Origin of the sequence: Acinetobacter sp. AOR12_HL (genome assembly GCF_027855275.1) — a bacterium.
Taxonomy (GTDB): domain Bacteria; phylum Pseudomonadota; class Gammaproteobacteria; order Pseudomonadales; family Moraxellaceae; genus Acinetobacter; species Acinetobacter baumannii.
This window is the reverse complement of sequence record NZ_JAKTIJ010000020.1, coordinates 1-114131: the sequence shown is the minus strand read 5'-3', so window position 1 is coordinate 114131 and position 114131 is coordinate 1. Positions and strand designations below refer to the sequence as shown.

Sequence of the window (114131 nt, the reverse complement as noted above, 5' to 3'; positions counted from 1 at the left end):
TCATTGCGGCACAAAAATGAAAAACTGTACTGAAGAAAGGGAGGGCTGAGCTCAAAAATTTCAGGTTATTTATTTGTGATTTTGAAAGAGACAAATCCTCAAAAAAATCTCATTTTCATGAAGAGTGGGGAAATAATAGAAAAATACTCAACTCATCTTGTCTTAAAACACAATAAACAGCTCTTTTTAGACTAAAGTGGTACTAGGGTAGCGGAATTATTTAAAAATGGCTGTAATCAAAAAATATGCGCAAAAATCGATAAAGAATAAATCAGTGTGTTTTTGGGTTAAAAAATAATCATTTTTGTAATGAAAAAACGAGTCTAGACACAAAATTTTTATAGGGTTTTTTTTTGCTCTTTTTATATTAAAAAAGCCACAACTTAACTGGTGGCTTTTTCATGAACTCGAGGAGTAATCGCTTATGAAGTAGGACCGTCTACACGCTCAATACTTACTTTAGCAGTACCAGCATTGGTAATACCAAGGCGTTTAGCTGCACCGTATGATAAATCAAGCACACGATTACCATGGAAAGGACCACGATCGTTTACTTTTACCACTACGCTTTTGCCATTGTCTTTGTTGGTGACACGGATATAACAGTTAAGCGGTAAGCTACGGTGAGCAGCAGTAAGTGCATTCATATCGAATGTTTCACCACTTGCAGTTTTACGGCCATGAAATTGACGACCATACCACGATGCCATGCCAGTTTGGCTAAACTTACGAACAGTATTTGAAGCTACTGTGTTAAGTTTTTCAATCACTGAAGGCTCATCTTCAGGGATTTCAATTTTAGCTGCGATAGCTTGACGACGGATTTGATCGCCAGAACGTTCAGTGATTGAAAGACTGTTAATGTTAGAGAAACGGGAATTAAAGTTTTGAGTATCTTTACTCAACACACGAGCAGCTAAATTTGCATTTGGACCATCTACATCGCTATTTAATGATGATGATTGCATCATTTCAGCGTGCAGTGGGGCCATGCTTAAACTAGCCGTCAGTGCAAGAATGTATTTCAGCGATAACTGCATTTATATAAACTCCTGAGAACATGCACTTTTTCATTTAGCCAAAGAGCTAAAAATTGAAGTGAACATGCCTAATTATTCACTTTTGCAATTGCTTGATTGGGGTGGATAATATTCATCGCTTACGGAGAGTGTCTAGTCTTTAACGAGAAATAGTTACAAAAAGGGCAAAAACTTACAGTTTTAGGTTAAAAAATAACCAAATATGTAACAAGGTGTTTAAAATGTATGTATTGTGATCGATTTAACAAAAATATTTATTGACTTTTACATAAACTCATCAAAAAGCTAGCCTATCGGCTAGCTACTTCTGTACCTAACAACCATACGGCAGTCGCATACATTCGGCTTTTGTTATAAGTCGTAATTACTTGAAAGTTCGGATAGGTTAAATAGTAAATTGGAGCGTTATAGTCTTGTAATTGAATAACATTTACCATATCTAAGTCATCAATTTTGACTAACGGATTTAAAGGGGAAATCCCTTGATTTTTTAGTGCACCATACGGAGTGGGCTGGGTCAAATCTTTAGCAATGATACTTTCCGGATTTGAACCTGTGTAACGAGCCATAAAACCAATAGGTTGATCGCGTTGCCAGCCTTGTTTTGCTAAGTAATTTGCGATTGAACCAATCGCATCTTCTGCAGAGTTTCGTAGGTCGATATGACCATTACCATCAAAGTCGACCCCGTACTTACTAATGTTGCTTGGCATAAACTGCGGGAAGCCAATGGCACCAGCATAAGAACCTACAATACTATTGGTTGGATAACCTTCTTTGTAAGTCCATGCAATGAGAGCAGCTAACTCATCGCCAAAATATTCAGCACGGCGTGGGTAGCCAAAAGCTAACGTTGCAAGTGCATCACGAGTAATAAACGAACCTTTATTGGCTCCATAACCTGTTTCAACACCTAAAATGCCTAGAATAACCGCTTGAGAGACACCAAATTGTTGTTCAGCACGATTGAGAGCATCGGCATATTGGTTTTTAAAGCGGACACCACGTTGAATAGTACCTTCGACTAAAAACATAGAGCGATAGTCGTACCAAGGCTTACTTTCACCAGGGCGAGTCATAATATTTATAATGTTTGGTAAATTTTTTGCACCATTCATAGCGGCGTCAACCTGTTCACCGCTTAAGCCATAAGTGCTCATGGCTTTTTGTTTAAAATTTAAATAGTTAGGATGAGTTACAAAATCATTGGCCTGAGCAAAATGACTTGTGCTAATAAGGCCAGTACACAAGGCGAGCACTTTTAAAGTTTTATTAACAAATTGAGACAACATATCTTTTTTAAATTCCAAATTATCGATGTGTATGAATAGACATGACTAAACCAAAAGTGGCCATTAAAGTAATAATAGCGGTACCGCCATAACTCATAAAAGGTAAGGGAACACCCACTACAGGTAAAATACCACTGACCATTCCTGCGTTTACAAATACATAAACAAAAAAAGACAAACCAAACGCGCCAGCCACTAATCGGCCATAATTATGAAAGCTTTGTAAACCGATTTGAAATGTTCTAAAAATAATGGCCGAATAAAGAATTACTAATATAAGTACACCAATTAAACCGAATTCTTCTGAGTAAGCAGCAATAATAAAGTCAGTATGGCCTTCTGGTAAGAAGTGTAAATGTGATTGAGTACCTTCGAGGAAACCTTTACCTGAGAACCCACCAGAACCGATTGCTGTTTTGGACTGAATAATGTTCCAGCCTGTTCCTAAAGCATCCGCTTCTGGGTCAAGCAACGTTAATACTCGTTGACGTTGATAGTCGTGTAAAAGGAATTCCCATGCAATTGGAATCACAATAGCTGCACAAGCTGCTGCTGCACCGATCATGCGCCAAGATAGCCCACTCAAGAATAGTACAAAAATACCACTTGCTAATACTAATAGTGATGTTCCTAGGTCAGGCTGTTCTGCAATAAGTAAAAATGGAACACCAATTAACATTAAAGACAAAATAACCTGCGAGAAGCTAGGAGGAAGAGGTTTGCGAGCTAAAAACCATGCAACCATCATTGGCATGCCAATTTTCATAAATTCGCTGGGTTGAACACTCCCGAACCCCGGAATATCGATCCAGCGCTGCGCACCCATGCGAACTTCACCAAAAACCATAACGCCAATTAAGGAAAACAGGCCAAATAAATAAAAATAAGGTGAAAAAGCTTGATAAACCTTGGGTGGAATTTGCGCTAGGCTAATCATGACCAGAAAGCCGATACCAAAGCTCATGGCCTGTTTACTGACGAGTCCCACATCTTGTGCAGATGCACTATAAAGTACCGTTAAACCTAACAATGCATTTAGGAATAAAAATAGGCATAACCAAGGGTCAATATGAAGCTGCTGCCAGCGCGAAGGTTGCATGGCAGTACTAAGGCCATCTCGAGGAGCTTGGCGTAAAAATTTATATTGTGGACTAGGAGACATGCGGCTTTAACTAAAGGTCAATCAGTGCTTGGCGCATGCTAACATAAACCTGATTTATGACAATGTATATCAATATTTTGCAATAAAAAAACCTGGCTCTCACCAGGTTTCCGATAGACTATTTTTTATTAGTTAAAGAATAGTCCATCATGATATTCAGCCATCGCTTTTAGTTCAGTGCGATTTAAACTTGGAATGAGTTTGTCGATCGCAATATGAACTGCTTTAGTTACAGCAGCAGCGCCAATATCGGCTGCTTTACGCTTAATCATGCCTAAATCTAATGTTTTATTAAAGTCAGACATAAAATGTCTCACCATAGCATCACCGAACTGTTTATATAGTTCTGCTAATGCTGCTTTATTAATGTCATTACCCGCTTGAAGCTCGGCAAAATTATGCTTCAAGTTGGTGACTAGGCCAGCATCTAAAGCTACGCCAACTTTATATTGGCCCTGCGGATCTTTAAATAAGCTTTTCTCTGAAAACTCAACTGACTGTTTAACCACATCGTTTGGCGCTTTGCTGAGTAATTGCTTTAAAAGCACGGCAACTGTTGATTTGACATAACCAGCTAGTTTTTCGGCAGTATCTCTTTTTTCACTCGCTGGGAAATGTTGTACTAACTGGGTAAGTACATTTTCAATAATTTCTTCATTGAGTTGTAAAGCGATTTTGTCTCGAAGTGGATATAACGGTTCACTAGAATTTTTATTCGCAATTCCAGTCTGTATATCGTTCAATAAGCCTTCAGAAGGGGTAAAACCAAAAAACGGCATGGTGTATCCTCAAATTATTCGTTTTATTGTCGTGCCAATCGAATCGGTTTTGGCATCCATGTAAGATCCGATACTCGGCAAGGATTGATATCAAGTCCACCGCGGCGAGTATAAGTTGCATAAACCATCAGCTTTTCAGGTTGCAAATTTTGCCAAATATCGGCAAAGATTTGTTCGACACATTGTTCGTGGAAACCGTTATGCTGACGGTACGAAATAATATAGGCTAAAAGACTACGATAACAAGGTTTTTTGCCCTTAAAACGAATAAAAACTGTCCCCCAATCCGGTTGACCCGTGACTGGGCAGTTACTTCTCAAAAGATGAGAATACAGTTCAACTTCGATTTCTTCACCTGACTCATCAAGTTTTAAGAGAGTAGCATCAGGGTGTCGTTCTAAACGCTCTGGCATAAGATCATCAATACAGATCCCTTGAGGTTTAGAAATCTCTAAATCATCTACTTGAAATAGGGTTAATTCAACTTTTGCACCTGCCGCAGCAGATAGATCTTTTTCAACTGTTTCAATGAATGACTGTGTAGAGTCAAACTGAGTGAAGTTAAGACTATTGAAATAAAGTTTTAATGACTTTGATTCAATTAAATTCGGTGAAGAAGCTGGCAGTGTAATTCTGCCAATAGCAACCTGTGGAATACCGTGAGCATTCAACCAAGAAATTTCGAAAACGTGCCACCAATCTTTACCTTGGGTTATACCTTCGATATGAGCATATTTTTCACGAGATTGAGCACGTGCAATTGGAAATAACACATCGGGTTGATAGCTAGTTGGATATTGGGTTTCTTTACCCAATAAAGACTGTTCGACACTCATTCACGCATTCCTGAACCACGAGCAAGTAAATAATAAGCAATTCCGTAAAGTACAGCACAGCATAATGTCACAATGATTAAAGAGAACGAAACGTTCACGTCACTATGACCTAAAATGCCGAAACGGAAAGCATTTACCATATAAACAATAGGATTAATTAAAGAAAGTTTTTGCCAAAAAGGACCAAGTGCACTAATGGCATAAAACACACCACCTAAATAGGTAAGTGGAGTAAGTACAAATGTTGGAATAATAGAAATATCATCAAATGATTTTGCGTAGACTGCATTAATAAAACCGCCTAAAGAAAATAAAACGGATGTAATTAATACTGTATATATAGTTACGAACCAGTTATGGATAAAAAGATCAGTAAAAAACATACTCATCGCGGTAACGATTGCACCAACCAAGACACCTCGACAAATACCACCAATAACATAGCCCCACAAAATAATATGCAGAGGTACAGGGCTCATAATCAGCTCTTCAATGCTTTTTTGAAATTTCACACTAAAGAAACTCGATGATACATTGGCATAACTGTTGGTAATGACAGCCATCATGATGAGGCCAGGTACAATAAATTGCATGTAACTTACGCCACCCATTTCACCAATACGTGAGCCAACTAAATTACCGAAAATGACAAAGTACAAACTCATGGTAATTGCAGGTGGTAATAAGGTTTGTGGCCAAATGCGTAGAAATCGGCGTACTTCTTTACGAACTAGAGTCCAGAGGGCAATTTGCAGTTGGTTAAAGTTCATTTTGCCGCTCCTTCAAGATTTTTCTCGACCATTTTGACAAATAGCTCTTCAAGACGATTCGATTTATTTCGCATGCTGCGAACACGAATACCTTGTGACTCTAAAAGTTGGAATAAATCATTTAATGTATGTGCTTTATCCATTGTTACTTCTAAAGTACTACTATCAATTAAGTTGAACTTCACACCAATAATATTGAGCTGGAGTGGGGCAATAGGTTCAGCCAAATCAAAAATAAAAGACTCTTCACTCAGCTGGTTTAAGAAACTTTTCATGCTGGTATCTTCTTTAATGACACCACGGTCAATGATGGCAATTTGACGACACAACATTTCTGCTTCTTCGAGATAATGTGTCGTTAAAATAATAGAAGTACCGTTTTCGTTCATTTCAGTCAGAAAATCCCACATAGAACGGCGTAACTCAATATCTACACCCGCAGTAGGCTCATCTAAAATAAGAAGTTTAGGCTCATGCATCATGGCACGGGCAATCATAAGACGGCGTTTCATACCACCCGACAGCATGCGTGCTTGTATATTACGTTTTTCCCATAGGCCCAGTTTTTCTAAATAATGTTCTGCGCGCTTTTCTGCAATCTTTCTATGGATACCGTAATAACCAGCTTGCGTTACTAAAATATCAAATGCTTTTTCAAACTGCCCAAAGTTAAATTCCTGAGGGACAACGCCAAGCTGCTGTTTTGCCAAGGATGGATGAGTATCGAGATTATGTCCGAAAATCTCAACTGTTCCTGAGGTCTTTTTCGTGAGGGAGCTGATAATACCAATGGTTGTTGATTTGCCGGCGCCATTTGGACCTAACAACGCATAAAATTCACCTTCAGGCACAGTGAGGTTAATACCTTTTAACGCCTGAAAACCATTACGATATGTTTTGGACAAATCTCTTAAAACCAAAGCATCAGTCATGAAATTCTCACATTATGAAAGAGGGGTATATTTTGAGCGATAATGATTAATAAACCAAGTAAAATAGTCGGAATTTTATAAAATTGAGATAAATTTATGAAGTTATTATATATAAAATGGTGCGCTCGGCGGGGATCGAACCCACGACCCCAGGCTTCGGAAACCTGTACTCTATCCAACTGAGCTACGAGCGCATGTGTGGGGCACATCATAGGAAAAAAACACTTGCAGGTAAAGCACGAAATACGTACCAAGTGAATTTAATGCTTAATTAAACAGCAGCTTGTTATGTTTTAGTTCTTTTGCTGAATGAGCTGAATTGAATAATTAATAGAGTGAAGCGTATGTGCGAGCTCATGAGGGGGAATCCTTGACTCTTGCAAACTGGTAATCCATTGCATTTGGCACATTTTCAGTTCTTGAAGATTTTTAATTTGTTCTATTTTCTGAATAAGTGGTTTGGCCATAAGTCCACAGTATTGACTCAAGCTTTGCTTCATTAATTGTTGTATTTCTTCAAAAGTAAGTTGTTTAAATGGAACTACGGGTTGGATATTTTCAATATTTGAAGAATGGCATGATGATTCTAGAGAAACTTTAATTTCTCCAGTCAAATCGGCATTTTCATTTTCATCTATAGTGCTTTTTTGTTGCACTTTTACTTCTAAACTCGTGGTAGGTGATTCTGAGAGAGGTATTTGTTCAGTAAATTCTGAATCGTTTTCGCTAATAGGGGCAATAAGCTTTAAGTCAATAAGTTGTTGAATGAGTTCTGGTGGAGCAATGCGTTTTTTAAACTCGGTATTGAGAGTTTGAAAATCTTCATGATCAATTAATAGAAGTAAACGTCTTTGTTTGGGATTTAAAGCAATATTACGTTGTTGAAGCGCGACTCTTCCCAAATTGGTTCGATAAAAACCAGCCATCATTATTCCCCAATATAAAAATGAAGCAGCCTGTTTGATTTTTTCTATCAAACAGTACTGTTCTTAATAAAATATAAATGGGGCTAACGATAAAACTCAAAAATGACAATATGATGAAGAATTTATGAATATCATCTATTTAGGCCGTTAAAATGCACTTTCTAATGCCTTACGTAGATAGACATCCAGCTCGTCTTGGCGCAATAGCCATTGAATATAGTCTTTAGGGAGTTCAGCAATAGCTGTACCTTTATGCTTGCCAAAGTTAATTGTTGTGGGAATACGTGCTTCTTCAGAAACACGGTACAACTCTTCAATGTCATGAATATTTAAATGATAGACAATATGCATCAAGATATTGGCAGTTAAAATAATATCCGCATCGGCACGGTGCGCGCCTTTGAGTAATTCACGAGCTTTACTGCTGCCTTGAGAAATCATATAGATCAGTGCTGAGATATTATGCGCTTCTGCATCAGGCCAAGTTTTGCGCGCTAAAGCTAGAGTACAAATCGGTTTGATATTCGATACATCCACACCACAACGAGCAATCGCGGCAATATCGTAATCAATATTGTGACCAATAATATAAGTTGTAGTCTCTGGCAATTTAAAAGTTTTATAGTGGGGCTGGTTTTCTAAATCTGACTCTAATATATGGTGAACTGCCATAGCCGCGTAAGAAATAGGGGTACCGACTTGATAGAGCTGATCGAACAATTTGCTTTTATCTAAGGTGAGCTTGCCTTCATTAATTTCAATCGGGGCATACGCAATTTCAATAGGCAAACCATTTAGTGTATGTGTTTCTGTATCTAAAATAATGGTTTGCATAACTGGCCCTTTAATCAATCACGAGTAATCAAGAATGTTAACAGTTGGCTACCCACTTTAAAACATGAAGTGAGGGCTGAGAGTAGCGAGAACGTTAATTTATATTAAAAATAAAGTTTTCAGAGATTAATTTCATCCAATAGAACTTGCGGAAAATAAAGATTAGGCGTAAATATTTTTAAGACATTAGGAAATGTTGATTAAAAAACTAAAGCAAAACAAAAATGGAATTTAAGGGAAGATATACCAATGAAAATGAACCTATTAATGACGAGCGTTCTTAGCACGAGTTTATTTTTAGTCGCTTGTGGAGGAGGGAGTAGTGATGATGGCCCAGCTCCTACTAATCCATCTGGGACTCCAACCAATAATATTCAAAATCCAGTCGTTAAGGTCGAGGCTTACACAAGCACCAACTTAGGATCAGTTGCCGCAGAAAGTAGTATTTTGACTTATAAAATGTTGGGTCAAAGTGGTCAAGAAGTGCAGGCAACCAGTTTGGTATTTACACCAAACACTCCACCACCAGTAGGCGGTTGGCCCATTGTAGTCTGGGCGCATGGTACTACGGGTGTGGCAGATGCTTGCGCACCAAGTAAAGCAGCTTTAGCAGATAGTACAAAAGATTTAATTAGTAAATTATTAGCAGCGGGTTATGTTGTGGTCGCACCTGACTATGAAGGTTTAGGTACACCAGGCATACATCCTTTTTTAAATGTTAAAAGTGAGGCTTTTTCAATTACAGATGCGGTGGTTGCAACACGCAATTATTTATTACAGCGTAACTTATTAACTTCAAAAAAATGGTTAACAATAGGACATTCGCAAGGGGGGCATGCTGCATTAGGTGCTGCACAATATGCGAGCCGTGCACAACTAGACTATAAAGGTACAGTAGCGGTAGCACCTGCTTCTAATTTAGGCTTTATTCTAGTGGCTGGAGAGCAATCTGTTGCTAATGCTACTCTAGATAAAAAGATATCAATGTATGCTCAACTTGATACTTATACGGCTTTAGTTACTGCGGGAATTCGTAACACTCAACCTGCCTTTAATTATTCACAAGTCTTTACTTCGCAAGTGTCAAGTATTGCCGCACAAGCAGAAACGATTTGTTCTGGACCATTGGGCCAAGCCTTTGGGGCAGGTATGACTAAGTATGCTACAGATCATAATGGAACACTGGACGGGTATACACGTACACAACCTAACTTTATGGCTGTGCAGCTAGTTAAAACATTTTTAGATAAAGATTCGCAGCCCTTACAAGTAAAAGTCACGACACCGATTATTATTTATCAGGGGGTAGCTGATACAACTGTTCCAAAAGTAGCTACTGATATTTTGATATCTAATGCCACTGTCGTAGGTACTAGAATTAATAGTTATGTGACGGGTAACTGGGATCATGGTACGGCGATGAGTAGTAATGTAGATAATATTGTTGGAAATGTTCAGTCTTTACTGGCAGCTCAGTAGAGTTATTGATATTTAAAGACTTTTTAATATTTTTATAAGCTAAAATTAACGATGGATAAATTTAAAATATAAGCTTTAAACGAGCTTTTTAATTGATTTATAAACAATGGCTCATTTTTTATAAAACTTGAGCCATTTTTATTTAAAACTGAGCTAACTTCATTCTGTTTAATTATAAAGTTCATGCTACAATATGCCGCAATCTTAGCACGGCTTAAAAGCCCTAATTTATAGGACCCCCGCTAATGTTTGCCAATATTTCCATTTCTGAATTTGATCCAGAATTAGCTCAAGCAATTGCTTCTGAAGATGAGCGTCAAGAAGCACATATCGAGTTAATTGCATCTGAAAACTATTGCTCTCCTGCGGTAATGGAAGCGCAAGGATCAAAACTTACGAACAAATACGCAGAAGGTTATCCTGGCAAACGCTATTATGGCGGTTGCGAATTTGTAGATGTTATTGAGCAAATGGCGATTGACCGTGCTAAAGAACTTTTTGGTGCAGATTACGCAAACGTTCAACCACACGCTGGCTCACAAGCTAACTCTGCTGTTTATTTAGCACTTCTTAACCCAGGCGATACAGTTTTAGGTATGAGCTTGGCTCACGGTGGTCACTTGACTCACGGTGCAAAAGTTAGCTTCTCTGGTAAAACGTATAACGCTGTTCAGTATGGTCTAAATGCTGAAACTGGTGAGATTGATTACGAAGAAGTTGAACGTTTAGCGTTAGAACACAAGCCACGTATGATCGTTGCTGGTTTCTCTGCTTATAGCCGTGTTGTAGATTGGCAACGTTTCCGTGACATCGCGGACAAAGTTGGTGCTTACCTTTTTGTTGATATGGCTCACGTTGCTGGTCTTGTTGCTGCTGGTGTATATCCAAACCCAGTTCAAATTGCTGACGTAACAACAACGACGACTCACAAAACACTTCGTGGTCCACGTTCTGGTTTAATCCTTGCGAAAGCGAATGAAGAAATCGAGAAAAAACTTCAATCAGCTGTATTCCCTGGTAACCAAGGTGGTCCATTAATGCATGCGATTGCTGCTAAAGCAATCTGCTTCAAAGAAGCAATGTCTGACGACTTTAAAGCTTACCAACAACAAGTTGTGAAAAATGCTCAAGCAATGGCTGAAGTATTCATCGCTCGTGGTTATGATGTTGTTTCTGGTGGTACAGACAACCACTTATTCTTGTTATCTTTAATCAAACAAGACGTAACTGGTAAAGATGCAGACGCTTGGTTAGGTGCTGCTCACATTACTGTGAACAAAAATTCAGTTCCAAATGACCCACGTTCTCCATTTGTGACTTCTGGTATCCGTATCGGTACTCCGGCAGTAACAACTCGTGGTTTTGGTGAAGCTGAAGTTCGTGAACTTGCTGGTTGGATCGCTGACGTGATTGACAGCAAAGGTGACGAAAAAGTTATTGCTGATGTAAAAGCAAAAGTTGAAGCTGTCTGTGCAAAATTCCCTGTATATGCAAAATAATTTGTGTATATAAAAAAAGCGCCGTAAGGCGCTTTTTTATTAACTACTCCAACCGCCTCCTAAAGCACGGATTAAATTGATGCTTGCAATGATTTGGCTACCTTTCAGCTGAGCTGCTAATTGTTCTTGTTGCAAAATAGTGCGGTCAGAATCAATGACATCAAGATAGCTAATAGCACCTTCTCGATAACGTAAATGAGAAAGTTGATTGGCATGACGAGAAGAGGAGAGTGCTTGGTTTTGAGCCTGAATTTGCTGATCGAGAATTCTTTGATCAGATAAACCATTTTCAACTTCGCGAAATGCATTCAGTACAGTTTGTCTATAGTTGGCGACGCTTTCCTCATAAGCCGCTCTTGCTTGAGCAACGCCTGCTTTACGTTGTCCACCATCAAATAAAGGTAACGACAAAATAGTACCAGCGACAGGCCCTAGTAAAAAAGTCCGACTCGACCATTTACCCAACTCGCTTAAACTTGAAGATTCATAACCTAAAGCTCCTGTAAGACTGAGTTTTGGGAAAAATGCTGCACGAGCAATTCCAATACGCGCATTATCTGCTGCCATTGCACGCTCTGCAGCCGCAATATCGGGTCGTCTTTCAAGTAAAGTTGACGGCAAACCGCCAGGGAGACGGATACTATTTGCAGTTAAAGGTTGAACTGCCAAGTTAAAGTCTGCTGGTGGTTTTCCTAATAAGACTGCAAGCGCATGTTCTGCACTGGCTCTGTTACGAGCAATATTTAGGGCAGTGGTTTGTGCGGTAGCAAGTTCGGTTTGTGCACGAGAAACATCTAATTCACTGACCAGTCCGTTTTTAAAACGAAGCTGCATTAAATCTCGTGTTTCACCTAATAATTTGATTGTACGGTTATAAATTGCCTGTTCGGTATCAAGTTGACGTATCAGAAAATAACCTTGAGCTACATCCGCTTGTAGAGCTAAAAGTGCCGACTGATATAGTGCCTCTTGTTGCTGTAGATCCGCTGTTGCTGCGTTGACACTACTTGCTACACGACCAAATAAATCGAGCTCATATGAAACATTGGCTTGAGCTCGCCATAAAGTTTGAGCCGAAGTATGTGCATTGTCATCTAAACCGAGTGAAGCTGGAGACGGCTTTTGGCGGGTTGGCCCAAATCCGGCATCAATACTTGGTAAGCGTTCAGCTTGAGCTGCCGAACGTAGTGCACGTGAAGCCTGAATATTTGCTGCCACCGCTTTTAGGTTCTGGTTGCCTGCGATAGCTTGCTGTTCAAGTTCATTCAGTTGAGCATCATTGTAAATACGCCACCATTCACCACGAGTTTGCTGATCGGCAGGTTGGGCAATCTTCCAGTTATTATCTTCAAGTTTGGGGTCAGATTCTTTGAATTTGACTGGCACTATAACTTTTGCAGGTTGATATTCTGGGGCCAATGAGCAGCCTGCAAGGAGCAGGCTTCCCATGAGTGAGGACAACAACCAATTTTGTTTTGATGTAATCACCAAATGTCCTCCTTAATGATCTTGTGGGCTAGCTAACGGCGCTTCATGAACTGCCGCAGAATGCAGTTTATGTTTGCTGTTGAGGGTACGAATCAGAACGTAAAAGGCCGGGGTGAGGAATAAACCAAAGAATGTTACACCGATCATACCGAAGAACACTGCAACACCCATCGCATGTCGCATTTCAGAACCTGCGCCAGTTGAAGTAACCAGTGGCACTACACCCATAATAAATGCAATAGAGGTCATTAAAATTGGGCGTAAACGTAGACGACTTGCTTCAACGGCTGCTTTAAAGGCAGTCGCGCCTTGCATTTCAAGTTCCCTCGCAAATTCGACAATCAAGATGGCATTTTTACAGGCTAGCCCGACCAGTACCATTAGACCGATTTGAGTAAAGATATTGTTATCTCCAGCTGTCAACCAGACACCTGTCAGAGCCGCTAAGATTCCCATTGGTACAATTAAGATAACTGCTAATGGTAGGGTTAAGCTTTCATACTGTGCAGCTAAAACCAAGAACACGAGTAATACGCTAATTGGGAATACCCAAAGTCCTGCATTACCAGCCAAGATTTTTTGGTAAGTTAAATCTGTCCATTCAAACTTGATACCACGCGGTAGAGTTTGTGCAGCAATACGTTCAACCGCAGCTTCTGCTTGGCTAGATGAATAACCTGGGGCAGGGCCGCCGTTAATATCTGCTGATGTGTAACCGTTATAACGAACGACCATTTCAGGACCATAAGTTTGAGTTACATTCACCAAAGAAGATAAGGGCACCATTTGTCCGGCACTATTACGGGTTTTAAGCTGCAAAATATCTTCAGGGTTAGCACGGAAAGGTGCATCGGCTTGTGCACGAACCTGATAAACACGTCCAAAGCGGTTAAAGTCGTTAACGTACTGAGAACCTAAATAAATCTGCATAGTGTTGAAAACATCTGTCACAGCAACGCCTTGCTGTTTAGCTTTTACACGGTCCAGATCTACATTGAGTTGAGGCACGTTAATTTGATAACTTGAGAACATTGGACCAAGTTCAGGGGCTGATTGTGCTGCTTTCATAAAGTTTTGTGCAGCATCATTCAAGGCTGAATAGCCTAAGGCACCTCGGTCTTCAAGTTGCAGTTTAAAGCCGCCCATAGTACCTAAGCCCATCACTGGTGGTGGTGGGAAAACCGCGATATAGGCATCTTGAATAGCTGAATATTTCTGGTTGAGCGCACCTGCAATTGCATTTGCAGATAAGTCTTTTGCCTTACGTTCATCAAATGGCTTTAAAGTCACAAAGACAATACCAGCGCTAGAGCTATTGGTGAAACCATTAATTGAGAGGCCAGGGAAGGCAACAGCACTTTCTACACCAGGCTGTTTAAGTGCAGTGTCACTCATTTTACGGATGACTGCTTCGGTACGATCTAATGAAGCGCCGTTTGGTAATTGAGCAAAGCTAATCAAATATTGTTTGTCTTGAGCAGGAACGAAGCCACCCGGAACAATATAAGAAATCCCAACGGTTAAGCCTAACAGTGCTGCATAGACACCCATTGCTGATGCTTTATGGGAGATAACACGACTTACGCCTTTACCATAGTTGTCTGACGCACGTGAAAACACACGGTTAAACAGTGCAAAGAAACGACCGAATACACGATTCATAATACGTGTTAAGGCATCCGGTTTAGCATCATGTCCTTTCAGTAACAGCGCTGCCAAAGCCGGAGATAGGGTAAGCGAGTTAAATGCCGAAATAACCGTTGAAATGGCAATGGTCATGGCAAATTGTTTATAGAATTGCCCTGTTAAGCCTGTCATAAAGGCAAGAGGTACAAATACTGCAACAAGTGTTAAAGCAATGGCAATAATCGGTCCACTGACTTCTCGCATGGCACGGTAAGTCGCCTCTCTTGGGTTTAAGCCTGCTTCAATATTTCTCTCGACATTTTCGACGACCACAATCGCGTCATCGACGACAATCCCGATGGCAAGCACCATCCCGAACAGTGATAGCGCATTGATTGAGTAACCAAAAGCGAGCATGAGCGCGAATGTACCAATAATTGAAACTGGTACGGCAAGCAATGGAATGATTGAGGCACGCCATGTTTGTAAGAATAAAATAACGACTACAACAACCAGTGCAATTGCTTCAAGTAAGGTATGAACGACCGCTTTAATACTGGCACGTACGAATTGAGTCGGGTCGTAAACAATGTCGTATTTAATTGAAGATGGGAAATCTTTTGAAAGCTCCTTCATCGTGCTACGCACTTGATCGGAAACTTGTAAAGCATTCGCACCCGGTGCTTGGAAAATTGGAATCGCGACCGCTTGTTTATTATCAAGCAATGAACGTAAGCCATATTGAGAGGCTGCAAGTTCAACACGAGCAACATCACCCAATCGGGTAACCGCGCCATCTGGTGCAGTTTTTAAAATGATATCTGCGAATTCTTGTTCAGTAGTTAAACGACCTTGAGCATTGACTGAAAGTTGTAAAGGGGAATTACTTGGTGAGGCACCGATTGTACCCGCTGCAACCTGAATATTTTGTTCACGAATTGCATTCACAATTTCGGTCGCGGTGAGGTTACGCTGCGCTACTTTTTGCGGGTCAAGCCATACGCGCATCGCGTAGTCACCAGATCCAAATAAACCGACTTCACCTACACCTTGTAAACGTGCCAAACGGTCTTTTACGTTGAGCACCGCATAGTTACGTAAGTAGGTCATGTCATAGCGATTATCTGGGGAGGTCAGATGTACCACCATAGTTAAAGTAGGTGAGCTTTTTAGTGTGGTTACACCTAAGCGCTGTACATCTTCAGGTAAACGGGGCATGGCCTGAGACACACGGTTTTGAACCAATTGTTGGGCTTTGTCTGGGTCGATACCGAGCTTAAAGTTCACCGTAATGGTTAGGTTACCGTCGCTGTTTGCTTGAGATTGCATATACAGCATGTCTTCGACGCCGTTGATTGACTCTTCGAGCGGAGAAGCAACCGTTTCAGCAATCACTTTTGGGTTTGCACCCGGATATTGGGCACGTACCACCACAGATGGTGGAACAACCTCGGGATATTCAGAAATCGGTAATTGGAATACCGAAAGCAGACCGGCGAGTAAAATCAATACTGATAAAACACCAGCAAAGATCGGCCGATCAATAAAAAATTTAGAAATATTCATATGTGATTAACCTTTTGCCGGAGTTGATGTTTTATCTGTTGGCTGAGGTTGAGGAGGAGTAGCGTTAGCAATGATTTGTGAATTTGGCATAGGAACGAGATGCGGTGTAACAGGGTCACCCGGACGAATTCGCTGTAAACCATTCACTACAATACGATCACCCGCTTGTAATCCGCTATTTACGATTTGCAAGCCATCTTGTTGGGCACCGAGTTTTACTTCGCGGTAAGCAGTTTGATTTTTCGCATCCACTACTACGACAAAACGTTTATCTTGGTCGACACCAACCGCGGTTGGACTAATCAGAATCGCTGGGCGAGGTTGGCCTCCACCTAAACGAATTCGTGCATATAGGCCCGGTAATAAAACACCGTTTGGATTGTCAAAAGTTGCGCGAACACGAATCGTACCTGAGGTTGTATTCAGGTTGTTATCGATTGAGTTAATCGTACCTTCGCGAGTAAACCCTGTTTCATTGGCAAGTCCCATATAGGCGGGTACTTGTGAAGAATTGCGCTGATTACTGATATATTTCAGGTAAGTTTGTTCATCAACATCGAAAGATGCGTATAGGCGTGATACAGACACTAAACTTGTTAAAACCTGTGCGCCATTACCTGCAGAAACCACATTACCAACGGTGACTTCGGCACGGGAAATTCGGCCACTGACTGGTGCAGTAATACGGGTGTATTCCAGATTTAAACGTGCAGATTGGACAGCAGCTCTAGCGGCTTGTAGGTTAGCATTGGCTGAACGTGCATCATTTTCGGCTAAATCCAGTTCTTGGCGAGAAACAGCATTACTCTGAATGAGACGTTGAATACGCGAAAGATTGCTGGCGGTATATGTTACCTGTGCTTCAGCTGAAGCAAGCTGGGCTTTTGCACGGTTCAGTTCTGCTTCAAAAGGACGAGGGTCGATTGTGAAAAGTAAATCACCTTTTTTAACGAGGCTTCCATCCTTGAAATGTACGGCAATAAGCTTTCCTGAAACTTGAGGCCGAATATCAACTTGATCAATTGCTTCTAAACGACCGGAATATTCTTGCCAATCGGTAATGGTTTTGCTTACTACTGGGGCTACATCAACAGTAGCAGCTTGTTGGGCAGCGGTTGGTGCAGCTTTTGCATCGGCATTTTCATGTAACAACATAAAACTGCCACCGGTTGCTAAAATAGCGACAAAGATGGCAGACAGTGCAAACTGTTTGCGGGAAAATGACATGAGGTGCTCCTAGTTATTTGGATACCTGTTTTCAGACTTTTAGTTATGGTCCGTATGGGAGAAACAGGGTTTATGGAATGGACGGAGCATAAAAGTTTGTCAATCACGAATAAATATATTAAATTTGATAACACTATTCGTATTTTTATAACAATTGATGTGTTTGCACTAGAAAATGCATTAATAGGAGTGTGCGTGTGGATCTATTTCATGCCATGAGAGTATTCAACAAAGTTGTTGAAACAAATAGTTTCAGTTTAGCAGCTGATAGTTTGGGTTTACCGCGTGCTTCTGTGACTACAACCATTCAGGCTTTAGAGAAGCATTTACAAGTTCGATTGCTTAATCGGACAACACGAAAAATTAGTCTCACACCGGATGGCGCCGTATATTATGATCGGACAGCCCGTATTTTAGCCGATGTTGCCGATATTGAATCTTCTTTTCATGATGCAGAGCGGGGGCCAAGAGGTCAGCTTCGTATTGATGTGCCTGTATCGATTGGACGTTTAATTTTAATTCCAAGGCTCCGCGATTTTCATGCACGCTATCCTGATATTGATTTAGTGATTGGTCTGAATGACCGACCTGTAGATTTGGTTGGAGAAGCGGTTGATTGTGCAATTCGGGTGGGTGAATTAAAAGATTCAAGCTTAATTGCGCGTCGTATCGGAACTTTCCAGTGTGCAACTGCTGCTTCACCGATTTATTTAGAAAAATATGGCGAACCTACCTCAATTGAAGATTTGCAAAAAAATCATAAAGCGATTCACTTCTTTTCAAGCCGTACCGGACGCAACTTCGATTGGGACTTTGTGGTTGATGATTTAATTAAAAGTGTGTCAGTACGTGGACGTGTTTCGGTAAATGACGGTGATGCTTATATCGACTTGGCTTTGCAAGGTTTTGGTATAATTCAAGGCCCACGTTATATGCTCACCAACCATTTAGAATCAGGTTTATTAAAAGAGGTATTGCCTCAGTGGACGCCAGCGCCGATGCCGATTTCAGCAGTTTATCTTCAAAATCGTCATTTATCGCTTAAAGTAAAAGTGTTTGTAGATTGGGTCGCTGAACTTTTTGCAGGCTGTCCATTACTTGGCGGTACAGCTTTACCTTTCGACCAGAAATGTGAATTTGCCTGTGATAAAGAAACTGGTCATGAATATACAATTCGTACTTTGGTCGAGCAGCATAATATTGCGGAAGCTTATACGCTCAAAACTTAATCTTGAAATTTGATTGATTTTTCAACATTTAATCCGTCAATACAGATCATTGCTTGGACATCTTCATAAATCCTTAACTTATGGTATAGAAATTGCTGTTATTTCAGCAGATGAGTAAGTTCGAAATACTCAAGTTTTTATCACCTTATTTGTGTTTTAAGGAGAAGCTTCAAGATGGCAAGCTTTATGAAAAAAATATTCGTTTCAACAACCTTAGTTCTGGCTGCTGTTGCGACGAATGTCCAAGCAAAGGATTGGAAGGTGATTCGTTTTGGTACTGAGTCGTCTTATGCGCCGTTTGAATATAAAACACCGGATGGCAAGTTAACTGGTTTTGATGTTGATTTAGGTAATGCTATTTGTGCAAAACTCAAAGCTAAATGTGTTTGGGTTGAAAACTCTTTTGACGGGATGATTCCCGCGCTTAAAGCGAAAAAATTTGATGGCATTCTTTCATCAATGACTGTTACTGATGAACGTGCAAAACAAATTTTATTTAGTAGCAAAATCTACAACACACCAACGCGTATGGTTGCAAAAAAAGGTTCACCGTTATTACCAACACCTACTTCATTAAAAGGTAAGCGTGTCGGTGTACAGCAGGGCACAATTCAAGAAACTTACGCTAAAACCTATTGGGCTCCAAAAGGTGTAAGTGTTGTCCCTTATCCAACTCAAGATTTGATTTACCAAGACATGATGTCTGGTCGTTTGGATGCAACTTTACAAGATGCAATCATGGTTGATGGCGCTTTCTTAAAACAACCGAAGGGTAAAAACTTCTCTTTTGCTGGTGGCAATGTGGTTGATGTCAAAACATTGGGTGTAGGTGCGGCTATCGGTTTACGTAAAGAAGATGCAGACTTGAAAGCGAATATTGACAAGGCACTCGCTGCAATCATTGCGGATGGCACATACAAGAAACTCGAGAAAAAATACTTCTCTTTTAGCATTTACTAATGATGTGAAAAATGTCGGCTGAGTGCCGACATTTTTAAATCTATTCTCATCTCATCAATATTAGATATTGTTTTTAAGGAGAAGATGAGTCATGTCTTTTTCTGGCTATGGGCCACTCCTTCTTAGCGGAACATGGATGACCATACAGCTTGCGCTGTTATCACTCTTGCTTTCTGTCATTATTGGCTTAATTGGTGCGAGTTCAAAACTCTCTAATATTAAAGCCTTACGTTATATTGCAACCGCCTATACCACGCTCATCCGTAGTGTGCCTGACTTAGTGATTATGCTGTTGTTATTTTATAGCTTGCAGTTGGGCTTAAACCAAATTACTGAAGCACTGCAAATGGACCAAATTGATATCAACCCATTTGTAGCTGGTGTGATTACTTTAGCGTTCATTTATGGTGCATATTTTACCGAGACCTTTCGTGGTGCATTTCAATCGGTTCCAAGGGGACAAATTGAAGCAGCAATGGCCTATGGGATGACGCCATGGCAGGTTTTTCACCGTGTATTATTCCCTCAAATGATGCGTTTTGCATTGCCCGGTATTGGTAACAACTGGCAAGTTTTGATTAAGGCGACCGCACTGGTTTCCATTATTGGCCTGACTGATATCGTAAAAATTACGCAAGATGCAGGTAGAAGTACCATGCAACTGTTCTTTTTCAGCATCGTCGCTGCCGCTATTTATTTGGCAATTACCACAGTGTCGAACCTGATTTTAATATGGCTTGAACGTCATTATTCTGCTGGTGTGAGGAAGGGACAATTATGATTGAAATCCTTCAACAATATTGGCAGTCATACCTTTGGACCGATGGCCTACAAATTACCGGTGTCGCGATGACTGCTTGGTTATTGGTGCTATCGATTGGTATTGGATTTGTGCTTGCTGTGCCTTTGTCACTTGCGCGAGTATCAGAAAATATCTGGTTGCATGGTCCAGTTTGGTTGTTTACCTATGTTTTTCGTGGCACACCACTGTATATCCAACTACTGATTATTTACTCAGGTATTTACAGCTTTGATTATATCCACGAGCATCAGACACTCGATGCATTCTTTCGAGAGGGCATAAATTGCACCATTTTGGCATTCGCGCTTAATACTGGTGCATATACTACTGAAATCTTCGCTGGAGCAATTCGTTCTATTCCACATGGTGAGATTGAAGCTGCCCAAGCTTTTGGTATGTCAAAATGGAAACTCTACACACGTATTATCATTCCGTCGATGTTACGCCGTGCTTTGCCGTTTTACGGCAATGAAGTCATTTTAATGTTGCATGCCACAACCATTGCATTTACAGCAACAGTTCCCGACATTTTAAAAATTGCGCGTGATGTGAATGCGGCAACCTATGACACTTTCAGTGCTTTTGGAATTGCTGCGGTGTTGTATGCGGTGTTGGCTTTTATTTTGATTTGGATATTCCGTAAGTTGGAAAAACGTTGGTTGGCATTTTTAAAGCCATCGAATCATTAGGAGACATAAATGGAACAGGTTGCAAAACTAGTGATTCGCGATTTACATAAAACATTCGGCGATCATGAGGTACTTAAAGGAATATCACTTGATGCAAATGCCGGTGATGTAATTAGTATTATTGGTTCATCTGGTTCAGGTAAAAGTACCTTGCTGCGTTGTATCAACTTTTTAGAACAACCGAGCAATGGCACGATTAAGCTCAATGGTGAAAAATTACGTACGGTCTTTGATAAAAAAGGCAATTTAAAAGTGGTTGACCCAAAGCAACTACAAAAAATGCGTACCCAGCTGATGATGGTATTTCAGCACTTTAATTTATGGTCTCACATGACAGTACTAGAAAATGTCATTGAAGGACCAATCCATGTACTTGGAGTAAAGCGTTCTGAAGCGGAAGAACGTGCGCGCAAATATCTACGTAAAGTGGGATTACCTGAAAGTGTTGAAAGTAAATATCCGGCATTTTTATCTGGTGGTCAGCAACAACGTGTAGCGATTGCTCGTGCTTTGGCTATGGAACCGGAAGTGATGTTGTTTGACGAACCAACCAGTGCGCTTGACCCAGAGTTGGTAGGTGAAGTACTAAAAGTAATGCAGGGCTTGGCTGAAGAAGGACGTACCATGATTGTGGTGACACATGAAATGGGTTTCGCGCGTCATGTATCTAATCAGGTGATTTTTTTGCATCAAGGGAAAATTGAGGAACAGGGCCATCCTGATGAAGTACTCAATAACCCGAAAAGTGAACGTTTAAAGCAATTTTTGACGGGCAGTTTAAAATAAGCTGCTGATACCGAGTATGATGAAATTTTTTAAAAGGCTTCTCAGCATACTCGGTTGCTTTTTATTATATTTTATAGATGGGTGTTTTTAGAAAACACATTAATAATCACAATGCCTGCGATCATTAAAGCTAAACCAATGCAGGCAGCCAAGTCTAAATGCTGTTTGTAAAATATCCAGCCAATTGCAGAAATTAAAATAATACCTGCGCCTGACCAAATGGCATAGGCAATCCCGATCGGAATTGTTTTGAGCGTAAGAGATAATAAATAAAAAGCAACTGCATAACCCACAACCGTAATAATAGACGGAATTGGAACAGTAAAACCTTGAGATGCTTTTAATGCTGAAGTTGCAATAACTTCACAAGCAATCGCAATTGCTAAATAAAGATAAGACATGGGAAGCTGCGCCAGAAAGGGTTTTAATCAATCTACATGAGATGTTGATATAGTTTGACCAGTTTTAACGATTGTTCAATTTTTTTGGTACAAAAGTACCAGTAAATGGAACTAAACTGATAAATTGATTTTATCACTAGCAATATGCTCTAGACCATTTCTTCGTTTATTTAATAGCTGGTCAGCATAGTCATAAAAAGAGGATCAGCGATTTTAACTTGATCCTCTAAATGGTTTTAAGAAGAGAATGAGCCGATTAAACTCAGGCCTTTAAATTTCTCTAATAGCCTTTAAATTTCTCTAATAATTGTTCTTTGTTTTCAATATGCGCAGGGTCTTGTTTAATGCAATCGATTGGACAAACCTCCTTACATGTTGGTGCAGCATAAAAGCCTACGCACTCCGTACAACGAAGCGGATCGATTTCATAAACTTTGCTCCCTTCAAAAATAGCTGTATTGGGGCATTCTGGTAAGCACATATCACAATTGATGCAGTCACTTGTAATTAAAAGTGCCATATTTAACTCGCTGAATAAGCCAATGTAGATGCAGTAATACTTTCTTTTGCATGCGGCAAGTTGCGTATGAGTAGGGCATAACTGATATCAACCTCTTGTGAGAGCGGAATCTCAACAAAATGCCCCGAACCTTTAGCATCTGTAATTGGGTCACCTTTTAAATCGCGCATTTCGGTTAAGTTAAAGGTGATATTGCCTTGAGGCGTCATCAGCTCAAGTGAGTCGCCCACCACAAAACGGTTTTTAACTTCAATCCGAATATAATTACCGTGACGTTCTACAACCTCTCCACAAAATTGTTGGTAGTCGAAATGTGATGATCCATCAGCATAGTTTTGATATTCGCTATGTACATGCCGTCTTAAAAAGCCTTCGGTATAACCGCGATTTGCCAACCCTTCGAGTTGGGTCATTAAGCTTGGGTCAAAAGGTTTACCTGCTAATGCATCATCAATGGCTTTTCGATAAATTTGAGCAGTACGGGCACAGTAAAAATAGGATTTAGTACGGCCTTCAATTTTCAGTGAGGCGATGCCCATTTTTGTTAAACGGTCTACATGTTGTACTGCACGTAAATCTTTGGAGTTCATAAAATAGGTGCCGTGTTCATCTTCTTCGGCAGCAAACATTTCTTCATCATTACGTTGTACGAGTAAAGTTTGAACCGAGGTTGTTTCTGATTGTCCTGATGAGCAGCAAGACTTTTCTGGTGTATTTAGCTGAGTGACTGGAATTACATCGCCGTTTAAATCTTCTTGGGCTTCATGCAGTTTATAGTCCCAACGGCAAGCATTGGTACAAGCACCTTGGTTGGCATCACGCTTGTTCATATATCCAGAAAGTAAACAGCGGCCTGAGTAGGCCATGCATAGAGCGCCATGTACAAAAACTTCGAGTTCAATATCTGGGACGTGTTGCTGGATTTCTTCGATTTCTTCTAATGATAACTCACGAGATAAAATGACACGGCTTAAACCGTAATCTTTCCAAAATTTAACAGTGGCCCAATTAATAGCGTTGGCTTGAACCGACAAATGAATTTGCATATCAGGAAAATGCTCACGCACCATCATAATTAAGCCTGGGTCAGACATAATAAGAGCGTCTGGTTGCATAGCTACAATCGGCTCAAGATCACGAATAAAGTTTTTTAATTTGCTGTTATGGGGCTGAATATTCACCACAACATAAAATTTTTTACCCAAAGCATGCGCTTCATCAATTCCGATTTTTAAATTGTCATGGTCAAAAGCATTATTACGTACACGTAAGCTATAACGTGGTTGTCCTGCATATACGGCATCTGCACCATAGGCAAATGCATAGCGCATGTTTTTAAGTGAACCTGCGGGAGAGAGAAGTTCGGTTTTCATAAAATAAAAGGCATAAAAAATATATGGTTTTATTTTATTAACTCTATATTTTCGATTCAACCTACTGAATTAGTAGGGATTTGATCTATAGCTTTTTGTACAGGTAGCATATTTTTTGCTAACTCTCCTAAACGCATCAAAGCATTTAACATTTTAGGATTTAACTCAAAACAAGCTGCAATACGTAAACAATGACTAAAACGTTTATCAGCCGAGCACAAAATTCCCGGCATACATAAGATTTTTTCATCCATGGCCTGATGAAACAGTTCTAGGGTATCAATTGATTCGGGTAGCTCTAACCATAAAATAAATCCCGCTTGTGGACGACTGACTCGAGTACCGACTGGAAAATAACGACAAATATAAGATTTGATGGTGTCAATTTGTTGTTGATAGCGTTTTTTGAGCTGACGTAAATGTAGATCATATCCGCCATTTTCTAAAAAAAGTCCCAACGTTTCTGTGAGTAAAGCTGGCTCGGCAACAGTGGTTGTAAATTTAAGCTGCTGCACAATATTACGGAAGCGTCCAGCTTCTAGCCAACCAATTCGATAGTCGGGTGCCACAGTTTTGGTGTAGCTGCCACAGACCAAAACCCATCCATTTTGGTCAAATGCCTTAACGTTGGGCAAAAGAGGCTCGGTGAGTTGTAATTCGGCATACATCGCATCTTCAATAACAGGAATTTGGAATTGATTAGCGAGCTCTGCTAAACGATGTCGGTTGTTTTCAGGCATGCTAAAACCAAGAGGATTATGTCCTGTTGGAATAGTTAATATGGCTTGTACGCTTTGAGATTTTAACAGTTCTTCAAGTGCATCTAGGCACATCCCTGTATGCGGCGAAGTAGGCACTTCTACAATTTTTCGTCCTAAATTCTGCAGAAGTGGATATAAGTTATGAAAAGTAGGAGTCTCAAGCGCTATGCTGTCACCTGCTTGGGTGGTTGCCATAATCGCGAGACTTAAGGCCTCCATAGTGCCGTGAGTCAGCACAATGTCATCTGAGGATAGAAACATACCAAGTTGTAAACTACGTCTAGCAATTTGAGTACGTAAACGTATAGAGCCGGGCGGTAAAGTATAGCTTTTAAAAATATCCGGCTGTGTTCGTAAAACCTGAGCAGTTAAACGTTTTAAGCGTTCAATCGGGTAGAAGTTTTCACCAGATGGGCAAGCTAGGGCCAAATTGATATAGTCGGGGTCCATCTGCTTTTTAACAATTTGCGCGAGAAAACAGCTAATTCCTGAAAGGGGCACTTTTTCTTCACTGATATAACGCTCCTCAAGATCTGGCAAGTTTGAAGGTGCATGACAAACATAGTAGCCAGACTGTGGGCGAACTGAAATTAAACCTTGGTCTTCAAGCTTCCGATAAGCTTCTTTTACGGTGTTAATACTAACTTGATAATGTTGGGCACAGTCTCGAATTGATGGCAACCGAGAACCCACAGGTTGCCTGCCATTCTGAATTTGAAGAGTAAGGTCATCACTCACTTTTTTATATTTGTACATATCAATTTATTAAAAAGCAAAAGCAATGGATACACTTTATAGTGATCTCATATTTATCTCAAACATTGTGATTAATTTAGATTAATGCTTTTAGCGGAGATTTAGTTTTAAGAACTGTGTCTGTTATTTTTCATATTAACTGATACTGTGACCATTAAAAATAAAACAGTAAGATCAAAAAATGGTGAGGATTTAAAGCCATATTTTAAATTATAAAATCAGTAGGAGTGGTCTATGTCTGTTGTTGCATTTAAACAAGTTGATGTTTTTACTTCACAAACATTTAAAGGTAATCCTGTTGCAGTCATTATGGACGCCAGTACCTTAACGTCTGAGCAGATGCAAGCCATTGCGAACTGGACCAATCTTTCTGAAACCACATTTGTATTGCCAGCCACTGATTCACAAGCTGACTATCAGGTTCGAATCTTTACTCCACAAAGCGAGTTGCCGTTTGCAGGACACCCTACCATTGGTACAGCCTATGCTTTGCTTGAGGCAGGCCTAGTTAAAGCGAAAGAAGGTCAGCTGGTACAGCAGTGCGCTGCTGGTTTGGTGACGCTGACCGTGAATGACTCAAATCATATTTCCTTTGAGTTACCTAAACCTAAAATTACACCATTAGATGCACTGCAAACCGAGAAGTTGGCCGAGATTTTAAAATGTAAAATCAATACTCAATGGAATGCCGCATTGGTGGATGTTGGAGCCCGCTGGGTTGTATTGCAAGCTGTTAATGCTGAGGCTGTTTTGGCAAGTCAGCCTGATCTAAATGCTTTAAAGCAATTTAGTTTAGATATGAAAGTAACAGGCTCTACAATTTATGGATTTTATGAAGAAAGTAATGAGCAAAAGCGCATAGAAGTTCGTTCATTTGCTCCGGCATATGGAGTTAACGAAGATCCTGTTTGTGGTAGCGGTAATGGTAGCGTGGCATCTTTCATTCGTTACCATGGTATTTTGCCTGCGCAAAATGATGTGGTGCTTTCTTCTCAGGGGCAAGCTTTAGGGCGTGAAGGACAGCTTCAACTTGAATTACATCAAGATAAAATTTTAGTGGGTGGAGCTGCTGTTACTTGTATCGACGGTACGATTAAGTTGTAAAAACAGAAATAAAAAACCGAGGACTTTGCCTCGGTTTTTTAATTAGAAAAAATCTTATTTTTCTACGAACGCACGTTCAATGACATAGTCGCCCATTTCACCCATACGAGGTGATTCAACTAAACCGTGTTGGTCAAGTAACGCAGCAACATCTTTCAAGAATGCAGGGCTACCACAAAGCATTGCGCGGTCAGTTTCACGGTTGAAACGTGGTAAACCAATTTTTTCAAATAAAGCACCAGTTTCAATTGCAGTTGTTACACGGCCTTGAGTATGGAAAGGTTCACGAGTAACGGTAGGGTAGTAAACAAGTTTGTCTTTAATACCTAATTCTTCAAAGAACTCATTGTTTGGTAATTCGTTCAAGATTAGGTCTTGATAAGCTAATTCAGAAATATAACGCGTACCGTGAACCACGATTACTTTTTCAAAGCGTTCGTAAGTTTCTGGGTCACGAATAATTGACAAGAATGGAGCAAGACCAGTACCAGAAGATAATAGATACAAGTTTTTACCAGGTAAAAGGTCATCATGAACCAATGTACCTGTTGGTTTTTTAGAAACTAAAATTTCGTCGCCAACTTGTACTTTTTGCAAAATCGAAGTTAAAGGACCGTCTTGTACTTTAATCGAGAAGAATTCTAACTCTTCTTCGTAGTTCGCACTTGCAATCGAATATGCACGCATTAACGGTTTGCCATTCACTTCAAGTCCGATCATCACGAACTGACCATTTTTAAAACGTAAGCTAGCGTCGCGTGTAGTTTTAAAACTGAAAAGGGTGTCATTCCAGTGGTGCACATGAGTAATGCGTTCAACGTTAAAAGCAGCCATTAAAGGTCTCGATCACGATTAAAAGAAAACAGGTTGCTATTCTAATCTAATTTCATTCCCGATAAACTGAATATATTTAATTGTGTTTATAAGAAAAAGTGATGATGAATTCTGTCACCCTCCCAATAGTCGGGCACATGTGCTCACCTTTTCGAGAAAAATTTGGTATTCCACGTCAGCCTAATTTGGTCAATATCGAGTCTTATATCGAAATGGTAGAACCTTATAATGACTTATTAGCTTTTGAGGGAATCGAACAATTTAGTCATCTTTGGCTCATCTGGCAGTTTCATGACAATAAAAATCAGGAGACTGCAACTAAGTTTCGGCCTCAAGTTCGCCCACCACGTCTAGGGGGCAATGAAAAAATAGGTGTGTTTGCAACACGTAGTATGTATCGTCCGGCGCCTATAGGCTTATCTGTAGTACGTTTAAACAAGGTTGAAAAAGTCGGTAAATCATTAAGAGTTTATGTTACTGGCAGTGATTTATTAAATGGCACGCCAATTTTAGATATTAAGCCTTATATTCAATATTCAGATGCAATTGTTGATGCTCAAAGTGGTTATGCGCAGGCCGAACCAGAACGAAAATCGGTCTTATGGTCTGAAAATGCATTGTCTTCCCAGCAGCCTCTTTTTAAAAATAAAGAAATTAATGCACAATATCTTGATGAATTAGAACAAGTATTGTCATTAGATCCTAGACCTGCCTATCAAGAAGACCCTGAACGAGTCTATAAAATGAAATTTTCGAATTTTGATATTCATTTTAAAGTTAATGGCAATGTCATTACAGTTGTTGATATGGTGAAAGACACATCGCTCGTGTAATAAAGCTATTTAGAACCAATGTATGTTCATCCAGAGCAAGCCAATAAATATTGTCATATGCAAAATTTGGGCAGGTATGAAAGCAAGGGCATAATGCAGTCCACCAGAAATGGCAGAGTTAATGCTCTTAGCAATTGCATGAACAGCAAAGCCACCCATGAACGCGATTAATAAAGATGTCTGAGAGTTATTTGGTTCACCTTGTACAATCACTGCTGCAATAGCGGCATGTATTTCGAACAAAGAAGCAAGTAGTGTCCCCGCGATTAAGCCTGCATTACCTAAATATAGGCTTAGGCCATAAACCCCTGCCTGAATGAGCGTAAGTGTCCCTGCAATAATAATCGCTTCTTTTAAGCTGAACATTCTGGTATCGAGTTCGGATGAAGACATACTTGGTTCTGCCTTACGTAATAAAATGAAGGCCCATACCGCTAAAAAAGCCAATGCAATGAGCGTTGGAAATATAATGAGTTTGAACCATGCCAAACTTATACCGATGACAATAATTAAGGTTTGTACCAATGTGGAAACGCATGACATTAATGCTGCACCTGCATTTGTTTTTGCATTCGCGCGACCAGAGCGTACTTCTAAGCCTAGACTCGCGATGGTGGCAGTACTTGAAACAAAACCCGAGGCTAAAGAAGAAAGTAATAAGGCATTTTTAGAGGATAAAAGCCGTTTTGCAATATGTGCGAGGGCTTGTACAAATAAAATCAACGTCAGTAACTTTAAAATCACATGAGGGTTTAGAACGGGTCCCCAAAAAGGTTTATTGGGAACTAAAGGTAAAGCAATTAGAAGTAGAGCAAGTAAAAAAATCCCGTCGCGCAACTCTGATTCGGTAATCCATTGACTGGCAATGCCGTGCATTGATTGTTTTGCCAATAAGATAATCGTCATGATCACGGCGAGTCCTGCAGCTAACGAAATATTCCAGATACAAAGTGCCCCAATGAAGTAAGTCATAATAAAGGCAAGTTCTGTAGTGACACCGGGGTCATTTGGCTGATTTTTAAGAGATACGATACTGATCGCGCCTATAAGTAGAGCGCCTACAATCCCGATTGCGGTACCAAATAAAAAACAAATTGCTCCAAGTAGGGAACTGATTGCAAAAGATCGAAAACCTGCGAAAGTTTTATATTCGTGTTTTAACTTACTTCGTTCGCGCTCCAGACCTACCAATAAGCCGCAGCCTAATGCAGCCGCAATGGTGGTAATAAACTCTTCAAAAGATACGGTTTGTAATGACATTGTCATTGGAAGATTCATAATACTTCCTCTTTGGTTTATTGTTATATGTAGATATCAGCCATTTATAAATCATGTATTCCATTTCAGTTTATGCTTTTTCTTGTATTGAGCCTAGTCTCTTTTTTAATCAAACTATCACAATAAGCATCTTTATAAATATGATCTATGACACAAAAAAATACTAAGTTGAGAATTGGATTAATTATTTGAAGTTCAAAGATATTTAAAAGCTAAACTTGGGTTTTTTATACAGGCTAAATCTAAAACTTCTCTGATATATTATAAAAATATATTGGGGAAAACACATGAATATACATGTAGAAATAGACACACATTGGTGTCTAGAACAACTATTACAAGAAGGCCGTATCACTGAACGAGATAAGTTACTTGTACAAACCACAAATAGGCAAAAAGATCAGTTGAAATGGCATCCATTACAGTGGATTGCGCATTTTAATTTAAAAGACCAACATCATGTACAAGCACATTTAAGTTTAAACCGTCTGTGCCAATGGTTTGCAGATCGGGCGCAATTACCTTTATTTGTGATTGATCCTTTAAAGGCAGATGTGAGTGCTTTAACTCAAGTCATGTCGCAAGAGTTTGCGATCCGTAATCATATTTTAGCTGTAGAAGTCCATGCGGACCGAATTGTGATAGGAACAGACCAGCCTTTTCAAACAGACTGGCTAAATAATTTAGAGAAGAGTTTGGCACCCAAAAAAATTGAACGGGTATTTCTCAACCCCGAGCAATTACAACGTTATTTACGAGAATATTATCAAGTCAGCCGAGCAGTAAACTCAGCTCAAAAAGATGCGGCTCATGACCGTGATAACAAAGGTGTAGAAGCGCTTTTACAACTTGGCGATAGCCAAAACCCTGATGCCAATGATCAGCATATTGTGAAATTGGTAGACTGGATTTTGCAATTTGCATTTGAACAGAGCGCCAGTGACATTCACATGGAACCGCGTAAAGACAATGGCAAAGTTCGGTTCCGTATCGATGGTGTTTTACATACCATTTATAACATGCCTTCAAATACTCTGACCGCCGTGATTTCTCGGATTAAAATTTTAGGGCGGCTAAATGTAGCAGAAAAGCGTAAACCGCAAGATGGTCGATTAAAAACACGTACGCCGAAAGGACAAGAAACCGAACTACGTCTATCTACCTTACCAACAGCGTTTGGTGAAAAACTGGTTATGCGTATTTTTGATCCAGATGTGTTAGTACGTTCCTTTCAGCAATTGGGTTTTGACCAGTCTTTATTACAACAATGGCAGCGTATTACGCAAAATAGTCACGGCATTATTTTGGTTACGGGGCCAACAGGTTCTGGTAAAACCACAACGCTATATTCTTCTTTAAAGCAGCTCGCAACCGAGCAGGTCAATGTTTGTACCATTGAAGATCCGATTGAAATGCTAGAGCCTAGTTTTAACCAAATGCAGGTCAATCATGCAATTGAACTGGGCTTTGCAGATGGTGTACGTGCGCTTATGCGACAAGACCCAGACATTATTATGATTGGGGAAATTCGTGACCAAGATACTGCGAATATGGCCATTCAAGCTGCACTCACAGGCCACTTGGTATTATCAACTTTACACACCAATGATGCGCCGTCTAGTTTGACCCGTTTACATGATTTAGGTGTACAACCATTTTTAACAGCCGCGACTATTTTAGGTGTATTAGCACAGCGCTTAGTGCGTAAGCTTTGCCCGCACTGCAAACAACAAACTCATATTAATGAGGAGGAATGGCAGCACCTAACATTTGACTACATTATGGAAATGCCAGAAAAAGTTTATCGGGCAGTAGGTTGTGAAGAGTGCCGGCATACGGGTTATAAAGGTCGAATCGGCATTTATGAGTTTATGCCAGTTAGTCTTGAGCTTAAGCATCTTATTAGCAGTCATGCGACATTAAATGAATTAAGAAGCCAAACTAAAAAAGAAAGTGTAGAGCCTTTAAGAATTGCAGGAGCTCGCAAAGTTATTGAAGGTTTGACCACCTTGGAAGAGGTATTGCGGGTTGTTCCATTAAATTAAGTTTTTCTTAAGATTCACCTCATCTACCGATGATGTAATTGTTTTATTCCAAGGGTAAACCAAATAACAGAGGGTAATTTTATGAAAATGCTTAAAGTAATTTTGATGACTGCGGGTATGGCAACTGCGGGTATGGTAGTAGCAAATACACCTGTGAATCAGGCAGCTATTGCTCCAGCGACAGTTACTACAGTGAAACAAGCTTTAGCATCAAAAGATAATACACCTGTAAAATTACATGGTCAGGTCGTAAAATCTTTAGGCGATGAAAAATATCAATTCCGCGATAAGAGCGGTAGCATTACAATTGATGTAGATGATGAGCTTTGGCAAGGACGTCCTGTTTCAGCCAATACAAATGTGACTTTAATTGGTGAAGTAGACATAGATTATAAGCCTTTAAAACGTGTAGAAATTGATGTGGATCAGATCCAGTTCTAATAAATTAATTTCTATATTAATTCCTTTTAGCCGCATTTAAATCATGCGGCTTTGCTTTTTTTATAAAGACTTGGCAACATCCAATCAGGATATAATAGGAAAAACAGATGAGAATTTTGCTTGCAGAAGATGATCGCTCTCAAGCTGAAAGTATTCAATCATGGTTAGAATTAGACGGTTATCAAGTAGACTGGGTAGAACGTGGTGATTATGCCCTTACAGCAATTGAGCAGCATGATTATGACTGTATTTTGCTTGATCGGGGCTTGCCCCAACTGGCTGGTGAAAAAGTTTTAACAACCATCCGCCACAAACAAAAAAACGTTCCCGTGATTTTTATTACCGCACGTGACAGCATTCATGACCGAGTAGAAGGGCTTGATTTAGGTGCAAATGATTATTTGGTTAAACCATTTAGCCTAGAAGAATTATCGGCTCGCATCCGCGCTCAATTACGTAAACAAACTCTGAGTCAGCAATCGATTTTAACGTGGGGTGATTTGCAACTTGATACACAAGCGAAAGTTGTATTATGTGCTGGTAAGACTATCGATTTAACAGCAAAAGAATTTCAAATATTACGTAAACTTATGGTTCATCCTGAGCATATTATTACCCGTGATCAATTAGAAGAAGCACTTTATGCATGGGGCGAGGAAATCGAGAGTAACGCAATCGAAGTTTTTATTTATCAGCTTCGAAAGAAAATCGGAAGCAGCAGTATTAAAACCATACGGGGGCTAGGCTACCGTATGGGAGACTTAAAATGAGATCAAATCGTTCATCCTTGCAGTCACAACTGGTTAAAACCACCATGTGGAGCAGTATTGTGGTGGGGCTACTGGCATTAAGTTTACTCACCATATTTTCGATTTATCACAACATGTCAGTACAAGATGAAATCATGGATGAAATTTCAGATACCTTACTGGTTTCTGACCTTTCTAAACACTCGATGAAGCAGTTTGACGAGCTGAGTGATGAATTTGATATTCAATATGAGTTATTAGATACAGGTCAGGTGCTTACCCATTCTCATACCTATCAGCATGAACTTTTTGAAAAAGGTAATTTATCAGAAGGTTTTTCATATTTTTGGTTTGATGGCCAATTATGGCGTAGTCTGGCTGCACAACAAGAAGATTCTCAACTACAAGTTGAAGTTTTTCAGCCCATTAGTACACGCATTGAAGAGGTATTGAAAGCACTTGCTGGATATAGTGGCCTTATGGTGCTGTTCTGGTTACTACAGTGGGTTATTGTAAGTTGGCGTACCGAACAACAATTGGCTGCGCTGAATTTACTCTCTAAACGTATTGCTCAAAAAACTGCCTCAAACTTAGAGCCAATTCAAGAACCAGATGTTATTACAGAAATTCAGCCTGTGATTGATGCTTTAAATCAGCTACTTGCAAGGCTCCAAAGGGCACTGGTTGCTGAACAGCGTTTTACTGCAGATGCTTCACATGAATTACGTTCACCTTTATCAGCCATACAAATGCGTCTTCAGGTGTTGCAACGAAAATATCAGCATATTCCAGAGCTTGAGCATGATTTTGAGCGTATTCAAGAAGACGTTTCAAGAAGTACAAAAATACTGGAAAATTTATTGTTACTCGCTCGCTTGGAACCTAATGAAACAGAGCAATTAGAACTCTCTAAGAGTGTCGTTGATTTAAATCATGTATTAGCTAGAGTGATAGATACAGTAAATATTGATGCACAAGCCAAACACATGGTAATTGAGACAAACATTCTGTCAAATGAAACCAAAACATTTGCAAATGAAGAGCTCATGTTTATTGCTTTTAGAAATCTATTTGATAACGCTATTCGTTATAGTCCGGCTTTGGGTGCTATTCATGTTGAGCTAAGCCAGTACCAGCAAAAGCTGAAGATTTCTATAGAAGATACTGGGAATGGTGTGGATGATGAGGTCTTAAGGCGTTTAGGACAGCGTTTTTTTCGTGTATTAGGGACAAAGCAACAAGGCTCAGGGTTAGGGTTATCAATTACTAAAAAAATTATTCAACTCCATGGTGGGGAATTACATTTTATGCATGCAAGCCAAGGTGGCTTAAAAGTTGAAGTAATACTGCCTTTTAACCGTGAAATACAAAAATAGCATGGTTGCCCATGCTATCCATTTTTTGTTTTCCCACGAATATTATTGAAACGCGAGGATCGTTCTTATTTAGTTAAAATGAGACGGTTATTGCGAGTAAGGCGTAAACGATATTCCTCGCCAGCATGCATAATTCGAATTTCACGACCTAAGGCGAATAGGTTGTTAGAATGCAGCATTGGTAAGGCATGAGCTGAATCTGTATTGCGTGTAAATAAGCTAAAAGGTGCGTTCATTTGTTGTGCTCCGTGGTATATTCTTGAACGATTTGAATGATAATCATTATCGAATAGATCTGTCAATGAGATTTTAAAGATTTTATAAATTGATAAAATTTGCTTACACTTGTGAAAAATTTTAGTGAGTAGAAAAATGCCCAAACCGATTGTCGATGTCGCAATAGCTATCTTAATTCATCGTGGAAAAATATTAGTGGGATGGCGTGGTGAACAGCAGCATCAAGGTGGAAAGCATGAGTTTCCTGGTGGAAAGGTAGAGCAGGGTGAAACGCCTGAAGAAGCCTGCCGCCGTGAAATTTATGAAGAAGTCGGTATTGGTTTAAAAGATTGGCATCAATTTGATTATATTCACCATGAATATGATGACATTATTGTCAACCTTCATTTGTTCCATAGTTATGTACCTGATGAGTTATTAAATCTTATTCATCAGCCTTGGACATGGTATACACGTGAACAGCTACTTCACCTAAACTTCCCGAAAGCCAATAAAGATATTATTAAAAGATTGTATTGGCCTCATTTTACTAAAATTAGTCATACACTTACATCTGTAGCGAATAGTGATGCTTTATTGTATTGGCGTATAGAAGATGAATTTGGCCCGCGAGAAGTAGAACAATTAACGGCCTTAGATGAAGGGCAACGATCAAATTTAATTATAAATGTAGATATTTGGCAGCAATTGAGCTCCGAATTAAAAAAACAGATCAAGACTGTTCATTTAAAACAATCTCAGCTCATGAGTTTACATAAAGGTGACTTAGAGGTAGGAATACGTTTTATTGCTGCTTGTCACGATGCAGTTTCTTTACAACATGCTCAGCAAATTGGCTGTGATGCCGTTTTTGTTAGTCCTGTAAAAGTGACGGCTACTCATCCGGACGTTAGTGCATTAGGATGGGATCGTTTTGCTGATTTAATCGAGAAGTGCCAAATTCCCGTATTTGCTTTGGGAGGCATGAGTCCTGATGATTTAGCCACAGCACAACAACATGGTGCATATGGCTTGGCGGGTATTCGTAATTTTTAATAACAAATAAAGCATTAAAAGCTAGAAAGCTTTCAATGCTTGTTGTGCTTCTTGAACAGTTTTTGGGTTGTTGCGCTGTTGTCCAGCTTTTAAAATGACCAACCAAAGTTGTTTTTTCATGGCTTGACTCTGCGCAAAGCTTAAACCACGTCTTGCAAGAGACTCAGCGTTAGAATATTGCTGTTTATGATTTGCAGTTAATGCCAGAAATAAATAGGTCTCGGCTGCCTGTGGCGCTAAACGCTGTGCTTGAAGAGCGTAGCGCTCAGCCTCGGACCATTGTTGGTTTTTGTAAGCCTGCTCGGTTTTTTGCATTAAAGTTTTAAAAGCGGGTAACTGGCTTCCATCATCATTAAAGCGTTGCGGCTTTTTCTGCTGAGGAACAATCACTTGTAAACTTTTACGTTGAATTTCCGGATGATCATAAGGTGTAATTTTTACACCAGATGAGGACTCGGACTTCTTCTTTTCAGAAACAGGAGGTGTTTTCTCTTTTGGAGCTGAATGATCTGGTAAAGTTGTACAGCCGACCATAAGTACAGCACCAATATAAAAAACACCTTTCTTTAACATATTCTGTTTCCTGTTAACGCTTAGTTGTTATAACTACCACTTGAAATGATTCGTGTGTTATTCGACAGATCTTGTTCCATCTGGTTTTCACTTTCACGAATATAACTGTCGGTATTATCATCCTGAGGCTCAGGAATTGTGTTATCACTTTGTGGCGTATATGTTGGATCAACTTGATAATACGGTGCTCCACATGGCGTAGCACGATGTGGGACTGTATGCGCTAGCATTGGAATATACATGGCACCATCACAAGCTTGTGCCGATAAGTCACCCGATGCACGGTCAATCCATTGCCACTGTACAGAGTCTGGTTGACGTAAGTTTACTGGTGTCTGGCGTAATTGTTTCATCACATTAATCCATACTGGTAATGCACCAGATGAACCTGTTAAACCAGTTACTTTATTGTCATCTAAACCTAACCATACTACTGCAACATGATTACCTGAATAGCCGGCAAACCATGAGTCACGTGTATCGTTAGTCGTACCTGATTTACCCGCTAATTTTAAAGCTGGAGATAAGCTGTTATAGGCTGCACGTCCTGTACCTGATGACATGACCTGTTGTAAACCATAGTTCATGATATAACCGACAGATGGATCAATGGTTTGTTGTACGTTTAGACCATAACGATCAAGTAAACGTCCATTTGCATCTACAACAGAACGAATCGCACGAGTCGGATATTTGAAACCGCCTGTAGCAAAGTTTTCATAAATACCAAGTACTTCCATTGGTGACATATTAACTGCACCCAGGAAAATAGAAGGGTAGGCCGGGATTGTCGATTCAACACCAAACTTTCTTAAGTTATTGGTAAATGTAGATAACCCGAACTCTTGACCTAAGCGCACAGCAGAAAGGTTATAAGAGTTTGCTAAGGCTTCACTTAAACTCACAATTCCATGACCACCGCCGCTATAGTTCTTCGGTGTCCAGCTTTTACCGCCGTCTACTGGAACACTAATTGGAGCGTCTTCAATCTGGCTTGCCCAGTTATAACGTCCAGATTCAATTGCGCTCAAATAAATGACAGGTTTCAATAAAGAACCGACTTGGCGTTTTGCATCTAAGGCACGGTTAAAGCCGGTAAAGTCTTGCGTTGACCCGACAGCTGCAATTAATTCACCATTTTCAGGATGGGCAATCAGTACAGCCCCTTGCAGGTTTTTCAAGCGAGCAGGGTTGCTATTAGCTAAGCGCTCTACAGAAGCTTTAAAAGCATTTTGAACTTGTGTTTGAGCAATTGGGTCCAAGGTCGTAAAAATACGTAATCCTTGATTGGTTAAATCACTTTCCTGATATTCGGTACGTAATTGACGACGCACAATATCTAAAAAGTCAGGGAATTTTGCTGGACCTAGGCTTGGCTTGCTTAAAACATTTAAAGGGCGCGCAATTTCAGTTTCATACTCTGCTTGAGTTAAATACCCCATGACACGCATATTATTTAATACTGTATCGCGACGATTTTTTGCTCCTTCGGGGTTTTTCCAAGGGTTATATAAAGATGGACCTTGAACCAAACCGACTAAATAAGCTTGTTGTGCAACATTAAGCTCACGTAGTGGTAAACCGAAATAAAACTGAGAGGCCAATCCATAACCATTGATTGAATAGTTACCGTTTTGGCCTAAATTCACTTCATTTAAATATGCTTCTAAAATTTCATCTTTGCTGTAATGCAACTCAATAAGTAAAGCCATTAATGCTTCATTAACTTTACGTTTAAGTGTGCGTTCAGGGGTTAGATAGAAGTTTTTGACTAACTGTTGGGTGAGGGTCGAACCACCTTGGCGACGTCCTCCAGTTACATTACTTACCAAAGCACGTGCTGTACCACGAATCGAAATACCGTGGTGATGATAAAAGTTACGGTCTTCTGTAGAAATTAAAGCTTCAATAAGTGGTTTAGGAACACTATTAAGCTTAATCAAAACGCGGTCTTCATTATGTTGAGGATAAATGCCCCCAATTAATAAAGGTTCTAAACGGGCAACCCCCGTTGAGGAAGGTTTTGTACTGCGAACTTCTACAACTTGGTCGTTTGCAAAACTCAGTTCTAAAACCTGTTCAGGCTCTACGCTGTCGCCATAGTCGAAACCACGTGTATGGACATACATGTTGCTGCCTTGAGCAACATAGGTTCCAGACTTGTCATAATTACTTGAAGTTTTGTAACCTAGTAATTTTAATTCTTGGGTGAAATTTGCTTGAGTAATTGGCGCATTATTATAAATTTCTAAAGGTCGAGCAAACACCTTGGCCGGAATGTCCCAGCGCTGTCCCTCAAATTTTTCACGTATAATATTATCTAAACGAATCAGATAGATACTAAGAGCAATAAAAGCACCAATCACCAAAATGGAAAAAATTAGCGCGAAGAAACCGATACCACGTTCAAACTTCATATAAATGAGATAAAACCCTAAACAATGCGTTAATGATGCGATAGCTTGTCATCAATTTGCAATGATAAAACTGTGAATAAATGGAAAACTTAGATTGAATTTTACAGTATCTTGTTGTTATGTTTTTTTAAATTAATCTGGTTAATGTTATGATAGCGTAGAATCGCAGCGGAGCTTACTCATTCGTGCAAATTTCACATAAGTCCTTCAGAAACGTCGGGTTAATTGGTCGACCAGATAAATCATCAGTTGTAGAAACACTATGTTTAATTCATGACCATTTGCTAAGTTTAGGCCTAAACCCCATTTTTGATCAGGAAACTGCCGAATTAGTGCCCTATGATCATGCGCAAGTCGTTAGTCGTCACTTATTAGGTGAAGTCGCTGATCTGGTGATTGTTGTAGGTGGAGATGGTTCATTGCTTCATGCAGCCAGAGCTTTAGTTCGCTACAATACGCCTGTAATCGGGATTAACCGTGGACGTTTAGGTTTTTTAACCGATATTAAGCCTTCGGAAGCTATTTTTAAGCTTGATCAGGTTTTACAAGGTCATTTCCAACTTGACCGCCGTTTCTTGCTTGAAATGGAAGTACGTACCAATGGTGAAGTCATTTATGATGCAATTGCTTTAAATGATGTCGTACTACACTCTGGTAAGTCGGTACATATGATCGATTTTGAACTCAATATCGATGGGCAATATGTTTATCGCCAGCATAGTGATGGTTTAATTGTTTCGACACCAACCGGTTCAACTGCTTATGCTTTATCAGGTGGTGGACCAATTTTATATCCAAGTATGGATGCTATTGCATTAGTTCCTATGCATCCCCATACATTATCTTCACGCCCGATCGTAGTTGGTGGGCAAAGTGAAATTAAAATCGTCATTCGCGAAAATCGGGTATTACCGATGGTAAGTGCAGATGGACAACATAGTGTCTCTCTCAATGTCGGTGATAGTTTGCACATCCGCAAACACCCATTTAAATTAAGTTTATTACACCCACCTGGTTATGATTTCTATATGGCTTGTCGTACCAAATTGGGTTGGAACCAAGATTTTGAATCTTTTCAAAGAGATGAATCATGAATATTGAACAAATGCTATCTGTTTTAAACCCTGAGATTGTAGAGCGTTTAAAAACAGCAGTAGAAATTGGTAAATGGCCAAATGGTGTTGCTTTAACGAAAGAACAGCGTGAAACATGTATGCAAGCTGTTATTGCTTGGGAGTTAAAGAACTTACCAGAAGAACAGCGTAGTGGTTATATTGACCGTGGTACAAAAGAAGAGGGCGAGGTTTGTGAAGATGATCATCACAAGCATGAGCCTGAATTTAAACCGATTCGTTTTGTTTAAAACTTAATAAGATAGAAAAATTATTTTTGGTTATTCCATACAGCCTTATATAGCATGTTTTTCATAAGTTATAGCATATAGGCTTTTATTACTTTTGAAGGATCAAAAGTAACCAAAAATCCTCTGTATCACTGACGATACTTCCTGTATCGCAGTGATACGGTCGACATCCATGTCGACCTTCACGATAGCATTTGTTAACTACGAATTAAGATTGCTTAAATTTCGTGTTTCCCATAATACTTTTGCTTTTTGCATCGCTTCCTCGAAATTAGAAACCACGCCCATGGTATATAACGCAATACCCATGGTTTCTGTTACGGCCATTTCCCCATATTCGTGATGCTGTTGACCGAGCCAAACAGCTTTAAAGGTTGCTAAGTCTAACTCTTCTTCAATTGGGCTACGTTCAGGCGTAAGCTTTGGCAACTCATGCTCATAGAGTTCACCATTTTTAATTCCGCAAATCAGCGTTTTCGCGTCTGGGTTTCGCTCGAATTCGCCGCCTTCGCCTTTAATGACAGCACTATTTTGATAGCCTAAGCGAAGTGCACTATGCTGATGAGAAGTTCTGTAAGCAGGATGGAATATTGCTTGTAAGGTAGCCTTAGCGTTAAAAGGATTAATTAAACGGGCCAAAGTATGAATAGGTGAACGCAATCCCATAACATTTCTTAGAGATATCAATTCGCTTAAAACCAGTGAAATCACGTCTAGCGGTAAGTAAGCAAAACTTTGTTCTGCCAATTGGGTGCGAACTTCTTGTTCAGAATGGCAAATTTTATAATCTAAATATTCCAAAACTTGTTCGGTATAAACCCGGTTTATGGTATGTCCGGAAGCGCCATGCATTACGATTTTATAACCGTGATGAGCAAGGGTAAGAGCCGCTAATAAAAACCAAGGATAATGTTTACGTTTACCGGCATAAGATGACCAATCTAAGTCAACTTCTAAAGGTGCAAAATGAAGCTGGTCTTTGGTGGCTTGTACAAAACCTGCAAGTTCATCAATCGATTCTTCTTTAACACGTAGCAGCATTAAAAAAGCACCCAACTGAACGTCAAGAACTTCGCCTTTTAAAATCATAGTAAAAGCCTGATAGGCTTCTTCATAACTCAGTGAGCGAGATCCAGTTTTCCCCTTACCTAAAATACGGACATATTGAGCAAAGGGATGTTCAGCATCTTTATAAATATTACGTTTAGTATTCATGGCAATTCAAAACAGTAAAAATAAGGGGAGTAGGCAGCTCAAAATGAAATGTCTACAAGGACTTATCAATATGACATAAAAAACTGATGAAAAAATATCAAAAGTGTTTCTCATACTAAAGTCTTAAGGCTGCATGAGTATTTTTTGTGCGTATTAGCCAAAATTTTAATCGAATCGTTATTTAATTCGAGTAAACTTCATGTGCTTTTTTGAGCACTCATATCATAATTTTCTGTGATTCTCCTATATCTTCAGCTTTTTATTGAAAAAGTAAGAGGTTATTTCTAGCTACTCAAAGTAGTTAGAAACTTCAGGTATTCTCCTGTTTTAGAAAACAGTTTTTTGTTTTCATTGAGGTAGTAGGAAGGTTTTTGTTTCTAAAAAACCGTTTCCCTTTTGCGGTGTTCATGTGAAAGGTTAGGGCTGTGTATTCGTAAAGAATAGACGTTTCATTTTGATATTTCCAACGGACTTGGAAATATAGATTGAAGTAAAGTTATGGCTAAAAAACCGATTTATAAATCACTTTATTTTCAAGTGATTATTGCGATTATTGCGGGTGTTTTGGTAGGGCATTTCTCACCAAGTACAACGCAAATTGTTAATGGTGTTGAACAACATATTCCAGGTTTAGGTGAGCAACTCAAGCCATTAGGTGATGCTTTTATTCGTTTGATTAAAATGATCATCGCACCTGTTATTTTCTGTACAGTAGTAAGTGGTATTGCTGGTATGGAAAGCATGAAGTCAGTTGGTAAAACTGGCGGTGTTGCGTTGTTATACTTCGAGATCGTTTCAACAATCGCGCTTCTGATTGGCCTTGTGGTGATTAACATTGCAAAGCCAGGCGTAGGAATGAATGTTGATCCTGCAACTCTGGACACTTCAGGTATCCAAAAATACGTCACTTCTGGTGAGTCACAATCTACCATTGATTTCTTGATGCACATCATCCCGGATACGGTGGTTGGTGCATTTGCAAATGGTGAAATCTTACAGGTCCTTCTTTTTGCAATACTATTTGGTTTTGCACTTCATAAGTTAGGTGATGCAGGACGCCCAGTTTTAAAGTTAATTGATCAAATTGCACACGTGTTCTTTAACATTGTGAATATGATTATGAAGCTTGCGCCAATTGGTGCATTTGGGGCAATGGCGTTTACTATCGGTAAATATGGTGTAGGTTCACTGGTACAGTTAGGCCAGCTCATTATCTGCTTCTATATTACGTGTTTACTCTTTATTTTCTTAATTTTGGGTACAATCAGCCGCATTAGTGGATTCAGTATTCTGAAAATGATTCGCCTGATTCGTGAAGAACTATTAATTGTACTTGGTACATCTTCTTCTGAATCTGTTTTGCCTCGCATGTTACGTAAACTCGAAATTGCAGGTTGTGAAAAGTCGGTTGTTGGTTTAGTTATTCCAACAGGTTATTCATTTAACCTTGATGGTACGTCAATCTATTTGACTATGGCTGCAATCTTTATTGCTCAGGCAACGAATACACAGCTTGATATTCAACATCAAATCACTTTGTTGCTGGTACTCCTAATCTCATCTAAAGGTGCAGCGGGTGTAACAGGCTCTGGCTTTATTGTTATGGCAGCAACTTTATCTGCAGTAGGACATATTCCGGTAGCTGGTTTGGCATTGATTTTAGGTATTGACCGCTTCATGTCAGAAGCACGTGCTTTAACCAATCTTGTTGGTAACTCTTTGGCAACGATTGTAGTTGCAAAATGGGTGGGTGCTTTAGACAAAGATAAGCTCAATGATGCTTTAAACAATCCAGATGAAGTTGACAGAAAAATGTTGGCTCCCAAAAATCCCCAGGTTGCAGAAGGTTTAGATTAATTCAGATCTACCTATATAAAAAGGAAGCTTTGGCTTCCTTTTTTATTGGCTGACTGAAAAGTACAGTTTAAATGAGCAGCTAAGCCATGACAGTTGTGTAAAAAATGATTAGCATGCACAGCAATGAGATTCGATAAAACAATAAAGCCGAAGGAAAATATTATGTTGGCATATGATGCAGATTTAGAATTATTCCGTGATAATTTTAAACGTTTTATGAATGAGCATATTGCTCCACATTATGACCAATGGGAACGTGAAGGAATTATGCCACGTTCAGTTTGGTCTCAACTGGGCGAAAATGGTTTTTTATGTGTGGATGTCCCAGAAGAATATGGTGGTTATGGCGTCCCAACATATTATTCATTAATGTTAGTTGAAGAATCGGCTCGTGCTGGATTTTGCGCATTATCAACTGCTATTTCTTGTCACTCTGAGATTGCGGCGCCTTATATTTTACATATTGGGACCGAAGAACAAAAACAATACTGGTTACCGAAAATGGTAACAGGTGAAGTAGTCGGAGCAATTGGTATGACAGAACCGGGTGCCGGTTCAGACTTACAGTCAATGCGTACCAGTGCCATTTTGCAAGATGACCATTATTTGCTAAATGGTTCTAAAACGTTTATTTCAAATGGACAACATGCTGACCTTGTAGTGCTTGCAGTAAAAACCGATCCGCAAGCGCGTGCGAAAGGTGTATCGTTATTATTGGTGGATACTCACCTAGAAGGTTTCAAAAAAGGAACTAACCTCGACAAAATCGGATTGCATTCTCAAGACACATCTGAGCTATTTTTTGACAATGTTAAGGTTCCTAAAAATCAGTTACTCGGACAAGCTGGACAAGGTTTTGCTTATTTAATGCAAGAATTACCGCGCGAACGTACGGCTATCGCATCGACAGCGGTTGGCGCTATTCGTGGTGCAATTGATTTGGCAACTGCTTATGTAAAAGAACGTTATGCATTTGGTCAACCTATTTCACAGTTCCAAAATACTCGTTTTGTTTTAGCACAAGCAAAAATTGATGAGCTTGCGACAACAGCTTTCTATGAGCGAAATGTTGCTTTATATCAAGAAGGTAAACTTGATGTTGAGACGGCTGCAGCACTGAAAAGTTTTAGTACAGATATGCAAATGAAGGTGGCGGATAACCTATTACAACTGTTTGGTGGTTATGGTTATATGACTGAATATCCAATTTCACGCTTCTTTGTAGATGCCCGTATTCAACGTATTTACGGCGGTACAAATGAAATTATGAAAGAAATCGTAGCACGTGGATTAATCGGTAAAGCTTAATAATAGTTTCAAAAAAGCCTACCTTTGAGTAGGCTTTTTTATTATTTAGCTGTTTTCTGCGATGGTTCATCGAATAAAGATTTACAGCTTTCTAGATTTTGGCATGAAGCAAACATAAGCGCTTTAGGTAAGCTCGCATACAAATTGGTGATATGCTGTTCAGCAGGATTATTGAAATGCCAATAAGTAAATTGGTCTGAACGTTTATTTTCTAAGACTTTAAAGAAATCGTCTTTATTAATTCTTTGATTAAACTGGGTATGTGGCCCACCTTGTTCATGTGTACCGGCTGTCGTCATCAGCATTGGGAACACGGTTTGCTTTTGACTTTGCCATTGTTCTAATTCTCGAAATAACATGCCTTGATCAAACCAGAGAGAAGGGCTTGCAGCAAAGTAACGTTGGAAGGCAGTAGGTTTTTGAAAAAAATGATAAAGCACAAACAATCCTCCAAAAGAATGCCCATAGAGACTTTGCTGTTGGCTATTAATTGGAAACTGTTTAGCGATTTCAGGCTTAAGCTCATTATTTAAAAAAGCAATAAACTGGTCAGCACCACCATATTTATATTTACCTTGTGCTTGAAACTCGGCAGAAGGTTTTGGGGTGTAATCATAAGCGCGTTTTTGCACATCAAAGGTTTTTTGCTGAGGATAGCCCACAGCTACAATAATGAGCGGATCTAAACCTAATTTTGCAGAGCCTGCTCCAATCGACTGGGCAATATTCATTGCGCTTGGAAATGTTGCATTACCATCTAATATATAAAGTACCGGATAACCATGTTGGGGTGGGGCAACAGGTGGTTTATAAATTTGAATAAGGTATTCATGTCCAGTATTTTTAGATTTAATTTGGAACTGGGCCTGATTGTTGTGAAAATCGATTTTTGATTGATTTTTTACAGGGGCTTGAGCCAAAACGGAACTACTTATTAAAGAGCCTAGAAAGAAATTACAAGATAAAAAGAAAAAAGATTTAAGCATAATAAAGTTAAGAAAATGTTATAAGTCAAATAATAAATGAAAATCATTATCAAATAAAGTGATCTTATACAAAGGTTCGAGCCGGATTAATGAAAAAAGCCCATACACCCATATTGCCTAACAAAACAAAGCCGACTATTGTTATACTCTCGTTTAAAAGATGATTTTGCTGAGGCTGCCTTCCAATGATCAACGATGATCAAAACAAAACGACTTCTCTTAGTTTAGAACAAATTCGCGAAGATATTGATAGCGTAGATCAACAGATTCAAGAGTTATTAAATCGCCGCGCAAGCCTTGCTGAAGCTGTTGCGAAAGCTAAATTTGCTTCTGAAGAGAATCCTTTGTTTTATCGTCCTGAACGTGAAGCACAAGTTTTACGTAAAGTTATGGAGCGCAATCAAGGGCCTTTATCTGACGTAACTATGGCCCGTTTGTTCCGTGAAATTATGTCTGCTTGCCTTGCTTTAGAAGCTCCGCAAAGTATTGCATTTTTAGGCCCAGAAGGTACTTTTACTCAATCTGCCGTACTTAAACATTTTGGTAAAGATGCGGTTGTCCGTCCGCTACCAACTATTGATGAAGTGTTCCGTGAAGTAGAAGCGGGTAGTGCGCATTACGGTGTAGTTCCGGTTGAAAACTCATCTGAAGGTATCGTAAATCATACTTTAGATTGTTTTAAAACTTCGAATTTAAATGTGATTGGTGAAGTTGAATTGCGTATTCATCATCAATTCCTTGTTTCTGAAAATACACGTAAAGACAGTATTAAGCAGATTTATGCGCATCAGCAAACTTTGGCTCAGTGTCGTCAGTGGTTAGACGCACATTATCCGGGGGTTGAGCGTGTTGCCTTAAACTCAAATGCCGAAGCTGCACGCCGTATTCGCAATGAATGGCATTCAGCAGCGATTGCGTCTGATATTGCAGCAGGTATGTATAACCTTGAAATCTTGCATAGCAATATTGAAGATAATCCGGAAAATACCACTCGCTTCTTAGTGATTGGCCGTGAAAAAATTCCACAAAGTGGCAATGACAAGACATCATTATTAATTTCAGCACATGACCGTGCAGGTGCTTTATTAGAAATTTTAGCGCCGTTTGCAAAATATAATATCAGCTTAACGAGTATTGAAACTCGCCCAGCACTACCTGAAAAATGGGCATATGTGTTCTTTATTGACTTAGAAGGTCATATCGATCAGGAAAATGTGGCTGCGGCAATCAATGAGATTCGTCCAATGGTAAAAGAACTTCGTATTTTAGGTTCTTATCCTGCTGCTGTTCTTTAATCACTCATGTTGGAATAGTGACATGTATCAAGATGGACATGTCATTATGCTTAAAAACAAATTGCTCAAAGGTTTAAATAACGTTGAGCAAAAGCAAAGTTGAAGTTATGTTACAACCCCTATTTAAAAAAGTTGCATTTATTGGTTTAGGACTTATTGGGTCGAGTTTGGCTCGCGTTATTGTTGCAGAAAAGTTGGCGACAACTATTGTGGCATCTACACGTTCACAGAAAACTTTAGAAGATGCAAAATCACTTGGCTTAATACAAGAAGGGTTTTCCGATCCTGTAGAAGCTGTGAAAGGGGCGGATTTAGTTGTTTTAGCCTTGCCAGTGCGCGCCACTCAAAAAGTACTTGAGCAAATTAAACCTTATTTGTCAGAAACCACAATTGTAACTGACGTGGGAAGTACAAAAGGTAATGTCGTAGATGCAGCAAAAGCTGTATTTGGTGAAGATTTACCAGTGGGGTTTGTTCCCGGGCATCCGATTGCGGGAAGTGAACACACGGGTGTCCACGCAGGTAAGGTCGATCTCTTTGCAAATCACAAAGTGATTTTGACGCCATTACCAACAAGTGCAGAATGGGCAGTTGAGAAACTGATTCAACTTTGGTCAGCTGCTAAAGCCGAAGTGATATGTATGGATGTTGCCAAACATGATGAAGTTTTGGCGCATACCAGTCATTTACCGCACTTAATGGCATTTAATCTGGTCGAGCAACTTGCAAACCGTGAAGATAACCTTGATATTTTCCGTTATGCAGCTGGTGGTTTCCGTGACTTTTCACGAATTGCTGCCAGCGATCCTCAAATGTGGCATGACATTTTCTTTGCCAATAAAACAGCTATATTAAATGCTGTAGATGGCTTCGAGAAACAACTTACCGTACTTAGAAAATTGATTGAAAACGAAGATTCTCATGCATTAATGGGTTTACTCGGCCATGCTCAGGCAGCACGTCAGCATTTCAATCATATGTTAGCCAAAAAACCTTTAATGGAGAAAAATAAGGTGACACAGCAATTCAGTATCTTACCGGGAAATAAGGCTTTTAAAGGTAAATTTACCGTACCGGGTGACAAATCTGTGTCACATCGCTCCATTATGTTTGGTGCTATTGCAGAAGGCACTACGCATGTAACAGGCTTCCTTGAAGGTGAAGATGCTTTAGCAACTTTACAAGCTTTCCGTGATATGGGTGTAAGCATTGAAGGCCCTAAAAATGGTGAAGTGACCATTCATGGCGTGGGTATGCATGGCTTAAAAGCACCAGCAAGTGCGTTGTATATGGGTAACTCTGGAACAAGCATGCGTTTGCTTTCAGGTATGCTTTCTGCACAAAAGTTTGATTCAGTGATGACGGGTGATGCTTCGCTCTCTAAACGTCCAATGGAGCGTATTGCTAAACCATTACGTTTAATGGGTGCGCAAATCCAAACGACAGGTGAGAAAGGTACACCACCTGTAAGCATTACTGGTGGTCAGAAATTAAAAGGTATTCAATACGATTTACCTATGGCATCTGCTCAGGTGAAGTCGGGTATTTTACTTGCTGGTTTGTGGGCTGAAGGTGAAACTTCGGTAACTGAACCGGAACCAACACGTGATCATACAGAGCGTATGCTTCGTGCATTTGGCTATGATGTTAAAACTGAAGGCAATAAAATTTCCCTTGTGGGCGGCGGTAAGTTAGTGGGTACTAATATTCAAGTACCATCTGATATTTCATCTGCTGCTTTCTTCATGGTGGGCGCTGCAATTACTGAAGGTGCAGACGTTGTACTTGAAGCTGTAGGTATTAATCCAACACGTACTGGCGTAATTGAAATTTTAAAACAGATGGGTGCTGACCTGACTGTTGAAAATGAGCGTATCGCTGGTGGAGAGCCTATTGCTGATATTCATATTAAAGGTTCACGTACCCTTAAAGGTATTCATATGCCTGAAGACCAAGTACCTTTAGCAATTGATGAATTCCCAGCCTTATTTATTGCAGCGGCTTGTGCTGAAGGCCAAACAGTATTAACAGGTGCAGCAGAGCTTCGCGTGAAGGAATCTGACCGTATTCAAGTTATGGCAGATGGTTTAAAAATCATGGGCATTGATTGCACACCTACTGAAGATGGCATCATTATCGAAGGTAAAGGCAAATCTGGTGATTGGTCACCAATCTTTGCTGGTGGTGAAATTGAATCACACCATGACCACCGTATTGCTATGAGTTTTAGTATGGCAGGTCTTCGTACTTCTGGTCCGATTACAATTCACGGTACTGAAACTGTTGCTACAAGTTTCCCAACTTTTACTGAGTTGGCGAATCGTGCAGGCTTAACGATAGAAGTTAGCCAATAACTTTTTACCTAACACATTTTATAATTGCTAACACAATAGCAACGGCAGCAGCGAGCTAAAGGCTTGGCTGCTGTTTGTTTATTGCTTATGCTAAGTGCAGATAATGATAAAAGTGTTAGGACAAAGGATGAAAAAATTACAATTTATTGCCAGTTGCCCACAACATGGGGTGCTTGATCATCCACCAAATGAATGCCATATCACTCAAGAATATGTAGCGGCTTTACTGTTTAAACAATTGGGGAATTATGGTTTTGATGCACAGCATATTGTGCATGAACATGAAAAGGTGGAAGTAAGTATTGATAATCACCTTTTACCATTGTCTATTACTTGCCAGCAAACCGACCATGATGGGCATTTAATGTGTGAAATCTCTGCCAATCCTGATGAAGAACAAGATTGGTTTGAGAAAATCGAAACACAAAGTATTATTCGTCAGCTTGCACAGGCTGTTGAAAATAGCTTGAAAGCCGATCATAGCTTTTCAGCATTTGAGTGGAAAAGCTAAACATATTATTGTTAAGACTTATTTGTGAAGTACGGCTTTTTAGAAAAGTCGTACAATTTCTTTAGATTAAATATAAAAATACAAAATCTTTCCCGAAATCGCTACCTATCTTTAATGCTTTGTGTATATTGAAATTATTAAGATATTTACATAATTAGAGTGTAGTTTTCATGACACAAGTTGATATTGCAGCATTATCTCCTCAAGTCGTTTGGCAGCATTTTCAAACACTTTGTACTATTCCTCGTCCGTCAAAGCATGAAGAGCAACTTCGTGAGTTTTTACAAAACTGGGCCGAAAGTCGAAATTTAGAAACTTATGTAGATGAAGTTGGTAATTTAATTATCCGAAAGGATGCAACTGCAGGTAAAGAACATGTATCTGGCGTTATTCTGCAAGGTCATCTAGATATGGTCACGCAGGCTAACACAGGCACAGTACATGATTTCTTTAAAGACCCGATCCGCCCAGTTCTTGAGGATGGCTGGCTAATTGCCAAAGACACTACTTTAGGTGCTGATAATGGCATTGGGGTAGCCTTAGCTTTGGCAGTATTAGATTCAAATGATATTGCTCATGGACCAATTGAAGTTCTTTTAACTGTTGATGAAGAAGCAGGCATGAGTGGTGCGCGGCTTTTAGAGGCTGGTGTACTAAAAGGGAAATGGTTATTCAATATTGATACGGAAGAGTGGGGTGAATTATATCTCGGATGTGCCGGCAGTATTGATGTTGAGGTAGAGCAGCCGCTTAGTTATGAGCCAATCCCTGAAAATTTGAATATCGTGAATATTCAGGTGGCTGGTCTTAAAGGTGGTCACTCTGGCGTAGATATTCATTTAGGACGTGGCAATGCCAATGTTATTTTAGCCCGCTTTTTAAATCAATATTTAGCCTCACTGGGTGGGCATCTTGTTGAGTTTACAGGTGGTACGGCCCGTAATGCTTTACCGCGAGAAGCAGTGGCAACCATTGCAATTTCGCCTAATCAGTTATCAAACCTAGAAAAGTTACTTGCTGAATATCAAAAGGTATGGAAAGAACAGCTACAGGGTATTGATGACAACTTGCAATTAAGTATTCAACCCACTGGTGCTGAAGTGACCGAAGCGATTGCTCAACAACAGCAAAATGAATGGTTGCAAGCTTTGGCAACAAGTCCTTATGGTGTTGCAAGTATGAGTCAGGTTCTACCAGATGTAGTTGAAACCTCAAATAACATTGGGGTGGTGAGACTAAATCGAGAAGGTGGAAAAGCTGTTTTAATGGTCCGTTCAATGGTGAACCAAGAAGCTCAAGATTTTGCCGAAAAAATTCAGGCCCATTTTAGCCAATTTAATATCGGCTCTACACTTACGCCGTTAGTGTCGGGTTGGACACCAAATCCAGATTCGGCTGCTCTAAAGTGCTTACAACAAGCTTATCAAAATGCATTTAATATTGAGCCAAATCTAAAAGTAATTCATGCAGGCTTAGAATGTGGGATTATTGCTGAACATTACCCACATTTACAGATGGTTTCGTTTGGACCGGATATTCAGGGGGCACATGCACCGGGTGAACGAGTCAAAGTTGATACTGTAGAGAAATGCTGGAAGCTACTGGTAACCGCTTTGGCATCTGTAGAGTAATTTTTTAAGAGATAAGAAGCTCAGTTATGAGCTTCTTAAACTTTAACTTTTACATGAAAATGATGTGGATTTAACTCGACAAATTCGATTTCACAATCAATAAATTTTTCAATCATGGCTGCTTGAGTACGAGTATGTTCGCTAATACATTGTGCGGTGAATTCACCACCTTGACCTAAAGCTAAAGGCAGAAGCAATTGATCTGCCAAATACTCATCTACAACAGCCTGCGAAGATAAATATAAATTTACATCTTTTGCTAAATGATCAGCTATTTGCTCTGCACTTTTGCGCATCTCACCTAAAGCTGTAAACAGTTGAGTGTGATATTGATGAGTAACTTTCACATAGACTGTATTGCCTTGGCTAATTCCATTTAAATGAAATTGTTGCTGAGAGCTTAAGTTTAGTTTTTTACTTAATGTGATTAATTCACGTTGTGCTATCTGTGCTTCTTCTGAAAGATTTAATACTGCTGCAAAAGCTTCATTGCATTGCAAAGCACCACGATCTAATAACTTTAAGCTGTTTCGATGTTGCCATGGCTGAATGGTAACTTGAATTTCACCCGCACCAATTGGAAAAAAGCCAGCTTTATTTAATCTAAAATCGACGTTAATTCCAATCTTTGTTAGAGCAGGTAAAAAGCAGTGTTCAATAAAATCTGCTGTTGGTGCAAGTGGGTTATGTGTACCCCCTGAAATGGTGAGTTCGGTAGCTTCATTTTGTAATAACAAAACAGGTAGAAGCGTTTGTAAAACCAGTGTTGTACTACCCGCTGAACCGATTTGAAATTGATATTTACCACTTTGAACATGCTGAGGTGCGAAATATAAACGTTGGCTATGTAATTCAGCACCCTCTATATAAGCTTGGCTAATTTGTTGAGATGCTTGTACACAAACCAAATGTTGACGCATTAACCCTGGTTTTTTACGTCCTGCACGTATATTAATTAATTCAAATACCTGACCTGTAATCATTGAAAGGGTAAGGGCGGTTCTTAAAATCTGTCCACCACCTTCACCTTGTGAGCCATCAATTTGAATGGCTTTTGGCATATTTGCCAAAACTGTATTCACTTCTGTTTTCCTTATTTTCTAATTTAATGAACATACTGTCAGTACATGGTAATGCGAAGTAACGCGTGACTTTGCTTTTGACAAAGGTTTAGTAGGGGCATAGTGCTGAGCCTGATAAGTGAATATCGATGCACGGCTCACATGCTGCCATAGCCGCCTGAATTATTTTCAATCCCTCAGATCGGAGTAATGCAGGATCTTGTACTCGCCCAGTATGCCCAAACTTTGATTGTGAAAATAATTGCACAAAATCTATTGTTTAATTGATTAGATCAATTTGCCAGTTAGCAGCCTGAATTTTAACGTTTAAGTCACGGAGTTTCGCACTGATATCATCCGCCTGCTTTTGTAAGCTATAAACAGGAATGACTTTCTTCCACTTAATTTCACGTGAGCTATAACGATCAGGTTCTCGATGTGTATTGGCAATCGCATCTATTAAAATCTTATGCTGTTCAGCATAACTATCGCGCAAGCTTAATAGGGACAACAATACTTTGCCATCTTCCAGTTTTGCTTGTGCATTGGTCAAATGAATACGACAAATCAATTGATTGCTTTCCTGGGTTAAAGCGAATACTTGTTTGATGAGCTCATTTGAATCTTCACTAGGTTCATCACCTTCTTGTACCAATACATTGGCATTAATTCGTTGTTTTAACGAAGCGAGCTTTTTTTGTTGATCGCTTCGAAGTAAAAGTGCTTCTGCGAGTTTCATTATTCATTCACCAATTTAGGAATATTTTTTTGTTCAGATTTAATCACATCTAATCCAATTAAATCTTCTAATTGTTTTTGGCGTTCATATCGAGCTATGTACCACTCTTTTAATAGCATTTCGATTAAACCAATCAGCATTTGGGCTTCATTTGGTTCAACATCAATAATAAAATTAATGTCTTTTTCCATGTGAGCGCCAATGTTTCCAATTTTTCTGACAGCATCAATTGCTTGCCAAATAATAGGGTCGATTCGATCTTTAATAGCCTTTATTTCTTCATTCAAGGTATTTTTAGATACACCCCAATAATCTCGAATCATGCCTTGTAAGCATCTTCTTGATAAAGTTGCAGATGCCTTTGGACTGAGATCACGAATTAAACATGCTTCGTTATAATCATCTAAAACGGCTTTGGGAATATAATCAGGAAATGTTTTAGCTGATGAATTTGGCTTTAAGTTCCATGAAATAATAGTTTTTCCTAGGGTTGGAATATTATAATTTCCTGACAAAGGAGCAAGCCTTGCGGTGATTTTTGACTCTTTACACAATAGATTTGGGCAAGTAATTGACTCTATTTCAATTCCAACCAAACCATATTTATTATTATTGTTAAACTTATTTAAGAATCTAGAAATATTTGAATCTGTAATTGTCGCATTTTGGTTGCAGTAAGGGCATGTCCATGAAAAGGCCATTTGATTTCTCCTAAAATTTATAAAGTTATGATCTAAAATTAATATTTTAGATCATAATATGTTCAACCTTTAACACATACCACTTGTCTTAATGTATATACCACTTCAACCAAATCGCTTTGAGCTTTCATTACATCTTCAATTGGTTTATATGCCGATGGAATTTCATCAATAACAGCAGCATCTTTACGGCATTCCACACCTTCAGTTTGTGCAATCTGATCTTCAACAGTAAAGCGTCGTTTGGCTTCAGTACGGCTCATAACACGGCCTGCACCATGCGAACATGAGCAGAAAGCCTCCTGATTTCCAAGCCCCCGAACAATAAATGATTTCGCACCCATTGAACCTGGAATAATTCCATATTCACCTAAGCGCGCACGGACCGCACCTTTACGGGTGACCATCACTTCTTCACCGTAGTGTTCTTCCTTTTCCACATAGTTATGGTGACAGTTCACTGCTTCCAAACGTGCTTGAAAAGGCTTTGGTACAATCGTAGCCAAGGCTTTAATTGCAGATTGCATCATGATTTCTCGGTTCTTCATCGCAAAGCGTTGAGCCCAACCTACCGCAAACCAGTAATCATCAAAATGTTCAGTTCCTTCCACTAGGTATGCTAAATCTTTATTTGGCAAATTAATGAAATGTTTCTGCATGTCTTTACGTGCAAGTTCAATAAAATGATTACCGATAGCATTTCCTACACCACGAGAACCTGAGTGCAACATAATCCAGACATGATCATGCTCATCTAAACAGATTTCTACAAAGTGGTTTCCAGTACCTAAAGTTCCCAAATGTTTGCGGTTGTTGGTGTTTTTTAAACGTGGGTGTTTTGCGCAAATATATTCAAAATCTGCAACCAGATCAGCCCAAGCTTGATCTACCATTTCTGGTGGAGTTTCCCATGAACCACGATCACGTCCGCGCTTAGTCATTCCATGGGGAATTAATCGTTCAAGTTCACTACGTAGAGCATGTAAGTTATCTGGTAAATCTGAAGCAGTTAAGCTTGTACGGGTTGCCATCATTCCACAACCAATATCTACACCCACAGCAGCAGGAATAATTGCCCCTTTAGTTGGAATTACGCTACCAATAGTTGCTCCTAAACCGAAGTGTACATCTGGCATAACAGCCATCCATTTATAAATAAAAGGCATTTGAGCTGTTTGTAATAATTGTTGTTTTGAGTTGTCATCAACAAGCACGCCTTTAGTCCACATTTTGACTGGCATACTTTTTTCATTTTGCAGAACTTCATAAGAACGTTGTTGCTGCTTTTGTTCAAACTGAGCTTGTTGGTTAATTTCTTCAATGACAGACATTTTCTTTTCCTTTCAAAGCCTGCCTGCCAAGCGTTTGCAGGCAGGTGTTATTCACAATATCCGAATGATGTTGTGTGCGTTGTACTATTGCACTGAGTGTGCCAACTTTTAAAAATACACTTAATTAAAAATATAAGTTATTGAAAATAATATATAAAAATAATTATTCTTTCTGTGTAACTAATTTCTGTTGGAAATTTTAATATTTAAAAGATATCTAAAAATATATTTAAATATCTTTTTGGATATATTTATTTAATGGGTCTTCTCGTTTTTATCGACTTTTAAAAGCTGTCCAGCTTCACTTAAAGTAAATTCATCAAAATCATTTGCTAAATAAAAATGACCTTTATAAAACTGACGAACTTCTTCAGTAATAGCTTGCTGCCCAGCTTTATCCTGATGTCGGGGGCTAAAATGCGTCAGAATTAAATTGTCTAGAGATTGCTGCTCAGCAAATTCAGCCACCATTTTTGCTGAGCTATGCATTGGACCTTTGCCGACTTTATCTAAGACCGTTTGCAAGTAAGTCGATTCGTGAATAAGGAGTTGAGCATCTTTGCAAGCATCAACTAATAGTTCTGGTTGGTCATTATCACCACCTATAATTGCATGAACTTGGTGATTTTGAATTTTGATAAAGTCTTGAGCTTTTAAAGTTTGTCCCTCAAATTCAATATTGTAGCCTCGTTTCAAATTGCCCCACATATCTCCTTGAGGTACGCCAAGCTGAGTTAGAGCTTTGGTATCTAACTTCTTCTGAATCGATTTGATGTAAATGCTAAAAGCAAAACTTGGAACACGATGGCTTAGAGGGTGTGCCTGAACAATGAATTCGTCAGTGACCTGTTGTGGCTGCGTTGCTTCATTTATATCAATAAATTGAAGGGAATAGGGCAAATATAAATCTGTAAGCTGGGCAGTGATTTCAAACCATTGCTGAATTTCTTTCGGTGCAATCACGATTAAGGGTTTGCTACGGGCATTCATGCCTGCACTTGCCAATAAACCAACTAGACCATAACAATGGTCGCCGTGAACATGTGTAATACAAATGGCAACTAGGTTTTGTAGTGAAAGTTTGGCTTGTTGAATGCGATGCTGTGTCCCTTCGCCAGCATCAATTAAAATCCAGTCCTTATTTTTGCTGTTACGAACTGCTAATCCTGAAACATTACGTGTCAGGGTCGGTACACCTGAAGACGTGCCTAAAAAAGTAAAATGAAGCATATTCTTGGAATTGTTTGGTCAAATGCGTATTGTATATTATAGACACTTATAAAATTTTATAGAAATTATGAAGGATGCTAAGAAAACAGTCGTTATTGGCTTTGTCGGTTCTACACTTGATCAGGGGAGAAAGCCAGATCGATGGCAACGTTGGCGTCCTACGATTAGCCTGTTAATGCATGAAGATTTGCTTGTAGATGAATTGGTGCTTTTACATGATCGACAACATCATAATTTAGTTAAATCTATAGCAGCAGATGCTAAAGAGATTTCTCCACAAACACAGGTTTCTGGACATAAGGTCAGTATAAAAGATCCTTGGGATTTTGCTGAAGTTTATGGTGCACTCTATGACTTTGTAAAAACCTATCCGTTCGATGTTGAAAAAAATAACTATTTACTGCATATCACGACAGGAACGCATGTTGCTCAAATCTGTTGGTACTTATTGGTAGATGCACATTATTTACCAGCTCAACTCATTCAAAGTTCACCTAACCAACACAAGACATCAGAAGGTGAATATAGAATTATTGATTTGGATTTGTCTCGATACGATGTTTTAAAACAGCGCTTCGATGATGAACAAAAACAAAATTGGCAGCAACTTAAAGCAAATATCTCTACTCATAATAAAGCGTTTAATCAGCTTATTGAGGAGGTTGAGTTAGTCGCAACCCGATCTAGCGCGCCTATTTTAATTATGGGTGCGACAGGTGTTGGTAAGTCTCATTTGGCAAAACAAATTTTTCAGTTAAAGAAAGATAAATTTCAATTAAGTGGCCGTTTTATTGATGTTAACTGTGCAACCTTACGTGGTGATAGTGCCATGTCGACCTTATTTGGTCATATAAAAGGTGCATTTACGGGAGCCGCTGCCTCTCGTGCTGGTTTATTAAAAAGTGCTGACCAAGGTATTTTATTTTTAGATGAAATTGGTGAATTAGGACTTGATGAACAAGCCATGCTGCTAAAAGCTTTAGAAGACAAAAGCTTTTTTCCTGTTGGAAGTGATAAAGAAATCCAGGCCGACTTTCAGCTAATTGCAGGTACTAACCGTGATTTACGTAATGAAGTTCAAGCTGGTCGATTCCGTGAAGATTTATGGGCCCGTTTGAATACATGGACATTCTTCTTGCCAAATTTAAAAGACCGTGTAGAAGATATTGCACCCAATATTGATTTTGAGCTACAGCGTTTTGCTGCAATTCATCAAAGACAATTACGTTTTCAACGTGATGCCTTAGAAATATATTTAAAATTTGCTAAATCAGCAGATGCATCGTGGCAAGGGAATTTTAGAGATTTAGCAGCGAGCGTAACTCGGTTGGCAACTTTATCTCAAGGTGAGTTAATTCGTCGTGATGCTGTAGAAAAAGAAATTCAACGTCTAAAGCAGCTTTGGCTTATTCAGGATGAATCTTACAATGATAAAGATGCAGATATTCTGTTGAGCTATTTAAGTCCTGAGCAGCTGGAACAAATAGATGAATTTGATCAGATTCAATTACGAGGTGTACTCAAAGTCTGTGAAAATTCAAAATCAATGGCAGAGGCAGGAAGACAACTCTTTTCAGTATCACGCCAACAACGTAATACAACAAATGATAGCGACCGAGTGAAAAAATATTTAGCGCGTTTTGGATTAAGTTGGAATAATTTTCAATAATGACACGTTATATAACTTGATGGGCATAGACTCAATCTATGCCCATCATGTTACCGTTTATTTCATAATAATAAAACGTGTAATGATTTGGCGAAGCTGTTTTAAATAACCTGTAAAGAAGTGGTTGGCGCCCGGCAAAATCGTAATTGGATGCTTTTGTGGTTTTGCCCACTCAATTGCATCTGAAAGTAAGGTAATGTCATCTTGCTCACCATGAATGAGTAGAATATCACCTTGAATTTCAGGTGTTTTATAGTGACGTAATCCCACAACCGTAGCTGTTGGTAAACCACATAAAATTAACTGTACTGGCTGTAATTCAGGGCTAAGCTGCGCATGACATTTTGCCAAAACATGTGAGCCAAAGCTAAAGCCACCTGCATAAAATGGCAAACCTGCATGAAGCTCACGAACATGCTCAATCACAGCTAAAATATCTTCAGTTTCTCCATGTCCTTCATCATGAATACCTTCACTGCCGCCTAAACCACGGAAACTAGGACGGTAAACAATACAGCCATATTCATTAAAGATTTGGGTTAAAAGAGCAGGGACTTTATGTTGAGGGGTTCCACCTTGTAATGGGTGGGGGTGACAAACAACTGCAAAGCCTTTGATTTCACCTTCAGGGCGGTCAACGAAAAGTTCAATTTTACCTACTGGACCCTGGATGAAAATTTGCTCAGACATAGAAGAACCGCTAAATAACAATACATAAGTGCTATTTTACCGATAGTCGTCATTGAAAACACGAGTTAGCATTAAAAAATATCTACTGTTATAGTTGGCATTAATAATAATTTTTTCAGGTTGTCTATGCTTGCTTTAATTTCTCCTGCAAAAACTTTAGATTATGAAACAGCGTTACCTACAGATGAGTTTACTCAGCCGCGCTTGTTAGAACACTCCGCACAATTAATTGATGTTTGCCGCAAACTTTCTGCGTCGGAAATTGCGAGTCTAATGAGTGTCAGTGAAAAAATTGCCACACTTAATGCTGATCGTTTTAGGGACTGGAAGCCAGAATTTGATTTTTCAAATGCTCGTCAGGCAATTTATGCATTTAAAGGAGATGTTTATACTGGTTTAGATGCTTATCACTTAAAAGATAAAGATATTGATTTTGCTCAGCAGCATTTGCGTATGCTCTCTGGTTTATATGGTTTATTGCGTCCTTTAGATTTAATGATGCCTTATCGTTTAGAGATGGGCACTAAATTAAAAAATACGCGCGGTCATAATTTGTATGAATTTTGGGATGACATCATCACTAACCAGATTAATGAAGATTTAGCGGCAATTAAATCAGAATTGCTGGTAAATCTGGCTTCAGATGAATATTACAAATCTGTCAATGAAAAGAAAATTAAGGCTGAAATTGTGAAGCCTATTTTCCTTGACCAGAAAAATGGCAAATATAAAGTCATTAGTTTCTATGCGAAAAAAGCACGTGGTTTAATGGCTCGTTTTATTATTGAAAACCAATTAAATAAAGCTGAAGACATCAAAGCGTTTAATACCGAGGGTTACTACTTTGATGCTGATAACTCATCGGCAAAAGAGTTGGTGTTTAAGCGTGATGAACAATAATCCTAAGCGTGGTTAATAGATGCTGATACAGCTTTACTTATTAAAACTGGAACTTTTTTGGTTTGAGCTGCATCAGCATTATCATTTTTCTGAACCGCAGAAAATTTTAAATGAACTTATTGCTGCTTATAGTGAAAAGCAGCGTGCCTACCACACCGTACAACATTTATATGAATGTTTGAGTTTAATTGAGACGATTCAGTCCGAATTAAATGATCCATATGCTGTTGCATTGGCTCTCTGGTTCCATGATGTAGTCTACGAACCTCAAGCGCTAGATAATGAACTTAAAAGTGCCGAGTTATTTGAGCAATTAATGGCTCAAGATTTACAGCTCGATACAATACAGAAAATAAAGCGTTGGATTCTTGCGACTCAAAAGCATGCACCAACCGGTGAAACAGATTTGCAATTTTTGTTAGATATCGATTTAGCTATTTTGGCAGCAACACCTGAACGTTTTATCCAGTATGAACAGCAAATTCAGCAAGAATATGCTTGGGTTGATCCAGAAGTATATTCAATTAAGAGAAAACAAGTTTTAAAGCATTTTTATCAGTCTGAGCCGCTTTATCAAACTGCATATTTCCAAAAGAATTTTGAGTTAAACGCCAAGCAAAATTTAAAGAAAATATTGGAATAGCCTAAGCTGAATATAAAATTTAGATCTGTTGATTGAATAAAGTGATATAGATTTTTAATCTTTTTTGAAAAGCGAAAATGGTTACATGAGAGGAGAGAGGAACCACTGAAAAAAACAGTGATTCCTTAGAAATAAATTATTTAAAGAAATAACCTGTTTCTGGTGAACTTGCATTTGCCATACGTTTGCGTGGCATACGCCCAGCTAAAAATGCTTCACGTCCTGCTTCAACAGCTTTCTTCATTGCAGAAGCCATCAAAATAGGATTTTGAGCCGCTGCAATCGCTGTGTTCATCAATACGCCATCACAACCAAGCTCCATCGCAATCGCAGCGTCACTTGCTGTACCAACACCTGCATCTACTAAAACCGGTACTTTGGCATTTTCTTTAATAATTGAAATGGTATGCGGGTTTAAAATACCTAGGCCTGAACCAATCAAACTACCTAAAGGCATAATTGCAACACAGCCCATACTTTCAAGTTCTTGAGCAATGATTGGGTCGTCAGAGGTATAGACCATAATCTCAAAACCGTCATCAATCAAAGTGCGAGCGGCTTTTAAAGTCTCGGTTACATTTGGATATAAAGTTTTTTCATCACCCAACACTTCAAGTTTTACTAGGTTATGACCATCAAGTAGCTCGCGCGCTAGCATACACGTGCGTACTGCGCTGTCAGCGTCAAAACAACCTGCGGTATTTGGCAAGATTGTATATTTTTCTGGTGGAATGACAGAAAGTAAATTCGGTTGATCTGGATTTTGTCCAATATTCACACGGCGGATTGCGACAGTTACGATTTCTGCACCACTAGCTTGAATGGCTAAATCCGTTTCATTTAAGTCTTTATATTTCCCTGTTCCTACCAATAAACGAGATTGAAAAGAACGTGAACCAATAATGAGAGGGGTGTCTTGCATGGATAACTCCGACTTAGCCGCCGCCAACAGCGTGAATAATTTCGATACGGTCATGTTGAGCAATCGTAATTTGCTCTAATTTGCTTTTAGGCACGATTTGCTGATTGTGTTCAACAGCAAAACGTTTTCCTTCAAGTGCCAGTTCCTGAATGAGTTGCAACAGGTTTTGGCTAGGCGTGTCCGTTAATTCGCCATTTAAATAAATTTGCATGATCACATTCCGATTATTTTGCGTATTTGAAAGCATTCCAAGCCAAGATTAGCCATCCAGCAATCATCAAAGCTCCACCTATTGGCGTAATTGCGCCTAATATCCGCGGTAAACCCAATGCCATGATATAAAGCGAACCACAAAAGAACAGAATGCCAATCTGAATAAGCAAGAAAGATAACTTGATTGGGAAATGAGGAAGAATCTTGCTTAAAATACCAAGCGCTAACAATCCAAGCGCATGATAAAAAAAGTAGTCGGTTGCAGTCTGCCACCAAGCAAGTTGTTCAGGGCTCGCGTGAGCTTTAAGACCATGTGCTCCAAAAGCACCCAACATGACTGCGAAAGCAAGATTAAGGGCTGAAATGGCAATCCACATAACAAAAAACGCAACTGAATAATGAAAGGCAACGTTACCATAGAATAGGTTGGCTAAACATAGCCAGATAAAACAAAAGGGCTTATCGCCCTTTTATTTTTTCATTTTCTTTAGCTTGCAGACATTGCGACTTTAATTTTTTCCATCGCATTCTTTTCAAGCTGACGAATACGTTCGGCAGAAACATTATATTCAGCAGCAAGCTCATGGAGGGTAGATTTATCGTCATCTAACCAACGGCGCTGCAAAATATTACGTGAACGGTCATCTAGCTGGTTCATTGCGTCATGCAAAGCAGATGTACTTTGTTCTTCCCAATCCTCATTTTCTACTAAACGAGCAGGGTCATAACGATTATCTTCAAGATATAACACAGGCGCAGTGTGCGGAGTGTCATCATCGTCATCGCCTTGAGCTTCAAAAGCAGCATCATATGCTGTTAAACGACCTTCCATTTCCAAAACTTGTTCTGGAGTAACATTTAAGTCGTTTGCAATAGACTGCGCTTCTTCTAATGTGAGCTTTTTACTCGATTTTTTTAAGCTGCGTAAATTGAAGAAAAGTTTACGCTGAGCTTTGGTTGTTGCAATTTTTACAATACGCCAGTTACGAATAACATATTCGTGGATTTCTGCCTTAATCCAGTGGACGGCAAAAGATACAAGACGTACGCCCATATTTGGGTCAAAACGTTTTACGGCTTTCATTAAGCCTAAGTTACCTTCTTGAATAAGGTCACCTTGAGGTAGGCCATAACCTGCATAGCTGCGCGCAATGTGAACGACGAAGCGTAAATGCGACATTACCAGCATTTTTGCGGCATCAAGATCTTGGTCATAATAATAACGCTCAGCAAGCTCTTTTTCTTGCTCAGCCGTTAAAATAGGAATCTGATTGACAGTACTGATATATGCACCAAGGTTTACACCGGGCGCAGACAATGACAGGGGCATCAATTGATTGCTGCTGTCACTCATGAGTTCTCCTTATAGGATAGGATGGATTAACCAATAAGTTCATCTTAATTTGAATCGGCTTCATAATTAAGCAAAATTGGGTATAGAAATGTAAAATTTTATGCAGTTTCTAATCTTTTAGTTTAGCAAAGAATTATTGAGTTTCAATTAAATAGTGAAATTCTCTTTCTGAAATCTGCATGGTTTGACACGTAAAATGATGTAATTGGCAATAACGTGTTACATCAATTTCACTATGCGGGTCAGATGATTTTAATAAGAATAGTTGTTTTCCCGATAATTTTTTAAGTTCACGTTTCAACATTAATAATGGCATTGGACAAGGTTGGCCAAGGGCATTAATTTCAATAGGCGTCGTAGCGGAAGAAGTAGTGCTCATTCATCATCAAAACAACTAAAAAAATTATTTTAACAAATTTTTGTAAACACTACATAACTTTATATAAAGAACAACTAATCAATACTGATAAAAATTATTGTAATAAGCTGTTTAAAAAAACAGCTAAAAATAGGGGAAATAAATGAAAAAAATTCTATTAATTGTCATAAACCCGTGTTAAGCTCGAACCGTTTTAGGAATTACCACACAGTTAAATTGTTTTAATAACCCTATAACAAATGGATGTAACCGGAAATTGTTGATAGTTTTACAGAATGATTACAAGCTTTAAGATTATAAAAATTTTAAAACCTTGTTTGCTCTGCTGTTTGCAACACCGGAAGGTCCTTTTTTCATCATCTGAGGATTGACTTATGACAGCTCGTGAACAAGGCGTAGTAAAGTGGTTTAATGACACTAAAGGCTTTGGTTTTATTCAACGTAACGGCGGCGACGATGTATTCGTTCACTTCCGTGCAATCGTAGGTGACGGTCACCGTTCTCTACGTGACGGTCAACGTGTAGAATTTAGCGTTGTACAAGGTCAAAAAGGTTTTCAAGCTGAAAATGTTCAGCCTTTAGACTAATTCATCTTTTTGATGAATCATGGACGCTCCAATTTTTGAATTGGGGCGTTTTTGTTTATAATGATCTTCTCATTCGAGAGATTGTTTGTTAGAGCGCGTATTTATGACATCTGGTTTTGAAACCTTGAATTTACATCCGCAACTTAAAAAGGCGATTGATGCTTTAGGGTTTACTCAAATGACCCCAATTCAGCAAAAGGTTTTAAAATATACATTAGCCGGGCATGATGCAATTGGGCGAGCACAGACAGGTACAGGTAAGACTGCTGCCTTTCTGATTAGTGTAATTAATGATTTGCTCAATAATCCGGTTCAGGAGCAACGCTTCCGTGGTGAGCCTCGTGCTTTAATCTTAGCACCTACTCGTGAGTTGGCATTGCAGATTGAAAGTGATGCAAAATCTCTCACAAAATTTTCTAATTTACACCTAGTGACCCTATTAGGTGGTGTTGATTTCGATAAGCAGAAGAAGCAACTTGATGCTAATTTTGTCGATATCATGGTTGCCACACCAGGGCGTTTAATTGATTTTGTAGAACAAAAAGAAGTTTGGCTCGATCAAATTGAATTTTTAGTGATTGATGAAGCTGACCGTTTATTGGATATGGGCTTTATTCCTTCGGTAAAACGTATTGTGCGTTATTCACCACGTAAGGAACAACGACAAACCTTAATGTTCTCTGCAACATTTAGTTATGATGTCTTGAACTTGGCAAGACAGTGGTTATTTGAACCAGTAACTGTTGAAATTGAACCTGAACAAAAGACCAATAATGATGTCGAACAACGTGTTTACGTTGTGGCTAAACAGGATAAATATCGTCTTTTACAAGATATTTTACGTGAAGAGCCAATTGATAAAGTTATGATCTTTGCCAATCGCCGTGATCAGGTACGTCGTCTTTACGACCATTTGAAAAAAGATGGATACAAAGTGGGGATGCTATCTGGTGAAATTGCTCAAGATAAACGTTTAAAAATGTTGGAGCAGTTTAAGCAAGGCAAGCATAACATCATGATCGCAACCGATGTTGCTGGTCGTGGTATTCATGTAGACGGCGTATCACATGTAGTGAATTTTACATTGCCTGAGCAGTCTGATGATTATGTCCATCGTATTGGTCGTACAGGTCGTGCAGGGGCACAAGGGGTAAGTATTAGTTTCTTATCTGAAGATGATGCTTTCTATTTACCCGAAATTGAAAAAGCAATTGGTAAGAAATTGCCTCTAACCCGACTAGATGGTTATTGCTAATAAAAAATCCCAATCATTTGATTGGGATTTTTTTTGATTAATTTATTTTACAATAGAAGGTAAGCGTTGTTTGATAGTCATCATCTTTTGCTAAAGATGCATTTTTACCCGTTAAAGTACCGATGACACCCGCAGCAGCTTCTACCATTTGACCAGTCTTTTCACTTACCACATCTTTTAAAACCCCATGGTAAGACGTTTTTTCATCAACAATAACTGGCGTTGTGCTCTTAGAGCATGTTTTTTGTGCCGCAGTAACCGCATTATTCTTTGCAATTAAATTGGTTTTGCCAATTCCAGTCACTTCAAACTGATTATTTTCTTTTTGAATTGCTAAAGTGTTTTTAGGCGTGGTTGCACAAGCACCTAGTAATAAAACAACACCGCTCATTGCGCTCGCTAAAATTATTTTTTTCATAATGCACCTAAGTTAATCACCAAAAGATAGGGTTATTTGAACATAAGTTTTCTAATTGATTTTGAAGACGTTGTATGAGTTTTGATGTTTTGTATTAAAAAATGTCAAACTATGAATTCACTAAGTTTATAAGCTAGATTCAATGGTGGATTAACGGTAGATTATGCTAATCTATTTCGAATTTTTGAGTTAGATTAATATTAATGACGGATTCAGCAATACAAATAATTCACCAAAATATTCATCAGCGTCAGTCTATTGGCCAATTAGTTGAGCCAGCCCCAAATACAGACCAGTTAGAGTTGGCTTTTCAGGCAGCTTTAACAGCTCCAGATCATCATAGACTTAAGCCAACGCGTTTTGTAATTGTGTCAGGTGACCAACGTGCTGCTTTTGGTGAAGTTCTGGCAAAAGCATTGGTCGATTTGGGTGAGTCTGATCCTGCACAGCTTGAACGAGTGAAGCAACATCCTTTTCGAGCTCCGCTACTTATTTTAGCTCTTACGCAATTACAAGATCATCCGAAAGTTCCACACTTCGAACAAATTTTGAGTACAGGCGCAGCAGTACAAAATCTTTTGTTATCTTTACAAGCTCAAGGGTTCTCGACCATGTGGCGTAGTGGTGCCGTTGTCGAATCAAACTGGTTAAAACAGCATTTAGGTCTGCAACCGCATGATTTGATTTCAGGTATTATTTATGTCGGCACAGCAGCTAAAGCAATTGCTTCACGTGCAGATATTGATAGTAAAGAATTCGTAAAAGTTTGGCAGGCTTAACGTCTGTAAAAGTAAGAAATAGGATAATAAAGCATGGCTGAATTTAAGTTTACAGATTTGGTGGAACCTGTTGCGGTCGATAAAAAAACGGCATTACGTATTACCGTTTTAGGGGGCGGTAGCTTTGGTACAGCTATGGCAAATTTAGCTGCTCGTAATGGCTGCGATACCATGATCTGGATTCGTGATGCCGAAACAGCAGAAGAAATTAATAAAACCCATATTAATAAACGTTATTTACCAGACTTCACTTTAGAATCTTCATTACGTGCAGTTTCTGATCTTGAGCAAGCAGTATGTGACCGAGATATTATTTTAGTTGCAATTCCAAGCCACTCATTCCGTGACGTTTTAAAACAAATAGCACCTTACATTACCGCGCAAGCTGTGGTGTCTTTAACCAAAGGTGTTGAAGCTAAAACATTTAGCTTCATGAGCGATATTATTCGTGAAGAATTACCAGAAGTGCCGTATGGTGTGTTGTCAGGACCAAATCTTGCTAAAGAAATTATGGCAGGTATGCCTTCTGGTACTGTAATTGCAAGTGACTCTGAACTCGTCCGTTATGCCGTACAGCATGCTCTTCATAGTGCGTTATTCCGTGTTTTTGGTAGCGATGATGTGCATGGAGTTGAGTTAGGCGGTGCCCTTAAGAATATTTATGCCGTTGCTATGGGAATTGGGGCAGCATATAAAATTGGTGAAAATACCAAGAGTATGATTTTAACGCGTGCTTTGGCTGAAATGAGCCGTTTCGCGGTAAAACAAGGTGCAAACCCACTTACGTTCTTAGGTTTATCTGGAGTAGGTGATTTATTTGCGACTTGTAATAGTCCATTAAGCCGTAATTATCAAATTGGTTATGCGCTAGGTTCTGGTAAAACGCTTGAACAAGCGAGTAAAGAATTAGGTCAAACTGCAGAAGGTATTAACACGATTGTTCAGGTGCGTGGCAAGGCACAAGAACTAGACGTATATATGCCAATTACCAATGCTTTATATGAGGTCATTTTTGAAGGCGCTCCACCATTAAATATTGCACTTTCTCTTATGAAAAATGGACACCGTAGTGATGTTGAGTTTGTTTTACCTCATCATGAAGTCTGACGAATAAATGTCATAAATTGTGGTTATAATGCAGGAATTGTTTACAAGGAAATTTTATGCAACTGACATTAGTTCGTCATGGGGAAGCTGCTCCGCCAGTAAATGGTAATGATATTAAACGTCCCCTTACTGCGCGTGGACATGCACAGGCCGAGCAAACGGCAACCTTTTTAAAGGATATTGTAAAACCAGATATTTTTGTTGCTAGTCCTTTGCTGCGTGCTCAGGAAACGTTGGCGCATATCCAGACCTATTTTAAAGATGTGCCAGTGTTGTTATGCGACAAAATTAAGCCTGACGATGATGCAAAAGAAGCGATTGAATGGCTATCTCAAATTCCTTATGAGTCGATTGTGGTTGTTTGCCATATGAATGTGGTAGGGCATATTGCAGAGTTACTTACTCATGAAAATTTCAATCCATTTGCACTTGCTGAAGCTAGAATTTATGATCAAGCTGTTATTGCAAATGGTTTATCAACACAAAAAAATAGTTTTATACCCACAATATAATTAAAAAGGTTATTTAGCCCACATGCTGTATATATGGATGCCTGAAACCAATGGAGTTTGGCATTGGTCTAACGGAGAAAACTGGTTGCAGGCTGCAAGTCTCGATCAATTAATACAAGACTTGCAAATACATCAAGGAAAAGAAGCTACGGTCTTTTTTCCGAGTCGTTATGCTCAAATGCTTCAGCAAACGATGGCAAAGTCCCATTACAAACAGCTTGGCGCTGATGGGGTTAAATATCTACTTGAAGAGTTTGTGACTTTACCGATTGATCACATGAAAGTGGTTCACCATTTTCATGCCGATCAGTTAACTGTTTTAGGTGTTGCTCAGGGGACGGTAGAGACATGGCAACATTCTTTAGCTTTGTTACCAACCAAACTTGTGGCTTTGTTGCCAGATTTTCTAGTTTTACCTGAACCACAAGCTCAGCAAGTTATTTTGTGTAATATTGGTCATCAGCTTTTGGTGCGTGAGAATAAGTGGTTAGGTAATTCTATTGATGACTTGGGGCTTTTTTTAGAGTTCCAGTCAGCCGAAACACATTATCAATATAGCGGTTTAACAGCAGAGCAACTAGAGAGTTTAGAAGCTGCCTCAAGCGCAGAGCAACGTTCTGAGTTTGTTTATCAATTTCAGCCTTTAGATAAAACTAAGCAGCATCCTTTTAATGTTTTGCCAAAATCAAAAGGGCAAGAACGTACTTTTTCTAATTATTGGAAAGCTTGTGCCGCCGTTGTTCTAGCAATTATTGTCGTGCAGTTTAGCTATGACTTATTGCGTTGGGTAAAATTGAAAAAGGTGGCAGATCAGACTGCTGAACAGGCAATTGAGCAATATAAATATTGGTTTGGTCCATCTAGTCGTGTGATTGAACAAAATATTAAAGGACAATTCGAAAGTCATTTAAGAATGAGCCAGCAAGGTGATACCCAGGCACTTTCTCTGTTAAGCCGGGTTGGGCCTATTTTAATGCAAAGACAGATTTTAGCTCAGCAACTCAATTATGATGCTTCAATCTTAACAATGGCATTAAAAGCAAAATCAGCAGATGATTTGCAAGCTTTAACCCAACAACTTAATCAACAAGGTTTTAAAGCTGAGTTAGGTAATGTTCAAGCTGATGGTAGTGGTGCGATTGGGGTGGTGAAAATACAATAATGAAAATGTTAGCTCAGTTGCAAAACCGCTTCGATCAGTGGGTTGAACAAATTGTTCAATATTTAGATCGCTTAACTGTCCGTGAACGTATTATGGTGGTCTTTACTACTATTTTTGTTGTAGTCGTCATTGTTGGATATTCACTTTGGAAAATGCATTCCTTAGCAGAACAACAGCAAAAACGTTTAAATGATTTAAAAGATTTGATGGTATGGATGCAAAGTAATGCAGTCACGATGAAGCCTGCCAATGAGCTTGAACTAGATAAGTCTGGAAAAATACAACGAGTAGCTCAGCAACAAGGTTTAACTGTGTCTTCCCAGCAAAATGGAGAACAGTTACAAATTGTTGTAACACATCAGAATTATGCAATTTTAGCTAACTTTTTAACACAACTTGCACAGATGGGCTTAAGTATTCAAAAGATGGAAATGGTTTCTAGTGAAGGTCAGATTAAATTAACAGCGACAGTTCAATAACATATCAAAATATGCTTGTGTCAAGCATGGTGTTTTGTGCTGCCTGTGCCTATAATATGCGTACCTAAAATCAGTAGACTGTGATTGGTATGTTATATTCACTTGCTCGCCCGATGTTGTTTAGTTTAGCACCAGAGCGTGCCCATGAATTAACATTATCCATGCTTGATAAAGCGCATAAGCTAGGCATGATGCGCCAGACCGTAGAAGCGAAGCCAACTACATGTATGGGAATCGAATTTCCTAATCCGGTAGGGTTGGCAGCCGGTTTAGATAAAAATGGTGCTCATATTGATGCATTAGCTGGGTTGGGTTTCGGTTTCATTGAAATTGGTACAATTACACCTCGCCCGCAATCTGGTAACCCAAAACCACGTTTATTTCGTATTCCTGAAGCTAAAGCTATTATTAACCGTATGGGTTTTAACAATGATGGCGTTGATAAGCTAATCGAGAATGTTAAAGCATCAAAATTTAGAGGCATTTTAGGGATTAATATTGGTAAAAATGCTGATACACCTGTCGAAAAAGCCGTTGATGATTATTTGATTTGTCTTGAGAAAGTTTATAACTACGCTTCATACATTACGGTTAATATTTCGTCTCCAAATACTAAAAATTTGCGTAGTTTGCAAAGTGGTGATGCATTAACTGAATTATTGCAAACCTTAAAAGCACGTCAACTTGAGTTGGCAGAGCAATATAATCACTATGTACCTTTAGTTCTTAAAGTCGCTCCAGACTTAACAGCTGAAGATGTTGAATTTATTTCGGCACAATTATTAGATTTTAAAATTGATGGTCTTATTGTGACGAACACGACCTTATCGAGAGAAGGGGTAGAGAACCTTCCTTACGGTAATGAGTCAGGTGGTTTGTCGGGTGCACCTGTATTTGAAAAAAGTACGGAATGTTTACGTTTATTTGCTCAAACATTAAAAGGACAAATTCCTTTAATTGGTGTGGGCGGTATTTTGTCGGGTGAACAAGCTGCAGCGAAACAACAGGCTGGAGCAACGCTTGTACAAATTTATAGTGGTCTGATTTATACGGGACCAACGCTTGTGAAGCAATGTGTTGAAGCCATGACTTAATTGAACATGAACACCATTGATATCATCATTCTGATACTTTTGCTCATTGGGGGGCTAAACGGTTTGCGACAAGGATTTATAAAAGCCTTTGCGAACTTGGTAGGATGGATTTTTGCATTAATTATGGGTGCAAAATATGCTGTTCTTCTAGCTCCGTCAATGTCAGGTTTAAGTCAGGATCCGGTGGTTCAAAAGATCGCGGCTTTCGCTTTTATTGCACTTTTAATTATCGTTTTAACTTGGATCGTCACTGCATTTTTAAATGGCCTCTTGAAAAGTTTGAAGTTGGGGCCATTAAATCGTTTAGCAGGTGGTGCTTTTGGTTCGTTGAAAGGTTTATTGGTTGTTCTTATTACCATGCAGGGTGTTGGTCCTTGGGTAGAAAGTTCGCCTCATTGGAAACAATCCAAATTTATCCAGTTTTTATTGCCTTATGCACCTTTAGCGACAGAGCTTTCTAAAGATGCAGCAAGTGAGGCATTTCATCAGATAACATCTGGGGGCGGTGTAACGCGCACTTCTCCAAAACCAATGGACGAGTCGGAGGAAACAGAACTTCGACCTGACCATTCAACAAAGAATCCTTTTTATTAATTCCTAGCTTGTCTGCGAGGTTGCTATGTGTGGAGTTGTTGGTATAGCCGGTAAATCGCCAGTGAACCAAATGTTGTTTGATGCATTAACGATGTTGCAACATCGTGGGCAAGATGCAGCTGGAATAGTAACCTGCCATGAAGGCCGTCTTTTCCTTCGTAAGGATAACGGTATGGTACGTGATGTTTTTCATACTCGTCATATGAGAGCATTACTTGGTAATTATGGTATTGGTCATGTGCGCTATCCAACTGCCGGTTCTTCGAGCAGTGCGGAAGCTCAACCATTTTATGTGAACTCACCTTACGGTATTACACTTGCACATAATGGTAACTTGACGAATGCAGAAGAAATTCATGATGACCTGTTCAAAACAGATTTGCGTCACATGAATACGGACTCTGATTCGGAAGTTCTTTTAAACGTTTTTGCTCATGAGTTGCAAAAGATAGGAACTTTAAATCCTACACCGGAAGATATTTTCCATACCGTTTCGCGTGTACATGAGCGCTGCCAAGGTGCTTATGGTGTCGTGGCAATGATTACTGGTCACGGCTTAGTTGGTTTCCGTGATCCAAATGGTATCCGTCCGCTTATTTACGGTTCTCGTGTAACTGAGCAAGGCGAGATGGAATATATCATTGCATCAGAATCTGTAGCGATTACAGCGCTTGGCTTTAAAATTGAGCGCGATATTGCTCCGGGTGAAGCAATTTTCATTAATGCTGACGGCGAGTTATTTACAAAGCAATGTGCTGCAGATCCAAAATACCGTCCATGTATTTTTGAATATGTTTATTTTGCTCGTCCAGATGCAATTATTGATGGTATTTCGGTTTATAAAGCTCGCTTAAAAATGGGTGAGAAATTAGCGCATAAAATTTTGCGTGACTGGGGTGAAGACCATGATATTGACGTGGTTATCCCAATTCCAGATACAAGCCGTACCTCAGCTTTAGAGTTGGCAAATATTCTTGGCGTGAAGTTCCGTGAAGGTTTTATGAAAAACCGTTATATCGGTCGTACCTTCATTATGCCAGGTCAACAACAGCGTAAAAAATCTGTACGTCAGAAATTAAACCCTGTTGAGTTAGAGTTTAAAGGTAAGAACGTTCTATTAGTGGATGACTCAATTGTGCGTGGTACAACGTGTAATGAGATCATTCAAATGGCGCGTGACTCAGGTGCGAAAAAAGTATACTTTGCTTCAGCTGCACCGAAAGTGATGTATCCGAACGTATATGGTATCGATATGCCTGCTAAAACTGAGCTTATTGCTTCAGAGCGCAGCGTAGAAGAAATTCAGGAAATTATTGGTGCTGATCGTTTAATTTTCCAAGATTTGGAAGATTTGAAGAACGCTGTACGTACAAGTAAAGTACCTACATTAACCGAGTTTGATTGCTCTGTTTTTGATGGTATCTATGTAACTGGTGGAATTGATGCAGACTATCTGAATAATTTGGAGCAGAAACGTAATGATTCTGCGAAAAAGAAAAAAGATGGTTATATTGATGTCAATATTGATGCAGCATCAGTAGATTTGACCGGTATTAAAGAAGAATAGAAATAGCCGAAAAAAGCGGGTATTTCCCGCTTTTTTCTTTTATGATGAAACTTAACAATGTAATTGGGATTATTTACATTGAAAGAAGTAAGCCACTATTTAATCGAAAATAAAAATATGGCATGGTCCATCACTATGTGTTTGGTCGCTGTGCTTTTAACTATTTTTATTTTAAATCTAATTTTAGGTTTACTTGTTCATTTCTTTGATTATAGCGAGCCAATTTGGTGGCATGCTTTAAGTCCATATTTTATTGCTCTTTTGCTTTTTATCATGGTTTGGTCTGTGGTGACCGAACTTTATATTTTGCGTAAAGGTGGCCATTCACTTGCCAAGCAGTTGAAAGCTCGTCGTTTGGTAAAAGGTGAAAGTACACCAGAAGAACATGCCGCATTAAAAATTACAGAACATCTGGCACAAACATTTTCCCTGAACGTTCCAACACTTTATGTTTTACCTGATGAAGTAGGTGTTAATGCATTAACGGCAGGTTTTCACTCGAATGATATTGTAATTATTTTAACTTGGGGTGCCTTACAGAACCTTGATGAGCTAGAGCTATATGGCTTATTGGGTCATGAATTTAACCAGATTTTATCGGGTGAAGCAGTAGAAAATACTAAACTAAAAATTTTATATAGTGGTTTGATTACTTTTAGTCAGTGGGGGAGTAAGCTCGCCAAACAAGGGTTTAAGCGCTACAGTCCGGGTTATAAGCATAAGTTCGAGACTGTATTTGTAGCCGTAGGTGGTGTGATTTGGTTGGCGGGAAGTTTAGGTGTTTTAATCACTCGTTTTATTAAATATTTAACATTAAGTGGTCGTACATTTCGCAATGATCAAAAAACGATGCGGTTATTAAAAAATAGCACTAATACCCAAACTTTATTGCGTATTTACGTTCACCATTCTGGTTCGCAGATTCATAGTGCTTATTCTGAATCGATTGCACATATGTGTTTTGCGAATTCACTTAGCCCGCAAAGCTGGATGAATATTCACCCAAGTATTCGCGAACGTATTTATGAGCTTAACCCAACTTTATTACAAGATTTGCAATTAGAAAATTTAAAGAAACTTCGAAATCGTCCTTTATTTAGTTTGTTCCATGTACTAGAAGAATCTGAGACTGAAATTTATACGCCGTGGTCATCTCCACAACCTTTGCCTTTGTTGCGTCTTTCTCCAATCAGTTTTGCTTTGAATGATGCAATTAAACCGTTAAGCAGTGATATCCGTCGTAATAAAAAGCGCCCTGAACTTATTCAACGTGCATTACAAACTGCGACTGGTTCGCGTGAGGTGATGGTTGCTATTTTAATGATTCGTCAATATCGAGAATTTATTCCACAAGATGCGCCAGTAAGCCATGCAATTGTGGATGCCTTACTTAATCTTGATGGGCGTATTCATATTCAGATATTTCATGATGCATGTAAAAATATTGGTCATATGCCTGCCAGTATTGCTCGTCAATTTTTGACTAAACTGGCACTAATTATTCAAGAAGATGGGGAAATTGGATTACTTGATGCACTTCTACTGGAGCGTGTTAAGTACGAGTTAAACTTGATGCCACTTCATTTGCCGACAGCATTTGAAGAGGTAAAACCTCAAATTGTTCGTTTAATTGATGCATTACTTCATGTGCAACAAATCAATAGTCCGAATCAGTTAGAGGTTCGCGAACGTATCTTACGTTCTTTGCTTAATCCTGATGAAATGCATATTTATGATGAAATTTCGGATGAACCTTTAGACTTGGCAGAAATTTTAAATGATATTGCTGGGCTATTGCTTCGTGACCGCTTAAGTATATTGGCAATTGCTGAAATGTGCTTGTGGAGTGATCGCATTATTACTCAAGATGAACTTGATGTGCTTGAATTGCTCTATTGGCGATTTGGTTTTGAGTCTGATGAAATTGTAGAGCAAATGCAGAAGAAAAATAGCGTTATGATTATTTAAGAAACATATGTGGTTTCCAAAGAGTATCATTAAAAGAAAACGCTGAAAAAAAAACAGAAGCCCGTTAGAATGTGTGTAGATTAGAGGTACTGATTTAGACATGATTGGGCAGCAAAGAAATATACTGGCAACTTTAGGAATAGACGTATGGATTCCTAGAACACAAGTGTGCCAAAAAAATAATGCCCATACTTTGTGGCGAGATCAGGTTGTTGAACCTCATGAGTCAATTACCGTACCTACCATAGATGTTCCTGCTTTTGAGCAAAAGAACACTCAGCCACAGGTGTTTGAAATTCCTAAAGTGGTGGAAGAGTCACCAATAGTAGTTGCAGAAGTTTCGCAGCCAGAGATACTTGTAGAAAAACCTAAAGTCATTGAGCAAGAGACAATTACTCCATTTGAGTTACAGGCTTATTGTCTTGAAAAATGTGTAATTTTTGTTGATGTAACGGCTTTGGAAGCAGAAGAAAAACAACTTTGGGCAAATATACAAAAGGCGAAGGTGGGACAATATTCTGAATTAAGATGGCCTTTCCCTCTGGCAGCCTATCAAGATCAACGAGGGGTAGGTTCTTATATTCAAGGTTTCTTAGATGCTGTAGCGGCAGAGAAAAAGATTTTATGTTTGGGTAAATGTACCTATATTCAACATGCAAATATTATTCATTTAGCTAGTTTAAAAGAAATGTTAGATAAGCCTCTTCTTAAGAAAAGATTGTGGCAACTTATGCAAGATAACAATGAGTAGTAGGGATTTACATGAAAAAGGTTGTGGTTTTTAGCCAAATTGATGAGGAAATTTTGTCTCGGTTACAGCAGGATTACCATGTTGTCGTATTGAACCCTAAACTGGGTGATATTAATGAACAGATACGACAAGAAGTAGTAGATGCTGATGGCATGATTGGGGCTGGTCGTTTGCTTAATGAAAGTAATCTTTCTCCTGCCCAAAAATTAAAAATTATTTCTTCTGTGACTGTAGGTTATGACAATTATGATGTTGGTTATTTAAATCAGAAAAAAATCTGGTTAGCAAACACACCTCATGTTTTAACTGAAACGACCGCAGATCTTGCTTTTACTTTGTTATTAAGTGCAGCCAGAAAAGTCCCTTTTCTAGATCACTGGACTAAACAAGGTGAGTGGAAAAGAACAGTTGGGCCACAGCAGTTTGGTCTCGATGTTTTTGGAAAAACCTTAGGTATTATTGGACTTGGTAATATTGGAGCTGCAATTGCACGTCGTGGCTTTTATGGATTTAACATGAATATTGTTTACCATAATCGTCGCGAGAAACCTGAGTTGGCAGAACCTTTAAAAGCTCAATATCTGGGGTTGGAAGAATTATTACAACAATCTGATTTTGTAGTGACGGCTGTTGACTTAAATGCGGAATCTAAAGCTTTAATGGGTAAGGCTCAATTTGAGCTTATGCAAAAGCATGCCATATTTATTAATATTGCGCGTGGCTCAGTTATCGATGAGCAAGCCCTAATTGAAGCATTGCAAAATGAAGTTATTTTTGCGGCTGGTTTAGATGTCTATGAGAAAGAACCTCTGCAAGAATCTGCACTTTTCAATTTGCCGAACGTTGTCACTTTGCCTCACGTAGGTTCTGCTACAGCTGAAACACGTAAGAAAATGGCAAATTTAGCTTATAAAAACTTGGTAGAAGCACTAGAGGACAAGACGCCTAGATATTTAGTGAATCCTAATTTTGTGTAAAGGATGAATAACACTTCATTGCAAATATAGTCTATTTTCAATGTTATAGTGAAAGCCTGTTGATATGATGCAAAATAACTGAAGCATGATATTGATGGGCTTTTTTGTTATTTTAATTTTTAATAAGAGAAGAACTTTTGAAATTTTTGCCAGTTATTTTAAGTTTGGCTTTGATAACAAATGCCTCTTACGCTAATCCTTTTGACCCCAAGCCAGCTTCTGGACAGGTTGAAATTCCAAATATTGGAAGTGGAATAGGGCTGCTCGACCAACAGAAAGAAAAATTTATTGGTGAAAAAGTTTTTCGTGAAGTTCATAAACAAATGCCGGTTATACAGGATGTATGGCTAGAAGATCAGTTTTTTCAAGTTTTCTCTAATATTTTAAGTGAAACTCAACTGGGGCAGCCGATTGCCCTGGTTGTAATTAAAGACCCTCAAATTAACGCATTTGCTGTTCCAGGTGGGTTATTTGCATTAAATACTGGACTTATCTCATCGGCACGAAATATTGATGAAATTGCGGGGGTAATGGCCCATGAAATTGCTCACGTTTCGCAAAGGCACTTTAGTCGTTCGGAAGAAGCTTTTAAAGGACAAACCCTTTTAAGCTTGGCTGGTTTGTTGGCAGGGGTGGCTTTAGCTGCTCAGGCTGGTGGAGACGCTGGTGCCGCTGTTATGTTGGGTACACAAGCAGCACTTCTTGATAAACAGCTCACTTATAGTCGTAATCAAGAGCGTGAAGCGGATCGAATTGGTATGCAATATATGTATGCCGCTGGTTATAACCCGCAAAGCATGGCGGATTATTTTGAAACGATGCATAGAGCGACGAGCCGAGTAAGTTTTTTACCAGATTTTTGGCTGACTCACCCTCTTACATCTGAACGTATGAGTGAGGCTCGCTTGAGAGCAAACCAGATGCCTAAAGTTAAAAGTCGAATATATGATGTCGATTTTGAAATTTTAAAATGGTATACCATGGTGGTTGCTGGAGAAGCTACTGAAAATCAGTTGCAAAGTCTGGCATCGCAAAAAAATCTGGCAGGCTTATTGGCTTTGTCGGCTTTCTATCTTAAACAAGGTGATTATACTCAAGCCCAAGCAACGTTGGAGCAGGCGAAATCAAGCGGTAAGCCATTAGTCGCCTTAATTCAAACAGATATTTATTTAGGCCAGAATAAACTTGATCAGGCCTATAATTCAATTGCTCCCTTGCAAATGACAATGCCTGAAAATAAAGCTTTTAGCTACAAATTGGCTGAGGTTTTATTGCGTCAAGGTAAATATGCTCAAGTTCAAACTTTGGTGCAGCGTTTTATTAATAAAAATGCCCGAGATATTCAAGGTTGGCAATTATTACAACAAGCCGCCAATTTAGATAAAAATTCGCCATTAAGAGCTGTGAATGTATTGCGATATCGTGCTGAAGCACAGTACTGGTCTGGTAGTGAAGAGGATGCAATTAAATCGATGTTGCATGCACAACGTCTTGCAAAAGGTAATCAGGCCATGTCAGCCAGAATTGATAGTCGATTAAAGCAAATGCAAGATGAGCGACGAATGAAAATTTAAGGTCTAGGATGACTTTGGAATTTTCACAGGCACAAATATACTTAAACTTACGAGAAAAAGTTTAATTTAAGGGTATATAAGAAGAGAGAGGGGATTAAGCTAATTTAGCTTTAATTTTTGCTGAAACTTGAGCAGGATCGGCACGCCCGGCTATGATCGGACGTAGAGAATTCATCACCTTACCCATATCTTTCATGCTAGTTGCTTCTTGAGCAGCAATCGTTTGCTCAATGAGAGAATCAAGCTCTTCCTCAGTCATAGCTTCTGGTAGAAACTGAGATAAAACCTCAGCTTCGGCTTGTTCTTTACTAGCTAAATCATCACGACCAGCACCTTCGAAGGCTTTGATCGATTCTTTACGTTGTTTAATTTGCTTTTCAATGACCGCAAGAACCTGAGCGTCGTCAAGCTCTATGCGCTCATCGACTTCGATTTGCTTAATTGCTGCTTGTAGACTACGCAAAACCGTCACTGTTGCCATATCTTTGGCACGCATAGAAGTTTTTAATGCATCAGTAATTTGGTTTTTTAAAGTAGTCATAATGTTAGCAGTCAATCACAAATTAATTAGTAAAGGCGAGTAGTACGTACAGATTCGCGAGCCAATTTCTTTTGGTAGCGTTTAACTGCAGCAGCTTTTTTGCGCTTACGTTCTTGAGTTGGTTTTTCGTAGAATTCGCGTTTACGAACGTCAGCTAAAACACCAGCTTTTTCGCATGAACGTTTGAAACGACGGATAGCTACGTCAACTGGTTCGCCTTCTTTCAACTTAACTTGTGGCATGTAAAATCCTCTAGATTATGGATAAGATCAGGCACACCATTGCGCCAGATCACAAGTGAAGGTCAGTATTTTACTCATTTACAACTCATATCACAAGTCTATAATAGCGATTGCAATATTTTGACTCATATAAAAGGCAGTTTTGATGATTGTTTTAGGCTTGGAAACTTCTTGTGATGAAACAGGGTTGGCACTTTATGATAGCGAACTCGGCTTACGGGGACAGGTTCTTTATAGCCAGATAAAACTTCATGCCGAATATGGTGGTGTGGTTCCGGAGTTAGCTTCTCGTGACCATGTTCGTAAGCTTATTCCTTTAATGAATCAGCTGCTTGAACAAAGTGGTGTTAAGAAACAGGAAATTGATGCAGTCGCATATACGCGTGGCCCGGGTTTAATGGGAGCGTTAATGACCGGAGCCTTGTTTGGAAGAACTTTAGCATTTTCACTTAATAAACCAGCAATTGGTGTTCACCATATGGAAGGACACATGTTGGCCCCTTTGCTTTCAAGCCAACCGCCTGAGTTTCCATTTGTTGCATTGCTTGTTTCAGGTGGTCATACACAATTGATGGCAGCTCATGGTATTGGTCAATATGAGCTATTAGGTGAGTCAATTGATGATGCGGCAGGTGAAGCTTTCGACAAAGTCGCAAAAATGATGAATCTGCCGTATCCAGGTGGACCAAATATTGCTAAGTTGGCGTTATCTGGTGATCCTTTAGCATTTGAATTTCCACGCCCAATGCTTCATCAGGGCTTAGACTTTTCTTTTAGTGGTTTAAAGACGGCAGTTTCTGTTCAGTTGAAAAAATTGAACGGCGAAAACCGTGATGCTGATATTGCTGCTTCATTCCAAGAAGCCATTGTAGATACCTTAGTAAAAAAATCTGTAAAAGCTTTAAAGCAAACTGGTCTTAAACGTTTAGTAATTGCTGGTGGGGTAAGTGCAAATTTACGATTACGTGAACAGTTAGAAACTTCATTGGCGAAAATTAAAGCTCAGGTTTACTATGCTGAGCCTGCTTTATGTACAGATAATGGTGCAATGATTGCATTTGCAGGTTATCAGCGTTTAAAAGCAGGTCAGCATGATGGTTTAGCTGTAACGACCACACCAAGATGGCCAATGACTGAACTTACTATTCCTGAGTAAGATTATTCATTTTCAAAGGCTTGAGGATTTTCGATATCAATATATTCGATGTATCCACGGCCTTGAACTTCATTGCCAAAATAATGACCAGTAAATATATAGCTACTTGCATAACCTCGCCCATGACCATAGCGGAATGGGCAGTCAATTTCTGCCTGAATGTTTAAGATAATTTGCTTTGCATCATTTCGAGCGATCCATGAAAAATATTTTGGAAGTCGCATTTTTTGCCCACTAGGTGAAACGAAGTCATCAACTTGATGCGAAATAATATCAAAGCTTACATCTGTGTAAATTTCAGCTGGCTGGTCCAGATGTCTAATATGCAGGGTGTATGCAGCTGTTTGTCCTGCAATATCGGCTTTGGTAAGAAGAAGTTGAGTGGCCTCGTTTAAATTGATAATTTGATAAGTAAAAAAATCAAGTGGCAGTTTATATGCATCAGGAATAAGTTTGTTTGTAATGGAGTGAGGACCCACTGCTCGTGCATATTCGTAAGTACAAAGTCCTTGGGTTTCAATGTGTTTTGCTTGATAGTTTAATAAACCTTTAAACTTTGCCAATAAACTAAAATGATCATAGATTGGTGTTTTTATAAACCATGAAACATATGAAGTGATATCGATATCAAAGTCGAAATCAAACCCATCATAATGTCCATTAATATGGATGTGTGGAAATTTTCCTTGAATTAAAATTTCCTGTCCTAGTTCTATTAAGGTCCCATCTTTATTAATTTTTGTATCTTCAGGAATGATATAGGCCTTCAGTAAAGCTTGTTCCAGAGCAGCTGTGCTTGAAAAGAAAGTAGCGGTTTTTCTCGGGTTACCAGTGATGATGTCATCATGATCAAAAGCAAGTGCACCTGGTGTACCGATTAAAATCATAATATTTAAGTAACGATGCGGCTCTGGTAAAAGTGGGAAAAAGATACCGTAGTGTGTCCAGCTATAATATTTTTCGTCAATTCTTGGACGGATGATATGAGTTTGAGTAAAAGGAAGAGTTGAATATTTTTTTGCTTGGTCTAAAACGCCTTGTGCAAGTAATAAACTTTTAGCAAGCGCTTTACTTGTTGTAGAAATTTTTGGCAATTGTTTTTTCATATATAAACCTAAAGAAGGGCTATCTTTGTCTTAGGTTATGAAAAACAACTGCCAAAGCTAAGCGGTTTATAGGCCAAAGCTAAGGCTTTGCGGGACATTTTATTTAATTGTTAGACAAATCTTTTAAGGCGTTTAAACCAATCCAATGCTTAGAAAACTGATAAGCAGCTCGACCCGAGCGCTGACCCCGCATTTGGCACCAACGCAAGCTTTCAGCACGAACTTCATCATTAAAAGGCATGTTTGCTTTATCTAGATAATGCTCTACGATTTCTAAATATAAGTTTTGATCCATTGGATAAAAAGATAACCACAAACCAAAACGGTCAGACAAAGAGATCTTTTCTTCAATCGCTTCTTGCGGATGAAGCTCAGTATATTGAGGCACATCTACTTTGGTTACAGGGGTGTTTTCATGCATGAACTCAGGTAATAAGTGACGACGGTTACTGGTCGCATAAATAATAAAATTTGTTGAACCCGACTGTAAGGAACCATCTAATACGCTTTTTAAACTACGGTAATTTTCATCTTCAGCATTAAATGCTAGATCATCACAATAGACGATGTATTTTTCAGGTCGGTTTTGAATAATTTTTTGAATTTTCGGTAAGTCTGCTAAATCATCACGTTCAATTTCAATCAAACGTAATCCTTGAGGTGCATACTCCGTGAGTAAAGCACGAACAATAGAGGATTTACCCGTACCACGTGAACCCGTTAAAAGTACATCATTTGCTGGTAAGCCATTTAAAAACTGCAAAGTATTTTGAATGATCTTTTCTTTTTGTCTTTCGATGCCTTTTAAGTCATCAAGGTAAATATTTTTAGGTGTATAAATGGCTTTAAGCTGCTGGTTTTCCCATCTAAAAGCAGGGGCAGTAAAATCGGTCTCTTGTTTCGGTTCAGGTAAGACCTGCTGTAACTGATTTAATACAAGTGATAAGGTTTGAACTAAATTGTCGGGTAAATCAATGGTAGCCATGGTTAATCAATCATGTTAAACAGTAATTTACTAGGATACTAACACCGAAATTTGCAAGCTGACAAAAAAGATACGACTCATGCAGTTTATCGGTTTTGCAATTGATTGAAATGTTCAGACCGCGCATAGTGTTGTCATGTCTATTCAGTAAAATCATCTGTGAAGATGAGGACGAAATATGTTTGAAAAAATACGAAGTGATATGAATCCGCATCAGGCTTACCGTATCAAAAAATTACAACGTCAGTTAGACATGGCTGAATCTTATGAAGAGTGGAAGTCTTTTGCATTAAAACTGGATGAAGAAACTGGGGCACAAGAGTGGAAGTTTGATAATAGTTCGCCTTACTTCGATGCCGAGCTCATTTCTTATCGTTACACTTTACTGAAAAGATACCGTCAGCAGCACCGCACTTTAGATTTGATTTATCTTTTAAAAGAAGGGTTGACCTACGATATTGCAAATATTGGCCACCCTATGTTGTTTGCCGCCACACATGTAGGCACAAAAAAATTAATTGAAGATTATATTGAAGAAGTCAGCCAAAGTTTGGCTTACATTGCATCTAGTGAATGTATTACATTCCAAAGAAAAGAAAAAATCGAATTTTTTGAAAACTGTGAAAAAGCATATGGACAACCTGCTCTTATGTTCTCGGGCGGAGCAACCTTAGGTCTTTTTCATACTGGTGTATGTAAAGCTTTAATTGAACAAGATTTAATGCCTAAAGTCCTGTCTGGTTCAAGTGCGGGTGCCATTATGACGGGTATGTTGGGAATTTCTGCCAGTGAAGATATCCAAAACTTGCTAAATGGTGAGCAATTTTTTAGTGATGCTTTTCACTTTAGAAAACTTCGTGAACTTATAAAAGGGAATGGTGGGATTGCCGATGTTCACTATTTAAAAAAATTCTTAATTGAAAATTTAGGTGATCTTACTTTTGAAGAAGCATTCAAAAAATCAGGTTTGAATATTAATGTCGCTGTTGCGCCGTACGATGCAACTGAAAACCCTCGAATTATGAATGCGATTATGACTCCAAATGTTTTGGTTTGGAGTGCAGTATTGGCTTCTTGTGCTGTGCCAGTTTTATTTCCACCTGTGCGTTTAACCAGTAAGCGTTATGATGGTGAACATACTCCATATATGGCAAATACTAAATGGGTAGACGGTAGTGTACGTAGCGATTTCCCACAAGAAAGAATGGCAAGACTTTATAATTTAAACTACACCATTGCCAGTCAAGTGAATCCGCATGTTGTACCGTTTATGCAAGATGATGCGCGCCGTTTCCGTAAAGACGTTTTAAGTTGGCCTGAACGAATTTTAAGACGCCAAGGTAAAGTACTTTCAATGGGGCTGATGGACTTTACACGTCAAAGATTAGGTGCAATTTCACCCGTAAGAAGACTGCTCGATCATGGATATGGCGTAGTAGGGCAGCGCTATTATGGTGATGTTAATATTATTGCTAAATATAGCTTAAAACATTATGCCTATACGCTACAAAACCCACGCCCACATTTGTTTAAACGTTTACAGCGAGAAGGCGAGCGCGCGACTTGGCCAAAAATCTCTTCTATTGAAACGCACGCGCGTATTGGTAAAACGATTCAGCACTGTTTAGAAGTTTTACGTTTTGAAGAAAAGGAACAACAGCCAGAATCTTATTATGCTGAAGCATGATTTTGCTTCTCATATAGAAAACCTAAAATGTGTGACAAAGCCTAGAAGTGAAGCTTTAGGACGGCATCTATGGACATGTACTATAGATGCTGATTCCTACTGGTTAAAATTTCATTTGCCAAATGTACATGCTCAAAGTGAGCAAGATTTTTTGCATGAATTGCAATTTTATGAAGATATTACATATAAAAAAGCGAATTGGCTTTTGCCATTTAAAATTATTGAGGGCAGTACTGTTTCTCAACAACTACAATTTCAAGGAAGAGTATTAGTTTTACCGGATACAGATTGTTGGTTTGATGATTTAGATCAAAAGCAAAATTTAAAAAATATAAATGAGAAAATCTATCTGGCACTTGTTAAGTTGGCAGAGCTTCATGAGTTAGGATGGATTCATGGTGATATTAAAAAAGAACATTTTCGAAAGTTTAAGCAAGAGCTTTATTTAATTGACTTTGAAAAAACACGACTTATTTCAAGCCCTGATCCAATAACTGATGCTACACCACGGTATATGGCGCCAGAGCTATTTCATGGTGCCAATAAAACCGTTCAAAGTGATTTATATGCATTGGGAATCGTATTGTATGAATGGTTAACACAAACTCGTTTACAAGCAAATAGTTACCATGAGTGGGCGGTATTGCACTGTCAAAAATTAAATGTGGAATTACCAAGTTCGTTCCAAATTTTCTTGCCACTACTTTCAGACTTGTTACAAAAACAGCAGCAAAACCGGTTTTCAAATGTACATGAAGCGATAAATTGCTTAAAAGCGCTCTCAACCTGATAAAAATCATTGATCTATTAACTGTATACAAATTACTCGGTCAGTTTTTTTTGAAAAAAAAACACTTGTCACTGTTAGATCTTATCGCTAATATACACAGCCATCGGGGGCGTGGCGAAATTGGTAGACGCACTGGATTTAGGTTCCAGCGCCGCAAGGTGTAAGAGTTCGAGTCTCTTCGCCCCCACCACTTTAAGTTAAGTCTTAAAGTTTGATATAGATGTTAAGACATCTAGATCTCGGAAGAGGATTGGTGTAATGGTAGCATGACGGTCTCCAAAACCGTTCGTCAAGGTTCGAGTCCTTGATCCTCTGCCACATTTATTTTAAATAAATGTCCCAGATGGGGGCGTGGCGAAATTGGTAGACGCACTGGATTTAGGTTCCAGCGCCGCAAGGTGTAAGAGTTCGAGTCTCTTCGCCCCCACCATAGAAAGAAGCAAGACGATGATCTTGCTTTTTTTATGATTAAATCTGAATGGTTTAATTGTCTATAGAGGATTGGTGTAATGGTAGCATGACGGTCTCCAAAACCGTTCGTCAAGGTTCGAGTCCTTGATCCTCTGCCAAGATTCTAAAAAAGCTCCTTTTGTGGAGCTTTTTTATTTCAATATTAGTACGTACCTTTAATTGTTAGCTATTCGCTTCTCAAGCATTTCCATAAAGGTTTTTAAAATATTATTGTGATTTTTACCCTTATGAGTAATTAAGCATATAGGGGTGCTGTAGTGCATTTTATCTTTTAAAACAGGCTGCATAACACCGTCTTCAACCCATTTTTTTGCATAGTGGTCGGGTAAAAAACCTAAAAATTTTCCGGTTAAAATGAGAAAGGCAATACCTTCGCGGTCACTTGCGGTCGCTTTACAGTCTAAAAGCTGATGTAACTTGGCTGCTTCCGAGGTAATTGCATAATTAGGAAGAATTGCTTGCCATTTTTTTAATTCATTTAAATGAATGTTGCTACATTGGTTAAATAAAGGATGATTTTTGCCACAATATAAAAATGAACTTTCACTATATAAATCAAAATAGTCTAAACCAGACAAAGGCGTAACAAGGGGGATAACGCCTGCGTGCAAACGGTTATCAAGTACACGGCACTCAATATCTGAAAGGGTGCTCATACTGATATTAATAATAACCTCGGCATGTTCCTCGGCAAGTTGTGTCAAGGTGTTGGTGATATAGCCTCTAGGCATAGTCACAAGGTTGTTAATAATGCCGATATTAAATTCACCCTTAAGACGGTTATGCATTTGATTGACTTTAGAACGGAAGTCTTCAATGGCTGCTGTCAGCACTTCGATATATTCTAAAATTTCCCGTCCTTCATCGGTCAGGGCAAAGCCGGCACGGCCACGTTGGCACAGCCGAATGCCCAGACGATTTTCTAAATCACTCATATGCAAACTAATTGCAGAGCGGCTAATACCTAAAATACTTTCTGCAGATGTAAAGCTGTGACAGTCGCAAACCGTTTTAAAAATTTTGAGAAGTTTTATATCAAAATCAGTGACTTGATTTAATTTTTTAGGTTTCATTTAGTTTTGTTTTTTTAAATCTAAACTCAAGATAATTTGAATTTATCAAACTTATTTCGCTATGTACACTCAAACCATAATTTGAAAATAAACAGGAATGGTTATGTTTGATACGGATAAATTCAGCGACTCTGAACATACTTTGGATGCGGTTCAACCTAATAATAATATGCACATAAATTATCAGGCACACTGGATGCCTTTTTCAGCAAACCGAAACTTTGCTAAAGACCCACGTATGATTGTGGGTGCCAAAGGGTCTTATCTGATTGATGATTCTGGCCGTGAAATATTCGATTCACTTTCAGGCTTATGGACGTGTGGTGCAGGTCATACCTTGCCCGAAATTCAACAAGCGGTAAATGTTCAGTTAGGTCAGCTCGATTACTCACCGGCTTTCCAATTTGGTCATCCATTGTCTTTTAAGCTGGCAGATAAAATTGTTCAGCATATGCCTGAAAAACTACAACACGTTTTCTTTACCAACTCAGGTTCAGAGTCGGCGGATACGTCTATAAAAATGGCACGTGCCTATTGGCGCATTAAAGGTAAACCAAGTAAAACTAAATTGATTGGTCGCGCCCGTGGCTATCATGGTGTGAACGTTGCGGGGACAAGTTTAGGTGGGATTGGCGGCAACCGTAAAATGTTTGGACAACTGATGGATGTAGACCATTTACCTCATACTTTGCAGCCGAATTTAACTTTTACCAAAGGCTGTGCAGAAACAGGCGGGGTAGAACTCGCCAATGAAATGCTTAAGTTAATTGAGCTACACGATGCTTCAAATATTGCAGCCGTCATTGTGGAGCCTATTTCTGGTTCTGCGGGTTGTATTGTGCCGCCAACAGGCTATTTACAACGTTTAAGAGAAATCTGTGATGAGCATGACATCTTGTTAATTTTTGATGAGGTGATTACAGGTTTTGGGCGTTTAGGAACGTGGACGGCAGCAGAATATTTTGGGGTAACACCAGATATTTTGAATTTTGCGAAACAGGTGACCAATGGTGCTATTCCTTTAGGTGGAGTGGTGGCAAGCCATGAAATTTACTCTGCCTTTATGCAGCAAGACTTACCAGAGCATGCCATTGAATTTACTCACGGCTATACCTATTCGGCACATCCGGTTGCTTGTGCTGCCGCTTTAGCTGCCTTTGAAATTTTAGAGAAGAAAAACCTGTTGGCTCAATCGGCAGCATTGGCACCAAGTTTTGAAAAAATGCTGCATGGTTTAAAAGGCGCACCGCATATTTTAGATATTCGCAACTGTGGCTTGATTGGTGCTTTGCAGTTAGCTCCGCGTGATGGTGATGCCACCATCCGAGGCTTTGAGCTTGGTATCAAACTCTGGAAAGAAGGTTTCTATGTTCGCTTTGGTGGCGACACGCTTCAGTTCGGTCCAATGTTTAATAGTACAGAAGCAGATATTGACCGCTTAATGAATGCTGTGGGCGATGCACTTTATCAAGTGAATTAAAGTTTATTAGGCATTTTATCGGGGTCTGTAATGTCAACAGACCCATCTTCAAAATCTAAATGAAAAATGCAGTTTGATTTGAAAACTAATTGTAGTAAGGAGTAACAACAATGACAAATGGCCTAGAAGATTTTAGCTATGACGAAGTTTCAACTGAAAATAGTACGCATAGTGAACAAGCCAAAAAAGTGCTAGGGCATTTCATTCAAGGAAGAATTGTATCTAAAACGGCAAGAAAACAGCCAGTTTACAATCCTGCGACGGGTGAAATTAGTAAAGAAGTCGAAATTGCAGATGCACAAACGGTAAATGAAGCAGTTCAGGCGGCCGAACAAGCATTTCCTGCATGGCGAGATACACCGGTCATTAAACGTGCACGTGTCATGTTTAAGTTCAAACAATTATTAGAGCAAAATGCCGAAAAGATTTGCGCTTTGATTGGGCAAGAGCACGGTAAAATTTCTCATGATGCTCAAGGCGAACTGCAACGTGGTATTGAAAATGTTGAATATGCTTGCGGCGCACCAGAGCTTTTAAAAGGGGAGTTTTCAAAAAATGTCGGACCAGATATCGACTCATGGAGTGAGTTCCAACCGCTAGGTGTTGTTGCTGGAATTACACCGTTTAACTTCCCGGCCATGGTGGCGTTATGGATGTTCCCAATGGCACTGGTTTGCGGTAACTGCTTTGTTTTAAAACCTTCTGAAAAAGCACCTTCTGTGGTTTTATTCCTTGCTGAACTTTTAAAACAGGCAGGTTTACCTGATGGCGTGTTTAATGTGGTGAATGGTGACAAAGAGGCGGTAGATGCCTTATTGCATCATCCTCGTATTCAGGCAGTCAGCTTTGTGGGTTCAACATCAATTGCTGAATATATTTACCGTACCGCAACATCAACAGGTAAACGTTGCCAAGCATTAGGCGGTGCAAAAAATCATGCGATTATTATGCCTGATGCCGATATTGATAACGTGGTAACTTCATTGTTAGGTGCAGCTTTTGGCTCTTCTGGTGAACGTTGTATGGCACTTTCGGTTGCGGTTGCCATTGGAGATGAAGTTGCCGATGTTGTGATTGATAAGCTGACTCAAGAAATGAAAAAATTGAAGTTCGGCCACTATGCAGATGCAAGCAACGACTTTGGGCCACTTATTACCCAAGCGCATAAAGACAAAGTGCAGGCTTATATTCAAAGCGCAGAGCAGCAAGGCGCAAAAATTGTGGTCGATGGCCGCGATGCAAAACCGGCAGGCTATGAAAAAGGTTTCTTTGTTGGACCAACTTTAATTGATCAAGTCACACCAAACATGACCAGCTACCAACAAGAAATTTTTGGTCCTGTGTTGCAAGTTATGCGTGTAAATACCATGCAAGAAGCGATGCAACTCATTAATGACCATGAATATGGTAACGGTACTTGTATCTATACTCGTGACGGTGAAGCAGCACGCTATTTTAGCAATCACATTCAAGTCGGTATGGTGGGGATTAACGTGCCTTTACCAGTTCCTGTTGCTTACCATAGCTTTGGTGGTTGGAAACGTTCGTTGTTTGGTGATTTACATGCGTATGGTCCAGATGGTGTCCGTTTCTACACACGCCGTAAAACTATTACACAGCGTTGGCCATCTGCTCAAGTCCGTGAAGCAAAACAATTTTCAATGCCAACTTTAAATTAATTATTGCAACAAGGGGAAAACAGCAGTTTTCCCTTTTTTCATGACTGTAGGATTTTGAAATGTAATAGATCGTTTTGATGGATATATTTTTAAGGAATGAAATATGAATAATGATAGAACAAAAAAATTAGGCGAAGGACTTTCAAATCGCCATATCACAATGATTAGTATTGGCGGTGTTATTGGTGCTGGTTTATTTGTCGGTTCATCTTCTGCAATTGCCAAGGCAGGCCCCGCAGTGATTCTTGCGTACCTGATTACCAGCATTATGGTATTTCTGGTGATGCGTATGTTAGGTGAAATGGCCGTTTTAGAGCCGGACACCGGTTCATTTTCTACCTATGCCCGTAAAGCAATTGGCCCGTGGGCAGGCTTTACCATTGGCTGGTTGTATTGGTGGTTTTGGGTACTTGCGATTCCGGTAGAAGCCATTGCAGGTGCTGAAATTTTACATTCGTGGTTTCCGAGCGTTTCAGTTTCTATCTATGCGTTTTGCTTTATTGTGTTCTTAAGCTTAGCCAACTTTTTTAGTACCAAAAGTTTTGGTGAGTTTGAGTTCTGGTTTTCATTAGTCAAAGTCGTTGCCATTATTGGTTTCATTATTATTGGTATTTTGGCAATTTCAGGTGTTTGGCCTTTAGCAAAAAATGTTAGCGGCGTTGCCAATTTATATAACAACGCTGGCTTTATGCCGCACGGCATGGGAGGCATTTTATCTGCCATTTTAATTACGGCATTTTCATTCTTTGGTGTGGAAATTGTCTCGATTGCCGCAGCCGAGTCATCTAACCCTAAACAAAAAATTAGACGTGCCACCAATTTGGTGCTGTACCGTATTATTCTTTTCTTTGTGGTCTCAATGTTTATTGCCGTTTCACTTGTCGATTGGCGTTCACCGGACTTACAAAAGTACGGGACATTCCAATACGTTTTAATGAGCTTAAACGTACCGGGCACTAAACTCATCATTGATACGGTCGTGTTTATCGCCGTAGCGAGCTGTATGAATGCCGCAATTTATACGTCTTCTCGTATGTTATTTCGTTTGGGAACACGCAATGAAGCACCGCAGGCAGTCACTAAAGTGAACTATGCTGGTGTACCAGCAATTGCGGTGTTTTCCTCAACTTTTATTGGTTTAGTGTGCTGTGTCATAAACTATGTATTTCCTGGAAAAGTCTTTGGCTTATTGCTCTCAAGCACAGGGTCAATTGCTTTACTCGTGTACTTGGTTATTGCGTTTTCACAACTACGTTTAAGACATAAGCTAGAAGCAGTTGGAGCGGAAATTCCATTTAAAATGTGGTTATTCCCATGGCTGACTTGGTTTGTGATTATCATTATTTTAAGTGTATTGGCTTATATGTTCTTCTCACCAGCCTATAGTTATGAAACGACTCTATCTTTAGGTGTAACCTTAGGTGTGGTGGTTTGCGGTTTGTTTGTGACCCGAAAGCGTAAAGCAACCCGTTCGGTTGCGATCAATCAGAGTAATTTATAAATATTAAATTAATTTTTAACCATATAAATAAAAAGCTCCTTAATAAAAAGGAGCTTTTTACTTTTTTAATTCTAATTATTTTATTTTAATTGTAGTTGGATTTTTATAATAATATAAAGAGTTAAAAGCTAACTAAGCAAAGACGTTTAAATCGCTTGCCAGTTTTCTTTAACTTCTTCTGAGTTTTTATTTAAAATGACTTGATCTTCTTTTACCTCCCCAATCCATGAAGTAGGGATAAGATGATGTTGATCATTTTCATCTTTGGTGAGTTTTAACTGATTTTCACCTTCAAGATGATCAACAGTTCCTACTTTGGTGCCACAAGAAGCAATAACGTCTGCATGTTTTTTAATATCATTAATATTTAAAGTATTCATCTTTGACCTCTTCTTTGGAAATAGAAAAACGGTAGAAACTAAATTACTGGATAAAACGGCAGAAATCCTTAATTTTTAATAAACCTTACATGATTATTTTATAATTTCACTTAAGCGATATATTTAGGTAACAATGAAATAAAAAGAAATATTCATTGAATAAAGTTATAGAAAATATCTTTTTATTACATTTTATATCTTTAATTAAACAGAATTATTTCGATATGTTTAAGTGAATACTTTTGAATAATTATTTGTAATGAATATTAAAATATCTATAAATATGACAATCTTGAGTATGTTGAATGAATTTGAACATGCTCAGGCCGAAAACAAAAGTCAGCTCCGCCAAGATTTACTCTACCAATTGGTAAGTTTATCTAAAAGTTTGCCTTATCCAGCTTCAGGTCATACCTATCAGCGATGGCAATTGTTTGCTCAAATTGCAGGGTATGATTTAAGTCTCGCTAAATTATTTGAGTCACATCATGATGCTTTAAGTATTCTAAATGAATTGGGCTATCAAGACGAAATCGATGACCAAACTTGGGCGGTATGGGCAGCAGATGGCGGGCCGGCACCTGTACAGGTCCAGAACAATCACTGTAATGGCATAAAAACCTGGTGCTCAGGTGCAGAGTTTATTCAAAAAGCCCTAATGAGTTATAAGGACAAAGAAGGCCAAGCACAGCTTTGTATCGTTGATTTGGCTCATCTCTCTGTTCATGTTGACTTGAGCCACTGGCAAGCAGTCGGTATGCAGGGAACCCAAACAGCTCAAGTGCATTTTGACAATACTCCTGTTATTCCTATCGGACTGCCAAATTGCTATTTGGAGCGTCCGGGTTTTTGGCATGGTGCTGCTGGTGTTGCGGCTTGTTGGTATGGTGCCGCGGTACGCTTGGTTAGCTTCTTACATAAAAGTTGCACCCTTAACCCAAACGCATTTAAAAAAATGTATTTAGGGGAGTTGGCTCAACAGCTCTCTGTAACCAAACAGTATTTTCAATATATTGCCAAGCTCATTGATGATGAGCCTGCGCTCAGCCATGAGCGTGAAATCCGTATATTACGTGCCCAAACAGAACAATGCTGCCAGAGTGTTATTCAACTCGTTGGTAAAGCTTTGGGCGCGCGTCCTTATTGTGAAGAGCCTACATTTTCACAGCTCATCGCTGATTTACCAGTATTTATCCGACAGAGCCATGCGGCTTTTGATTATGAGTCTATTGCTGAGCTCTGTTTACCGGAGAAAAGCTTATGGGAACTTTGAAGCATCCCTTAGTAGAGGACCGTATGATTTCAGGTGAAGGTACACCCGAATTCATGTGGCTTGAGGCATTTAAAAAGAATCCTTTAGATCAGCTGAATTTAAAGTTATTTCAGTCTAAAAGAGTGGTGATTGTTGCTCCGCATCCTGATGACGAAGTGTTGGGTTGTGGTGGTTTAATGCAGCAGCTAGTTGAGCAAAACTGTCATATTGTCATTTTGGCAGTCAGTAATGGAACACAAAGCCATCCTCATTCAGTGAAATATACTCCTGACCAATTGAACGATTTACGTCCGCAAGAAACACTGGCTGCTTTAAACACTTTAGGTATTTCAGCTTTTTCTGAACGGATTGGTTTAAATCTAATGGATGGTCAAATTCATTTACAGACTGATCAATTGAATCAGGCGCTTAGCCAAATAGTTCAGCCCGAAGATATTTTAATTTGTAGCTATGCACTTGATGGCCATCCAGATCATGAGGCTGTCGGGAAAACAGTACAAGCTTTTGCCGAAGCTCGGGACTTACTATGTTTGCATGTATTGATTTGGGCATGGCATTGGGCAGAGCCTTTTGACACACGAATTAACTGGTCCAAAGCAAAAGCTTATGCCTTAACTGAAAACCAGTTAATTAAAAAACATCAGGCGGTTATGCAATTTAAAACACAACTTGAAGCCGATGAGAGCACAGGAAATTCCGCCGTTTTATCCTCAAGTGCGATTAGCCGTCTTTTAATGCCTTATGAGGTATATCTGAGTGATTCATTCTCGTGTGTATTTTGAAGAGTTGTATCGTAGTAATAATGACCCGTGGGGCTATGACTATCACTGGTATGAAGCCCGTAAAAGACAAATCTGCCTTGCATTATTAACGCGACCACACTACGAAAGAGTTTTAGAAATTGGCTGTTCAAATGGGCATTTAAGTGTTTATCTGGCTCAGCGCGCTGCTCGTCTGTTATGTATTGATGTGTCGAAGCAAGCCGTTCAGCTCGCATCCCAACGGTTAGAAGCATTTGAACATGTGACTGTTGAAAATAGAAAAATACCTGAAGATTTTTATGAACAAAAATTTGACCTGATTGTAATTAGCGAAGTGGCGTACTACCTCACATTCGATGAGTTAGGTGAGTTTATTGAACAGTTAAAGCAGGCCTTAAACCCGGAAGGGGAAATTTTGTGTTGCCATTGGCGACATGATATTCAGGATTTTGAATTGAATGCCCAAAAAGTCCATCAAAGCTTTCAACAATCTTTTCCATTTCATCACTATTTAAGTCTGAACGATCCGGACTTTATGGTCGATGTTTGGACGGTTAATCCTTCATCAATAGCTCAGCGAGAACAATTACGATGAAAATAGGTGTTGTAGTTCCAGCGCATAATGAAGAGCAACATTTGCCCGCCTGTTTGCAATCAATTCAGGAGGCGATTGAAAAAGTACCGGATGAACAAGTCGAGGTTATGGTTGTACTTGATAGTTGTACGGATCAGTCGCGCTCAATTGTACAGCGCTACGGAGTAAGCTGGATTGAATGCAATTATGCATGTGTCGGAAAAGCACGGGACTTAGGTATCCGCCAACTTATTCAAAACGGCGCAACTTGGCTGGCCTGTACCGATGCTGATAGTGTGGTCAGCCCTGACTGGTTACGCTGCCAGATTTTGCATCAACCTACAGATGCAATTTGCGGTATTGTGACTTTAGATGACCTTAGCCGTTTATCAGTTATGAAACAAAAAAAATATTTATCGCATTATCAGGATTGTATGGATCATCACCATATTCATGGCGCAAATTTAAGTTTTAGTGCTGCTGCTTATATGCAAGTAGGCGGTTTTGAGCCTGTTCCTTGCCATGAAGATGTTTCACTCATTCAAAAACTGATAAGGCAGTGCTGTAATATTACATGGAGCAATTTAGTTCGGGTAACTACCAGTAGTCGACTCGAAGGAAGAGCGCCGGAAGGCTTATCAAAATTTTTAGAAAATCTTTAATTAAAATTATTTTCTTAAGATTATTTTAATAATTAAAATATATTCTAAACTCAGATCCTCTGTTATACATAGTGTTTTAGTGTTCATTGAGCTATACCTTTTTGCCACATCACCCGATGTGGTTTTTTTTCATTATGACCATACAAACATCTAGGCCAACGCAAAGACCTTCTCAACAATAGTGCTGTATATCTGACACGATGACACAAAAAGTCACAAAAGCTAAAACTCACTGTTTTCACAAATTGTTTAGATAGCTATAGATAAAATAACGAGGAGAACATTCATGAAAAAAATATTATTCACCACACTCACTGGACTTGTTTTATTAACTAGTAGTGCAGCATTTGCAAGAACAGATCCCGCTTTACTTAATCAAGCAGCAAAAAATGTAGTCACTGTTTCAAAAGCTAAAACTTTAGCTGATGAAACAGGGGTAACCTTAACTGGTACTATCGTTAAGCATATTGCTGGCGACCATTATGAATTTAAAGACAAAACAGGTTCAATCGTGATTGATGTCGATGATGATTTGGCAAATGGTTGGCAGTTAAAGGTTGGAGATAAAGTGCGTATTGTAGGTGAGGTTGATACCCACCGCGTTAAACCGACTGAAATTGAAGTATTACAAATTGAACGTGTTAAATAATTTTTCATTTTAAATAAAAAGCTCGAACTAGATTCGGGCTTTTTTATTGAAATAAGCAAGCTTATAAATTTTTTATAATAATGAAATATAAAGTATTTTAAATAAAGGTATGTTAAGTTGAAAATTCCATTAATAATGAAATTTTATATTTCACGGAAGTCTTATGAACGTTCGCCTGTGTTATGCCAGCCAACGAAATGAAAAAAATGAAGATTTGCTACAAGATTTACGTGATATTCTGACAGAAGCTCGTGATTTCAACGATTTAAACGGGATTTGTGGGGTGCTTTATTATGCCGATAATGCATTTTTTCAATGTCTAGAAGGCGAACAAGAGGTCGTTGAAAGATTATTTGAAAAAATTCAAAAAGATCAAAGGCATTATAATATTAAATGGTTATGCACATACTCCATTGATGAACACTCTTTTCAGCGTTGGTCAATGAAATACGTGCAGCGTAATACAAATATTGAAGCTTTCTTTCTTAACATGGGAGAGAATACCTTTAACCCGCTTTTGCTGAACCAGCAAAACCTCAAATTTTTCTTAAATGAACTCTTAATTGCAGAGCAAACTAAGATGAATACGGTTAAAAAAGTTGGAATGGTGAATAGGGGAGTAAACCCGTTCTAGCTATTAGATGCGATACCGATATGGATGTGTTTGAGTTTAGGTACGATTTGTGTCATGACTAAATAGACAATTACTGAAATCGACAGCATCCATATCACTTCTAAACTTTGACTAATCACAAACATTGCCCAGTAAAAAAAGCTAAAAAGGGCAATACACAGTCCGCTTCCTTTGTAGTACCAAGTAATAAATATTCCAAAGAGCGCTGAAGAAATGATGAGATTTAGTGTCTGATTCATTCCTAGATAGTTAAAAAGAATAATTAGTAAGCATAAAGCTAACATTGATAGTAAATATACAAATATATTTTTTGCAATAAACATTCTTTATATCCTATCTGAAGATTTAAAAAGTAATCTTTCCTCTGTTTCCAGAGGAAAGATAGTACATATTTATTTTTTGAGATTCTTTTTCTATTATTGAGACTTTTTATATTAATAAAGATGACTTTATCATTTTCTCCAGATCTCTTTATTAATATTCAGCTTTCTATTTAATAGTAAAGAGTGCTTATATGTACTGAAATTAATTATAGGAAAAACAATCAATTATGTTGTAAGTTTTGGCTTACATAATTGTGAGACATTGCCTACATTTGTATAAAAAATAACCTAATTTTACAAAGTTGTATGAATAAAAATTTATATTTTACATATGTTTATTTAAAATTATTGTTGGGATGGTCTTTACATAAATAACAAAAAGTAACATCAGATATTCAATTATTATTTTTAAATAAAATTTGATGAATTAAAAATATTGTTATTAAAAAGTTAATTAATATGAGTTTTTATAATTTGTATGATGGGAAGTAATAATTTGAACTTATAAATTTAAAATATGTTTGTTAAAAATAGATTTCCTTATCTATTTTGATTAGGTTTGGATGATCAAAATCTAGGGAACATGGGCCACCAGACTGAGGCTAGTAATATAATAGCCATTATTTTGTTAAAAATATTTATATGTTTGGGTTTTGAAAAAAGTCGAGTACTTAGTCTGCCTACTAAGGCCCATAGGTAGAGACAAGGAAATGCTATAAGTAAAAAAATGCAGGATAAAATTGAGACATTTATCAAGATATCTTGTCCCTGTTTTGTATAGACGCTAATAACTGCAAAAGCCATCATCCATGTTTTAGGATTAATCGCTTGCATTAAAAATGCAGCTTTAAAACCAATAGGAGGGTATTGTTCATTTTTTTCTAAAAAGATAACAGGATTGTAGTTATATAGTTTCCAAGCTAGAACGGTAAGCCAGATTAAACCACTCCATGTCATAATTTTTTGAATAACAGGGTAAGCAAGAATAGTGGAGCCAAGGCCAATACCAACCACTAATACAAGTAAGGCTGCTCCAATACAAGAACCTAAAATAACGGGAAGTGTTTTAGAAATTTTATAATGACTACTTAAACTTAAAATTATAAAGTTGGTCGGGCCTGGAGTAATTGAGGCAACAATTGCAAATAATGAAAATGCAGTGAGGTTTTCCATCTTGTCTACCTTAGTTAATTGGGAGAGACAAGATGAAATAATTAAGATTTTTAATCTTGAAGATTTGTGCAGATTTTTCTATAAGCGGCTGGTGTTAGTCCATAACAGCGTTTAAACCAACGACTTAAATGACTTTGGTCTGAAAAACATAAATCAGAAGCAACTTGTGCTGGAGAAATACTTCTAGCGAGTAAATCACGTGCTCGAGTAAGCCTAAGTTGAATAAGATATTGATGAGGAGCTAAATGAAAAGTTGATTTAAAAAAACGGTGAATATGGTAACGGTCTAGTCCCACCATACGTGATATATCTTCTAACCCAATATCTTCAAATAAATGATCATGCAGAATATCTCGGATTTGATGGGCGATTTGGGGTACATGAATACAAGAAGATTGAGAAGCTTTTTTTAACCATTTACCTTGGGCAATATATTGAATCAGCACATCTAGACTATTGTCTTTCACAATATTCATTTCTTTATAGTGTAAGTGTCGAAATGCTTGCGAAGTAATGATTGCGAGTTGATCATCGGATTTTAATGGCGCATCAATCACTAGTTCGTAATGATCGGGGCTGTTGTGAAACAAACCTTGAAGGCGTTGCTTTAACCATTCTGGATGTAGATAAAGCATTTGGTAGGTAAAACCATCAGATGCAGGCGCATGTCCATCATGAATTTCTTCTGGCTCAAGCATAAAAACTTGCCCAGCATGACTATTGATTTGCTTTTTACGGCAATGAAATTGTTGAATACCAGATTCAGTTACACCAATTAAATAACTTGAATGCCAATGGGGATCATAAGCATGGCCAGTAAAATGAGCACGGATTGTTTCGATACCCGTATTGGTATCTTTTGAAATATCCACCCAGTTACTACTCATAAGCACTGACCTATAAACTTTTAATTTTAGCCCCTGAAACAGTATAAAAGAGATAAAATTAGTTCTAGAAGATTTGTGCAAAAACTTTAAAAAATTTAGTGTGCATTAAAACCAGCCTAAGGTTTAACAGGCTGGTTTTTCATTAACGTTTAAATTGATTAATCTGAACGCTTAGCCAGCCAATTACTCATTTCAGGCCAAACAGAGGTCGGAGCTTGGCTACCGGACACTACGCCCATATGGCCGCCGGGCACAGTTTTGAATGTTTTATCTTGGCTACTAATTAAATCCATAAGAGGCTTAACAGCATCGGCGGTCACAATAATGTCTGTATCTCCACCTACAGCCAACACTGAACAATCAATATCTTTTAAATAAGCTGTAAGTTCCCCAAATTTGATTACACCTGTTGAGAGTTCATTATCAATCCAGAAACGTAAAATAATGTCGCGCATAACGCCACCCGGATAGGCCAGCATATTGTCGATAAATGAACTAGAGGTAGCGTGGTCAACAATAAATTCTCGGTTATCCAGATTTTTAAGAAGTTGCCAATAGGTTTTTAAATTGCCAATGGGGTCCGTTAATTTAAAACCGAGTGTGTTTTGCCATCCATGAATATGAAACACTTCACTTGGTACATGTTGGCGAATACGAAAAGGCGTATGCTTACGGACCCACTGTGCAGGTTTAGTCAGACTTCCATAGAGCTTACCCATATAACCTGCTTTATGTGTGTCGATCGGAGAAGCAAGAATCATTAGATTCTTAATATCTTTATCTTTAAATAACGCGGTATAGCAAAGTGAAAGTGCGCCGCCTAAGCTCCAGCCATGTAATGAAAGCTGTTGTTGTCTACTATGTATACGGACCTGCTTTAACATTTCAGGCATAAAGACTTTTATGTAGGTGCCAAAATTGTATTTGGCTTGATTTCGGGTAGGTACGCCCCAGTCTATTAAATAAACCTCGAAGCCTTGATCTAAAAAATAACGTATGAGACTGCGGGTAGGGAACAAATCGTAAATAAGCATGTTCACAGCTAAAGGCGGAACAATCACTAACGGCACACGGTGTTTGTGTGCAGAAGCCTCTGTCTCAATTCTATAATGTCGTAAACTTATAATTTCATGCTTATAAATTACATCAAAAGGCGTTTTTCCTGACAGGGCAATTTCCGACCCTCTAAAAAACAGATCTGATGCATTGGAGAGCATGTGAGGTATTTTCTGACCAGCACGCTTTTTAAGAGATGTTTTAATCGACTGTACCTGCGGAACATTCTGTCGAACTTTAAGCAATAAACTCATTGAATATAAAACCTATAAAGATGTTGCCCAGAGCAAATAACGAGCTGGTCTTTTGCGGATATTAAAGGGAATAAAAGATGAGTTCAGTGACCTAAAAGACAGGATTTTCTGTTTAAGAGATCAAAGTGAAGTTATACTAAATTAATGATTTCTTTACATAAGATTTTGAAATGATTGATAAATTAAATTATAGGGCATGATTTTGTATAAAATATTTAAAAATTTAAGCTATTCTTAAGAATAGTAAAAATTTATTGGTAGGGTAATTTTGTAAAGTTTATTTGTGTTTTTTTTACATATTAAAAAATAAAATATAATTATTTTACAATCCGTTAGGAATGTAATCAGAAAGTAGTATATATGGAATTTGTTTTTAATGGTTTTTATACACTAATTTCGGCGGTCATCGTTCTATTGTTGGGTCGCTTTCTTGTCAATCGGATTGATTTTTTAAAACGTTATAATATCCCTGAACCAGTAGCAGGTGGTTTGGTCGCTGCGGTAGTTTCTTTACTTGTCCACACTTTCTGGGGATACAGTATTGTTTTTAGCAGTGAATTACAAACCAGCTTTATGCTCGTGTTCTTTGCTTCAATTGGTTTAAGTGCCAATTTTATGAAGCTTAAAGAGGGTGGTACTGCTTTAGTCATCTTCTTAATTTGTGTAGCCTCATTTATTGTTGTTCAAAATGCTGTCGGTATGAGTCTTGCAACCTTATTGGGTCTAGACCCACTTATTGGTTTGATTGCAGGTTCAATTACTTTAACCGGTGGTCATGGTACAGCAGGTGCATGGGGTGAAATTCTAGAAAGCCAGCATGGTATTCAGGGTGCTTTAGCGTTAGGTATGGCAAGTGCTACGTTTGGCTTGATTATTGGTGGTGTCATTGGTGGTCCTTTAGCCAAATTGCTCATTAATCGTTATAGCCTTGCTCAAGCAAAAACCAATGCTGAGATTCAGCAGCGTGACACGCATGTTGAACAAAATTCAGATGATCTTGCACCGTTTGAAAACCCCCATCAAGTTCGTTTAATTACTGCCGACAATGCAATTACCACGCTTGGTATGTTTGCAGCCTGTTTAGCATTTGCTGAATTTATGACTGGCTTCAGTAAGGGAACTTGGTTTGAGTTACCAACTTTCGTTTGGGCGCTTGGTGGCGGTGTAATCTTAAGAAATATTTTAGAAAGCGTGTTGAAGGTTGATATTTTTGACCGCGCGATTGACGTTTTTGGTAATGCGTCTTTATCTCTTTATTTAGCAATGGCATTGCTTTCGTTAAAGCTTTGGCAACTTGCTGACTTAGCAGGTCCACTTGTGATTATTTTAGGTGCTCAAACACTGACGATGGCTTTATATGCAGCATTTGTGACTTTCCGTGTAATGGGGAAAAATTACGATGCGGCAGTATTGGCAGCAGGTCACTGTGGTTTCGGTATGGGGGCTACACCAACCGCCGTTGCAAATATGCAGGCGATTACCAATATGTATGGCCCATCGCATAAAGCATTCTTAATTGTTCCGCTTTGTGGTGCATTCTTTGTCGACTTGATTAATGCAACTGTGATTCAGCTTATGTTGAAATTTATTGCTTAATTAAAAAAAGCCCGTAAGGGCTTTTTTTATGGGGCATTTTATAGCCAACAACTTAAACCGTTAAATCTGCTGCACTTAGCATTTCTTGGCCCACAATCATTTTGGCAAATTGATTGGCAATTCTTCCTGAACGGTTGCCTTGCTGAGTTGCATATTGAATAGCTTTTAACTGAATCGTTTCCCAAGTTTCGCGTTGTTGCCATTTGTATTCATTTAGCCAGTATTGAACAGTTTTTAAATACTCTTGTTGGCTAAAGCCATAGAAATTAATTTGTAAACCAAATCTGTCTGCTAAAGAAATCTTTTGTTCAATGCTGTCGCCAGGGCGTAATTCGCCATTTTCCCCGACATTTAACTCGGTATTATCTTTATTGTATTCGGCCACCATATGCTTTCGATTTGATGTTGCATAAATGAGTGTATTGTCTGAACTAGAGGCCAGTGAACCATCTAATACAGTTTTTAAAGTTGCGTAACTTGAGTCACCGGCTTCAAAGGCCAAGTCATCACAAAAGATGATAAAACGCTCAGTACGGTCTTGCAGTAAGTTAATAATTTTAGGCAAATCTTCTAAATACTTTTTCTCAAGTTCAATCACCCGAAGGCCTAAGTGGTGATATTCATTTAAACAGGCTTTTACAATAGACGACTTGCCTGTACCACGTGAGCCTGTCATGAGTACATTATTTGCCAACAAGCCTTTTGCAAAGGCTTCAGTATTTAGTTTTACTTTGGTGAGTTGGCTGTCGATATTGCACAGATGATTAAAAGAAATGAGTTGAGGTTTACGGATCGCGACGAGCGAACCTTTATTATTTTCTCTTTCCCATCTAAAGGCAATCGCCTCATCTAAGACATCTACAGAAATTTCTTGGGTTTTAGAAATTTTTTCGACTGCTTGAGTAAGCTTTTGAATTTCAAAAATAAGGTTTGAAATTGTCTGACTTAATTCCATGAGCTCAACCTTTAAAAATGCATGAAAGAGAAATTGAACAATTAAACATAGGATGATAGTATCACCGTATGTTTAAGCTTACTAGTACCAATTTTAATGATTGAGCAAATTCAAAAAAGATCACTGGTCGATGAGGTGATTCATGTCATACGTCAGAATATTAAAAATGACATTTGGAAAGTAGATGAGAAAATTCCGACTGAACCTGAGCTTGTTCAAGGTTTGGGTGTGGGCCGAAACACCATTCGAGAAGCAATTAAAATTTTAGAATATTTAGGTGTTTTAGAAGTCAAACAGGGGCTGGGTACTTTTGTACGTACGAAAAATGACTTTTCAATTGTGATTAATTCAATTCATCATTCTGATTTATATGAACACGTAGAAGTACGATGTTTATTAGAAATCGAAATTGCTAAATTAGCCGCTAGACATAGCACGCCTGAAGATATGCGCGATGTTATAGCGTGTTTAGAACATAGAGCAGCAACAAATCAACAAGATGTTGCTAACTTCATGTTAAGTGATAAGAAACTACATTTGGCAATTGCCAAGGCGACTCATAATAAAGCTTTACAGGCAACTTATGAGTATTTCTTAAACTCAAGCTATCAATACACCTTAGAGCTAGTGACTAATAAAAATTTACCTGACCCAAACCAGCAAATACATACTGAACTTGTTCAAGCTATTCAACACAAGTCTGAGTCAGAAGCCATGCGAATTGCGGAGTTTATGTTGGCGCCCATATTACGTTCGTTAGATTCAATTAAAGCTGACTTTGTCCAAAACCACTAAATAGCTAGATCAAATACTATGAGTTTTATGATTGTTTCGAACAACTTTGCTGTTCCTTACTATTTAAATGTGAGGAAAGAAAAGGGAATGACGGCCTATTATTGGGCAACTCATCAATCTCAGTTAGCTCTATTTGACTCTTACGAATTGGCTTATCGCTTTTACTTTCCATCTCGACATATTTTGATTCGAAGTGAAATTAAAGCTTTCGCTCAGTAATATAATAATTGAGTACAACACCACCATATATTAAAAACATAGGAGAACTGGCTCCTATGTTTTAAAATTTATGGTTCACTGACTAATCTTAATATATTTTTTAACAGTATACTTCTTAAAAATTCTTTATAATTTTCATCTGTATTTTTGTTCGAATGTTGAACTAAATATCCATTAAGTTGAGTGATTATAATAATGGCTCTTTCTTTATATTCTTCTGAAGATATTTTATTATGAATGGGGAGGATGATTTTATATATAAGTTCGAGGTTATACTTTTGTATGATTGACAAAGCTTCATATACATAGGGTAAATGATCTGAAATAGAGAAAAACTCTTTAAATGCATTTGTAATGATCGGTTGCTCTATTTCATAAATTATATTGGTGATAATATTCATAAACCGAATTAAAGGTGGTTCATTTGCATTCAAATTGATTAAAATTTCAATACGCTGTATATAGTCACAAATTAATTTATTAAGTAAAGCTTTTAATAAAATATCTTTATTTTGAAAATAATGTTGCAAAGTACTTAAACTAATATTTGATTGAGTTGCAACTCCTCTCATACTAAATCCGGAATAACCTTTAGTAAGAAAAACTATTTCAGCATTTCTTAAGATCTGCTTTATTCTTTCTTGCCCTTTTAGAGTGGTAAAGGACTTCTTTATTTGCATAGTATCAAAGGTATCAATTTTGATCATTATCCAGCCTGTAAGTACTATTTAAAAAAAGGCATTCTAAACCATGAAATTAAAAAAATATAAATAAAATATTTAAATTCTATTAAACTGAAATTAGGTCGAACGACCTATATTTTTTTAATCTAGGTCATTCGACCTAATTAATGGTTAAAAAATGGGTCAAATGACTTATTTTTATTTCTTTAGGTAGGGTTAAAATAGGTCATGTTACCTATTTTAATAAAAACAAATAATACTTGTTTTTGTTGTGTGTATAAATAATTGTATTTGAATAATTATTTAAAAAGTATGATCGTTAAAAAGATAATTTCTTTTTCTAATTTTTAGCCATTTTAATAAAGTAGGGGTGGGTATTTAATCGGGTGTTTTTATAAGATTAAAAAAAATGATTTTAAATAACTCAACATAGTCTTTTTGTAATATGTGTATACAAGTTAAATAATTGTTATTAAATTGTGAAGAGAATCACACAATAGTAAAAGGTAATTTGTTTTATATATAAAACAGATTAGCCATATTTTATTTGTCGAGTTTGATTCATTTTGTTCTACAAATCTAATCATTATATATGTAGGTTATGAATATGAAAAACATTCAGAAAACACTTCTTGCAGCATTAATAGTTGCTGGTTATGCGGTAAATACTCAAGCAGCTGTTACTGGACAGGTTGACGTTAAATTAAATATCTCAACAGGCTGTACTGTAGGTGGTAGTCAAACTGAAGGAAATATGAACAAGTTTGGTACTTTAGATTTTGGTAAAACTTCCGGTACTTGGAACAACGTATTAACTGCTGAAGTTGCTTCAGCAGCAACAGGTGGCAATATTTCTGTGACTTGTGACGGAACAGATCCTGTTGATTTTACAGTCGCAATTGATGGTGGTGAACGTACAGACCGTACTTTAAAAAATACTGCTTCTGCTGATGTAGTTGCATATAACGTTTATCGTGATGCTGCACGTACAAACCTTTATGTTGTAAACCAACCACAACAGTTCACTACAGTAAGTGGCCAAGCTACTGCTGTACCAATTTTCGGTGCAATTGCTCCAAATACAGGTACACCAAAAGCACAAGGCGATTATAAAGATACTCTATTAGTCACTGTAAATTTCTAAATATAAAAAAGAAATAATTAATTGAGTAGCAGGTTTGCTCAAAGATGAGTAGACCTGTTTTAAATGGAGGGAAGATGATATTCAATCGTGGTTCGGCATTTATAATTTCTTATTTTTTAATTTCTTTAGTAAATGCGGGTGAAATTGGAGCTAAATTAACTAGTCAAATTGAATTATTGCCTTCTTGTTCTGTTAATAATAATGTTGTAGAAAATAATGCAGCAAATTTAAATTTTGGAAATATAGATTTTGGTGAAGCTACCACAGCTTTTAAAGGGGTTTTAGAAGCTAGTTTAGTTAATAATGGTAATTCAGGTTTTCAGATCGAGTGTGCAGGTATTTCAACTGTAAAAATAATATTTGGAGCAGGAAATAATGATAGTAATATTCCAGCTTCATTTTCACAAAATTATTATCATGCTTTAAGTAATGGTAGAGATTTTATTGCTTATAACTTGCTCTATGGTTTAAATAAACAAGTCATTAAAGCAAATGAAGCTTTTATTCTTAATGATATGAATAATAAAAAGAATATCGATATTTTTGGTCAAGCAGCCCATGATGGTAGTCGTATATCTAAGGGTGAATATAAAGATATAGTACCAATTACGATTGAGTTTTAAGAAAAATGAAATACTTATATTTTAAAGCAATATTTTTGCTATCTGTTAGTCAATTTATATATGCAGCAGATCCTCAGCTCAGTTCAAGTTTTAAAGTGCAAGCTAAAATTGAAAATGGCTGTTCAATAGATAATATTGAGCAAAACATGGATTTTGGTAAATACTCTGCTTTATCAAAAAATAAAGTAATGACTAATATTATTAATAGCAAAGGTTCTTGGAATATCCGTTGTACGGAAAGTTTACCTGTAAGTATTTCTATAGATGGTGGTGAAAACCTTCAAAATAATACAAGACGTATGAAGAATAGTTCATCCCCTAATTATTTATCTTACAAACTGTATAACTCTAGCAGTTTATCCAATGAATATATTGTAGGTAATAAATATTTATTGCCTGCTACAACACCTACAAACCGTCTGGCAAATTTTGAAATATATGGTGTCGTTGATTTAGAAAATAATAATGAACCCCATGCGGCCGGAATTTATAAAGATACTGTTTCAATAATGATTACATGGTGATTTGTATGAACAATTCTGCATTTATTAAAAATGGCATTTTAAAATCTTTTTTATTTGCAAGTACATTATCACTTGTTACACCTGTGATGGCACAAGCAACTTTTCTAATTTGGCCGATTTATCCAAAAATTGAAGCCAATGAAAAGGCAACTGCGGTTTGGCTTCAAAATACGGGTAAGACCGATGCGATGGTGCAAATTCGGGTATTTAAATGGAATCAAGATGGCTTAAAAGATAACTATAGTGAGCAATCAGAAATTATACCAAGCCCGCCTGTAGCTAAAATTAAAGCAGGCGAGAAGCATATGCTTCGCTTAACCAAAAGCGCCAATTTGCCAGATGGGAAAGAGCAGTCATATCGTTTGATTGTAGATGAGTTGCCAATTCGACTTTCTGATGGCAACGAGCAAGATGCTTCTAAAGTAAGTTTCCAAATGCGTTACTCAATTCCATTGTTTACTTATGGGAAAGGAATTGGCAGTGGATTAACCGAAGAAAGTCAAAAACTTAATGCAAAAAATGCTTTAGCAAAACTGGTTTTACAGTGGTCAGTTCGCAACAATCAACAAGGCCAGTCTGAGCTATATCTTAAAAATAATGGTCAGAAGTTTGCGCGTCTTTCGGCACTGAAAACTTCAAAAACAGGTAATGATATCTCTTTAGGAAAGGCTGCTTTTGGCTATGTTTTATCAAATAGCACTGTAAAGTTTGCTATTGATCAGTCAACGGCACATGAGTTGTCAAAAACATCTAAAATTTATGGTGTAGACAGTTCTGGTATTAAACAAGAATTGATCGAAATCACCAAAATGGAGGATCCATCATGATCCTTCGGCATAATAATTTATGCAAAAGTATTTTGCTGATTTTATTGTCGGGTGGATGTTTAAATATTCCAAATACTGTGTTCGCAGGCGATTTGCCTCCACCACCAAGAGACATTAATGAAATTAATCAACTTTTTAAACTGTACCTAGATTTGGTTGTGAACCAATATTCGGTCCAGCAAGTTGTGCCAGTGATTGTGAAAAATGATGAGTACTTCATACAAAAAAAGAAGCTGATTGATGAATTAGAAATTAAGATCCCTCAAGAGTTATTAACAAACACTGACACATCTTTATCGAATCAAGATGTTTTGACATTGGGGTTTAGTGGTGACGCGAGTGATTGGATATCTTTAGATAAATTAAAAGATGTAAGTTATGAATATCAATCTTCGAACCAATACTTTAAGCTCAATTTTCCGCCCGCTTGGATGCCCACTCAAGTTTTGGGTAAAGACTCATGGTATAAGCCGGAAGTCGCTCAGTCTGGTATAGGGCTGCTCAATAACTATGATTTTTATACATATAGACCCTATCAAGGCGGTTCAACCAGTAGTTTATTTACTGAGCAGCGTTTTTTCTCTCCGTTAGGGGTCATTAAAAACTCTGGTGTCTATGTCAAAAACCATTACAAAAATGAAGGTAACGCCGAGTCTGTAGATAATGATGGCTATCGTCGTTATGACACATCTTGGCAGTTTGATAACCAAAAGAACGCTACATCTTTTTTACTGGGTGACATTATTACCGGTAGTAAAACGACGTGGGGAAGTTCTGTTCGACTAGGCGGTTTTCAGGTACAGAGAAATTATTCAACCCGACCAGATTTAATTACCTATCCATTGCCACAATTTATTGGGCAAGCCGCGTTGCCAAGTACAGTCGACTTAATTATTAATGGGCAAAAGACCAGCTCAACAGAAGTACAGTCTGGACCGTTTATTTTAAATAATGTTCCTTTTATTAACGGTAAAGGAGAAGCCGTTGTGGTTACGACTGATGCAGTCGGGCGCCAGGTCACAACATCGGTCCCATTTTATATTTCTAATACTTTGCTAAAGCCCGGCTTATTTGATTACTCATTGTCTTTAGGAAAAATCCGTGAAGACTACGGACTTAAGAATTTTTCTTATGGAAAATTTGCAAGTGCAGCCGATGCCCGTTATGGGGTAAATGACTGGCTGACTGTAGAAGGACGCACCGAACTTTCTTCAGATTTACAGTTATTGGGTGCTGGGTCTGTACTCAAGCTTGCAAATTTAGGTGTGCTGAGTGCCTCTTTTACCCAAAGTAAAGCCGATAAGTCTATGTCTGGAGATCGAACGAAAGACTTGGAAGGTAATCAATATACAGTTGGATACAGCTATAACCGTAATCGGTTTGGTTTTAGCATTAACCATAACCAACGTGATGATGAATATACTGACCTTTCACGGCTGCAATATAGCAATTTAATTTCAGTAAATAGTAATAAAAGCTTAACGGCCAATACTTATTTTGCGACCAAAAACTCAGGAACTTTTGGCGTCGGTTATATCAATACCAAGGCGAATGACTTTAAAAATCGCTTTTTAAACTTGTCTTGGGCGCCTGTTTTACCGACTTATATGAATGGCGTGACTGTTTCATTAAGTGCCAATCGTGATTTCATCGAAAAAGAATGGAGTGCTGCATTTCAGCTTTCGATACCGCTGTTTCAGCGAAACGCGACTGTTAACTCAGGTTATGCGTTTAATAAGCAGGGCGATACTGGCTACGTTAACTTCAACCGCTCTGTTCCATCTGAAGGTGGTTTTGGTGTCGATTTAACTCGACGCTTTAATGAAAATAGTGAAGATTTAAATCAGGCACGCGTCAATTACCGCAACAGTTATATTAATACTGACTTTGGTCTGTCTGGAAACCATGACTATAACTACTGGTTTGGCCTATCCGGTTCCCTGATTTATATGGCAGGTGATTTATTTGCTTCAAACCGATTAGGTGAATCTTTTGCATTGATCGATACAAACCAAGTGCCTGATGTTTTGGTCAGATACGAAAACAGTTTAATTGGCCGCAGTAATAAAAAAGGCCATATTTTTGTGCCATCGGTCACGCCTTACTATTCGGGTAAATACAGCGTCGACCCAATCGACTTACCTTCAAACTTTACAATCACACAAGTTGAACAACGGATAGCGGCTAAACGCGGTTCGGGCGTTGTGATTAAGTTCCCTGTTCATCAGTCTATTTCTGCCAATGTCTATTTGACTCAAGCAGATGGCAAACCTATGCCGGTAGGGTCTGTAGTATATAGAGCTGATCAAGAGTCTTCTTATGTGGGAATGGATGGCATTGTCTATTTAGAAAATTTAAAACCGAATAACACCGTAACGGTTCAGCGTTCGGATCAAAGTATTTGTAAAGCAGATTTTTCTGTAGATGTAGAACAAGCCAAGCAGCAGATTGTGGTGGTTAAACCTGTTACTTGTCACGAGGTATCTTTGCCATGAATATAAAAACAAAAAAATTACTCAGACATTTATGTATATTCTCTGGACTGATGTTGACAGGAAATATGGCTCATGCTGCATGTAGCGTGAGCGCTTCAGGTACATCTTCTATTTCGGTCCCGTCTATTTACTTAATGGAAAACGGTGAAAACTCATCACAGTTTAATTCGGGTTTGTCGTGTACGGGTTTTAGCTTGGCTTTGGCGAACATGACCTATTTAAAATATCGGGTTGAGCAAATGTCGAATTCATTTACCAATGCTCAGACCGGAGAAAAACTTAACGCCATTATTTTAGACAGTAACAATGAAATCATTAGCTTAGGCCAAGAAAAAGACATGAGTAGCTTTACGCTGGTCAATCTTTTTAGCGGGCCTGATGGCAATTTACCTTTCTACATACGGCTTCCGGCTGGGCAAAGTGTATCGCCGGGTGTTTATCGAGCCGACTCACCGTTAAAAGTAAAATGGTTCTATTCTGTGCCCGCAGTTGCGATTGTGGGAATCGGTGCCTTCTTTGAGAGCCCTGGGTTTAAACGTGGGGTATTAGGTATTGGTTTTAACTGGGGAAGTGGAGCGGACTCGCTTGGTTCACTCTCAATTACTGTACTGCCAGACTGCCGAATTTTAGCTCAAGACGTAAACTTTGGTACGGCAGCATTTGCTTCCAAGCTTGAGTCTGTTCAATCTTCTATGGGAATACGTTGTTCGGTAAATACTCCATATTATGTGAGTTTAAATAATGGACTTTCCCCGCAAAATGGCAACCAACGAGCCATGAAGTCGCAAACGGGAAATACATTTTTAAAATACGATATTTTCAAGAATTCATCGAATGACCGATGGGGAAGCGGTAACGAGCGTTGGTCGAGTTTAAATGCAACAATTAACCCGGGGGTACATAATGGAGTAACGCAGCAGAACTATGTGTTTACTACAAAAATTGTGGATGAAAACGCAGACACGATACCAGCGGGAACTTATCAAGATACGGTCACGGTACAAGTCGAGTTTTAAAAGCTGTTTTATATAGAAGATAAAAGCTCAGTTCATGGGTTTTTATCTTTAACCAAACTATTCAATTTCTAACTGATCATCATCTTTGGTAATTTTAATTTTTATTTTTTTATATTTCCGCTTATTTGGATCGAGCGCCGAGTTTATTACTTCATCGGCAAAAGGCGGGCACTGCATGAGTTTTGCATAAGCTCTATAGCCGATGCGTATTCGACTAGGCGGGCAATCGGTTCTTTTTGAATAGTATTCAATGAGTGAGTTCAGTTCTTGTAATAAAGTTTGCTGTTCCATCATACATACTTAACAATTAGATAACTCAAGCATAATAGATTTAAACCTTTTGCTGTGTAGCTGTTTATCATAAGCACCTATCAAAATTGTGATGGAGTTCTCTAAAATAACTTATAAATGTATTAAGTTTGTTTTGGGGTAGGCTGAGGTGTTTTTTTAATTGAACTGTCACAATGGAAAGCTAAGTTAGACCTATAACAAAAAGAATGAAGATTGTTGCGAACAATAAAACCAAGAAGCAATTTTCAACTAAAGCTGGTCTGCTGTAATTAAGCTAATTCGAAAGAATTGGCTTTTTTATTTATTAAATATTATTCCTAATAATAGATTTACTAAGTTAATTATTTTTTACTATCAAATTGAATGAAAAATATATTAAAAGAATAGCGACATTTAAGTCGCTACTCTTATAAAAAACGTTGCTTTACTCATGCTATATCAGGGTGTTTATCAGCAAGTTTTTGACGTTTTTGTTGAAGCTCCTGAATTTTCTGATCAATATTTTCAATTTTCTGTTCAATAGTTTCATGAAACTCTTCAAGTAACTCTTGTGCTTCCTCTATATTGTGAGCAATAGGCACGCCCCCGATTAAAGGCTTATTGGCTGTTTCCTTTAAATACATTGCAGTAGCAATACCTACCACCCCGCAAATCATCAAGTAATAGGCTGGAACCATTAGATTGTGGGTAGTTTCAACCAGCGTTGCGGTAAGAGTTGGGGTTAAACCAGCGATAACTACTGAGAAATTAAAGGCAATACCTAAAGCGCTGTAACGGATTTCAGTTGGAAATAGGGCAGGTAAAGTTGATGCCATCACTCCGATAGACATATTGAGAGATAAAGCAAGAATAAGTAAGCCTATAAAAATTTGATAATTTACTCCAGAGTTAAGTAATACAAAGGCCGGATAGGACAAGAAAATAAGAGAAAAGCTTCCAATAAAAATAAATGGGCGGCGTCCGAACTTATCACTCAAATAACCAATCACAGGTTGTACAAATAACATGCCAACCATAACCGCAATGATAATAAGTGCACCATGTGCTTCTGAATAGCCTAAGTTATGCGAAAAATAGCTTGGTAAATAAGTTAGCAACATGTAGTAAGTAACGTTAGTGCTGATTACGAGACCAATGCACACCAATAAACTACGCTTATGTTTAACAAAAATTTCTTTGAAACTAAATTTTTGGGGTTTGCTTTTTTGTGCTTGTTGCTCTGAATGCTGTTGATATACAGGGGTTTCTTCAAGGCGATTACGTAAATATAAACCGATTATGCCCAGTGGTAGAGCGAGAAAGAATGGAATACGCCAACCCCACTCGGCAAAACGTGCCTCACCCACGGCGTGTGTGATCAAGGCGACAGTTGCAGCCCCAAGTACAAAGCCGGCTATCGATCCAAAATCAAGCCAGCTTCCCATAAAGCCACGTTTTCGGTCCGGAGAATATTCAGCTACAAAAATCGCAGCACCTGAGTATTCACCACCAATGGAGAAGCCTTGTACAATTTTTACGATGAGTAAAAGAATAGGTGCCCATAAACCGATTGTTTCATAAGATGGAATAAGGCCAATACCAAAGGTACTGATGGACATAATAATGACAGTAATGGCCAGAACTTTTTGACGTCCGTATTTGTCACCTAAATGTCCAAAGAAAAGACCACCTAATGGACGGAAAATAAAAGGTACTGAAAATGTAGCAAGCGCGGCAATCATTTGCACGCTTGGTGAAGCATCTGGGAAAAATACTTTACCGAGAACGTATGCCACATAACCATAAACGCCGAAATCAAACCATTCAATTGCATTACCTAATGCAGCTGCAGTAATCGCTTTTTTGGTTTTTTCGTTCTCGATGATATTGATATCATCAATCTCAATAGGTTTTACTTGTTTTTCAGATGTGCGCATATCTAGCCTAAGAATTGAATCTCAGTATTTAAAGTGAAAATATACGGTTTTAAATACTGAATTAAAAAATTGCAGAATAAAGAGACAGAATAACGATAAGTTACTCAAGAAAAGGGAATTAAGAGGTGTTCTCTTAATGATCAACAAGATAGCAAAAGAGAACTAATTATTTGTTTATGTTAGAGTTTTAAATTGTGGAGAAATTGTATGGATAAAGTTACATAAGTTTACTTAGTGGTAAAACTGAATCAAGGGTTAAAAAAATTATATAAAAATTGATAAAAGACATGAGATTAGCATAAAAGTTAAGCGCTACTTTTTGAGCTTAAAAGGCCAAGTTTTTTTACTTTTCATATACAAAAACTGAGCTTGCCTTATATTAGGTTTTCATTAATCAAACTTCGTTGCTTCAGGGATTGACTCTAAATAATCAAAAAATTGTTGTATCTGTTCTTCAGTTACACGTGCGGTAGAAATCGGGGGTAATTCATCTCTACCCAAGAAACCGATATCTACCTATGTAACGTTGATAAATATTTTATAAACCCCAAATGAACAATAAATTTTAATTATTTATCCTTAGTTTTTAATGATCTAAGAGGTGGTCCCACATGTTTGAACAACTAAAAGCTTATTTATAAGTGATACTCTGCTCTAGTTAAGCTACCTTATTTTGTTGTGGTAGCTGGTCATAGTAAAACTCATCTGGAGTCATTTTGTCCAGACTCGAATGAGGTCGTTTCAAATTATAAAATTCAAAATATGCGTTTAATTGCTTCTTCGCATCCAAAACATTGCTGTAGGCTTTGAGATACACCTCTTCATATTTAACGCTCCGCCATAATCGTTCAACCATCACATTATCAACCCATCGACCTTTACCATCCATGCTGATTTGGATGTCATTTGATTTCAATACATCAATAAATGCATCACTGGTAAACTGACTGCCTTGGTCTGTATTAAATATTTCAGGTCGACCATATTTTTCAATAGCTTCATTTAATGTTTCTATGCAAAATGTAACCTCCATACTAATCGATACTCTATGCGCAAGTACCTTGCGGCTATGCCAATCAATCACAGCACATAAATAAACAAAGCCTTTTGCCATAGGGATATACGTTATATCCGTAGACCACACTTGATTACTGCGCTGAATAGCCAATCCTTTGAGCAGATATGGATATTTGCGGTGAGCTTGATTAGCCTGGCTTAAATTTGGTTTGCAATATAACGCATTAATGCCCATTTTCTTCATTAAAGTACGTGTATGACGTCGTCCTATATGATGTCCTTGACGATTCAACAAATCACGCATCATACGGCTACCTGCAAAAGGGTATTGCATATGTAACTCATCCATACACCGCATCAGCTTCAGATCTGATGCACTCACAGGTTTTGGGCGATAGTAATAACAACCACGGGAGACTTTCAGCAGCTGAGCTTGCTTAGATACTGAAATCTGAAGTGAGTCATCGATTAACTTTTGTGGTTGAAGCGGCCCAGTTTCTTCAACACACCTTCTAAAAAATCAATTTCTAATGCCTGCTCACCGATTTTTGCATGTAGTTTTTTTAGATCGATGGGTGGTTCTGTTGGAGCTTTTGATTGATCGAAAGCTTGCGAGGAAGCTGAAATCAGTTGATTTTTCCAGTCGATAATTTGGTTTTGATGAACATCAAATTCAGCACTCAATTCAGCAAGTGTTTTTTCTGCTTTAATCGCAGCAAGTGCTACCTTAGCTTTAAAATCATTTGAATGATTTCTTCTTGGTCTACGTGCCATAAAATACTCCATATATTGATGTTTATAACATCATTTGGGGAGCAAAATATCACTTATAAGTGTTGTTCAAATTTCCTGATCCACCTCT

Annotated in this window: 111 protein-coding genes, 5 tRNA genes and 1 pseudogene; 64 read left to right on the top strand and 53 right to left on the bottom strand. The window is 38.5% G+C overall.

The window, feature by feature from the left end; all coding sequences use genetic code 11:
• Nucleotides 1-422: 422 nt before the first annotated feature.
• From MKL36_RS09090 to MKL36_RS09045, 10 genes are all read right to left on the bottom strand, one after another.
• Nucleotides 423-1040: a septal ring lytic transglycosylase RlpA family protein gene (locus tag MKL36_RS09090; protein ID WP_001177236.1), complete on the bottom strand. Its 618-nt coding sequence runs from the start codon at nt 1038-1040 to the stop codon at nt 423-425.
• A gap of 290 nt (nt 1041-1330) precedes the next feature.
• A complete protein-coding gene (gene mltB / locus MKL36_RS09085; RefSeq protein WP_021511558.1) occupies nt 1331-2332 on the bottom strand; it encodes a lytic murein transglycosylase B in 1002 nt (333 codons plus the stop codon).
• 19 nt (nt 2333-2351) lie between these two features.
• Nucleotides 2352-3494, bottom strand: coding sequence for a rod shape-determining protein RodA (gene rodA / locus MKL36_RS09080; protein WP_000075224.1), 1143 nt, complete (start codon nt 3492-3494; stop codon nt 2352-2354).
• 128 nt (nt 3495-3622) lie between these two features.
• Nucleotides 3623-4273 (bottom strand): hypothetical protein, encoded by a 651-nt coding sequence (locus MKL36_RS09075; RefSeq protein WP_001115740.1) that lies wholly within the window; start codon nt 4271-4273, stop codon nt 3623-3625.
• A gap of 23 nt (nt 4274-4296) precedes the next feature.
• On the bottom strand, nt 4297-5109 hold the full coding sequence (gene queF / locus MKL36_RS09070) for an NADPH-dependent 7-cyano-7-deazaguanine reductase QueF (RefSeq protein ID WP_000110168.1): 813 nt from the start codon (nt 5107-5109) through the stop codon (nt 4297-4299).
• Entirely contained in the window at nt 5106-5879 is a 774-nt protein-coding gene (locus tag MKL36_RS09065; protein WP_001010536.1) for an ABC transporter permease, read from the bottom strand. Before MKL36_RS09065 ends, queF begins: the two co-directional genes overlap by 4 nt.
• Nucleotides 5876-6811 carry an ABC transporter ATP-binding protein gene (locus MKL36_RS09060; protein WP_000128669.1) on the bottom strand — a complete coding sequence of 312 codons (936 nt, stop codon included), beginning with the start codon at nt 6809-6811 and terminating at the stop codon, nt 5876-5878. Before MKL36_RS09060 ends, MKL36_RS09065 begins: the two co-directional genes overlap by 4 nt.
• 117 nt (nt 6812-6928) lie before the next feature.
• Nucleotides 6929-7005, bottom strand: a tRNA-Arg gene (locus MKL36_RS09055).
• A gap of 99 nt (nt 7006-7104) precedes the next feature.
• Nucleotides 7105-7740: a hypothetical protein gene (locus MKL36_RS09050; protein WP_171251867.1), complete on the bottom strand. Its 636-nt coding sequence runs from the start codon at nt 7738-7740 to the stop codon at nt 7105-7107.
• A gap of 144 nt (nt 7741-7884) precedes the next feature.
• Complete coding sequence (locus MKL36_RS09045) at nt 7885-8571, bottom strand: putative quorum-sensing-regulated virulence factor (RefSeq protein ID WP_021511560.1); 687 nt, start codon at nt 8569-8571, stop codon at nt 7885-7887.
• A 249-nt stretch (nt 8572-8820) separates the two neighbouring features.
• Between MKL36_RS09045 and MKL36_RS09040 the strand changes: the two genes are divergently transcribed.
• Nucleotides 8821-10050, top strand: a complete 1230-nt coding sequence (locus MKL36_RS09040) for an alpha/beta hydrolase (RefSeq protein ID WP_021511561.1) — start codon at nt 8821-8823, stop codon at nt 10048-10050.
• Nucleotides 10051-10082: 32 nt separating this feature from the next.
• Here MKL36_RS09040 and MKL36_RS09035 read toward each other — a convergent pair whose 3' ends face one another.
• Nucleotides 10083-10235 (bottom strand): hypothetical protein, encoded by a 153-nt coding sequence (locus tag MKL36_RS09035; protein ID WP_001985370.1) that lies wholly within the window; start codon nt 10233-10235, stop codon nt 10083-10085.
• Between the two features lie 60 nt (nt 10236-10295).
• Here MKL36_RS09035 and glyA point away from each other — a divergent pair, with 60 nt between their 5' ends.
• On the top strand, nt 10296-11549 hold the full coding sequence (glyA, locus tag MKL36_RS09030) for a serine hydroxymethyltransferase (protein ID WP_000457893.1): 1254 nt from the start codon (nt 10296-10298) through the stop codon (nt 11547-11549).
• A 39-nt stretch (nt 11550-11588) separates the two neighbouring features.
• Here the strand turns inward: glyA and adeH are convergent, their stop codons facing one another.
• The 3 genes from adeH to adeF are packed head-to-tail and all read right to left on the bottom strand — an operon-like array spanning nt 11589 to nt 17456.
• Nucleotides 11589-13037, bottom strand: a complete 1449-nt coding sequence (gene adeH / locus MKL36_RS09025) for a multidrug efflux RND transporter outer membrane subunit AdeH (protein WP_021511562.1) — start codon at nt 13035-13037, stop codon at nt 11589-11591.
• 12 nt (nt 13038-13049) lie between these two features.
• Nucleotides 13050-16229 (bottom strand): multidrug efflux RND transporter permease subunit AdeG, encoded by a 3180-nt coding sequence (gene adeG / locus MKL36_RS09020; protein ID WP_021511563.1) that lies wholly within the window; start codon nt 16227-16229, stop codon nt 13050-13052.
• 6 nt (nt 16230-16235) lie between these two features.
• Nucleotides 16236-17456, bottom strand: a complete 1221-nt coding sequence (adeF, locus tag MKL36_RS09015) for a multidrug efflux RND transporter periplasmic adaptor subunit AdeF (protein ID WP_021511564.1) — start codon at nt 17454-17456, stop codon at nt 16236-16238.
• A 197-nt stretch (nt 17457-17653) separates the two neighbouring features.
• Here adeF and adeL point away from each other — a divergent pair, with 197 nt between their 5' ends.
• The 5 genes from adeL (at nt 17654) to MKL36_RS08990 (ending at nt 21922) form a co-directional block, all read left to right on the top strand.
• Nucleotides 17654-18685, top strand: a complete 1032-nt coding sequence (gene adeL, locus MKL36_RS09010) for a multidrug efflux transcriptional repressor AdeL (RefSeq protein WP_002000718.1) — start codon at nt 17654-17656, stop codon at nt 18683-18685.
• Nucleotides 18686-18859: 174 nt separating this feature from the next.
• Nucleotides 18860-19645 carry an ABC transporter substrate-binding protein gene (locus MKL36_RS09005; protein WP_000135840.1) on the top strand — a complete coding sequence of 262 codons (786 nt, stop codon included), beginning with the start codon at nt 18860-18862 and terminating at the stop codon, nt 19643-19645.
• A 91-nt stretch (nt 19646-19736) separates the two neighbouring features.
• The gene (locus MKL36_RS09000; RefSeq protein WP_000010368.1) at nt 19737-20426 is read left to right on the top strand and encodes an ABC transporter permease; all 690 of its coding nucleotides are present in this window, start codon (nt 19737-19739) and stop codon (nt 20424-20426) included.
• The gene (locus tag MKL36_RS08995) at nt 20423-21136 is read left to right on the top strand and encodes an ABC transporter permease (RefSeq protein ID WP_000569987.1); all 714 of its coding nucleotides are present in this window, start codon (nt 20423-20425) and stop codon (nt 21134-21136) included. The genes MKL36_RS09000 and MKL36_RS08995 overlap by 4 nt, the downstream gene beginning before the upstream one ends.
• Before the next feature lie 9 nt (nt 21137-21145).
• Nucleotides 21146-21922: an ABC transporter ATP-binding protein gene (locus MKL36_RS08990; protein ID WP_000438611.1), complete on the top strand. Its 777-nt coding sequence runs from the start codon at nt 21146-21148 to the stop codon at nt 21920-21922.
• A gap of 71 nt (nt 21923-21993) precedes the next feature.
• Here MKL36_RS08990 and abeS read toward each other — a convergent pair whose 3' ends face one another.
• The 4 genes from abeS to MKL36_RS08970 form a co-directional block, all read right to left on the bottom strand.
• Complete coding sequence (gene abeS, locus MKL36_RS08985; protein ID WP_000121131.1) at nt 21994-22323, bottom strand: multidrug efflux SMR transporter AbeS; 330 nt, start codon at nt 22321-22323, stop codon at nt 21994-21996.
• 280 nt (nt 22324-22603) lie between these two features.
• The gene (locus MKL36_RS08980; protein ID WP_031223076.1) at nt 22604-22843 is read right to left on the bottom strand and encodes a YfhL family 4Fe-4S dicluster ferredoxin; all 240 of its coding nucleotides are present in this window, start codon (nt 22841-22843) and stop codon (nt 22604-22606) included.
• Nucleotides 22844-22845: 2 nt separating this feature from the next.
• Entirely contained in the window at nt 22846-24216 is a 1371-nt protein-coding gene (gene trhP / locus MKL36_RS08975) for a prephenate-dependent tRNA uridine(34) hydroxylase TrhP (protein ID WP_021511566.1), read from the bottom strand.
• A gap of 56 nt (nt 24217-24272) precedes the next feature.
• On the bottom strand, nt 24273-25739 hold the full coding sequence (locus tag MKL36_RS08970) for an aminotransferase-like domain-containing protein (RefSeq protein ID WP_086374166.1): 1467 nt from the start codon (nt 25737-25739) through the stop codon (nt 24273-24275).
• Nucleotides 25740-25967: 228 nt separating this feature from the next.
• Here MKL36_RS08970 and MKL36_RS08965 point away from each other — a divergent pair, with 228 nt between their 5' ends.
• On the top strand, nt 25968-26837 hold the full coding sequence (locus tag MKL36_RS08965) for a PhzF family phenazine biosynthesis protein (RefSeq protein ID WP_021511568.1): 870 nt from the start codon (nt 25968-25970) through the stop codon (nt 26835-26837).
• Between the two features lie 54 nt (nt 26838-26891).
• Here MKL36_RS08965 and MKL36_RS08960 read toward each other — a convergent pair whose 3' ends face one another.
• The gene (locus MKL36_RS08960; RefSeq protein ID WP_000718711.1) at nt 26892-27671 is read right to left on the bottom strand and encodes a ferredoxin--NADP reductase; all 780 of its coding nucleotides are present in this window, start codon (nt 27669-27671) and stop codon (nt 26892-26894) included.
• A gap of 104 nt (nt 27672-27775) precedes the next feature.
• On the opposite strand from MKL36_RS08960, the gene tsaA reads away from it, so the two are divergent.
• Complete coding sequence (gene tsaA / locus MKL36_RS08955; protein ID WP_004746622.1) at nt 27776-28504, top strand: tRNA (N6-threonylcarbamoyladenosine(37)-N6)-methyltransferase TrmO; 729 nt, start codon at nt 27776-27778, stop codon at nt 28502-28504.
• A gap of 9 nt (nt 28505-28513) precedes the next feature.
• Here the strand turns inward: tsaA and MKL36_RS08950 are convergent, their stop codons facing one another.
• Complete coding sequence (locus tag MKL36_RS08950) at nt 28514-29782, bottom strand: MgtC/SapB family protein (protein WP_001052947.1); 1269 nt, start codon at nt 29780-29782, stop codon at nt 28514-28516.
• A gap of 287 nt (nt 29783-30069) precedes the next feature.
• Between MKL36_RS08950 and MKL36_RS08945 the strand changes: the two genes are divergently transcribed.
• The 4 genes from MKL36_RS08945 to MKL36_RS08930 all read left to right on the top strand — a co-directional run bounded on the left by MKL36_RS08945 (nt 30070) and on the right by MKL36_RS08930 (nt 34393).
• Complete coding sequence (locus MKL36_RS08945) at nt 30070-31827, top strand: GspE/PulE family protein (RefSeq protein WP_002157636.1); 1758 nt, start codon at nt 30070-30072, stop codon at nt 31825-31827.
• An 81-nt stretch (nt 31828-31908) separates the two neighbouring features.
• On the top strand, nt 31909-32268 hold the full coding sequence (locus MKL36_RS08940) for a NirD/YgiW/YdeI family stress tolerance protein (RefSeq protein ID WP_021511570.1): 360 nt from the start codon (nt 31909-31911) through the stop codon (nt 32266-32268).
• Nucleotides 32269-32375: 107 nt separating this feature from the next.
• Nucleotides 32376-33038, top strand: a complete 663-nt coding sequence (locus MKL36_RS08935) for a response regulator transcription factor (RefSeq protein ID WP_001221449.1) — start codon at nt 32376-32378, stop codon at nt 33036-33038.
• Nucleotides 33035-34393, top strand: a complete 1359-nt coding sequence (locus tag MKL36_RS08930) for a sensor histidine kinase (protein WP_021511571.1) — start codon at nt 33035-33037, stop codon at nt 34391-34393. Before MKL36_RS08935 ends, MKL36_RS08930 begins: the two co-directional genes overlap by 4 nt.
• A gap of 65 nt (nt 34394-34458) precedes the next feature.
• Here MKL36_RS08930 and hemP read toward each other — a convergent pair whose 3' ends face one another.
• On the bottom strand, nt 34459-34629 hold the full coding sequence (gene hemP / locus MKL36_RS08925; RefSeq protein ID WP_000993415.1) for a hemin uptake protein HemP: 171 nt from the start codon (nt 34627-34629) through the stop codon (nt 34459-34461).
• A gap of 136 nt (nt 34630-34765) precedes the next feature.
• Between hemP and MKL36_RS08920 the strand changes: the two genes are divergently transcribed.
• Complete coding sequence (locus MKL36_RS08920; protein ID WP_021511572.1) at nt 34766-35665, top strand: NUDIX domain-containing protein; 900 nt, start codon at nt 34766-34768, stop codon at nt 35663-35665.
• Between the two features lie 21 nt (nt 35666-35686).
• Here the strand turns inward: MKL36_RS08920 and MKL36_RS08915 are convergent, their stop codons facing one another.
• Nucleotides 35687-36238 (bottom strand): tetratricopeptide repeat protein, encoded by a 552-nt coding sequence (locus MKL36_RS08915; protein ID WP_000913439.1) that lies wholly within the window; start codon nt 36236-36238, stop codon nt 35687-35689.
• Nucleotides 36239-36258: 20 nt separating this feature from the next.
• Complete coding sequence (gene mrcB, locus MKL36_RS08910) at nt 36259-38655, bottom strand: penicillin-binding protein 1B (protein ID WP_000667412.1); 2397 nt, start codon at nt 38653-38655, stop codon at nt 36259-36261.
• Between the two features lie 185 nt (nt 38656-38840).
• On the opposite strand from mrcB, the gene MKL36_RS08905 reads away from it, so the two are divergent.
• A complete protein-coding gene (locus MKL36_RS08905) occupies nt 38841-39749 on the top strand; it encodes an NAD(+) kinase (RefSeq protein ID WP_021511573.1) in 909 nt (302 codons plus the stop codon).
• Nucleotides 39746-40018 carry a YeaC family protein gene (locus tag MKL36_RS08900; protein ID WP_001019667.1) on the top strand — a complete coding sequence of 91 codons (273 nt, stop codon included), beginning with the start codon at nt 39746-39748 and terminating at the stop codon, nt 40016-40018. Before MKL36_RS08905 ends, MKL36_RS08900 begins: the two co-directional genes overlap by 4 nt.
• A 201-nt stretch (nt 40019-40219) precedes the next feature.
• On the opposite strand, the gene MKL36_RS08895 is transcribed toward MKL36_RS08900, so the two are convergent.
• A complete protein-coding gene (locus MKL36_RS08895) occupies nt 40220-41233 on the bottom strand; it encodes a glycosyl transferase family protein (RefSeq protein ID WP_021511574.1) in 1014 nt (337 codons plus the stop codon).
• A 498-nt stretch (nt 41234-41731) separates the two neighbouring features.
• On the opposite strand from MKL36_RS08895, the gene MKL36_RS08890 reads away from it, so the two are divergent.
• Both MKL36_RS08890 and MKL36_RS08885 read left to right on the top strand, forming a co-directional pair.
• A complete protein-coding gene (locus MKL36_RS08890) occupies nt 41732-43090 on the top strand; it encodes a dicarboxylate/amino acid:cation symporter (RefSeq protein ID WP_001085436.1) in 1359 nt (452 codons plus the stop codon).
• Nucleotides 43091-43252: 162 nt separating this feature from the next.
• Nucleotides 43253-44398 carry an acyl-CoA dehydrogenase family protein gene (locus MKL36_RS08885; protein ID WP_000881870.1) on the top strand — a complete coding sequence of 382 codons (1146 nt, stop codon included), beginning with the start codon at nt 43253-43255 and terminating at the stop codon, nt 44396-44398.
• A 41-nt stretch (nt 44399-44439) separates the two neighbouring features.
• On the opposite strand, the gene MKL36_RS08880 is transcribed toward MKL36_RS08885, so the two are convergent.
• Nucleotides 44440-45384, bottom strand: coding sequence for an alpha/beta hydrolase (locus MKL36_RS08880; RefSeq protein ID WP_021511575.1), 945 nt, complete (start codon nt 45382-45384; stop codon nt 44440-44442).
• 185 nt (nt 45385-45569) lie between these two features.
• Between MKL36_RS08880 and pheA the strand changes: the two genes are divergently transcribed.
• The 4 genes from pheA (at nt 45570) to MKL36_RS08860 (ending at nt 51175) form a co-directional block, all read left to right on the top strand.
• A complete protein-coding gene (pheA, locus tag MKL36_RS08875; protein WP_021511576.1) occupies nt 45570-46679 on the top strand; it encodes a prephenate dehydratase in 1110 nt (369 codons plus the stop codon).
• 107 nt (nt 46680-46786) lie between these two features.
• Entirely contained in the window at nt 46787-49033 is a 2247-nt protein-coding gene (locus MKL36_RS08870) for a bifunctional prephenate dehydrogenase/3-phosphoshikimate 1-carboxyvinyltransferase (protein ID WP_031223078.1), read from the top strand.
• Nucleotides 49034-49160: 127 nt separating this feature from the next.
• Entirely contained in the window at nt 49161-49544 is a 384-nt protein-coding gene (locus MKL36_RS08865) for a hypothetical protein (protein ID WP_000735997.1), read from the top strand.
• Between the two features lie 170 nt (nt 49545-49714).
• Nucleotides 49715-51175 (top strand): aminoacyl-histidine dipeptidase, encoded by a 1461-nt coding sequence (locus MKL36_RS08860; protein ID WP_021511578.1) that lies wholly within the window; start codon nt 49715-49717, stop codon nt 51173-51175.
• 35 nt (nt 51176-51210) lie between these two features.
• Here MKL36_RS08860 and rtcA read toward each other — a convergent pair whose 3' ends face one another.
• The 5 genes from rtcA to MKL36_RS08835 all read right to left on the bottom strand — a co-directional run bounded on the left by rtcA (nt 51211) and on the right by MKL36_RS08835 (nt 56237).
• Nucleotides 51211-52257 (bottom strand): RNA 3'-terminal phosphate cyclase, encoded by a 1047-nt coding sequence (rtcA, locus tag MKL36_RS08855; protein WP_021511579.1) that lies wholly within the window; start codon nt 52255-52257, stop codon nt 51211-51213.
• A gap of 259 nt (nt 52258-52516) precedes the next feature.
• Entirely contained in the window at nt 52517-52975 is a 459-nt protein-coding gene (locus MKL36_RS08850; RefSeq protein ID WP_021511580.1) for a DIP1984 family protein, read from the bottom strand.
• Complete coding sequence (locus tag MKL36_RS08845) at nt 52975-53676, bottom strand: DUF4145 domain-containing protein (RefSeq protein WP_000885915.1); 702 nt, start codon at nt 53674-53676, stop codon at nt 52975-52977. The genes MKL36_RS08850 and MKL36_RS08845 overlap by 1 nt, the downstream gene beginning before the upstream one ends.
• A gap of 62 nt (nt 53677-53738) precedes the next feature.
• Nucleotides 53739-55007 (bottom strand): RtcB family protein, encoded by a 1269-nt coding sequence (locus MKL36_RS08840; RefSeq protein ID WP_005109754.1) that lies wholly within the window; start codon nt 55005-55007, stop codon nt 53739-53741.
• A 255-nt stretch (nt 55008-55262) separates the two neighbouring features.
• Nucleotides 55263-56237: a ribonuclease Z gene (locus tag MKL36_RS08835; protein ID WP_021511582.1), complete on the bottom strand. Its 975-nt coding sequence runs from the start codon at nt 56235-56237 to the stop codon at nt 55263-55265.
• Nucleotides 56238-56304: 67 nt separating this feature from the next.
• On the opposite strand from MKL36_RS08835, the gene rtcR reads away from it, so the two are divergent.
• Nucleotides 56305-57906 carry an RNA repair transcriptional activator RtcR gene (gene rtcR / locus MKL36_RS08830; RefSeq protein WP_000650525.1) on the top strand — a complete coding sequence of 534 codons (1602 nt, stop codon included), beginning with the start codon at nt 56305-56307 and terminating at the stop codon, nt 57904-57906.
• A 57-nt stretch (nt 57907-57963) separates the two neighbouring features.
• Here the strand turns inward: rtcR and MKL36_RS08825 are convergent, their stop codons facing one another.
• Entirely contained in the window at nt 57964-58596 is a 633-nt protein-coding gene (locus MKL36_RS08825; protein WP_021511583.1) for an alpha/beta hydrolase, read from the bottom strand.
• Nucleotides 58597-58722: 126 nt separating this feature from the next.
• On the opposite strand from MKL36_RS08825, the gene yaaA reads away from it, so the two are divergent.
• Entirely contained in the window at nt 58723-59496 is a 774-nt protein-coding gene (yaaA, locus tag MKL36_RS08820) for a peroxide stress protein YaaA (RefSeq protein WP_000880398.1), read from the top strand.
• A 19-nt stretch (nt 59497-59515) separates the two neighbouring features.
• Nucleotides 59516-60139, top strand: a complete 624-nt coding sequence (locus tag MKL36_RS08815) for an HD domain-containing protein (protein ID WP_021511584.1) — start codon at nt 59516-59518, stop codon at nt 60137-60139.
• Nucleotides 60140-60275: 136 nt separating this feature from the next.
• Here MKL36_RS08815 and MKL36_RS08810 read toward each other — a convergent pair whose 3' ends face one another.
• From MKL36_RS08810 to MKL36_RS08790, 5 genes are all read right to left on the bottom strand, one after another.
• Complete coding sequence (locus MKL36_RS08810; protein ID WP_001154366.1) at nt 60276-61061, bottom strand: thiazole synthase; 786 nt, start codon at nt 61059-61061, stop codon at nt 60276-60278.
• Nucleotides 61062-61074: 13 nt separating this feature from the next.
• Complete coding sequence (gene thiS / locus MKL36_RS08805; protein WP_001167820.1) at nt 61075-61272, bottom strand: sulfur carrier protein ThiS; 198 nt, start codon at nt 61270-61272, stop codon at nt 61075-61077.
• Nucleotides 61273-61285: 13 nt separating this feature from the next.
• Complete coding sequence (locus MKL36_RS08800) at nt 61286-61651, bottom strand: DUF423 domain-containing protein (RefSeq protein WP_021511585.1); 366 nt, start codon at nt 61649-61651, stop codon at nt 61286-61288.
• A gap of 110 nt (nt 61652-61761) precedes the next feature.
• Nucleotides 61762-62628 carry an RNA polymerase sigma factor RpoH gene (gene rpoH / locus MKL36_RS08795; protein WP_001285359.1) on the bottom strand — a complete coding sequence of 289 codons (867 nt, stop codon included), beginning with the start codon at nt 62626-62628 and terminating at the stop codon, nt 61762-61764.
• Nucleotides 62629-62761: 133 nt separating this feature from the next.
• The gene (locus MKL36_RS08790) at nt 62762-63007 is read right to left on the bottom strand and encodes a sulfurtransferase TusA family protein (RefSeq protein WP_000108398.1); all 246 of its coding nucleotides are present in this window, start codon (nt 63005-63007) and stop codon (nt 62762-62764) included.
• A 374-nt stretch (nt 63008-63381) separates the two neighbouring features.
• Here MKL36_RS08790 and MKL36_RS08780 point away from each other — a divergent pair, with 374 nt between their 5' ends.
• Together MKL36_RS08780 and rhlB are read left to right on the top strand one after the other, a co-directional pair.
• Entirely contained in the window at nt 63382-63594 is a 213-nt protein-coding gene (locus MKL36_RS08780; RefSeq protein ID WP_000126912.1) for a cold-shock protein, read from the top strand.
• Between the two features lie 103 nt (nt 63595-63697).
• Nucleotides 63698-64849: an ATP-dependent RNA helicase RhlB gene (gene rhlB / locus MKL36_RS08775; protein ID WP_000200418.1), complete on the top strand. Its 1152-nt coding sequence runs from the start codon at nt 63698-63700 to the stop codon at nt 64847-64849.
• Nucleotides 64850-64886: 37 nt separating this feature from the next.
• Here the strand turns inward: rhlB and MKL36_RS08770 are convergent, their stop codons facing one another.
• Nucleotides 64887-65267, bottom strand: coding sequence for a hypothetical protein (locus MKL36_RS08770; protein WP_000720482.1), 381 nt, complete (start codon nt 65265-65267; stop codon nt 64887-64889).
• Nucleotides 65268-65470: 203 nt separating this feature from the next.
• On the opposite strand from MKL36_RS08770, the gene MKL36_RS08765 reads away from it, so the two are divergent.
• The 12 genes from MKL36_RS08765 (at nt 65471) to MKL36_RS08710 (ending at nt 77831) form a co-directional block, all read left to right on the top strand.
• Nucleotides 65471-66046, top strand: a complete 576-nt coding sequence (locus tag MKL36_RS08765; RefSeq protein ID WP_021511586.1) for a nitroreductase family protein — start codon at nt 65471-65473, stop codon at nt 66044-66046.
• 33 nt (nt 66047-66079) lie between these two features.
• A complete protein-coding gene (locus MKL36_RS08760; protein ID WP_000807316.1) occupies nt 66080-67153 on the top strand; it encodes an NAD(P)H-dependent glycerol-3-phosphate dehydrogenase in 1074 nt (357 codons plus the stop codon).
• A 56-nt stretch (nt 67154-67209) separates the two neighbouring features.
• Nucleotides 67210-67665 carry a SixA phosphatase family protein gene (locus MKL36_RS08755; protein ID WP_021511587.1) on the top strand — a complete coding sequence of 152 codons (456 nt, stop codon included), beginning with the start codon at nt 67210-67212 and terminating at the stop codon, nt 67663-67665.
• A gap of 22 nt (nt 67666-67687) precedes the next feature.
• Entirely contained in the window at nt 67688-68827 is a 1140-nt protein-coding gene (gene gspL, locus MKL36_RS08750) for a type II secretion system protein GspL (RefSeq protein WP_086374165.1), read from the top strand.
• Nucleotides 68827-69306 carry a type II secretion system protein GspM gene (gspM, locus tag MKL36_RS08745; protein WP_000783000.1) on the top strand — a complete coding sequence of 160 codons (480 nt, stop codon included), beginning with the start codon at nt 68827-68829 and terminating at the stop codon, nt 69304-69306. The genes gspL and gspM overlap by 1 nt, the downstream gene beginning before the upstream one ends.
• Before the next feature lie 89 nt (nt 69307-69395).
• Nucleotides 69396-70400, top strand: coding sequence for a quinone-dependent dihydroorotate dehydrogenase (locus tag MKL36_RS08740; RefSeq protein ID WP_000966986.1), 1005 nt, complete (start codon nt 69396-69398; stop codon nt 70398-70400).
• 6 nt (nt 70401-70406) lie between these two features.
• Nucleotides 70407-70994 (top strand): CvpA family protein, encoded by a 588-nt coding sequence (locus MKL36_RS08735; RefSeq protein WP_001091966.1) that lies wholly within the window; start codon nt 70407-70409, stop codon nt 70992-70994.
• Nucleotides 70995-71019: 25 nt separating this feature from the next.
• A complete protein-coding gene (gene purF / locus MKL36_RS08730) occupies nt 71020-72561 on the top strand; it encodes an amidophosphoribosyltransferase (protein WP_000334670.1) in 1542 nt (513 codons plus the stop codon).
• Nucleotides 72562-72639: 78 nt separating this feature from the next.
• Nucleotides 72640-74529, top strand: coding sequence for a M48 family metalloprotease (locus MKL36_RS08725; RefSeq protein ID WP_021511589.1), 1890 nt, complete (start codon nt 72640-72642; stop codon nt 74527-74529).
• Nucleotides 74530-74629: 100 nt separating this feature from the next.
• On the top strand, nt 74630-75280 hold the full coding sequence (locus tag MKL36_RS08720) for a hypothetical protein (protein WP_021511590.1): 651 nt from the start codon (nt 74630-74632) through the stop codon (nt 75278-75280).
• A gap of 11 nt (nt 75281-75291) precedes the next feature.
• Nucleotides 75292-76257 carry a 2-hydroxyacid dehydrogenase gene (locus tag MKL36_RS08715; RefSeq protein ID WP_021511591.1) on the top strand — a complete coding sequence of 322 codons (966 nt, stop codon included), beginning with the start codon at nt 75292-75294 and terminating at the stop codon, nt 76255-76257.
• 146 nt (nt 76258-76403) lie between these two features.
• Nucleotides 76404-77831: a M48 family metalloprotease gene (locus MKL36_RS08710; protein WP_085941241.1), complete on the top strand. Its 1428-nt coding sequence runs from the start codon at nt 76404-76406 to the stop codon at nt 77829-77831.
• Between the two features lie 94 nt (nt 77832-77925).
• Here the strand turns inward: MKL36_RS08710 and MKL36_RS08705 are convergent, their stop codons facing one another.
• Nucleotides 77926-78372, bottom strand: a complete 447-nt coding sequence (locus tag MKL36_RS08705; protein WP_000209410.1) for a GatB/YqeY domain-containing protein — start codon at nt 78370-78372, stop codon at nt 77926-77928.
• Between the two features lie 26 nt (nt 78373-78398).
• Nucleotides 78399-78614, bottom strand: coding sequence for a 30S ribosomal protein S21 (gene rpsU, locus MKL36_RS08700; RefSeq protein WP_001136722.1), 216 nt, complete (start codon nt 78612-78614; stop codon nt 78399-78401).
• 145 nt (nt 78615-78759) lie between these two features.
• Here rpsU and tsaD point away from each other — a divergent pair, with 145 nt between their 5' ends.
• Nucleotides 78760-79770, top strand: a complete 1011-nt coding sequence (tsaD, locus tag MKL36_RS08695) for a tRNA (adenosine(37)-N6)-threonylcarbamoyltransferase complex transferase subunit TsaD (RefSeq protein ID WP_000636263.1) — start codon at nt 78760-78762, stop codon at nt 79768-79770.
• A 2-nt stretch (nt 79771-79772) separates the two neighbouring features.
• On the opposite strand, the gene MKL36_RS08690 is transcribed toward tsaD, so the two are convergent.
• Together MKL36_RS08690 and MKL36_RS08685 are read right to left on the bottom strand one after the other, a co-directional pair.
• Nucleotides 79773-80876: a DUF6670 family protein gene (locus MKL36_RS08690; RefSeq protein WP_000744449.1), complete on the bottom strand. Its 1104-nt coding sequence runs from the start codon at nt 80874-80876 to the stop codon at nt 79773-79775.
• 103 nt (nt 80877-80979) lie between these two features.
• The gene (locus tag MKL36_RS08685; RefSeq protein ID WP_000190819.1) at nt 80980-81861 is read right to left on the bottom strand and encodes an ATP-binding protein; all 882 of its coding nucleotides are present in this window, start codon (nt 81859-81861) and stop codon (nt 80980-80982) included.
• A 178-nt stretch (nt 81862-82039) separates the two neighbouring features.
• Between MKL36_RS08685 and MKL36_RS08680 the strand changes: the two genes are divergently transcribed.
• The 6 genes from MKL36_RS08680 to MKL36_RS08655 all read left to right on the top strand — a co-directional run bounded on the left by MKL36_RS08680 (nt 82040) and on the right by MKL36_RS08655 (nt 84907).
• The gene (locus tag MKL36_RS08680; RefSeq protein ID WP_021511592.1) at nt 82040-83548 is read left to right on the top strand and encodes a DUF3336 domain-containing protein; all 1509 of its coding nucleotides are present in this window, start codon (nt 82040-82042) and stop codon (nt 83546-83548) included.
• Complete coding sequence (locus tag MKL36_RS08675) at nt 83535-84338, top strand: protein kinase domain-containing protein (RefSeq protein ID WP_021511593.1); 804 nt, start codon at nt 83535-83537, stop codon at nt 84336-84338. Before MKL36_RS08680 ends, MKL36_RS08675 begins: the two co-directional genes overlap by 14 nt.
• 105 nt (nt 84339-84443) lie before the next feature.
• Nucleotides 84444-84528: transfer RNA gene (locus tag MKL36_RS08670), tRNA-Leu, on the top strand.
• Between the two features lie 54 nt (nt 84529-84582).
• A tRNA-Trp gene (locus tag MKL36_RS08665) sits at nt 84583-84656 on the top strand.
• A gap of 27 nt (nt 84657-84683) precedes the next feature.
• Nucleotides 84684-84768, top strand: a tRNA-Leu gene (locus tag MKL36_RS08660).
• 65 nt (nt 84769-84833) lie between these two features.
• A tRNA-Trp gene (locus MKL36_RS08655) sits at nt 84834-84907 on the top strand.
• Between the two features lie 57 nt (nt 84908-84964).
• On the opposite strand, the gene MKL36_RS08650 is transcribed toward MKL36_RS08655, so the two are convergent.
• Entirely contained in the window at nt 84965-85882 is a 918-nt protein-coding gene (locus MKL36_RS08650) for a LysR family transcriptional regulator (RefSeq protein WP_000802863.1), read from the bottom strand.
• Between the two features lie 97 nt (nt 85883-85979).
• Here MKL36_RS08650 and MKL36_RS08645 point away from each other — a divergent pair, with 97 nt between their 5' ends.
• The 3 genes from MKL36_RS08645 to MKL36_RS08635 all read left to right on the top strand — a co-directional run bounded on the left by MKL36_RS08645 (nt 85980) and on the right by MKL36_RS08635 (nt 90542).
• Nucleotides 85980-87362, top strand: a complete 1383-nt coding sequence (locus MKL36_RS08645; protein WP_086374164.1) for an aspartate aminotransferase family protein — start codon at nt 85980-85982, stop codon at nt 87360-87362.
• 110 nt (nt 87363-87472) lie between these two features.
• Entirely contained in the window at nt 87473-89041 is a 1569-nt protein-coding gene (locus MKL36_RS08640; protein ID WP_021511595.1) for a CoA-acylating methylmalonate-semialdehyde dehydrogenase, read from the top strand.
• A gap of 103 nt (nt 89042-89144) precedes the next feature.
• Nucleotides 89145-90542, top strand: a complete 1398-nt coding sequence (locus tag MKL36_RS08635; RefSeq protein WP_069370311.1) for an amino acid permease — start codon at nt 89145-89147, stop codon at nt 90540-90542.
• A 146-nt stretch (nt 90543-90688) separates the two neighbouring features.
• Here MKL36_RS08635 and MKL36_RS08630 read toward each other — a convergent pair whose 3' ends face one another.
• Nucleotides 90689-90922 carry a DUF2171 domain-containing protein gene (locus tag MKL36_RS08630; RefSeq protein ID WP_001094391.1) on the bottom strand — a complete coding sequence of 78 codons (234 nt, stop codon included), beginning with the start codon at nt 90920-90922 and terminating at the stop codon, nt 90689-90691.
• Nucleotides 90923-91220: 298 nt separating this feature from the next.
• Here MKL36_RS08630 and MKL36_RS08625 point away from each other — a divergent pair, with 298 nt between their 5' ends.
• From MKL36_RS08625 to MKL36_RS08600, 6 genes are all read left to right on the top strand, one after another.
• The gene (locus tag MKL36_RS08625; RefSeq protein WP_031223082.1) at nt 91221-92195 is read left to right on the top strand and encodes a hypothetical protein; all 975 of its coding nucleotides are present in this window, start codon (nt 91221-91223) and stop codon (nt 92193-92195) included.
• Nucleotides 92183-92977, top strand: a complete 795-nt coding sequence (locus MKL36_RS08620; RefSeq protein WP_021511598.1) for a PIG-L deacetylase family protein — start codon at nt 92183-92185, stop codon at nt 92975-92977. The genes MKL36_RS08625 and MKL36_RS08620 overlap by 13 nt, the downstream gene beginning before the upstream one ends.
• Nucleotides 92952-93551, top strand: coding sequence for a class I SAM-dependent methyltransferase (locus tag MKL36_RS08615; protein ID WP_000581929.1), 600 nt, complete (start codon nt 92952-92954; stop codon nt 93549-93551). The genes MKL36_RS08620 and MKL36_RS08615 overlap by 26 nt, the downstream gene beginning before the upstream one ends.
• A complete protein-coding gene (locus MKL36_RS08610) occupies nt 93548-94192 on the top strand; it encodes a glycosyltransferase (protein ID WP_000690470.1) in 645 nt (214 codons plus the stop codon). The genes MKL36_RS08615 and MKL36_RS08610 overlap by 4 nt, the downstream gene beginning before the upstream one ends.
• Before the next feature lie 286 nt (nt 94193-94478).
• Nucleotides 94479-94841 carry a NirD/YgiW/YdeI family stress tolerance protein gene (locus MKL36_RS08605; RefSeq protein ID WP_000721827.1) on the top strand — a complete coding sequence of 121 codons (363 nt, stop codon included), beginning with the start codon at nt 94479-94481 and terminating at the stop codon, nt 94839-94841.
• Between the two features lie 163 nt (nt 94842-95004).
• The gene (locus MKL36_RS08600; protein ID WP_001102888.1) at nt 95005-95475 is read left to right on the top strand and encodes an AnBLUF65 family BLUF photoreceptors; all 471 of its coding nucleotides are present in this window, start codon (nt 95005-95007) and stop codon (nt 95473-95475) included.
• Here MKL36_RS08600 and MKL36_RS08595 read toward each other — a convergent pair.
• The 4 genes from MKL36_RS08595 to MKL36_RS08580 all read right to left on the bottom strand — a co-directional run bounded on the left by MKL36_RS08595 (nt 95472) and on the right by MKL36_RS08580 (nt 99168).
• The gene (locus MKL36_RS08595; RefSeq protein ID WP_000469224.1) at nt 95472-95798 is read right to left on the bottom strand and encodes a hypothetical protein; all 327 of its coding nucleotides are present in this window, start codon (nt 95796-95798) and stop codon (nt 95472-95474) included. The genes MKL36_RS08600 and MKL36_RS08595 overlap by 4 nt on opposite strands.
• A 567-nt stretch (nt 95799-96365) precedes the next feature.
• On the bottom strand, nt 96366-96971 hold the full coding sequence (locus MKL36_RS08590; RefSeq protein ID WP_021511599.1) for a LysE family translocator: 606 nt from the start codon (nt 96969-96971) through the stop codon (nt 96366-96368).
• 50 nt (nt 96972-97021) lie between these two features.
• A complete protein-coding gene (locus MKL36_RS08585) occupies nt 97022-97858 on the bottom strand; it encodes an AraC family transcriptional regulator (protein WP_021511600.1) in 837 nt (278 codons plus the stop codon).
• Nucleotides 97859-98016: 158 nt separating this feature from the next.
• On the bottom strand, nt 98017-99168 hold the full coding sequence (locus MKL36_RS08580) for an alpha/beta fold hydrolase (RefSeq protein ID WP_086374163.1): 1152 nt from the start codon (nt 99166-99168) through the stop codon (nt 98017-98019).
• A 360-nt stretch (nt 99169-99528) separates the two neighbouring features.
• Here MKL36_RS08580 and gltS point away from each other — a divergent pair, with 360 nt between their 5' ends.
• The gene (gene gltS, locus MKL36_RS08575; protein WP_021511601.1) at nt 99529-100764 is read left to right on the top strand and encodes a sodium/glutamate symporter; all 1236 of its coding nucleotides are present in this window, start codon (nt 99529-99531) and stop codon (nt 100762-100764) included.
• Nucleotides 100765-100816: 52 nt separating this feature from the next.
• Here gltS and MKL36_RS08570 read toward each other — a convergent pair whose 3' ends face one another.
• Nucleotides 100817-101719 carry an ATP-binding protein gene (locus MKL36_RS08570; protein ID WP_000423653.1) on the bottom strand — a complete coding sequence of 301 codons (903 nt, stop codon included), beginning with the start codon at nt 101717-101719 and terminating at the stop codon, nt 100817-100819.
• Nucleotides 101720-101815: 96 nt separating this feature from the next.
• On the opposite strand from MKL36_RS08570, the gene MKL36_RS08565 reads away from it, so the two are divergent.
• Together MKL36_RS08565 and MKL36_RS08560 are read left to right on the top strand one after the other, a co-directional pair.
• Complete coding sequence (locus MKL36_RS08565) at nt 101816-102514, top strand: FadR/GntR family transcriptional regulator (RefSeq protein ID WP_031223083.1); 699 nt, start codon at nt 101816-101818, stop codon at nt 102512-102514.
• Between the two features lie 27 nt (nt 102515-102541).
• Complete coding sequence (locus MKL36_RS08560) at nt 102542-102733, top strand: hypothetical protein (protein ID WP_000637306.1); 192 nt, start codon at nt 102542-102544, stop codon at nt 102731-102733.
• Nucleotides 102734-102801: 68 nt separating this feature from the next.
• On the opposite strand, the gene MKL36_RS08555 is transcribed toward MKL36_RS08560, so the two are convergent.
• A complete protein-coding gene (locus tag MKL36_RS08555; protein WP_000590086.1) occupies nt 102802-103440 on the bottom strand; it encodes a TetR/AcrR family transcriptional regulator in 639 nt (212 codons plus the stop codon).
• Nucleotides 103441-104023: 583 nt separating this feature from the next.
• Between MKL36_RS08555 and csuAB the strand changes: the two genes are divergently transcribed.
• The 6 genes from csuAB to csuE all read left to right on the top strand — a co-directional run bounded on the left by csuAB (nt 104024) and on the right by csuE (nt 110045).
• Nucleotides 104024-104560, top strand: a complete 537-nt coding sequence (gene csuAB / locus MKL36_RS08550) for a Csu fimbrial major subunit CsuAB (RefSeq protein WP_021511602.1) — start codon at nt 104024-104026, stop codon at nt 104558-104560.
• Between the two features lie 74 nt (nt 104561-104634).
• The gene (gene csuA, locus MKL36_RS08545; RefSeq protein ID WP_021511603.1) at nt 104635-105183 is read left to right on the top strand and encodes a Csu fimbrial biogenesis protein CsuA; all 549 of its coding nucleotides are present in this window, start codon (nt 104635-104637) and stop codon (nt 105181-105183) included.
• A 5-nt stretch (nt 105184-105188) separates the two neighbouring features.
• A complete protein-coding gene (gene csuB / locus MKL36_RS08540) occupies nt 105189-105707 on the top strand; it encodes a Csu fimbrial biogenesis protein CsuB (protein ID WP_021511604.1) in 519 nt (172 codons plus the stop codon).
• Complete coding sequence (csuC, locus tag MKL36_RS08535) at nt 105701-106534, top strand: Csu fimbrial biogenesis chaperone CsuC (protein WP_153903779.1); 834 nt, start codon at nt 105701-105703, stop codon at nt 106532-106534. Before csuB ends, csuC begins: the two co-directional genes overlap by 7 nt.
• Nucleotides 106531-109029, top strand: coding sequence for a Csu fimbrial usher CsuD (gene csuD, locus MKL36_RS08530; protein WP_021511606.1), 2499 nt, complete (start codon nt 106531-106533; stop codon nt 109027-109029). Before csuC ends, csuD begins: the two co-directional genes overlap by 4 nt.
• Nucleotides 109026-110045 (top strand): Csu fimbrial tip adhesin CsuE, encoded by a 1020-nt coding sequence (gene csuE / locus MKL36_RS08525; protein WP_021511607.1) that lies wholly within the window; start codon nt 109026-109028, stop codon nt 110043-110045. Before csuD ends, csuE begins: the two co-directional genes overlap by 4 nt.
• A 57-nt stretch (nt 110046-110102) precedes the next feature.
• On the opposite strand, the gene MKL36_RS08520 is transcribed toward csuE, so the two are convergent.
• The 4 genes and pseudogenes from MKL36_RS08520 to MKL36_RS08505 all read right to left on the bottom strand — a co-directional run bounded on the left by MKL36_RS08520 (nt 110103) and on the right by MKL36_RS08505 (nt 114055).
• Complete coding sequence (locus tag MKL36_RS08520) at nt 110103-110336, bottom strand: hypothetical protein (RefSeq protein WP_000437833.1); 234 nt, start codon at nt 110334-110336, stop codon at nt 110103-110105.
• Between the two features lie 428 nt (nt 110337-110764).
• Nucleotides 110765-112252: a glycine betaine/L-proline transporter ProP gene (proP, locus tag MKL36_RS08515; RefSeq protein ID WP_001260521.1), complete on the bottom strand. Its 1488-nt coding sequence runs from the start codon at nt 112250-112252 to the stop codon at nt 110765-110767.
• A 390-nt stretch (nt 112253-112642) separates the two neighbouring features.
• Nucleotides 112643-112765, bottom strand: a pseudogene (locus tag MKL36_RS08510) (ADP-ribose pyrophosphatase); the annotation flags it as partial.
• Between the two features lie 145 nt (nt 112766-112910).
• A protein-coding gene (locus MKL36_RS08505) for an IS3 family transposase (protein ID WP_085944219.1) occupies nt 112911-114055 on the bottom strand; the annotation gives its coding sequence in 2 pieces (ribosomal slippage) (nt 112911-113791 and nt 113791-114055; 1146 coding nt in all).
• Between the last annotated feature and the right edge of the window lie 76 nt (nt 114056-114131).

What these genes read in the sequence shown, in the direction of transcription:
- gspL (WP_086374165.1), top strand. Translation starts at nt 67,688, where the DNA reads ATGCTGTATATATGGATGCCTGAAACCAATGGAGTTTGGCATTGGTCT.
- MKL36_RS08880 (WP_021511575.1), bottom strand. Translation starts at nt 45,384, where the DNA reads ATGCTTAAATCTTTTTTCTTTTTATCTTGTAATTTCTTTCTAGGCTCT.
- MKL36_RS08980 (WP_031223076.1), bottom strand. Translation starts at nt 22,843, where the DNA reads ATGGCACTTTTAATTACAAGTGACTGCATCAATTGTGATATGTGCTTA.
- MKL36_RS09065 (WP_001010536.1), bottom strand. Translation starts at nt 5,879, where the DNA reads ATGAACTTTAACCAACTGCAAATTGCCCTCTGGACTCTAGTTCGTAAA.
- adeG (WP_021511563.1), bottom strand. Translation starts at nt 16,229, where the DNA reads ATGAATATTTCTAAATTTTTTATTGATCGGCCGATCTTTGCTGGTGTT.
- MKL36_RS09000 (WP_000010368.1), top strand. Translation starts at nt 19,737, where the DNA reads ATGTCTTTTTCTGGCTATGGGCCACTCCTTCTTAGCGGAACATGGATG.
- hemP (WP_000993415.1), bottom strand. Translation starts at nt 34,629, where the DNA reads ATGAACGCACCTTTTAGCTTATTTACACGCAATACAGATTCAGCTCAT.
- MKL36_RS08560 (WP_000637306.1), top strand. Translation starts at nt 102,542, where the DNA reads ATGATTGTTTCGAACAACTTTGCTGTTCCTTACTATTTAAATGTGAGG.
- MKL36_RS08740 (WP_000966986.1), top strand. Translation starts at nt 69,396, where the DNA reads ATGTTATATTCACTTGCTCGCCCGATGTTGTTTAGTTTAGCACCAGAG.
- MKL36_RS08585 (WP_021511600.1), bottom strand. Translation starts at nt 97,858, where the DNA reads ATGAGTAGTAACTGGGTGGATATTTCAAAAGATACCAATACGGGTATC.
- MKL36_RS08625 (WP_031223082.1), top strand. Translation starts at nt 91,221, where the DNA reads ATGTTGAATGAATTTGAACATGCTCAGGCCGAAAACAAAAGTCAGCTC.
- MKL36_RS08940 (WP_021511570.1), top strand. Translation starts at nt 31,909, where the DNA reads ATGAAAATGCTTAAAGTAATTTTGATGACTGCGGGTATGGCAACTGCG.
- MKL36_RS08960 (WP_000718711.1), bottom strand. Translation starts at nt 27,671, where the DNA reads ATGGCTGCTTTTAACGTTGAACGCATTACTCATGTGCACCACTGGAAT.
- gspM (WP_000783000.1), top strand. Translation starts at nt 68,827, where the DNA reads ATGAAAATGTTAGCTCAGTTGCAAAACCGCTTCGATCAGTGGGTTGAA.
- adeF (WP_021511564.1), bottom strand. Translation starts at nt 17,456, where the DNA reads ATGTCATTTTCCCGCAAACAGTTTGCACTGTCTGCCATCTTTGTCGCT.
- tsaD (WP_000636263.1), top strand. Translation starts at nt 78,760, where the DNA reads ATGATTGTTTTAGGCTTGGAAACTTCTTGTGATGAAACAGGGTTGGCA.
- thiS (WP_001167820.1), bottom strand. Translation starts at nt 61,272, where the DNA reads ATGCAAATTTATTTAAATGGCGAATTAACGGACACGCCTAGCCAAAAC.
- MKL36_RS08900 (WP_001019667.1), top strand. Translation starts at nt 39,746, where the DNA reads ATGAATATTGAACAAATGCTATCTGTTTTAAACCCTGAGATTGTAGAG.
- MKL36_RS08845 (WP_000885915.1), bottom strand. Translation starts at nt 53,676, where the DNA reads ATGGCCTTTTCATGGACATGCCCTTACTGCAACCAAAATGCGACAATT.
- MKL36_RS08945 (WP_002157636.1), top strand. Translation starts at nt 30,070, where the DNA reads ATGAATATACATGTAGAAATAGACACACATTGGTGTCTAGAACAACTA.
- MKL36_RS08920 (WP_021511572.1), top strand. Translation starts at nt 34,766, where the DNA reads ATGCCCAAACCGATTGTCGATGTCGCAATAGCTATCTTAATTCATCGT.
- MKL36_RS08675 (WP_021511593.1), top strand. Translation starts at nt 83,535, where the DNA reads ATGCTGAAGCATGATTTTGCTTCTCATATAGAAAACCTAAAATGTGTG.
- rpoH (WP_001285359.1), bottom strand. Translation starts at nt 62,628, where the DNA reads ATGAGTGACAGCAGCAATCAATTGATGCCCCTGTCATTGTCTGCGCCC.
- MKL36_RS09005 (WP_000135840.1), top strand. Translation starts at nt 18,860, where the DNA reads ATGGCAAGCTTTATGAAAAAAATATTCGTTTCAACAACCTTAGTTCTG.
- MKL36_RS09040 (WP_021511561.1), top strand. Translation starts at nt 8,821, where the DNA reads ATGAAAATGAACCTATTAATGACGAGCGTTCTTAGCACGAGTTTATTT.
- yaaA (WP_000880398.1), top strand. Translation starts at nt 58,723, where the DNA reads ATGCTTGCTTTAATTTCTCCTGCAAAAACTTTAGATTATGAAACAGCG.
- MKL36_RS08605 (WP_000721827.1), top strand. Translation starts at nt 94,479, where the DNA reads ATGAAAAAAATATTATTCACCACACTCACTGGACTTGTTTTATTAACT.
- MKL36_RS08950 (WP_001052947.1), bottom strand. Translation starts at nt 29,782, where the DNA reads ATGAATCTTCCAATGACAATGTCATTACAAACCGTATCTTTTGAAGAG.
- MKL36_RS08735 (WP_001091966.1), top strand. Translation starts at nt 70,407, where the DNA reads ATGAACACCATTGATATCATCATTCTGATACTTTTGCTCATTGGGGGG.
- MKL36_RS08565 (WP_031223083.1), top strand. Translation starts at nt 101,816, where the DNA reads ATGATTGAGCAAATTCAAAAAAGATCACTGGTCGATGAGGTGATTCAT.
- MKL36_RS08570 (WP_000423653.1), bottom strand. Translation starts at nt 101,719, where the DNA reads ATGGAATTAAGTCAGACAATTTCAAACCTTATTTTTGAAATTCAAAAG.
- MKL36_RS08610 (WP_000690470.1), top strand. Translation starts at nt 93,548, where the DNA reads ATGAAAATAGGTGTTGTAGTTCCAGCGCATAATGAAGAGCAACATTTG.
- MKL36_RS08645 (WP_086374164.1), top strand. Translation starts at nt 85,980, where the DNA reads ATGGTTATGTTTGATACGGATAAATTCAGCGACTCTGAACATACTTTG.
- MKL36_RS08600 (WP_001102888.1), top strand. Translation starts at nt 95,005, where the DNA reads ATGAACGTTCGCCTGTGTTATGCCAGCCAACGAAATGAAAAAAATGAA.
- MKL36_RS08860 (WP_021511578.1), top strand. Translation starts at nt 49,715, where the DNA reads ATGACACAAGTTGATATTGCAGCATTATCTCCTCAAGTCGTTTGGCAG.
- MKL36_RS08580 (WP_086374163.1), bottom strand. Translation starts at nt 99,168, where the DNA reads ATGAGTTTATTGCTTAAAGTTCGACAGAATGTTCCGCAGGTACAGTCG.
- MKL36_RS08890 (WP_001085436.1), top strand. Translation starts at nt 41,732, where the DNA reads ATGGCTAAAAAACCGATTTATAAATCACTTTATTTTCAAGTGATTATT.
- MKL36_RS08870 (WP_031223078.1), top strand. Translation starts at nt 46,787, where the DNA reads ATGTTACAACCCCTATTTAAAAAAGTTGCATTTATTGGTTTAGGACTT.
- MKL36_RS08635 (WP_069370311.1), top strand. Translation starts at nt 89,145, where the DNA reads ATGAATAATGATAGAACAAAAAAATTAGGCGAAGGACTTTCAAATCGC.
- MKL36_RS08825 (WP_021511583.1), bottom strand. Translation starts at nt 58,596, where the DNA reads ATGTCTGAGCAAATTTTCATCCAGGGTCCAGTAGGTAAAATTGAACTT.
- MKL36_RS08965 (WP_021511568.1), top strand. Translation starts at nt 25,968, where the DNA reads ATGTCTGTTGTTGCATTTAAACAAGTTGATGTTTTTACTTCACAAACA.
- MKL36_RS08705 (WP_000209410.1), bottom strand. Translation starts at nt 78,372, where the DNA reads ATGACTACTTTAAAAAACCAAATTACTGATGCATTAAAAACTTCTATG.
- MKL36_RS08840 (WP_005109754.1), bottom strand. Translation starts at nt 55,007, where the DNA reads ATGTCTGTCATTGAAGAAATTAACCAACAAGCTCAGTTTGAACAAAAG.
- MKL36_RS08595 (WP_000469224.1), bottom strand. Translation starts at nt 95,798, where the DNA reads ATGTTTATTGCAAAAAATATATTTGTATATTTACTATCAATGTTAGCT.
- MKL36_RS08895 (WP_021511574.1), bottom strand. Translation starts at nt 41,233, where the DNA reads ATGAATACTAAACGTAATATTTATAAAGATGCTGAACATCCCTTTGCT.
- MKL36_RS09090 (WP_001177236.1), bottom strand. Translation starts at nt 1,040, where the DNA reads ATGCAGTTATCGCTGAAATACATTCTTGCACTGACGGCTAGTTTAAGC.
- MKL36_RS08650 (WP_000802863.1), bottom strand. Translation starts at nt 85,882, where the DNA reads ATGAAACCTAAAAAATTAAATCAAGTCACTGATTTTGATATAAAACTT.
- MKL36_RS08680 (WP_021511592.1), top strand. Translation starts at nt 82,040, where the DNA reads ATGTTTGAAAAAATACGAAGTGATATGAATCCGCATCAGGCTTACCGT.
- glyA (WP_000457893.1), top strand. Translation starts at nt 10,296, where the DNA reads ATGTTTGCCAATATTTCCATTTCTGAATTTGATCCAGAATTAGCTCAA.
- MKL36_RS08835 (WP_021511582.1), bottom strand. Translation starts at nt 56,237, where the DNA reads ATGCTTCATTTTACTTTTTTAGGCACGTCTTCAGGTGTACCGACCCTG.
- csuE (WP_021511607.1), top strand. Translation starts at nt 109,026, where the DNA reads ATGAATATAAAAACAAAAAAATTACTCAGACATTTATGTATATTCTCT.
- csuB (WP_021511604.1), top strand. Translation starts at nt 105,189, where the DNA reads ATGAAATACTTATATTTTAAAGCAATATTTTTGCTATCTGTTAGTCAA.
- MKL36_RS08590 (WP_021511599.1), bottom strand. Translation starts at nt 96,971, where the DNA reads ATGGAAAACCTCACTGCATTTTCATTATTTGCAATTGTTGCCTCAATT.
- MKL36_RS08555 (WP_000590086.1), bottom strand. Translation starts at nt 103,440, where the DNA reads ATGATCAAAATTGATACCTTTGATACTATGCAAATAAAGAAGTCCTTT.
- MKL36_RS08640 (WP_021511595.1), top strand. Translation starts at nt 87,473, where the DNA reads ATGACAAATGGCCTAGAAGATTTTAGCTATGACGAAGTTTCAACTGAA.
- MKL36_RS09045 (WP_021511560.1), bottom strand. Translation starts at nt 8,571, where the DNA reads ATGCAAACCATTATTTTAGATACAGAAACACATACACTAAATGGTTTG.
- MKL36_RS08995 (WP_000569987.1), top strand. Translation starts at nt 20,423, where the DNA reads ATGATTGAAATCCTTCAACAATATTGGCAGTCATACCTTTGGACCGAT.
- csuAB (WP_021511602.1), top strand. Translation starts at nt 104,024, where the DNA reads ATGAAAAACATTCAGAAAACACTTCTTGCAGCATTAATAGTTGCTGGT.
- purF (WP_000334670.1), top strand. Translation starts at nt 71,020, where the DNA reads ATGTGTGGAGTTGTTGGTATAGCCGGTAAATCGCCAGTGAACCAAATG.
- MKL36_RS09060 (WP_000128669.1), bottom strand. Translation starts at nt 6,811, where the DNA reads ATGACTGATGCTTTGGTTTTAAGAGATTTGTCCAAAACATATCGTAAT.
- MKL36_RS09075 (WP_001115740.1), bottom strand. Translation starts at nt 4,273, where the DNA reads ATGCCGTTTTTTGGTTTTACCCCTTCTGAAGGCTTATTGAACGATATA.
- MKL36_RS08765 (WP_021511586.1), top strand. Translation starts at nt 65,471, where the DNA reads ATGACGGATTCAGCAATACAAATAATTCACCAAAATATTCATCAGCGT.
- csuD (WP_021511606.1), top strand. Translation starts at nt 106,531, where the DNA reads ATGATCCTTCGGCATAATAATTTATGCAAAAGTATTTTGCTGATTTTA.
- MKL36_RS08990 (WP_000438611.1), top strand. Translation starts at nt 21,146, where the DNA reads ATGGAACAGGTTGCAAAACTAGTGATTCGCGATTTACATAAAACATTC.
- mrcB (WP_000667412.1), bottom strand. Translation starts at nt 38,655, where the DNA reads ATGAAGTTTGAACGTGGTATCGGTTTCTTCGCGCTAATTTTTTCCATT.
- csuA (WP_021511603.1), top strand. Translation starts at nt 104,635, where the DNA reads ATGATATTCAATCGTGGTTCGGCATTTATAATTTCTTATTTTTTAATT.
- rpsU (WP_001136722.1), bottom strand. Translation starts at nt 78,614, where the DNA reads ATGCCACAAGTTAAGTTGAAAGAAGGCGAACCAGTTGACGTAGCTATC.
- MKL36_RS08810 (WP_001154366.1), bottom strand. Translation starts at nt 61,061, where the DNA reads ATGCAAGACACCCCTCTCATTATTGGTTCACGTTCTTTTCAATCTCGT.
- rhlB (WP_000200418.1), top strand. Translation starts at nt 63,698, where the DNA reads ATGACATCTGGTTTTGAAACCTTGAATTTACATCCGCAACTTAAAAAG.
- tsaA (WP_004746622.1), top strand. Translation starts at nt 27,776, where the DNA reads ATGAATTCTGTCACCCTCCCAATAGTCGGGCACATGTGCTCACCTTTT.
- proP (WP_001260521.1), bottom strand. Translation starts at nt 112,252, where the DNA reads ATGCGCACATCTGAAAAACAAGTAAAACCTATTGAGATTGATGATATC.
- MKL36_RS08720 (WP_021511590.1), top strand. Translation starts at nt 74,630, where the DNA reads ATGATTGGGCAGCAAAGAAATATACTGGCAACTTTAGGAATAGACGTA.
- MKL36_RS08780 (WP_000126912.1), top strand. Translation starts at nt 63,382, where the DNA reads ATGACAGCTCGTGAACAAGGCGTAGTAAAGTGGTTTAATGACACTAAA.
- trhP (WP_021511566.1), bottom strand. Translation starts at nt 24,216, where the DNA reads ATGAAAACCGAACTTCTCTCTCCCGCAGGTTCACTTAAAAACATGCGC.
- queF (WP_000110168.1), bottom strand. Translation starts at nt 5,109, where the DNA reads ATGAGTGTCGAACAGTCTTTATTGGGTAAAGAAACCCAATATCCAACT.
- MKL36_RS08930 (WP_021511571.1), top strand. Translation starts at nt 33,035, where the DNA reads ATGAGATCAAATCGTTCATCCTTGCAGTCACAACTGGTTAAAACCACC.
- MKL36_RS08755 (WP_021511587.1), top strand. Translation starts at nt 67,210, where the DNA reads ATGCAACTGACATTAGTTCGTCATGGGGAAGCTGCTCCGCCAGTAAAT.
- MKL36_RS08685 (WP_000190819.1), bottom strand. Translation starts at nt 81,861, where the DNA reads ATGGCTACCATTGATTTACCCGACAATTTAGTTCAAACCTTATCACTT.
- MKL36_RS08800 (WP_021511585.1), bottom strand. Translation starts at nt 61,651, where the DNA reads ATGTGGATTGCCATTTCAGCCCTTAATCTTGCTTTCGCAGTCATGTTG.
- MKL36_RS08935 (WP_001221449.1), top strand. Translation starts at nt 32,376, where the DNA reads ATGAGAATTTTGCTTGCAGAAGATGATCGCTCTCAAGCTGAAAGTATT.
- MKL36_RS08620 (WP_021511598.1), top strand. Translation starts at nt 92,183, where the DNA reads ATGGGAACTTTGAAGCATCCCTTAGTAGAGGACCGTATGATTTCAGGT.
- MKL36_RS08520 (WP_000437833.1), bottom strand. Translation starts at nt 110,336, where the DNA reads ATGGAACAGCAAACTTTATTACAAGAACTGAACTCACTCATTGAATAC.
- MKL36_RS08885 (WP_000881870.1), top strand. Translation starts at nt 43,253, where the DNA reads ATGTTGGCATATGATGCAGATTTAGAATTATTCCGTGATAATTTTAAA.
- mltB (WP_021511558.1), bottom strand. Translation starts at nt 2,332, where the DNA reads ATGTTGTCTCAATTTGTTAATAAAACTTTAAAAGTGCTCGCCTTGTGT.
- MKL36_RS08715 (WP_021511591.1), top strand. Translation starts at nt 75,292, where the DNA reads ATGAAAAAGGTTGTGGTTTTTAGCCAAATTGATGAGGAAATTTTGTCT.
- MKL36_RS08915 (WP_000913439.1), bottom strand. Translation starts at nt 36,238, where the DNA reads ATGTTAAAGAAAGGTGTTTTTTATATTGGTGCTGTACTTATGGTCGGC.
- MKL36_RS08690 (WP_000744449.1), bottom strand. Translation starts at nt 80,876, where the DNA reads ATGAAAAAACAATTGCCAAAAATTTCTACAACAAGTAAAGCGCTTGCT.
- MKL36_RS08760 (WP_000807316.1), top strand. Translation starts at nt 66,080, where the DNA reads ATGGCTGAATTTAAGTTTACAGATTTGGTGGAACCTGTTGCGGTCGAT.
- MKL36_RS09035 (WP_001985370.1), bottom strand. Translation starts at nt 10,235, where the DNA reads ATGAACTTTATAATTAAACAGAATGAAGTTAGCTCAGTTTTAAATAAA.
- MKL36_RS08815 (WP_021511584.1), top strand. Translation starts at nt 59,516, where the DNA reads ATGCTGATACAGCTTTACTTATTAAAACTGGAACTTTTTTGGTTTGAG.
- MKL36_RS08850 (WP_021511580.1), bottom strand. Translation starts at nt 52,975, where the DNA reads ATGAAACTCGCAGAAGCACTTTTACTTCGAAGCGATCAACAAAAAAAG.
- abeS (WP_000121131.1), bottom strand. Translation starts at nt 22,323, where the DNA reads ATGTCTTATCTTTATTTAGCAATTGCGATTGCTTGTGAAGTTATTGCA.
- rtcR (WP_000650525.1), top strand. Translation starts at nt 56,305, where the DNA reads ATGAAGGATGCTAAGAAAACAGTCGTTATTGGCTTTGTCGGTTCTACA.
- MKL36_RS08630 (WP_001094391.1), bottom strand. Translation starts at nt 90,922, where the DNA reads ATGAATACTTTAAATATTAATGATATTAAAAAACATGCAGACGTTATT.
- rodA (WP_000075224.1), bottom strand. Translation starts at nt 3,494, where the DNA reads ATGTCTCCTAGTCCACAATATAAATTTTTACGCCAAGCTCCTCGAGAT.
- gltS (WP_021511601.1), top strand. Translation starts at nt 99,529, where the DNA reads ATGGAATTTGTTTTTAATGGTTTTTATACACTAATTTCGGCGGTCATC.
- pheA (WP_021511576.1), top strand. Translation starts at nt 45,570, where the DNA reads ATGATCAACGATGATCAAAACAAAACGACTTCTCTTAGTTTAGAACAA.
- MKL36_RS08770 (WP_000720482.1), bottom strand. Translation starts at nt 65,267, where the DNA reads ATGAAAAAAATAATTTTAGCGAGCGCAATGAGCGGTGTTGTTTTATTA.
- MKL36_RS09050 (WP_171251867.1), bottom strand. Translation starts at nt 7,740, where the DNA reads ATGATGGCTGGTTTTTATCGAACCAATTTGGGAAGAGTCGCGCTTCAA.
- MKL36_RS08865 (WP_000735997.1), top strand. Translation starts at nt 49,161, where the DNA reads ATGAAAAAATTACAATTTATTGCCAGTTGCCCACAACATGGGGTGCTT.
- csuC (WP_153903779.1), top strand. Translation starts at nt 105,701, where the DNA reads ATGGTGATTTGTATGAACAATTCTGCATTTATTAAAAATGGCATTTTA.
- MKL36_RS08790 (WP_000108398.1), bottom strand. Translation starts at nt 63,007, where the DNA reads ATGAGCACTACTTCTTCCGCTACGACGCCTATTGAAATTAATGCCCTT.